At 71.4% G+C, this 115343-nt stretch carries 101 protein-coding genes and 2 tRNA genes (1 of these 103 only partly in view); 92 read left to right on the top strand and 11 right to left on the bottom strand.

Annotated elements, in window-relative coordinates; genetic code table 11:
- Positions 1–180 precede the first annotated feature (180 nt).
- Positions 181–252: transfer RNA gene (locus DEJ31_RS02150), tRNA-Arg, on the bottom strand.
- A 158-nt stretch (positions 253–410) separates the two neighbouring features.
- Positions 411–998 carry a hypothetical protein gene (locus tag DEJ31_RS02145; RefSeq protein WP_111121087.1) on the bottom strand — a complete coding sequence of 196 codons (588 nt, stop codon included), beginning with the start codon at positions 996–998 and terminating at the stop codon, positions 411–413.
- Positions 999–1071: 73 nt separating this feature from the next.
- Between DEJ31_RS02145 and argS the strand changes: the two genes are divergently transcribed.
- The 9 genes from argS (at position 1072) to prmC (ending at position 12831) form a co-directional block, all read left to right on the top strand.
- Positions 1072–2742, top strand: a complete 1671-nt coding sequence (gene argS, locus DEJ31_RS02140) for an arginine--tRNA ligase (RefSeq protein ID WP_111121086.1) — start codon at positions 1072–1074, stop codon at positions 2740–2742.
- Between the two features lie 2 nt (positions 2743–2744).
- Positions 2745–3515, top strand: coding sequence for an LmeA family phospholipid-binding protein (locus tag DEJ31_RS17045; protein WP_181421443.1), 771 nt, complete (start codon positions 2745–2747; stop codon positions 3513–3515).
- Between the two features lie 88 nt (positions 3516–3603).
- Positions 3604–5025: a diaminopimelate decarboxylase gene (gene lysA / locus DEJ31_RS02130; RefSeq protein ID WP_111121085.1), complete on the top strand. Its 1422-nt coding sequence runs from the start codon at positions 3604–3606 to the stop codon at positions 5023–5025.
- Positions 5026–5053: 28 nt separating this feature from the next.
- The gene (locus tag DEJ31_RS02125; protein WP_111121084.1) at positions 5054–6361 is read left to right on the top strand and encodes a homoserine dehydrogenase; all 1308 of its coding nucleotides are present in this window, start codon (positions 5054–5056) and stop codon (positions 6359–6361) included.
- 63 nt (positions 6362–6424) lie between these two features.
- Positions 6425–7504, top strand: a complete 1080-nt coding sequence (gene thrC, locus DEJ31_RS02120; RefSeq protein WP_110902134.1) for a threonine synthase — start codon at positions 6425–6427, stop codon at positions 7502–7504.
- A 32-nt stretch (positions 7505–7536) separates the two neighbouring features.
- Complete coding sequence (gene thrB, locus DEJ31_RS02115) at positions 7537–8526, top strand: homoserine kinase (RefSeq protein ID WP_111121186.1); 990 nt, start codon at positions 7537–7539, stop codon at positions 8524–8526.
- Positions 8527–8671: 145 nt separating this feature from the next.
- Entirely contained in the window at positions 8672–10867 is a 2196-nt protein-coding gene (gene rho / locus DEJ31_RS02110; protein ID WP_111121083.1) for a transcription termination factor Rho, read from the top strand.
- A gap of 3 nt (positions 10868–10870) precedes the next feature.
- A complete protein-coding gene (gene prfA / locus DEJ31_RS02105) occupies positions 10871–11953 on the top strand; it encodes a peptide chain release factor 1 (protein WP_110902136.1) in 1083 nt (360 codons plus the stop codon).
- Positions 11954–11958: 5 nt separating this feature from the next.
- Positions 11959–12831 carry a peptide chain release factor N(5)-glutamine methyltransferase gene (gene prmC / locus DEJ31_RS02100; RefSeq protein WP_111121082.1) on the top strand — a complete coding sequence of 291 codons (873 nt, stop codon included), beginning with the start codon at positions 11959–11961 and terminating at the stop codon, positions 12829–12831.
- Between the two features lie 31 nt (positions 12832–12862).
- On the opposite strand, the gene DEJ31_RS02095 is transcribed toward prmC, so the two are convergent.
- Entirely contained in the window at positions 12863–13534 is a 672-nt protein-coding gene (locus tag DEJ31_RS02095; protein WP_258366080.1) for an HAD family phosphatase, read from the bottom strand.
- Between the two features lie 38 nt (positions 13535–13572).
- On the opposite strand from DEJ31_RS02095, the gene DEJ31_RS02090 reads away from it, so the two are divergent.
- The 21 genes from DEJ31_RS02090 to DEJ31_RS01990 all read left to right on the top strand — a co-directional run bounded on the left by DEJ31_RS02090 (position 13573) and on the right by DEJ31_RS01990 (position 40118).
- Positions 13573–14247 carry an L-threonylcarbamoyladenylate synthase gene (locus DEJ31_RS02090; protein ID WP_111121185.1) on the top strand — a complete coding sequence of 225 codons (675 nt, stop codon included), beginning with the start codon at positions 13573–13575 and terminating at the stop codon, positions 14245–14247.
- Positions 14244–15497: an MraY family glycosyltransferase gene (locus tag DEJ31_RS02085; RefSeq protein WP_111121080.1), complete on the top strand. Its 1254-nt coding sequence runs from the start codon at positions 14244–14246 to the stop codon at positions 15495–15497. The genes DEJ31_RS02090 and DEJ31_RS02085 overlap by 4 nt, the downstream gene beginning before the upstream one ends.
- Positions 15494–15973 carry a hypothetical protein gene (locus tag DEJ31_RS02080; protein ID WP_111121079.1) on the top strand — a complete coding sequence of 160 codons (480 nt, stop codon included), beginning with the start codon at positions 15494–15496 and terminating at the stop codon, positions 15971–15973. The genes DEJ31_RS02085 and DEJ31_RS02080 overlap by 4 nt, the downstream gene beginning before the upstream one ends.
- A 104-nt stretch (positions 15974–16077) precedes the next feature.
- Positions 16078–16938 carry a F0F1 ATP synthase subunit A gene (gene atpB / locus DEJ31_RS02075; protein WP_181421444.1) on the top strand — a complete coding sequence of 287 codons (861 nt, stop codon included), beginning with the start codon at positions 16078–16080 and terminating at the stop codon, positions 16936–16938.
- A 61-nt stretch (positions 16939–16999) separates the two neighbouring features.
- Positions 17000–17239 carry an ATP synthase F0 subunit C gene (gene atpE / locus DEJ31_RS02070; RefSeq protein WP_110825114.1) on the top strand — a complete coding sequence of 80 codons (240 nt, stop codon included), beginning with the start codon at positions 17000–17002 and terminating at the stop codon, positions 17237–17239.
- 9 nt (positions 17240–17248) lie between these two features.
- On the top strand, positions 17249–17812 hold the full coding sequence (locus DEJ31_RS02065) for a F0F1 ATP synthase subunit B (RefSeq protein ID WP_110902141.1): 564 nt from the start codon (positions 17249–17251) through the stop codon (positions 17810–17812).
- A 2-nt stretch (positions 17813–17814) separates the two neighbouring features.
- Positions 17815–18609, top strand: coding sequence for a F0F1 ATP synthase subunit delta (locus DEJ31_RS02060; RefSeq protein WP_110902142.1), 795 nt, complete (start codon positions 17815–17817; stop codon positions 18607–18609).
- Between the two features lie 106 nt (positions 18610–18715).
- Positions 18716–20344 (top strand): F0F1 ATP synthase subunit alpha, encoded by a 1629-nt coding sequence (atpA, locus tag DEJ31_RS02055; RefSeq protein ID WP_110902143.1) that lies wholly within the window; start codon positions 18716–18718, stop codon positions 20342–20344.
- Positions 20345–21247 carry a F0F1 ATP synthase subunit gamma gene (locus DEJ31_RS02050; protein WP_111043790.1) on the top strand — a complete coding sequence of 301 codons (903 nt, stop codon included), beginning with the start codon at positions 20345–20347 and terminating at the stop codon, positions 21245–21247.
- Between the two features lie 46 nt (positions 21248–21293).
- A complete protein-coding gene (gene atpD, locus DEJ31_RS02045) occupies positions 21294–22748 on the top strand; it encodes a F0F1 ATP synthase subunit beta (RefSeq protein WP_111121078.1) in 1455 nt (484 codons plus the stop codon).
- A 1-nt stretch (position 22749) separates the two neighbouring features.
- Positions 22750–23013, top strand: a complete 264-nt coding sequence (locus tag DEJ31_RS02040) for a F0F1 ATP synthase subunit epsilon (RefSeq protein WP_110902146.1) — start codon at positions 22750–22752, stop codon at positions 23011–23013.
- The gene (locus DEJ31_RS02035) at positions 23010–23780 is read left to right on the top strand and encodes a peroxide stress protein YaaA (RefSeq protein WP_309147267.1); all 771 of its coding nucleotides are present in this window, start codon (positions 23010–23012) and stop codon (positions 23778–23780) included. Before DEJ31_RS02040 ends, DEJ31_RS02035 begins: the two co-directional genes overlap by 4 nt.
- A gap of 95 nt (positions 23781–23875) precedes the next feature.
- Positions 23876–24430: a hypothetical protein gene (locus DEJ31_RS02030; RefSeq protein WP_111121076.1), complete on the top strand. Its 555-nt coding sequence runs from the start codon at positions 23876–23878 to the stop codon at positions 24428–24430.
- Between the two features lie 53 nt (positions 24431–24483).
- Positions 24484–25080 carry a hypothetical protein gene (locus DEJ31_RS02025; protein WP_111121075.1) on the top strand — a complete coding sequence of 199 codons (597 nt, stop codon included), beginning with the start codon at positions 24484–24486 and terminating at the stop codon, positions 25078–25080.
- Between the two features lie 3 nt (positions 25081–25083).
- Positions 25084–25911 carry a PP2C family serine/threonine-protein phosphatase gene (locus tag DEJ31_RS02020; protein WP_258366077.1) on the top strand — a complete coding sequence of 276 codons (828 nt, stop codon included), beginning with the start codon at positions 25084–25086 and terminating at the stop codon, positions 25909–25911.
- A gap of 98 nt (positions 25912–26009) precedes the next feature.
- A complete protein-coding gene (locus tag DEJ31_RS02015; RefSeq protein WP_111121074.1) occupies positions 26010–27437 on the top strand; it encodes a serine/threonine-protein kinase in 1428 nt (475 codons plus the stop codon).
- A gap of 35 nt (positions 27438–27472) precedes the next feature.
- Positions 27473–33376: an Ig-like domain-containing protein gene (locus DEJ31_RS02010; protein WP_146243082.1), complete on the top strand. Its 5904-nt coding sequence runs from the start codon at positions 27473–27475 to the stop codon at positions 33374–33376.
- A 49-nt stretch (positions 33377–33425) separates the two neighbouring features.
- A complete protein-coding gene (locus tag DEJ31_RS02005; RefSeq protein ID WP_110902152.1) occupies positions 33426–34397 on the top strand; it encodes a MoxR family ATPase in 972 nt (323 codons plus the stop codon).
- On the top strand, positions 34394–35803 hold the full coding sequence (locus DEJ31_RS02000; RefSeq protein WP_111043783.1) for a DUF58 domain-containing protein: 1410 nt from the start codon (positions 34394–34396) through the stop codon (positions 35801–35803). The genes DEJ31_RS02005 and DEJ31_RS02000 overlap by 4 nt, the downstream gene beginning before the upstream one ends.
- A gap of 32 nt (positions 35804–35835) precedes the next feature.
- Complete coding sequence (locus tag DEJ31_RS01995; protein WP_111121072.1) at positions 35836–38163, top strand: transglutaminase domain-containing protein; 2328 nt, start codon at positions 35836–35838, stop codon at positions 38161–38163.
- A gap of 116 nt (positions 38164–38279) precedes the next feature.
- Positions 38280–40118: a zinc-ribbon domain-containing protein gene (locus DEJ31_RS01990; RefSeq protein ID WP_111121071.1), complete on the top strand. Its 1839-nt coding sequence runs from the start codon at positions 38280–38282 to the stop codon at positions 40116–40118.
- Between the two features lie 962 nt (positions 40119–41080).
- Here the strand turns inward: DEJ31_RS01990 and DEJ31_RS01985 are convergent.
- Positions 41081–42067: an asparaginase gene (locus DEJ31_RS01985; RefSeq protein WP_111121070.1), complete on the bottom strand. Its 987-nt coding sequence runs from the start codon at positions 42065–42067 to the stop codon at positions 41081–41083.
- Between the two features lie 51 nt (positions 42068–42118).
- Here DEJ31_RS01985 and DEJ31_RS01980 point away from each other — a divergent pair, with 51 nt between their 5' ends.
- From DEJ31_RS01980 to rbfA, 12 genes are all read left to right on the top strand, one after another.
- Positions 42119–42616 carry an OsmC family protein gene (locus tag DEJ31_RS01980; RefSeq protein WP_111121069.1) on the top strand — a complete coding sequence of 166 codons (498 nt, stop codon included), beginning with the start codon at positions 42119–42121 and terminating at the stop codon, positions 42614–42616.
- Positions 42617–42621: 5 nt separating this feature from the next.
- Complete coding sequence (locus DEJ31_RS01975) at positions 42622–43590, top strand: FKBP-type peptidyl-prolyl cis-trans isomerase (RefSeq protein WP_111121068.1); 969 nt, start codon at positions 42622–42624, stop codon at positions 43588–43590.
- 5 nt (positions 43591–43595) lie between these two features.
- On the top strand, positions 43596–44687 hold the full coding sequence (dxr, locus tag DEJ31_RS01970) for a 1-deoxy-D-xylulose-5-phosphate reductoisomerase (protein ID WP_111121067.1): 1092 nt from the start codon (positions 43596–43598) through the stop codon (positions 44685–44687).
- A 94-nt stretch (positions 44688–44781) separates the two neighbouring features.
- Positions 44782–46110: an RIP metalloprotease gene (locus DEJ31_RS01965; protein WP_258366075.1), complete on the top strand. Its 1329-nt coding sequence runs from the start codon at positions 44782–44784 to the stop codon at positions 46108–46110.
- A 79-nt stretch (positions 46111–46189) separates the two neighbouring features.
- Positions 46190–47710 (top strand): cytosine permease, encoded by a 1521-nt coding sequence (locus DEJ31_RS01960; protein ID WP_111121066.1) that lies wholly within the window; start codon positions 46190–46192, stop codon positions 47708–47710.
- A 53-nt stretch (positions 47711–47763) separates the two neighbouring features.
- On the top strand, positions 47764–48315 hold the full coding sequence (locus DEJ31_RS01955; protein ID WP_111043896.1) for a cysteine hydrolase family protein: 552 nt from the start codon (positions 47764–47766) through the stop codon (positions 48313–48315).
- 114 nt (positions 48316–48429) lie between these two features.
- Entirely contained in the window at positions 48430–49560 is a 1131-nt protein-coding gene (gene ispG / locus DEJ31_RS01950; protein ID WP_111043775.1) for a flavodoxin-dependent (E)-4-hydroxy-3-methylbut-2-enyl-diphosphate synthase, read from the top strand.
- Between the two features lie 155 nt (positions 49561–49715).
- Complete coding sequence (locus DEJ31_RS01945; RefSeq protein WP_111043774.1) at positions 49716–51467, top strand: proline--tRNA ligase; 1752 nt, start codon at positions 49716–49718, stop codon at positions 51465–51467.
- Positions 51468–51598: 131 nt separating this feature from the next.
- Positions 51599–52594, top strand: a complete 996-nt coding sequence (nusA, locus tag DEJ31_RS01940) for a transcription termination factor NusA (RefSeq protein WP_110902164.1) — start codon at positions 51599–51601, stop codon at positions 52592–52594.
- Between the two features lie 33 nt (positions 52595–52627).
- Positions 52628–53008: a YlxR family protein gene (locus DEJ31_RS01935; RefSeq protein ID WP_309146911.1), complete on the top strand. Its 381-nt coding sequence runs from the start codon at positions 52628–52630 to the stop codon at positions 53006–53008.
- Positions 53009–53082: 74 nt separating this feature from the next.
- A complete protein-coding gene (gene infB / locus DEJ31_RS01930; protein WP_111043771.1) occupies positions 53083–55947 on the top strand; it encodes a translation initiation factor IF-2 in 2865 nt (954 codons plus the stop codon).
- A gap of 79 nt (positions 55948–56026) precedes the next feature.
- On the top strand, positions 56027–56503 hold the full coding sequence (gene rbfA / locus DEJ31_RS01925) for a 30S ribosome-binding factor RbfA (RefSeq protein ID WP_111121065.1): 477 nt from the start codon (positions 56027–56029) through the stop codon (positions 56501–56503).
- Positions 56504–56620: 117 nt separating this feature from the next.
- Here the strand turns inward: rbfA and DEJ31_RS01920 are convergent, their stop codons facing one another.
- Positions 56621–57520 carry an A/G-specific adenine glycosylase gene (locus DEJ31_RS01920; protein ID WP_375537606.1) on the bottom strand — a complete coding sequence of 300 codons (900 nt, stop codon included), beginning with the start codon at positions 57518–57520 and terminating at the stop codon, positions 56621–56623.
- A 52-nt stretch (positions 57521–57572) separates the two neighbouring features.
- On the opposite strand from DEJ31_RS01920, the gene DEJ31_RS01915 reads away from it, so the two are divergent.
- The 5 genes from DEJ31_RS01915 (at position 57573) to DEJ31_RS01895 (ending at position 60898) form a co-directional block, all read left to right on the top strand.
- Positions 57573–58019, top strand: a complete 447-nt coding sequence (locus DEJ31_RS01915) for a hypothetical protein (protein WP_111121064.1) — start codon at positions 57573–57575, stop codon at positions 58017–58019.
- Between the two features lie 38 nt (positions 58020–58057).
- Positions 58058–58999 carry a tRNA pseudouridine(55) synthase TruB gene (gene truB / locus DEJ31_RS01910; RefSeq protein ID WP_111077240.1) on the top strand — a complete coding sequence of 314 codons (942 nt, stop codon included), beginning with the start codon at positions 58058–58060 and terminating at the stop codon, positions 58997–58999.
- Positions 58996–59361, top strand: a complete 366-nt coding sequence (locus DEJ31_RS01905) for a hypothetical protein (RefSeq protein WP_111121063.1) — start codon at positions 58996–58998, stop codon at positions 59359–59361. Before truB ends, DEJ31_RS01905 begins: the two co-directional genes overlap by 4 nt.
- Before the next feature lie 92 nt (positions 59362–59453).
- The gene (locus DEJ31_RS01900; protein ID WP_111077238.1) at positions 59454–59918 is read left to right on the top strand and encodes a hypothetical protein; all 465 of its coding nucleotides are present in this window, start codon (positions 59454–59456) and stop codon (positions 59916–59918) included.
- Positions 59919–59935: 17 nt separating this feature from the next.
- Positions 59936–60898 (top strand): bifunctional riboflavin kinase/FAD synthetase, encoded by a 963-nt coding sequence (locus tag DEJ31_RS01895; protein WP_111121062.1) that lies wholly within the window; start codon positions 59936–59938, stop codon positions 60896–60898.
- 98 nt (positions 60899–60996) lie between these two features.
- On the opposite strand, the gene DEJ31_RS01890 is transcribed toward DEJ31_RS01895, so the two are convergent.
- Entirely contained in the window at positions 60997–62229 is a 1233-nt protein-coding gene (locus DEJ31_RS01890; protein WP_111043767.1) for a DUF349 domain-containing protein, read from the bottom strand.
- 113 nt (positions 62230–62342) lie between these two features.
- Positions 62343–63152: a peptidylprolyl isomerase gene (locus DEJ31_RS01885; RefSeq protein WP_111121182.1), complete on the bottom strand. Its 810-nt coding sequence runs from the start codon at positions 63150–63152 to the stop codon at positions 62343–62345.
- Between the two features lie 90 nt (positions 63153–63242).
- On the opposite strand from DEJ31_RS01885, the gene DEJ31_RS01880 reads away from it, so the two are divergent.
- The 23 genes from DEJ31_RS01880 (at position 63243) to DEJ31_RS01770 (ending at position 90053) form a co-directional block, all read left to right on the top strand.
- Positions 63243–64625 (top strand): replication-associated recombination protein A, encoded by a 1383-nt coding sequence (locus tag DEJ31_RS01880; protein WP_375537605.1) that lies wholly within the window; start codon positions 63243–63245, stop codon positions 64623–64625.
- Positions 64626–64901: 276 nt separating this feature from the next.
- A complete protein-coding gene (gene rpsD, locus DEJ31_RS01875; RefSeq protein ID WP_110902175.1) occupies positions 64902–65531 on the top strand; it encodes a 30S ribosomal protein S4 in 630 nt (209 codons plus the stop codon).
- Between the two features lie 114 nt (positions 65532–65645).
- Positions 65646–65837 carry a hypothetical protein gene (locus DEJ31_RS01870; RefSeq protein WP_111043765.1) on the top strand — a complete coding sequence of 64 codons (192 nt, stop codon included), beginning with the start codon at positions 65646–65648 and terminating at the stop codon, positions 65835–65837.
- A 97-nt stretch (positions 65838–65934) separates the two neighbouring features.
- Positions 65935–68592, top strand: coding sequence for an alanine--tRNA ligase (gene alaS / locus DEJ31_RS01865; protein WP_111121061.1), 2658 nt, complete (start codon positions 65935–65937; stop codon positions 68590–68592).
- 2 nt (positions 68593–68594) lie between these two features.
- Positions 68595–69044, top strand: coding sequence for a Holliday junction resolvase RuvX (gene ruvX / locus DEJ31_RS01860; protein WP_110902178.1), 450 nt, complete (start codon positions 68595–68597; stop codon positions 69042–69044).
- 71 nt (positions 69045–69115) lie between these two features.
- Positions 69116–70843, top strand: coding sequence for an endolytic transglycosylase MltG (gene mltG, locus DEJ31_RS01855; protein WP_111121060.1), 1728 nt, complete (start codon positions 69116–69118; stop codon positions 70841–70843).
- Between the two features lie 96 nt (positions 70844–70939).
- Positions 70940–72160 (top strand): chorismate synthase, encoded by a 1221-nt coding sequence (gene aroC / locus DEJ31_RS01850; RefSeq protein WP_110902180.1) that lies wholly within the window; start codon positions 70940–70942, stop codon positions 72158–72160.
- 71 nt (positions 72161–72231) lie between these two features.
- Positions 72232–72753, top strand: a complete 522-nt coding sequence (locus DEJ31_RS01845; protein ID WP_110902480.1) for a shikimate kinase — start codon at positions 72232–72234, stop codon at positions 72751–72753.
- 11 nt (positions 72754–72764) lie between these two features.
- Positions 72765–73847: a 3-dehydroquinate synthase gene (gene aroB / locus DEJ31_RS01840; protein WP_111121181.1), complete on the top strand. Its 1083-nt coding sequence runs from the start codon at positions 72765–72767 to the stop codon at positions 73845–73847.
- Between the two features lie 46 nt (positions 73848–73893).
- On the top strand, positions 73894–75585 hold the full coding sequence (locus DEJ31_RS01835; RefSeq protein WP_111121059.1) for an AarF/ABC1/UbiB kinase family protein: 1692 nt from the start codon (positions 73894–73896) through the stop codon (positions 75583–75585).
- Between the two features lie 70 nt (positions 75586–75655).
- Positions 75656–76216: an elongation factor P gene (gene efp / locus DEJ31_RS01830; protein WP_110902182.1), complete on the top strand. Its 561-nt coding sequence runs from the start codon at positions 75656–75658 to the stop codon at positions 76214–76216.
- An 11-nt stretch (positions 76217–76227) separates the two neighbouring features.
- Positions 76228–76680, top strand: a complete 453-nt coding sequence (nusB, locus tag DEJ31_RS01825; protein WP_111043760.1) for a transcription antitermination factor NusB — start codon at positions 76228–76230, stop codon at positions 76678–76680.
- Positions 76681–76755: 75 nt separating this feature from the next.
- Positions 76756–77340, top strand: coding sequence for a bifunctional pyr operon transcriptional regulator/uracil phosphoribosyltransferase PyrR (gene pyrR / locus DEJ31_RS01820; protein ID WP_111043759.1), 585 nt, complete (start codon positions 76756–76758; stop codon positions 77338–77340).
- A complete protein-coding gene (locus DEJ31_RS01815; protein ID WP_111043758.1) occupies positions 77337–78296 on the top strand; it encodes an aspartate carbamoyltransferase catalytic subunit in 960 nt (319 codons plus the stop codon). The genes pyrR and DEJ31_RS01815 overlap by 4 nt, the downstream gene beginning before the upstream one ends.
- Positions 78293–79648 (top strand): dihydroorotase, encoded by a 1356-nt coding sequence (locus tag DEJ31_RS01810; RefSeq protein WP_111121058.1) that lies wholly within the window; start codon positions 78293–78295, stop codon positions 79646–79648. The genes DEJ31_RS01815 and DEJ31_RS01810 overlap by 4 nt, the downstream gene beginning before the upstream one ends.
- Positions 79645–80190, top strand: coding sequence for a hypothetical protein (locus tag DEJ31_RS01805; protein ID WP_111043756.1), 546 nt, complete (start codon positions 79645–79647; stop codon positions 80188–80190). The genes DEJ31_RS01810 and DEJ31_RS01805 overlap by 4 nt, the downstream gene beginning before the upstream one ends.
- The gene (carA, locus tag DEJ31_RS01800; protein ID WP_111121057.1) at positions 80187–81386 is read left to right on the top strand and encodes a glutamine-hydrolyzing carbamoyl-phosphate synthase small subunit; all 1200 of its coding nucleotides are present in this window, start codon (positions 80187–80189) and stop codon (positions 81384–81386) included. Before DEJ31_RS01805 ends, carA begins: the two co-directional genes overlap by 4 nt.
- Complete coding sequence (gene carB, locus DEJ31_RS01795) at positions 81386–84664, top strand: carbamoyl-phosphate synthase large subunit (protein WP_111121056.1); 3279 nt, start codon at positions 81386–81388, stop codon at positions 84662–84664. The genes carA and carB overlap by 1 nt, the downstream gene beginning before the upstream one ends.
- Positions 84661–85545 (top strand): orotidine-5'-phosphate decarboxylase, encoded by an 885-nt coding sequence (pyrF, locus tag DEJ31_RS01790; protein WP_258366071.1) that lies wholly within the window; start codon positions 84661–84663, stop codon positions 85543–85545. Before carB ends, pyrF begins: the two co-directional genes overlap by 4 nt.
- A 53-nt stretch (positions 85546–85598) precedes the next feature.
- Positions 85599–86507 carry a guanylate kinase gene (gmk, locus tag DEJ31_RS01785; RefSeq protein ID WP_110902482.1) on the top strand — a complete coding sequence of 303 codons (909 nt, stop codon included), beginning with the start codon at positions 85599–85601 and terminating at the stop codon, positions 86505–86507.
- Positions 86508–86536: 29 nt separating this feature from the next.
- Positions 86537–86800 carry a DNA-directed RNA polymerase subunit omega gene (gene rpoZ, locus DEJ31_RS01780; protein ID WP_110902190.1) on the top strand — a complete coding sequence of 88 codons (264 nt, stop codon included), beginning with the start codon at positions 86537–86539 and terminating at the stop codon, positions 86798–86800.
- A gap of 5 nt (positions 86801–86805) precedes the next feature.
- Positions 86806–88014: a methionine adenosyltransferase gene (gene metK, locus DEJ31_RS01775; RefSeq protein WP_111043754.1), complete on the top strand. Its 1209-nt coding sequence runs from the start codon at positions 86806–86808 to the stop codon at positions 88012–88014.
- An 8-nt stretch (positions 88015–88022) separates the two neighbouring features.
- Positions 88023–90053 carry a primosomal protein N' gene (locus DEJ31_RS01770; protein WP_111121055.1) on the top strand — a complete coding sequence of 677 codons (2031 nt, stop codon included), beginning with the start codon at positions 88023–88025 and terminating at the stop codon, positions 90051–90053.
- A gap of 138 nt (positions 90054–90191) precedes the next feature.
- Here the strand turns inward: DEJ31_RS01770 and DEJ31_RS01765 are convergent, their stop codons facing one another.
- Positions 90192–90668, bottom strand: coding sequence for a DUF4383 domain-containing protein (locus DEJ31_RS01765; protein ID WP_110902193.1), 477 nt, complete (start codon positions 90666–90668; stop codon positions 90192–90194).
- Positions 90669–90777: 109 nt separating this feature from the next.
- A complete protein-coding gene (locus DEJ31_RS01760) occupies positions 90778–91107 on the bottom strand; it encodes a hypothetical protein (protein ID WP_110902194.1) in 330 nt (109 codons plus the stop codon).
- 117 nt (positions 91108–91224) lie between these two features.
- Here DEJ31_RS01760 and DEJ31_RS01755 point away from each other — a divergent pair, with 117 nt between their 5' ends.
- The 18 genes from DEJ31_RS01755 (at position 91225) to DEJ31_RS01670 (ending at position 112654) form a co-directional block, all read left to right on the top strand.
- Positions 91225–92178, top strand: coding sequence for a methionyl-tRNA formyltransferase (locus DEJ31_RS01755; protein ID WP_111121054.1), 954 nt, complete (start codon positions 91225–91227; stop codon positions 92176–92178).
- A complete protein-coding gene (locus tag DEJ31_RS01750) occupies positions 92175–93779 on the top strand; it encodes an RsmB/NOP family class I SAM-dependent RNA methyltransferase (RefSeq protein ID WP_110902196.1) in 1605 nt (534 codons plus the stop codon). Before DEJ31_RS01755 ends, DEJ31_RS01750 begins: the two co-directional genes overlap by 4 nt.
- A 50-nt stretch (positions 93780–93829) precedes the next feature.
- On the top strand, positions 93830–94495 hold the full coding sequence (gene rpe / locus DEJ31_RS01745; protein WP_110902197.1) for a ribulose-phosphate 3-epimerase: 666 nt from the start codon (positions 93830–93832) through the stop codon (positions 94493–94495).
- A 9-nt stretch (positions 94496–94504) separates the two neighbouring features.
- Positions 94505–94768, top strand: a complete 264-nt coding sequence (locus DEJ31_RS01740; RefSeq protein WP_110902198.1) for a phosphoribosyl-ATP diphosphatase — start codon at positions 94505–94507, stop codon at positions 94766–94768.
- A gap of 62 nt (positions 94769–94830) precedes the next feature.
- A complete protein-coding gene (gene hisG / locus DEJ31_RS01735) occupies positions 94831–95670 on the top strand; it encodes an ATP phosphoribosyltransferase (protein WP_110902199.1) in 840 nt (279 codons plus the stop codon).
- Positions 95667–96470, top strand: coding sequence for an imidazole glycerol phosphate synthase subunit HisF (hisF, locus tag DEJ31_RS01730; RefSeq protein ID WP_110902200.1), 804 nt, complete (start codon positions 95667–95669; stop codon positions 96468–96470). Before hisG ends, hisF begins: the two co-directional genes overlap by 4 nt.
- Before the next feature lie 88 nt (positions 96471–96558).
- On the top strand, positions 96559–96960 hold the full coding sequence (gene hisI / locus DEJ31_RS01725) for a phosphoribosyl-AMP cyclohydrolase (RefSeq protein ID WP_110902201.1): 402 nt from the start codon (positions 96559–96561) through the stop codon (positions 96958–96960).
- The gene (locus tag DEJ31_RS01720; protein WP_111121053.1) at positions 96957–98489 is read left to right on the top strand and encodes an anthranilate synthase component I; all 1533 of its coding nucleotides are present in this window, start codon (positions 96957–96959) and stop codon (positions 98487–98489) included. Before hisI ends, DEJ31_RS01720 begins: the two co-directional genes overlap by 4 nt.
- Positions 98486–99229 carry a Trp biosynthesis-associated membrane protein gene (locus DEJ31_RS01715; RefSeq protein WP_110902203.1) on the top strand — a complete coding sequence of 248 codons (744 nt, stop codon included), beginning with the start codon at positions 98486–98488 and terminating at the stop codon, positions 99227–99229. The genes DEJ31_RS01720 and DEJ31_RS01715 overlap by 4 nt, the downstream gene beginning before the upstream one ends.
- A complete protein-coding gene (locus DEJ31_RS01710) occupies positions 99216–99455 on the top strand; it encodes a DUF6704 family protein (RefSeq protein WP_110902204.1) in 240 nt (79 codons plus the stop codon). The genes DEJ31_RS01715 and DEJ31_RS01710 overlap by 14 nt, the downstream gene beginning before the upstream one ends.
- Positions 99456–99513: 58 nt before the next feature.
- On the top strand, positions 99514–100287 hold the full coding sequence (gene trpC / locus DEJ31_RS01705; RefSeq protein ID WP_111121179.1) for an indole-3-glycerol phosphate synthase TrpC: 774 nt from the start codon (positions 99514–99516) through the stop codon (positions 100285–100287).
- A 40-nt stretch (positions 100288–100327) separates the two neighbouring features.
- Positions 100328–101542, top strand: coding sequence for a tryptophan synthase subunit beta (gene trpB / locus DEJ31_RS01700; protein ID WP_110902205.1), 1215 nt, complete (start codon positions 100328–100330; stop codon positions 101540–101542).
- Positions 101539–102333: a tryptophan synthase subunit alpha gene (gene trpA / locus DEJ31_RS01695; RefSeq protein ID WP_111043748.1), complete on the top strand. Its 795-nt coding sequence runs from the start codon at positions 101539–101541 to the stop codon at positions 102331–102333. The genes trpB and trpA overlap by 4 nt, the downstream gene beginning before the upstream one ends.
- Positions 102334–102427: 94 nt before the next feature.
- The gene (lgt, locus tag DEJ31_RS01690) at positions 102428–103417 is read left to right on the top strand and encodes a prolipoprotein diacylglyceryl transferase (protein ID WP_110902207.1); all 990 of its coding nucleotides are present in this window, start codon (positions 102428–102430) and stop codon (positions 103415–103417) included.
- A gap of 305 nt (positions 103418–103722) precedes the next feature.
- On the top strand, positions 103723–108240 hold the full coding sequence (gene gltB, locus DEJ31_RS01685) for a glutamate synthase large subunit (RefSeq protein WP_111121178.1): 4518 nt from the start codon (positions 103723–103725) through the stop codon (positions 108238–108240).
- A gap of 77 nt (positions 108241–108317) precedes the next feature.
- A complete protein-coding gene (locus tag DEJ31_RS01680) occupies positions 108318–109775 on the top strand; it encodes a glutamate synthase subunit beta (protein WP_110902208.1) in 1458 nt (485 codons plus the stop codon).
- A 97-nt stretch (positions 109776–109872) separates the two neighbouring features.
- Entirely contained in the window at positions 109873–111318 is a 1446-nt protein-coding gene (pyk, locus tag DEJ31_RS01675; protein ID WP_110902209.1) for a pyruvate kinase, read from the top strand.
- 229 nt (positions 111319–111547) lie between these two features.
- Positions 111548–112654, top strand: coding sequence for a VIT1/CCC1 transporter family protein (locus tag DEJ31_RS01670; protein ID WP_111121177.1), 1107 nt, complete (start codon positions 111548–111550; stop codon positions 112652–112654).
- Between the two features lie 27 nt (positions 112655–112681).
- Here the strand turns inward: DEJ31_RS01670 and DEJ31_RS01665 are convergent, their stop codons facing one another.
- Complete coding sequence (locus tag DEJ31_RS01665) at positions 112682–113221, bottom strand: HdeD family acid-resistance protein (RefSeq protein WP_110902211.1); 540 nt, start codon at positions 113219–113221, stop codon at positions 112682–112684.
- Positions 113222–113347: 126 nt separating this feature from the next.
- On the opposite strand from DEJ31_RS01665, the gene DEJ31_RS01660 reads away from it, so the two are divergent.
- From DEJ31_RS01660 to DEJ31_RS01650, 3 genes are all read left to right on the top strand, one after another.
- Positions 113348–113427, top strand: a tRNA-Leu gene (locus DEJ31_RS01660).
- Positions 113428–113507: 80 nt separating this feature from the next.
- Complete coding sequence (locus DEJ31_RS01655; protein WP_110902212.1) at positions 113508–114113, top strand: ANTAR domain-containing response regulator; 606 nt, start codon at positions 113508–113510, stop codon at positions 114111–114113.
- 51 nt (positions 114114–114164) lie between these two features.
- Positions 114165–114635 carry a GNAT family N-acetyltransferase gene (locus DEJ31_RS01650; RefSeq protein ID WP_111043747.1) on the top strand — a complete coding sequence of 157 codons (471 nt, stop codon included), beginning with the start codon at positions 114165–114167 and terminating at the stop codon, positions 114633–114635.
- A gap of 56 nt (positions 114636–114691) precedes the next feature.
- Here DEJ31_RS01650 and DEJ31_RS01645 read toward each other — a convergent pair whose 3' ends face one another.
- Complete coding sequence (locus DEJ31_RS01645) at positions 114692–115039, bottom strand: PaaI family thioesterase (protein ID WP_111121176.1); 348 nt, start codon at positions 115037–115039, stop codon at positions 114692–114694.
- A gap of 162 nt (positions 115040–115201) precedes the next feature.
- Here DEJ31_RS01645 and polA point away from each other — a divergent pair, with 162 nt between their 5' ends.
- A protein-coding gene (gene polA, locus DEJ31_RS01640) for a DNA polymerase I (RefSeq protein WP_111121052.1) crosses the window boundary here: on the top strand, positions 115202–115343 show its beginning. 2531 nt of this gene lie beyond the right edge of the window; the window shows 142 of its 2673 coding nt (coding positions 1–142); the start codon lies at positions 115202–115204; its stop codon lies beyond the right edge, outside the window.

Below are 115343 nucleotides of genomic sequence, written 5' to 3'. Positions count from 1 at the left end.
CATGACGAGGTGCGCCGACCCACCGGGGTCACCACGACGAGGTGCGCCGACCCACCGGAGTCACCACGACGAGGCGCGCCGACCCACCGGGGTCACCACGGGGGATCAGTCGGCGAAGCCGACATCGCGCGCTGCCGACCGAGCGAAGCGAGGACGTCAGCTTGCGCGGGAATTTCACTGTGCCCCCAGGAGGATTCGAACCTCCGCCCCTGCCTCCGGAGGGCAGTGCTCTATCCCCTGAGCTATGGGGGCCCGGGGTGTCATCAACCGTAGCAGGTCCGAACCGCGCCCCCGTACGCGTGTCCAGCCTCCCGGCCTGCTGCGCCGGACGGGACGCCCTGCCGGACAGGAGGCCGGGGCACGGCCCGCCCCGTGCCTCCCGTCCGACGGCGGCCCACCGGGCGGTCCGATCAGGGAGTCGGGGACCCACTCGGGGCCGTGGTGTCGGGCGCGACCGCTGCCCGGACCGCGTCGACGACGGGCTGCGCGGTGCCGGGTTCGGTGTAGAGGGAGGACGAGGTGTGGATCCAGGAGTGGTCGGCGAAGGCGTCGGCGCGGCCGGTCCTGCCGGCGAGGCTGAAGTAGCCCTCGACCGTGTAGGTGGGGACGGAACCACCCTGTTCGAAGAGGGCGTCCTCGAGTTGCGTCAGCTGCTCCTGCGGCAGGTGGGCGACGGCGACGGTCACGGTCACGCTGTCGTCGGTGGTGGACCGCCAGGTGCAGACCCGACCGTCCTGAGCGGCGATCTGGGCGACCGGGGAGCCCTTCGTGGGTTCCGGGGACCGGACGCGGTCGAACCGCTGCCCGTAGACGCTGAACGTGTCGGCGGGCACGAGCTCGTCGCAGGTCTGCGTCACGGGTCGTCCCACGACGCCCGCGGTCGCCGAGGCGGAGGCGGTCGTGCTGTCGCCGTCGCCACCGGAGCAGCCGGCGAGGACGAGGGCGGCGGGGACGACGAGGGCGGCGATGCTGATCGCCCGGAGGCTGCGGGAGGTCATGACGCACCATCCTGCTGCATGGTGCACAGCGTGGTCCGGGTGCTGCCTGGGTGTCCCGGTAGACTCGTCCGCCGTGACTCCTGCCGAACTCTCCGAAGCGTACCTGTCGATCCTCACGGGCATCGTCGAGCGACGAGGTGCTGCCGACACGGTGACGATCGAGGACTCGCACGTGGCTCTGGAGCGTCCGAAGAACCGGGCGCACGGCGACTGGGCGTCGAACGCGGCGATGCAGCTCGCGAAGCGCCTGGGCACGAACCCGCGGGAGCTGGCCACGGAGATCGCCGGCGAGCTGACGGAGCTCGACGGTGTGGCGTCGGTGGACGTCGCGGGTCCGGGCTTCATCAACATCACGCTCGAGGCCGCCGCGGCGGGCGAGGTCGCGCGCACCGTCGTCGACCAGGGCGAGTCCTTCGGCCACGGTGACCTGTACGACGGGGTGCGGATCGACCTGGAGTTCGTCTCGGCGAACCCGACCGGCCCGATCCACATGGGCGGGGTCCGCTGGGCTGCGGTGGGCGACAGCCTGGCCCGCGTGTTCCAGGCGCAGGGTGGTCTGGTCACCCGCGAGTACTACTTCAACGACCACGGCAACCAGATCGACCGGTTCGCCCGGTCGCTGCTGGCGTCCGCGCTCGGCGAGCCGACGCCCGAGGACGGCTACGGCGGCGCCTACATCGGCGAGATCGCGGCCCGGGTGCTCGCGACGCTCGAGCCGGGGCTCGACGTGACGGACCTGCCGCGCGACGAGGCGCAGGAGCTGTTCCGGCGCGAGGGCGTCGAGTTCATGTTCACGGACATCAAGCGCTCCCTGCACGACTTCGGGGTGGACTTCGACGTCTACTTCCACGAGAACTCCCTGCACGAGTCGAAGGCCGTCGACCGCGCCATCGCCCGACTGCAGGAGCAGGGCCGGATGTACGAGGCCGACGGCGCACTGTGGCTCCGCACCACGGACTTCGGCGACGACCGCGACCGTGTGGTCATCAAGTCGGACGGCGAGCCCGCGTACATCGCCGGTGACCTGGCCTACTACCTCGACAAGCGCGAGCGCGGCTTCGAGCGCAACCTGATCATGCTCGGCGCGGACCACCACGGCTACGTCGGTCGGATGATGGCGATGTGCGCTGCGTTCGGGGACGAGCCGGGCAAGAACCTCGAGATCCTCATCGGTCAGCTGGTGAACCTGCTCAAGGACGGCCAGCCGCTCCGGATGTCGAAGCGCAACGGCACCGTCGTCACGATGGAGGACCTCGTGGACGCGGTGGGTGTCGACGCCGGTCGGTACGCCCTCGTCCGGTTCGCGAGCGACACCGCGATCGACATCGACCTCGACCTGCTCACCAAGCGGACGAACGACAACCCCGTCTTCTACGTGCAGTACGCCCACGCCCGCACGCAATCCGTCGCGCGGAACGCCGCGGCATCAGGTGTCGACCGGTCGGTGTTCGACGCGTCGCTGCTCACGCACGAGTCGGAGAGCTCGCTCCTCGGTGCCCTCGCCGAGTACCCGCGCGTGCTGCGTCGGGCCGCCGAGCTCCGCGAACCGCACCGCATCGCGCGCTTCATCGAGCAGCTCGCCGGGCTGTACCACCGCTGGTACGACTCCTGCCGCGTCACCCCGCTGGGCGACGAGCCGGTGACCGACCTGCACCGCACCCGCCTGTGGCTGAACGACGCCACCGGGCAGGTCGTCCGCAACGGTCTCGGGCTGCTCGGCGTCAGCGCGCCCGACCGGATGTAGTCGTGTCGACCGCAGCAGCGCCGGCAGCGGGCCGACGCCCGAAGCGCCGCGGCCGGACGGTCGCGATCGTGCTGGTCGTCGTCCTCGTGGTCCTCGCCGTGCTCGTCGTGGTGGCGGAGTTCGTGCTCCGCGGCGTGGTGGATCGGACGGTCGCGTCGCAGGTCGAGCAGTCGCTGCCGGACGGCACGACGGGAACGGTCGACGCCCACGTGCCGGGGGTCGTCATCCCGCAGCTGCTCCGCGGCACGCTCGACGACGTCCGGATCACGTCGGACCGACTCACGGTGGAGGGCATCCCGCTCGCCGCCGACGTCACGGCGCACGACCTGCCGGTGGACGGCAAGGGGGCGGTGCACGACGTCGACGGCACCGTCCGGCTCGCTTCCGGTGCGGTGAAGGACCTGGCGAAGTACTCGCCCCTCTTCGAGCGGGTCCGCCTGATCAACGGTGGGGTCGAGCTGCGGGGGAGTGCCTCGGTGCTCGGCTTCCGGATCGGCTACGCGGCGGACGGTTCGGTCACGGCGCAGTCCGACGGGCGCGGGGTGACGATCACGCCGAAGACGGTGCGGATCACGAACTCCTCGCTGGGGCTCGACGTCGACGACATCCCCGGCGTCTCGGACGTCCCGGTGCCGGTGTGCACGGCGCAGTTCCTGCCGGAGCAGCTCCGGGTGCGCTCGCTCCGGGTGACCTCGGCGGCGGCGACGGTCCGGATCACGGCCGACGAACTGCCCCTCAACGAGGCGGGCCTCCGCACCACCGGTCGCTGCTGACCGGGCGCGTGGTGCCGTGTCCGACGGCCGTCCACAGGCGGCGTCACATGGCCGGGAGGGACGCCCCGGCCGGATAGGATCGGGTCCCGTGAGCGAGAACCCCCTTGCGCCGCCGCGACTGCGGTACCCGGCGGACGCCTCCGAACTGGTGGACCGGATCTGGCCCGCGTCCGCGACCCGTACCGACGAGGGCATGCTCGCGATCGGTGGAGTCGCTGCTGACGCGCTGGTCGAGCGCTTCGGTTCTCCTCTCTACGTCGTCGACGAGCGTGACGTGCAGTCGCGTGCCGTCCGCGTGCGGGACGCCTTCACCGACGCGTTCACCCGGATCGGTACGCGGGCACACGTCTACTACGCGGCGAAGGCCTTCTGGACGACGCACGTCGCGCGCTGGATGGCCGACGCGGACCTCCGGCTCGACGTCTGCACGATGGGCGAACTCGCCGTCGGACTGGCCGCGGGCGTCGACCCGGCACGGATGGGCTTCCACGGCAACGACAAGTCGGACTCCGAGATCGAGCGCGCCGTCGCGGTCGGCCTCGGCACGATCGTGCTCGACAGCCACGAGGAGATCGGCCGCGTCGCCCGGATCGCCGCCGACGCCGGGGTGACGCAGCGGGTCCGCATCCGGATCAACAGCGGCGTGCACGCCTCGACACACGAGTTCCTCGCCACCGCGCGGGAAGACCAGAAGTTCGGCATCCCGCTGTCCGAGGCGGTACAGGCGGCGACCGCCGTCCGTGCCGAGCCCTCGCTCGCCTTCGTCGGGCTGCACTCCCACATCGGATCGCAGATCTTCGACGACAGCGGGTTCCGCGAGGCCGCCCGTCGGCTCATGGACGTGCACGCCATGCTCGTCGAGTCGGGTCCTGTGCCGGAGCTCAACCTCGGCGGCGGCTGGGGGATCGACTACACCGAGGCCGACTCCGCCCTCGAACCCGAGGACGTCGCCGACGCCCTGGCCGCGATCATCGCGGACGAGTGCTCGTCCCGAGGCATCCCGGTGCCCGAGATCGCCGTGGAGCCCGGCCGGTACATCGTCGGCCCACCCGGCGTCACGCTCTACCGCGTCGGCACGATCAAGCCCGTCACGGTCGACTCCGAGGACGGATTCGCCGCGACGCGCACCTACGTCTCGGTGGACGGCGGGATGAGCGACAACGTCCGGCCGGCGCTCTACGGAGCCGACTACACGGCGCGGCTCGCGCGGACCTCGGACGCGGACCCGGTGCTCACCCGGGTGGTGGGCAAGCACTGCGAGAGCGGTGACGTCGTCGTCCACGACGAGTACCTGCCCGGCGACGTGCACCGCGACGACCTGCTCGCCGTGGCGGCGACCGGTGCCTACTGCTGGAGCCTCGCGAGCAACTACAACCACGTCGGCCGTCCGCCGGTCGTCGCAGTCGCCGACGGGGCAGCCCGTATCCTCGTGCGGGGCGAGAGCGTCGACGACCTCCTCGCCCGCGACACGGGCGTCGTGCCGGTACCCGACACCGGTACGGACGCCTGAGAACCCGACCCGGAGAGACCCCCACCAGATGATCGAATACCGCAACGTCCGCGTCGCACTGCTCGGAGCCGGCTCGGTCGGCTCCCAGGTCGCACGACTCCTGCTCGAGCACGGACCGGAGCTCGCCACGCGTGCCGGCGCCGGCCTCGAACTCGTCGGGATCGCCGTGCGCGACGTCGACGCCCAGCGGGACGTCGACCTGCCGCGGGGGCTGTTCACGACGGACGCCGGTTCGCTCATCCTCGGCGCCGACATCGTCGTCGAACTCATCGGGGGGATCGAGCCCGCCCGCACGCTCGTGCTGCAGGCGCTGCAGTCCGGTGCGGACGTCGTCACCGGCAACAAGGCGCTGCTCGCCACCCATGGTCCGGAGCTCTTCGCCGCTGCCGAGCAGGTCGGCGCGCAGCTCTACTACGAGGCCGCCGTCGCCGGGGCGATCCCGATCATCCGACCGCTGCACGACTCGCTCGCGGGTGACCGCATCGAGCGCATCATGGGCATCGTGAACGGCACGACGAACTTCATCCTCGACCTGATGGACCGCGAGGGCGCGACGTTCGAGGACGCCCTGGCCACCGCGACGGAGCTCGGGTACGCCGAGGCCGACCCGACCGCGGACATCGAGGGCTACGACGCCGCGCAGAAGGCCGCGATCCTGGCCTCGATCGCATTCCACACCTCGGTCCCGCTCGCCGCCGTGCACCGCGAGGGCATCACCTCGGTCACGATCGAGCAGGTCCGCGCCGCCCGCAAGGCCGGCTACGTCGTGAAGATCCTCGCCACGTGCGAGCGTCTCACCGACGCCGACGGCCGCGAAGGCGTCAGCGCCCGTGTCTACCCGGCACTGGTGCCGGAGTCGCACCCGCTGGCCAGCGTCCACGGCGCGAAGAACGCGGTGTTCGTCGAGGCCGAGGCCGCCGGTGACCTCATGTTCTACGGCGCCGGAGCCGGCGGGGTCGAGACGGCGTCCGCGGTCCTGGGCGACCTGGTGTCCGCGGCCCGACGGCACGTGATCGGCGGCCCGGGTGTCGCCGAGTCGACGCGGTCCGCGCTGCCGGTGTTCCCGATCGGAACCGTCCGCACCCGCTACCAGATCTCCCTGCACGTGTCGGACGCACCCGGTGTGCTCTCGACCGTCGCCGGAGTGCTCGCGGCCCACGGCGTCAGCGTCGAGACCGTCGAGCAGACCACCACGGGCGCCACCGAGGGGACCGCGACGCTCGTCATCGGCACGCACCTGGCGCGCGAAGCCGACCTGGCCGACACCGTGGCCGCACTCCGCGGCGAGGACGTCGTCCTGGACGTGACCAGCGTCCTGCGGTTCGTCGGCGCCTGACGCCGGCACGCGCCTCCCGACAGACCCATCCACACCGATCCACCGGACAGAGAGAGAAGCCTGATGGCCCACCAGTGGCAGGGAGTCCTGCGCGAGTACGCCGACCGACTCGACGTGACCGACGCGACCCCGATCGTGACGCTCGGTGAGGGCGGGACCCCGCTGATCCCGGCGCGTCGACTCTCCGAGCGCACCGGCGCGACCGTGTACGTGAAGTACGAGGGCATGAACCCCACCGGCTCCTTCAAGGACCGCGGCATGACCATGGCGATCTCGAAGGCCGTCGAGCACGGCGCGAAGGCCGTCATCTGCGCCTCGACCGGCAACACCAGCGCCTCGGCCGCAGCGTACGCGACGCACGCCGGGATCACCGCCGCCGTGCTCGTGCCCGAGGGCAAGATCGCGATGGGCAAGCTCAGCCAGGCGGTCGCCCACGACGCCCAGCTGCTGCAGGTGCAGGGCAACTTCGACGACTGCCTGGACATCGCGCGCGACCTGTCCGCCAACTACCCGGTGCACCTGGTCAACTCGGTGAACAACGACCGCATCGAGGGGCAGAAGACCGCCGCCTTCGAGGTCGTCGACGTCCTCGGCGACGCGCCGGACTTCCACTTCCTGCCGGTCGGCAACGCCGGCAACTACACGGCGTACTCCCGCGGCTACCGCGAGGACGTGGCCTCGGGCCGCTCCACCAAGATGCCGCGCATGTTCGGCTTCCAGGCGGCGGGCTCGGCCCCGATCGTGCACGGCGAGGTCGTCCGGCACCCGGAGACGATCGCCTCCGCCATCCGCATCGGCAACCCGGCGTCGTGGAAGTACGCGCTGGAGGCCCGTGACGAGACCGACGGCTACTTCGGCGCAATCTCGGACGAGGCGATCCTGGCGGCGCACCACCTGCTGTCCGCCGAGGTCGGCGTGTTCGTCGAGCCCGCTTCGGCCATCGGCGTCGCCGGGCTCCTCGAGCGCTCCGACGCGGGCGTCATCCCGAAGGGGGCGACGGTCGTCATCACGGTGACCGGTCACGGACTCAAGGACCCGCAGTGGGCACTCCGCACCCAGGACGGTGGCGAGGTCGCGCCGACGAGCGTCCCCGTCGACACCGCGGCGATCGCCGACGTGCTCGGACTGGTCAGCGCGCGGTGAACGCCGACCGCTCGTCCGGACCGGGGGAGGGCATGACCGCCCACGACGCTGTACCGGCCGGACGGGCGGTGCGCGTGCGCGTCCCGGCGACGTCGGCGAACCTCGGACCCGGCTTCGACTCCCTCGGGCTGGCGCTCTCCCTCTACGACGAGGTCGTCGTCCGCGTCCGCTCGGAGCCCGGCGCGACCGTCACCATCGACGGTGTCGGCGCGGGCGAGGTCCCGACGGACGACACGAACCTGGTCGTCCGGGCCGTCCGCCGAGGCCTCGAGCACGCCGGGGTCGCGCAGCCGGGGCTCGAGCTGCACGCCACGAACGCCATCCCGCACGGACGCGGCATGGGGTCCTCGGCAGCGGCGATCGTCGCCGGGCTGATGGCGGCTCGTGGCCTGCTCGAGGGCATGGTCGACCTGGACGCCGCGACCCTGCTCACCCTCGCGACCGAGATGGAGGGGCACCCGGACAACGTCGCCCCGGCCCTGTTCGGCGGCCTGACGATCGCGTGGATGACCTCGGACGGTCCGGCACACAAGCGGCTGCTCGTGCACCGCGGTGTCTCGCCGGTCGTGTTCGTGCCGACGTCGACGCTCTCGACGAAGCTCGCTCGCTCCCTGCAGCCGATGACGGTGCCGCACGAGGACGCGGCCTTCAACGTCTCCCGGTCGGCGCTGCTCGTCGCGGCACTCATCCAGAGCCCGGAACTGCTCCTCGCCGCGACCGAGGACCGGCTCCACCAGGCCTACCGGGCGAGCGCGATGCCGGAGACCGACGCCCTCATCGGCCTGCTCCGGCAGCACGGTCTGGCCGCCGTCGTCTCGGGTGCCGGACCGAGCCTCCTGGTCATGGGCAGTGATCCGGCACAGCGTCTCGACGCCGCGGAACTGGTCGAGCGACACGCCGAATCCACCTGGCGCCCGCTCATGCTGGCCGTCGATCTGGGTGGTGCTACAGTGAAAGCGCTCCCGACGCTCGAAGCCGATCTCGCGCAGGCCTCGACCATCCACGGTCGACCGCCAGCCTGATCCGGTGCGTGGGGCACTCTCTCCAGATCACCGTTCTTGGCCAGATCACCGTTCCCGGTCCGTCGTCTGAACGACGGCCGTTGCACGCTGCCACGGGACCGGTGGAAACTCTCCGCGTTCTGCGGTCGGAAGGAACAACAGCATCGTGACCGACGTCACCACCTCCACCTCGGTGGAGATCCCCACTGACCTGCGCACGCTCCGTCTCCCGGAGCTCCAGCGCATCGCTTCGTCCCTCGGCATCACCGGGCTCTCGAAGCTCCGCAAGGGCGACCTGATCGCGTCGATCGAGGACAAGCGACCGGCCGAGGCGTCTGCCTCGGAGACGCCGGTCCTCGACGGCGCCGGCACCGGCACCCCGGCTGCCGAGGTCGCACCGGCAGCCGCCGAGGCGCCCGTCACGCAGGTCGACACCGCGCAGGCTCCGGCCGCGCAGGCCTCCGAGGCCCCCGCCGAGTCCGCACCGCGCGGCCGTCGCAGCCGCCGCGTCACCTCGGGAGGCACGGTCACCGCCGAGCCGACCGCCGCGGTCTCGCACACCAACGCCGGGCACACCGGCACCGAGGACCTCCTCGCCGGTCTCGACCAGGTCCGTGCCGAGAAGGACGCCCAGGAAGCCGCCCAGAGTGGCCAGCGTCGTGGACGCGGACGCGACCGTCAGGCGCAGCAGGCCGACACGCAGGAGTCACGCGGTGCCACCGCCGAGACCCAGGTCCCGGTCGCGGACGCCGTCGAGCAGGGCGACCAGGACGCCGTCCAGGACGACGCCCGCCAGGACGAGGGCCAGCAGAACGACCAGGCCGACCAGGGCGACCAGTCCGAGGGCGGCGCCCGTCGAGGCCGGCGCAGCCGTGGCCGCGGTCGTGGCCGCGGACAGAACGCCGAGCAGGCCGACCAGGGCGAGCAGAAGCCCGCCCAGCAGCAGGCCGAGCCCGAGCAGAAGCCGGCCCAGCAGCAGAACGGCAAGCAGCAGAACGGCCAGCAGAAGCAGCAGGACCAGCGCGACGCGCAGCGCGATCAGAAGCAGCAGGACCAGAAGCAGCCGGAACAGCAGCGTGGCGAGCAGCAGCGCGCCGCAGAGCAGGAAGCCGAGAACGGGCGCACCCGCCGGCAGCGTGACCGCAAGCGCGGTCGCGGCGGCCAGAACGACGAGTTCGAGCCCGAGGTCACCGAGGACGACGTCCTCATCCCGATCGCTGGTATCCTCGACGTGCTCGACAACTACGCCTTCGTCCGCACCACGGGCTACCTGCCGGGGCCGGAGGACGTCTACGTCTCCCTCGGCCAGGTGAAGAAGTACCACCTGCGCAAGGGCGACGCTGTCGTCGGCGCGATCAAGCAGCCGCGTGACAACGAGCAGCAGAGCCGTCAGAAGTACAACGCACTGGTCAAGATCGACACGATCAACGGCCAGACCGCCGACGAGGCCGCCGCCCGCGTCGACTTCCAGGACCTCACTCCGCTGTACCCGAACGAGCGTCTGCGCCTCGAGACCGAGCCGGCGAAGCTGTCGACGCGGATCATCGACCTCGTGTCGCCGATCGGCAAGGGCCAGCGCGGCCTGATCGTCTCCCCGCCGAAGGCTGGCAAGACCGTCGTCCTGCAGGCGATCGCGAACGCCGTCTCGAAGAACAACCCGGAGGCGCACCTCATGGTCGTCCTGGTGGACGAGCGTCCCGAAGAGGTCACCGACATGCAGCGCACCGTGAAGGGCGAGGTCATCGCTTCGACCTTCGACCGACCGGCCGAGGACCACACCACGGTCGCCGAGCTCGCCATCGAGCGTGCCAAGCGCCTGGTGGAGCTCGGCCACGACGTCGTCGTGCTGCTCGACTCGATCACCCGTCTGGGCCGGGCGTACAACCTCGCCACCCCGCCGTCGGGCCGCGTGCTCTCCGGTGGCGTGGACTCGGCTGCGCTCTACCCGGTCAAGCGCTTCTTCGGCGCCGCCCGCAACATCGAGAACGGCGGCTCGCTGACCATCCTCGCCACCGCCCTCGTCGAGACCGGGTCGAAGATGGACGAGGTGATCTTCGAGGAGTTCAAGGGCACCGGCAACATGGAGCTCCGCCTCAACCGTCACCTGGCCGACAAGCGGATCTTCCCCGCCGTCGACATCAACGCCTCCGGGACCCGTCGGGAGGAGCAGTTGCTCTCCGCCGACGAGGTCGCGATCACGTGGCGCCTCCGTCGTGCCCTCGCCGGGCTCGACCCGCAGCAGGCGCTCGACGTGGTGCTGCGGAACCTCAGGGAGACGCAGTCGAACGTCGAGTTCCTGGTCCAGATCCAGAAGTCGGTGCCGGCGACCAGCGGTCACCACGGCAACGGCCACCAGGAGTAACGCGTGTTCGAGTCGGTGGCAGGGCTGCTGGCGGAACACGAGGAACTGACGCAGCAGCTGTCGGACCCCGCGCTCCACGCCGACCCGGCCCGTGCGAAGAAGGTCAACCGGCGCTACGCCGAACTCAGCCAGATCAAGGCCGCGTACGAAGCCTGGCAGGCGGCGGGGGACGACCTCGCCGCCGCCCGGGAACTCGCGCGTGAGGACGAGGCGTTCGCGGAAGAGGTCCCCGGGCTCGAGGGGCAGCTGGCCGAACGCCAGGAGCGCCTCCGCCGGCTCCTCATCCCGCGCGACCCGGACGACGGCCGTGACGTGATCATGGAGATCAAGGGCGGCGAGGGTGGCGAGGAATCGGCGCTGTTCGCGGCCGACCTGCTCCGGATGTACTCGCACTACGCCGAGGGCAAGGGCTGGAAGGTCGAGCTCCTCGAGCGCACCGAGTCCGACCTCGGCGGGTACAAGGACGTCCAGGTCGCGATCAAGTCGAACACGACGGACCCGTCCCAGGGCGTGTGGGCGCACCTCAAGTACGAGGGCGGTGTGCACCGTGTGCAGCGGGTGCCGCAGACCGAGTCGCAGGGTCGCATCCACACCTCGACCACGGGGGTGCTCGTCTTCCCCGAGGTCGACGAGCCCGAAGAGGTCGAGATCAACCAGAACGACCTGAAGATCGACGTGTACCGGTCGTCCGGTCCGGGTGGGCAGTCCGTCAACACGACGGACTCCGCGGTGCGCATCACGCACCTCCCGACGGGCATCACGGTCGCGATGCAGAACGAGAAGTCGCAGCTGCAGAACAGGGAGGCGGGGATGCGCGTCCTGCGTGCCCGGATCCTCGCGCGCCAGCAGGAGGAGCTCGACGCCCTGGCCTCGGACGCGCGCAAGTCGCAGATCCGCGGGATGGACCGTTCGGAGCGCATCCGGACGTACAACTTCCCGGAGAACCGGATCGCGGACCACCGCACCGGCTACAAGGCGTACGACCTCGACCGCGTCATGAACGGTGCGCTCGAGCCGGTCATCCAGTCCGCCATCTCGGCGGACGAAGAGGCTCGACTGGCTGCCATCGGCGACCAGGACGCCTGAGCGGCGTGGACCTCCCGCAGCCGACGTTCGCCGCGGACCGCCTCCTGCGTGAGGCGGTCGCGGCGCTGTCGGCAGCGGGTGTGCCCACGCCGCAGGTCGACGCCGAGCTGCTGCTGGCGTGGGCGACCGACACCTCCCGAGGCGCGGTGCAGGCCCGGGCGCTGACCGGGGGAGCGATCGCCGCCGAGCACGTCGAACGCTTCCGGCACGCGGTGGCGCGACGTGTCACCCGCGAACCACTGCAGCACGTCACCGGCGAAGCCCACTTCCGCGCGCTCACCCTGTCCGTCGGACCGGGGGTGTTCGTGCCGCGACCCGAGACCGAGTCGGTCGTGCAGTTCGGCATCGACGCGCTCCGCGCCACCGCGCTCCCGGAGCCGATCGCGGTCGACCTCGGCGCCGGGAGCGGTGCGATCGCCATCGCCATGGACACCGAGGTCCCGAACGCCGTCGTGTACGCCGTCGAGCGGTCGGCCGAGGCCCTGCCGTGGACCCGCCGCAACGTGGACGCCCACGGCGGAACCGTGCGACTCGTCGAGGGCGACCTCGCCGATGCGTTCCCAGAGCTCGACGGACAGGTCTCGGTCGTCGTGTCGAACCCCCCGTACGTCCCGGACGACGCGGTGCCGATCGACCCCGAGGTCCGCGACCACGACCCGGCACTCGCGCTCTACGGCGGACCCGACGGCCTCGACGCCGTGCGGGCACTGACCGAGACCGCCTGGCGGTTGCTCGTGCCCGGTGGTCTCCTCGTGGTCGAGCACGCCGAACAGCAGGGTGCCGGAGTCCGAGCGGTCCTCGCAGCGCGCGGCTTCCGATCACCGGAGACGCACGTCGACCTCACCGGGCGCGACCGGACGACCACCGCGACGCGCTAGGCGGACGCGGGTCGGGCCTCCCGGTCGGCGGTCAGGCGGGGGCCGGCTGAGCGTTCGTCGGGACGGGCGTGGTCTCGTGCGCCGCGACGAAGGTCCGAACCGCGTGCCGCAGGTCCGTGTCGTGCTCGACCAGGACGGCTGTGATGCCGACACTCCGAGCGCCGGCGACGTTCTCCGGCATGTCGTCGGCGAAGAACGTCCGCTCCGCGGGGACGCCGTGGTGCTCGAGCACCCGGCGGAAGACGTCCTGCTCGGGCTTGCGCGCACCGAAGTTGCTCGACGTGTCCAGGTGTTCGCCGAACAGCGGAGGCAGGGACGGCACCCACTCGTGCAGCCAGCGTCCGGCCAACGGGCCGTTGTTCGTGAGGAGCGCCACCCGGCCGTGCTCCTTGGCGATCCGGACCGCTTCGAGCCGGTCGGGAAGCTCGGTCATCGCGGCGCCCCGGACCCGGGCCCACTCGGCCTCGTCGACGTCGCAGCCCATGGCCTCCTGGAAGGCGGCCAGGTACTCGTCGCCGTCCGCGAAGTGCCCCGCCTCGGCACGTTGCTCGCTGCCGGTGTCCCACCAGCGGCGCCGGAGCTCGACGAAGTCGTGTCCCGTCAGCTCGGAGAGTCCGGCCATGCGGGTCTTCCAGTCGTAGCGGACGAGGACGTCGTCCATGTCGAAGAGGAACAGGAGTGGGGGCGCGGGCGTCTCGTTCACGATGCCCCCCATCCTCGCGCACTATCATCGTGCAGGTCATGGCTTCCCGATACGACTGCTCCGACCCCGACGGGCTCCTCACCGGGATGCGGCTCGCCCGAGCCGCCCTCGGTCGCGGTGAACTCGTCGTCGTCCCCACCGACACCGTGTACGGCGTCGCCGCGGACGCGTTCAGCGCGCAGGCCGTGCAGCGCCTCCTGGACGCGAAGGGCCGGACGCGTCAATCCCCGCCGCCCGTGCTCATCCCGGGCGTGGCGACGATGGACGCCCTCGCCAGCGAGGTCCCCGAAGCGGTGCGACGACTCGTCGACGAGTTCTGGCCCGGCGGTCTCACCGTCATCCTCCGCGCGCAGCCGTCCCTCGACTGGGACCTCGGCGAGACGCGCGGCACCGTGGCGCTCCGGATGCCGGACTCGCGCATCGCGCTCGAGCTCCTGCAGGAAGTGGGACCGCTCGCAGTGTCGTCCGCGAACTCGACCGGTGACCCCGCCGCGATGGACATCGACGACGCCGAACGGATGCTCGGCGACAGCATCGCGGTGTACCTCGACGGAGGCGCGATCCCCGTGCACGAGGGCACCGCCTCCTCGACCGGCTCCACTATCGTCGACGCCACCGGCTTGGCCGCGGGCGACGGCCTGCGGATCGTGCGCCACGGCGTGATCTCCGACGACGAGATCAGGCGGGTCGTCGGGGACGACCTCGTGCGGTGAAGTTCTACCTGCTCGCGGGGGTCATCTCGGCGGTCGTGAGCTTCCTGGTGAGCTGGCTCGTCTGGAAGCTCGGCATCAAGTACAGGTGGTACCCGAAGGTCCGCGAACGGGACGTGCACCGCACCCCGACGCCGAGGCTCGGCGGCATCGCGATGTTCCTCGGCGTGATCGTGTCGCTGCTCTGCGCGTGGTTCCTCTTCCCGGCGATCGCCGGGCAGGACTACTTCCGGCTCGTCTTCGCGGAGCCGGGGCGAGTGCTGGCGGTCCTCGCCGGGGCGACGATCATCGTGGTGCTCGGCGTCGCGGACGACATCTGGGACCTCGACTGGATGACGAAGCTCGCGGGCCAGATCATCGCCGCCGGCATCCTCGCGTGGCAGGGCGTCGCGATCGTCTCACTGCCGATCGGCAACACGCTCGGCGTCGGCTCGTCCTACATGAGCCTGATCTTCACGGTGCTCGCCGTCGTCCTGGTGATGAACGCGGTCAACTTCATCGACGGCCTGGACGGTCTGGTCGCCGGCGTCGCGATCATCGCAGGTGGGGTGTTCTTCCTCTACACGTTCTTCATCAACCGCGTGGTGGTCGAGACGGAGTTCTTCTTCAACCTGCCGTCGCTGCTGACCGCGGTGCTGGTCGGTGCCTGTGCCGGGTTCCTCGTGCTCAACTGGCACCCCGCGAAGCTGTTCATGGGTGACGCCGGCGCACTGCTCGTCGGGTTCCTGATGGCCACCAGCGCGGTGTCGATCACGGGCAACATCGACCCGGCCGCCGTGCGCACCCGCACCGACCTGCTGCCGGCGTTCATCCCGATCCTGCTGCCCTTCGCGATCCTCGTCGTGCCGATCCTGGACTTCGCCCTCGCCGTGGTCCGGCGCGTCAGTGCCGGCAAGTCACCCTTCTCCGCCGACCGGAAGCACCTGCACCACCGCCTGCTGGACATGGGGCACTCGCACTTCCACGCGGTGCTGGTCTTCTACGCGTGGACGGCGACCGTCGCGTTCGGCTGCCTGCTGTTCCTCTTCGTCAACTGGTGGTGGGTCACGGCCTTCGTCGCCGTCGGCTTCACGGTGTGCGCCATCGCCACGTTCGCGCCGCTCGGACGCAAGCGCGTGGAGATCGCCGCGCAGACGACCGCCCGGAACGGGGGAGCGGTGGACGCCAGTCTCGACCCGTTGGACCGCGCCGCCTCAACTCGTGACGCACCCACCCGCCCCTCGTCCCACCCGATCTCTGGAGACCCCTCGTGACCACCCCGAACGGCCTCGACCACGTCCGGCCGGTGTTCCGCCGCATCCTCCTGCAGGGCGCGGTCCTCGCCGGTGCCCTCGCCATCGTCGGGGGTGTCGTCGGCTGGTTCGTCGCGGGCGGCCCCGGTCTGACCGGCGGGCTGATCGGTGCGGTGATGAGCGTCGTGTTCTGCGGGCTCACCGCGGTCAGCGTGCTCCTGGCGATCCGGTTCTCCGGTGGTCAGATGATCTCCGGCGCCTTCTTCGGCACGATCATGGGCACCTTCCTGGTGAAGTTCGTCCTGTTCATCGTCGTGCTCGTGGCACTCAAGGACCGCGACTGGGTCAACACGCCCGTCCTCGCGATCGCGATCATCATCGGGGTGATCGGTTCGCTCGTGATCGACGTCACCGTCATCGCACGGGCGCGCGTCCCGATCGGCGTCAGCCTGCCGGGAGACCGAACGGATGCTGAGGATCACGGCCCCGCTGCCTGAGAGCCCGAGAAGCCGCACACACCTGATAGGCTTCGGGAGCCCGCTGCCGGAGCATGAGCTCGGACGGGCAAGCCTCCACATCAGTCCACCTCCGCGTGCCATGCGTGCGCGCCCCGACACAGGAGACAGCGCTGCTATCCCACGCTCTTCCCCTGTCCCTCATCGCTGCGGGTAACCCCGTCGCGGCGGGGAGCAGCAAGGCCGCCGAGTTCCATGGTCCGTCGATCAACGAGTTCTTCCCGGACCCGATCTTCTTCGCCGGTACTGCGTTCGAGATGGACCGCATCGTCCTCATCCGCTTCTTCGCGGTGGCCGTGCTCCTCGTCTTCGCGTTCGCCGGAACCCGCGCGCTCAAGCTGGTCCCCAACCGTGGACAGGCATTCATCGAGTACGCCTTCGACGTCGTCCGTCGGAACACCTTCGACAACCTGGGTGAGAAGGACGGCAAGCGTTTCCTGCCGCTCCTCGCGACGATCTTCTTCGGCGTCCTGTTCATGAACCTCACGGGACTCGTCCCGTTCATGAACATCGCCGGTACCAGCCGCATCGCGATGCCGATGATCCTCGCGATCGTCGCCTACGTCGCGTTCATCTACGCCGGCCTCCGCAAGCACCCGGGCACGTTCCTCCGGAACTCGCTCTTCCCGCCCGGGGTGCCGTGGCCGCTGTACATCATCGTGACGCCGATCGAGATCGTGTCGACCTTCGTGCTCCGTCCGATCACGCTGACGCTGCGACTCCTGATGAACATGGTCGTCGGGCACCTGCTCCTCGTCCTGTTCTTCTCGGCGACCTGGTTCTTCTTCTTCGACACGGAGAGCCTCTTCAAGTTGTTCGGTGTCGGGACGCTCGCGTTCGGCATCGCCTTCAGCTTCTTCGAAGTCCTCGTCGGCTTGCTCCAGGCGTACGTCTTCATGCTGCTGACGGCCGTCTACATCCAGCTCGCGCTGGCTGACGAGCACTGACACCCTTCTGACCCCCTACGGGACCGACACTCGTCGGACCCGCACTTCGAAAGGAAAACACGTGGACGCAACGACCGTTCTCGCGGAGATCAACGGCAACATCGCGACGGTTGGCTACGGCCTCGCTGCGATCGGCCCGGCCATCGGCGTCGGCATCGTCGTCGGCAAGACCATCGAGTCCGTGGCCCGCCAGCCCGAACTCCAGGGTCGCCTCACCACCCTCATGTACATCGGTATCGCCTTCACCGAGGCCCTTGCCTTCATCGGCATCGCGACGTACTTCATCTTCACCGCCCAGTAAGGCATCTCGATGCAGACTGCACTCATCATCGCGGCGGAGGAGACCCACAATCCGCTGATCCCACCGGTGTACGACATCGTGTGGTCCGCGGTGGCCTTCGTCATCATCTTCATCGTGATGTGGCGTGTCGTCACGCCGCGGATCACGAAGATGCTCGATGAGCGCACCGAGGCCATCGAAGGCGGCATCAAGAAGGCCGAAGCCGCCCAGGAACAGGCCGCTGCTGCGCTCGACGAGTACAACAAGCAGCTGGCTGATGCGCGCGCCGAGGCATCGCGCATCCGTGAGCAGGCCCGCGCCGACGCCACTGCGATCGGCAACGAGGTCCGCGAGCAGGCCAGCGCCGACGCCGCACGCATCACCGCGAACGCCCAGGCGCAGATCGAGGCAGAGCGCCAGAGCGCGCTCCAGTCGCTCCGCTCCGAGGTCGGCACGCTCGCACTCGGCCTCGCGTCGGGTGTCATCGGCGAGTCCCTCCAGGACGACGCCAAGGCGACCGCCGTCGTCGACCGCTTCCTCGCCGACCTCGAGTCGTCGCAGGGTGCCCAGACGTCGGCCGGAACGGAGCACTGAGCATGCGCAGCGCCACCCGTGAAGCGATGACGTCCACCAGGGCGGTGCTCGCCGACCTCGGCAGTGCCGTCGACCTGGGCGTCGGAGCACAGATCTTCGCCTCCGGGCGAGCGATCGCCCGGGCGCCGCAGCTGCTCAACCTGCTCGCCGACCCGACAGCCGACACCGCGGGCAAGAAGGTCCTCATCGACCGGGTCTTCGCCGGACAGAGCGACGCCACGCGCGCCGTCCTGGCCGCCGTAGCCGGTTCGCGCTGGTCGTCGCAGGGTGACCTGCTCGCCGGCATCGAGGACGCAGCGGTCCGCGCCGTGGCCGCGACGGCCGACCAGTCGACCTCGATCGAGGCCGAGCTGTTCGCCTTCGAGACCGCGGTCCGTTCGGACGCCGGACTCGAGCTCGCGCTCGGGACCAAGCTCGGCAGCGCCGACCAGAAGGGCTCCCTCGCGGAGCGTCTGCTGGCCGGCAAAGTGTCGCAGCAGACGATCACCATCGTGTCGAACCTCGTGCAGCAGCCCCGCGGCCGCCGCATCGGCGAGATCGTGCGTGACGCCTCCCGGATCGTCGCGGACCAGGCGGACAAGCTCGTCGCCACGGTCATCACGGCGACGCCGCTGTCCGACGACCAGGCGGCTCGTGTCGCCCGGGGGATCGCGCAGCGCTACGGACGGGACATCACCGTGAACCGCGTCGTCGACCCCTCGGTCATCGGCGGGGTCCGCGTGCAGGTCGGCGGCGACGTCATCGACGGCACCGTCGCGACGCGGCTCGCAGACCTCCGTCTGCAACTCGCCGGCTGAGCGTACGGTCGGACTCGTCCCTCCAAGTCCACAACGGGAACTGCCCCGCCCGGCAGCATCACCCTCTCGGAGCCGAAGGGCCCCGGAAACCAACAAGGAAAATCCCATGGCAGACATCACCATCAGCCCCGATGAGATCCGTGATGCCCTGAAGGACTTCGTCTCGAACTACGAGCCGACGAAGGCCTCCACGGCCGAGGTCGGGCACGTCACCGACGCCGGTGACGGCATCGCCCACGTCGAAGGCCTCCCCGGCGTCATGGCCAACGAGCTGATCCGCTTCCAGGACGGCACGCTCGGCCTCGCCCAGAACCTCGACGAGGACTCGATCGGTGCCATCGTGCTCGGTGAGTTCTCCGGCGTCGAAGAGGGCCAGGAAGTCACCCGCACGGGTGAGGTCCTCTCGGCCCCGGTCGGCGACGCGTTCCTCGGCCGGGTGGTCGACCCGCTCGGCGCCCCGATCGACGGTCTCGGCGAGATCGCCGCCGAGGGTCGTCGTGCCCTCGAGCTGCAGGCGCCGGGCGTCATGTCCCGCAAGTCGGTCCACGAGCCGATGCAGACCGGCATCAAGGCGATCGACGCGATGATCCCCGTCGGCCGCGGCCAGCGTCAGCTGATCATCGGTGACCGCCAGACCGGCAAGACGGCCATCGCGATCGACACGATCATCAACCAGAAGGCCAACTGGGACTCGGGTGACGAGAACAAGCAGGTCCGCTGCATCTACGTCGCCATCGGTCAGAAGGGCTCCACGATCGCCTCCGTCAAGGGTGCGCTCGAGGACGCCGGCGCGATGGAGTACACGACCATCGTCGCCGCTCCGGCCTCTGACCCGGCCGGCTTCAAGTACCTGGCCCCCTACACGGGCTCGGCCATCGGCCAGCACTGGATGTACCAGGGCAAGCACGTCCTGATCATCTTCGACGACCTGTCGAAGCAGGCCGAGGCCTACCGTGCGGTGTCGCTCCTCCTGCGTCGTCCGCCGGGACGCGAGGCCTACCCGGGTGACGTCTTCTACCTGCACTCCCGTCTGCTGGAGCGTTGCGCGAAGCTGTCGGACGAGCTCGGCGCCGGATCGATGACGGGCCTCCCGATCATCGAGACCAAGGCGAACGACGTCTCGGCGTACATCCCGACCAACGTGATCTCGATCACCGACGGCCAGATCTTCCTGCAGTCGGACCTCTTCAACGCGAACCAGCGTCCGGCTGTCGACGTGGGCATCTCGGTGTCCCGCGTCGGTGGTGACGCCCAGGTGAAGTCGATCAAGAAGGTCTCCGGCACGCTGAAGCTCGAACTGGCGCAGTACCGCTCGCTCGAGGCGTTCGCGATGTTCGCGTCCGACCTCGACCAGGCGTCGCGTCGTCAGCTCGACCGTGGTGCCCGCCTGACCGAGCTGCTCAAGCAGCCGCAGTACTCGCCGTACCCGGTGGAGGAGCAGGTCGTCTCGATCTGGGCCGGCACCAACGGCAAGCTCGACACGGTCCCCGTGCCGGACGTGCTGCGCTTCGAGTCCGAGCTGCTCGACCACCTGCGTCGCAACTCCGACGTGCTCACGACCCTGCGCGAGACGAACCAGCTCAGCGACGACACCGTCGCCGAGATGTCGAAGCAGATCGACGAGTTCACGAAGAGCTTCCAGACGAGCGACGGCAAGACGCTCGGCTCGGAGCAGTTCGACGCCGCGGACTCCGAGGACGTCGACCAGGAGCAGATCGTCAAGGGTCGTCGCTAGATGGCAGCGCAGGTCCGGGTCTACCGTCAGCGGATCAAGTCCGCGAAGACCACGAAGAAGGTCACGCGCGCCATGGAGCTGATCTCGGCGTCGCGGATCCAGAAGGCGCAAGCCCGCATGGCCGCGTCCGGTCCGTACTCCCGTGCGGTGACCCGGGCCGTGTCGGCCGTGGCGACGTTCTCGAACGTCGACCACGTGCTGACCACCGAGCCGGCGACGTCGACCCGCGCGGCCGTGGTGCTGTTCACCTCGGACCGCGGTCTCAACGGCGCGTTCAGCACCAACGTCCTGAAGCAGGGCGAGGAGCTCGCCTCCCTGCTCCGCAGCGAGGGCAAGGACATCGTGTACTACCTGGTCGGGCGCAAGTCCGTCGGGTACTTCACGTTCCGTGAGCGCGCGTCGGAGCAGCAGTGGGTCGGCAACACCGACCAGCCGGAGTTCTCGACCGCCAAGGAGATCGGCGACGCCGTCGTGGCGAAGTTCCTGCAGGACACCGCAGAGGGCGGCGTGGACGAGATCCACATCGTCTTCAACCGGTTCCTCAGCCTCGCCACGCAGGAGCCGCAGGTCGTCCGCCTGCTGCCGCTCGAGGTCGTGGACGGAGTGGACGAGCCCCAGGGCGACGAGCCGCTCCCGCTCTACGAGTTCGAGCCGGACGCCGACGCGGTGCTCGACTCGCTGCTCCCGGTCTACATCGAGAGCCGCATCTTCAACGCCATGCTGCAGTCGGCTGCTTCCGAGCACGCCGCCCGTCAGAAGGCCATGAAGGCGGCGAGCGACAACGCCGACTCCCTGATCCGTGACTTCACCCGTCTCGCGAACAACGCGCGACAGGCCGAGATCACGCAGCAGATCTCCGAGATCGTCGGCGGCGCCGACGCCCTCTCGTCGAAGAAGAAGTAGTCCGCCGCGTGCGCGGACAGACACCCACCCCAGGAAGGCACCAGCCATGACCGACACCGCAACCACCGCGGTCGAGACGTCGTCGGCGCCCGGTGTCGGCCGGATCGCCCGTGTCACGGGTCCCGTCGTCGACATCGAGTTCCCGCATGACGCGATCCCGGAGATGTACAACCTCCTGTTCACGACCATCACCATCGGTGAGTCGTCGCAGGAGATCGGCCTCGAGGTCGCGCAGCACCTCGGCGACGACCTCGTCCGTGCCATCTCCCTGAAGCCGACCGACGGCCTCGTCCGTGGTCAGGAAGTCCGTGACTCGGGCGCTCCGATCTCGGTCCCCGTCGGCGACGTCACCAAGGGCAAGGTCTTCGACGTCCTCGGCAACGTCCTGAACTCGGACGAGAAGCTCGAGATCACCGAGCGCTGGCCGATCCACCGCAAGGCACCGGCCTTCGACCAGCTCGAGTCCAAGACCTCGATGTTCGAGACCGGCATCAAGTCGATCGACCTCCTCACCCCGTACGTGCAGGGTGGCAAGATCGGCCTCTTCGGTGGTGCGGGCGTGGGCAAGACCGTCCTCATCCAGGAGATGATCCAGCGCGTCGCGCAGGACCACGGCGGTGTGTCGGTGTTCGCCGGTGTCGGTGAGCGCACCCGTGAGGGCAACGACCTCATCGGTGAGATGGAAGAGGCAGGGGTCTTCGACAAGACGGCCCTCGTGTTCGGCCAGATGGACGAGCCGCCGGGGACGCGCCTCCGTGTCGCCCTGTCGGCGCTGACGATGGCGGAGTACTTCCGCGACGTGCAGAAGCAGGACGTCCTGCTCTTCATCGACAACATCTTCCGCTTCACGCAGGCCGGTTCCGAGGTCTCCACGCTGCTCGGTCGCATGCCGTCCGCGGTGGGCTACCAGCCGAACCTCGCTGACGAGATGGGTGTGCTCCAGGAGCGCATCACCTCGACGCGTGGCCACTCGATCACCTCGCTGCAGGCGATCTACGTGCCGGCTGACGACTACACCGACCCGGCACCGGCGACCACGTTCGCCCACCTCGACGCCACCACGGAGCTCTCCCGCGAGATCGCGTCGCAGGGTCTCTACCCGGCCATCGACCCGCTGACCTCCACGTCGCGGATCATGGACCCCCGGTACCTGGGCGCCGACCACTACGAGACCGCCACGCGCGTCAAGCAGATCCTCCAGAAGAACAAGGAGCTGCAGGAGATCATCGCCATCCTCGGTGTCGACGAGCTCTCCGAAGAGGACAAGATCACGGTGGAGCGCGCCCGTCGCATCCAGCAGTTCCTGTCCCAGAACACCTACATGGCGAAGAAGTTCACCGGTGTCGAGGGCTCCACGGTGCCCCTCAAGGACACCATCGAGTCCTTCCGTGCCATCGCCGATGGCGAGTTCGACCACGTCGCGACGCAGGCGTTCTTCAACGTCGGTGGCATCAACGACGTGGAAGAGAAGTGGGCTCAGATCCAGAAGGAGAACCGCTGAGATGGCGGGTCTCACCGTGAGCGTCGTCTCGGCTGACCGCGAGGTCTGGTCGGGCGACACCACCATGGTCGTCGCGCGCACGACCGAGGGCCAGATCGGCATCCTCGCGGGACACGAGCCGATGCTCGCGATCCTCGCGCAGGGTCAGGTCCGCATCACGCGGGCCGACGGCTCCACGGTCGCGGTCGACGCGGAGGACGGCTTCCTCTCCGTCGAGCACGACACGGTCACGATCGTTGCGCGGCAGGCCGCGCTGGCGTCCTGACCGGACTGACCGTCCTCCTCCCGCCGTCCGAGACGAAGCGGGAGGGCGGGGACACGGAGAGCACGCTCGATCTGGGTGTGCTCTCGTTCCCGGAACTGGCCACAGAGCGGGCCGCGGTGATCACCGCGGCCCGCTCCGTCAGTTCTGAGGAGAGCTCCGCGCGGACGGCGTTGAAGCTCGGGCCGAAGTCGGTCGCCGAACGACTCCGCAACCTGGTCCTCGAGACCAGTCCAACCATGCCGGCCGTCGAGCGGTACACGGGCGTGCTCTACGACCCGCTGGACGCCCTGACCGCGGACGCGGGGACGCGCGCCTGGTGGGATCGTCACGTCGTCGTGCAGTCCGCGATGTTCGGACCGGTGGGCGCGGGGGACCGGATCCCCGCGTACCGGCTGTCGCACGACTCCCGGCTCCCCGGGATCCGGCTCGCGTCGCACTGGTCTGCTCCGGCATCAGCGGCGCTGGCGACCCGTCCGCCGGGGCTGGTCCTCGACCTCCGGTCGGAGGGCTACCGCACGCTCGCGCCGGTGCCGGACAGCGTTCCCCTGCGCGTGGTCAGCGTCGCCGGAGACGGTCGACGCAAGGCACTGAACCACTGGAACAAGACGGCGAAGGGGCGGCTCGTCTCGCTGCTCGGGCGGACCCAGGCGTCGGTTTCCTCGATGGTGGAACTCGCCGCCTGGGCTGCGGCGCACGGAGTCGTCATCGAGCAGGTCGGGAACGGCTGGGACCTGGTCGCCGAGAGTCTCGAGCCCGTGGCGGTCTGACCTCCGTCCCTCCACAAGGCGGTCGCGACGGTTGGCCGTCCACTGGTCGCTGGAGCGGCCGTCCTGGAGGCCCGACCCACGTCAGGCTCGCCTGCATGCGAACCACAGACACCACGACCGGACCCACGACCCCGACTTCCCCTCGCCACAGTCACGAGATCGCCGCTGCCGTCACGCTGCCGAGCGCTGCTCGCGCCCTCGTCGCACCGGGCCCGCTGACCACGGCGGGCGGCATCGCGCTCACGACGGCGTGCGGCGCGCTGTCGACCCGCGTGGCGCTCCTCGGGTTTCTGGCCGACCCGGACGCCGACGACCCGATCGGCATCAGCGGGCACGATCCGTTCACCGACCCGATGCCCTCGGCGCTGCTCGGATCCGGTCCGGAGCCCGACCGCGACCGGGTGCGACGGGGTGGCGACCGCTGTGTGGACGCTTGGCGTCAGTGGTCCGGGGAACGCGACTCCGGACAGTCCGTGGTCGGCGTCGGGGGAGCACTCGGTCTCGGCGCGTGGTGCGCGTGGGCGCTGGGCGCGGAGCTCCGTGCCGAGACGCGGGCGCGGTACGCGCTCGACCTGCGCGCTGACGACCCGCTCGCGCAACTGGTGCTCCGCGGTTGCACGCTGGGCATCCGGGCGGCGTGGCGTGGATGAGACCGGGTGCACCGCATCGTCTACGGTTGTGGTGCCGACCGGAGGAGCCGCACGTGCAGGACGACGAGGACCAGCTCGACGACACCGTGCTGCGTGCGTCGGACCGGCGTCGGGCGACCACCGCTCCGGGTCCGCTCGACGACACCCTCGTTCGTCCCGGGCGTCATCGGACTCCGGCGTCGTCTCGCCCGGACCAGGAGGCCGACTTCCCGACGGCCGTCCCCTCGATCCGGATCGGGGCACGGGTGTACCGCCTGGATCGTCCCGTCGTCGTCGGCCGGCGGCCCGGGCCCCCGCGGGTCGTCCAGGGCTCGGTGCCGGAACTCGTGACCGTGCCCTCGCCGGGCGGAGTGGTCTCCTCCTCCCACGTCCTGTTCCACGCCGCCGGGTCCACCGCCGTCGTCGACGACCTGCACGCCACGAACGGCACGGTCGTCCGCGCTCCCGGCGCCCCGCCGCACCGGATGCCCGCGGGTGCCTCGATGGTCGTGCTGACCGGTACGGTTGTCGACATCGGGGACGGCGCCACCATCGAGGTGCTGTCGCCGTACCTGCGGTCCGTCCCTCCCGGCGGTCGCGAGTCGTCCGGACCCCTCGTTCCTCCAGCGTCCACAACCGGTCCGTCCCGAACCCCCAGAGAGCGACCCTGAACCGTGACCGAACTCGGCCGTGCTGCCTCCTCCCACACCATCGACCTGCCCGACGGCAACGGTGCGACGCTGACCTTGTCCTGGGGGGCCGCGACCGACGTCGGACGCCGCCGTGACCACAACGAGGACAGCTACATCGTCGACGCCCCCTACTTCGTGGTGGCGGACGGCATGGGCGGCCACCTGGCGGGTGACCGGGCGTCCGACGCGGTCGTGCGCCGCCTCGGCGACTCCACCACCGAACCGTTCGCCTCGCGGCAGACCATCCAGCGGGCACTGCTGCTCGCCACCGCCGACATCGAACGGGCAGCGGGCGGCAACGCCATCGGTGCCGGCACGACCGTCACCGGTGTGGCGCTGGTCGCAACGCACGGACAACCCTCGGCACTCGTGTTCAACGTCGGTGACTCGCGCACGTACCGCAGCGACGCGGGAGCACCGTTGAAGCGACTGACGATCGACCACTCCGTCGTGCAGGAGATGGTGGACGCCGGTGTCCTCCGCGCCGAGGACGCCGAGTCCCACCCGGACAGCAACGTCATCACCCGGGCCGTCGGGTTCGGTGAGCCGCCGGAGCCGGACTGGTGGACCATCCCGCTCCGGACCGGTGACCGCTACGTGGTCTGCTCGGACGGCCTGACGAAGGAGATCGGCGACGTCGGCATCTCGCGCATCGCCGCGAAGGTCGACGACCCGCAGGAGCTCGCGGAGCGGCTCGTGGGCGACGCCGTCATCGCCGGCGGTCGGGACAACGTGACGGTCGTCGTGCTGCAGGTCGACGACGCCCCGACGGTGCCGGACGACATCGAGGACACCCTCCCGCGTCACTGACCTCGACGGGACGTGCTGCGAACCGGTCTGGCCCACCAGGCCCGGTAGAATTCCGCAACGCCGTCGTGACCACGCCACTCAGCCGGGAAGGAGCGTCCATGGCCCGCAGACTGCCGTCGAACCCTCCCGTGCTCCCGGGCTTCAGTCCGGTGCACGTGCTCGGCTCCGGTGGCTTCGCCGACGTGTTCCTCTACGAGCAGGACATGCCCCGACGCCAGGTCGCGGTCAAGGTCCTGCTCGACGAGGTCGTGGACGACCGCGTCCGCCAGATGTTCCAGGCCGAGGCGAACCTGATGGCACGTCTCAGCACCCACCCCTCGATCCTCACCGTGTTCCAGGCGAGCGTCGCCGCGGACGGCCGCCCGTACCTCGTGATGGAGCTCTGCTCGGCGTCGATCAGCGAGCGCTACCGTCACGAACCGGTCCCGGTGTCGCAGGTCCTCTCGGTCGGCGTGCGGATCGGCTCGGCGCTCGAGACCGCACACCGCGACGGCGTGCTGCACCGTGACGTGAAGCCGTCGAACATCCTGCTCACGGCCTACGGCAACCCGGTGCTGTCGGACTTCGGGATCGCCGCGACCCTGGGAGGGGCCGACGCCGACGAGCCCGTCGGCATGTCGATCCCGTGGTCGGCACCGGAAGTGCTCGGCGACGAGTCGCGCGGCACGATCCAGTCCGAGGTCTACTCGCTCGCAGCGACCGTGTACTCGCTCCTGGCCGGGCGTAGTCCGTTCGAGGTGCCCGGCGGCAAGAACGGCGCCGCCGACCTCATGGCGCGGATCGACAAGGGCGGACCGCTGCCCACCGGGCGTCCCGACGTGCCACCGACACTCGAACGAGTCCTCGGCGCCGCGCTCTCGCGGCGTCCGCGGGACCGACCTTCGACGGTCATGGAACTCGTGCGTGGGTTCCAGCAGGTCGAGGCCGAACTCGGTCTCCCGCAGACCCCGGCCGAGGTCGCGGTCGAGGCCTGGGCGGTCGCCACACCGTCGCGCCCCGGCGAACGGACCGTCATCGCGGGGGTCGGTGCGGGTGGCAGCGGGGTCGGAGCGCGGTCGGGCCGTCGTCGTCGGACCCGCTCCACCCTGCGCGGCGGCGCGGTGGCGAGCGCGTCAGAGAGTGTCGGGACCGTCCACCGGTCCGCCTCGACCGCGCGCGGACGCCGCGGATCGCGGTCTGCTCTGGTCTGGGCGACGGTCCTCTCCTCGGTCGTGGTGGTGGCGCTGGCCGTGACCACCGTGGCCGTCCTCACCCGCGGCGGTGATGACGCCGTACCCGTCGTGTCGGACGTCAGCGCCACCGCCGGTGCGTCCGCCGTGACGTTCCGCTGGACCGATCCGGGCCTCCAGCAGGGCGACACCTTCGTCGTGACGACCGACGGTGCGACGAGCCAGCAGACCGGGACGACGTTCGTCGCGACCGGCCGACCCGGCGTCGAGCAGTGCATCCGGGTCGCGGTGAACCGTGACGGCCGCACCGGGGCGGACAGCGTCGAGCGGTGTGGCACGATCGGCGGGGCCCGGTGATCCGGCGGTTGCTCGCTGCCCGACGTTCCGCGACCGTGACGACCGCGGTGGCCGTCGTCGTCGGGGCGGTCGTCGCCGGGACGGCGCTCGTGTCGAACGGCTACCACGCACAGCGCGTCGACCTCGGCGACGGCACGGTCTGGGTGCCGTCGGCGCAGTACGGTGCGGTGGGCCGCGTCAATCCACAGGTGCTCGAACTGAACACCGCGGTGGAGACCTCCTCGGACGCCACTTCCGTGCTGCAGCACGGATCGACGGTCTACGCGGTCGACCAGACGAAGGGCACGGTGGCGCGGGTCGACGTCGCGGATGCCACCCTGGGCGACGCCGTCACGCTGCCCACGGGTTCGCCGACCGTCCTGTTCGCCGGGGACACCGCCGTCATCGGCAACGCGGACACCGGCGGCCTCTGGTCCACACCCGCGGACTCCCTCGACGAGTTCGACGCCTCGACGGACCCGCAACTGACCCTGGGTGCCGATGCCGTGTTCGACGCGTCGGCCGACCACGTCGCGGTGTACTCGCCGCGGACCGGCACCGCCTCGCTCGTCGCCCTGGGTTCGACCCCGACCGTCGAACGCCGCTCATCCGTCCGGATGGACCGTACGCACGCCTTCCAGGTCGCGACCGTCGGTGACCACATCGCCGTCCTCGACCGCACCGACGGCGTGCTCTCGATCGACGGACGGACCGTCGACCTGGGGGACCGCGTCGGCTCGGCACCGGCGTTGCAGCAGTCGGCCAGCACCGGCGACGACGTCACGGTCGCGGGCACTGCGGGCCTCGTCCGTGTGTCCGCTTCCGGCGCCGTCCAGCAGTCCGCCCTCGCCGTGTCCGGACGCGCTGCCCGACCATGGACCGACGACGGGTGCACGTTCGGAGCGTGGAGCGGCGGGCAAGCGATCGACACCTGCGACGGTCGTGCCGTGCAGGACCTCGACCGGGTGCCGGGCGGCGCGGCGCTCCAGGTGGTCCACAACGGGCGGACCGTGGTGGCCAACGACCCGGAGACCGGGCGCTCCTGGGCCGTCGGCCGCAGCGGCCAGCTCATCGACAACTGGGCGCAGCTCGTCGACGAGCAGGACGACCGGCAGCAGGAGCGGGCGTCGGACGACGACCCGGAGGTCGAGAAGGAGCAGGCCCCGCCCGTCGCGGTCGACGACGACCTCGGCGCTCGTCCGGGCCGCACCACGACCCTCCCGGTCCTGCTCAACGACCACGACCCGAACGGCGACCCGCTGGTCGTCAGCGACGTCGGCGACGTCGACGACCCGGCGGCGCGCGTCACGATCGTCACCGACGGCCAACAGCTGCAGGTCTCCCTGCCCGGCGCGGCCACCGGGGTCGTGACGTTCCCGTACACGATCACCGACGGCAACGGGGGGTCCGCGACGGCGACCGTCCGGGTGACCGTCAGGCCGGAGTCCGAGAACGAGCCGCCCCGGCAGGTCCGCGCGACCCGGGCCGACGTCGTCCGGGGCGGGCACGTCTCGACGAACGTCCTCGGCGACTGGATCGACCCGGACGGCGACCCGGTGTACCTCGAGTCGGCCGACCCGTCCGAGGGCGACCACACCTCGACCACGCCGGACGGCCTGCTCGACTACCGCAACGACAGCGGTCGCACCGGCGACCGGGTCCAGCAGGTCACCGTCAGCGACGGCCGGGACACCGGTCGCGGTCCGGTCACGGTGACGGTGGCGGCGCAGGGCGACGTGCCGCTGAGCGCCCAGGGCTTCCCCGTGAGCGGGTACGCCGACAAGCCGTTCACGGTGGAACCGCTCGACCACGTCCGCGGGGGCAACGGTGCCGTCACCCTCACGAGCGTGTCGTCAGCGCCGGGCCTGACGGTGACGCCGAGCTACGACAGCGGGACCGTGCGCGTCGAAGCGCGGACGCCGGGGGACTGGCAGCTCGAGTACACCGTCTCGGACGGCACCAAGACGGCCAGCGGCGTGGTGCGGATCACCGTGCTCGCGCCGCCCGACGCCTCGGCCGCGCCGGTGACGACGCCGAAGACCGTCTTCGTCACCACGCTCTCGTCGAAGGACACCGACGTGACGGCGACCGACTTCGACCCGGCCGGCGGCGTCCTCCTCGTCACCGGACTCGACGGGCCGCCGAGCGGTTCCGGCGTCCAGGCCGACGTGGTCGACCAGCACATCGTCCGGGTCAGCCTCACCGCACCGCTCGACGGCCCGGTGTCCTTCGGCTACACGGTGTCGAACGGACTCGCGACGGCCACGGGCACGATCACGGTCGTCGAGATCCCGGCGCCGGACCGCATCCAGCCGCCCGTCGCCCAGCCGGACACGGCGACCGTCCGGGTCGGCGCCGTCACCGACATCGACGTCCTCGCCAACGACACCCAGCCGGAGGGCGGCGCGATCTCGCTGCTGCCCGACCTCGTCCAGGACGTCCCTCGCGGTGCCGGTCTGCTGTTCGTCTCCGGCGACCACCTGCGCTACCTCGCACCGAACACCCCGGGCACCTACACGGCGGCGTACCGGGTCGCCGGACCGGACGGGCAGACCGCAGACGCGACCGTCTCGGTGTCCGTCCGTGACCGCGACCGTGCGACGAACGGCGCGCCCGTCCCGCAGACGGTGACGGCGCGCGTGGTCGCCGGTCAGTCCGTGCGCGTCTCGGTGCCCCTGAGCGGGATCGACCCGGACGGCGACTCCGTGCAGCTCGTCGGCGTGGCATCGAACCCGGAGAAGGGCTCGGTGGCGGACGTCGCCGCCGATTCGCTCACCTACGAAGCCGGAGACTACTCAGCGGGGACGGACGAGTTCACCTACACCGTGGTCGATGCCCTCGGGGCCCGCGCCACGGGCACGGTCCGCGTCGGCATCGCCCCGCGTGCCGACGCGGCCGGCCGTCCCGTCGCCGAGGCCGACCGCGTCACCATCCGCCCCGGCGGATCCGTGTCCGTCCGGGTGCTGCAGAACGACTCCGACCCCGAGGGCGGTCGCCTCACCGTCACCGCGGTGGAGCCCACCGCGCCCGACGTCCGCGCACGGGTCGTCGGCGGCCAGACCGTCCAGGTGACCCCGCCGCCGTCCGCCCGGCGCGGCGACTTCGCGGTGGCGTACACGGTGGCCGACGACCAGGGCGCGACCAGCACCGCGTTCGTCACCGTGACGGTCGACGAGGACGCTCTCCCACTGCGCCCCGAGGTCGACGACACCGTGCTCGACCTCCAGGACGTGCTGGGACGGCAGACCGTCACCGTCGACGTCCTCCGGAACGTCTTCTTCGCCGAGGGCACGGACGCGGACCTCCGGGTCGGCGTGGTCGACGGTTACCGCGGCGCCGCGTCCGTCACCGGTGACGACCGCCTCGTCGTCCGCGTCTCGGACACGTCGCAGGTGATCCCGTTCGCGGTCGCACGACGCGACCACCCGGACGTGGTGTCCTACGGCTTCGTCCACGTCCCGGGCGCTGACGACGCGCTCCCGCAACTCGACCGGACCGCTCCCGCCGTCTCCGTCCGGAGTGAGTCGACGGTCCGGATCCCGCTGTCCCGATACGTCGTGACCGCGAACGGCAAGACCGCGGCCATCACCGACCGCGGGGCCGTGAAGGCGACGCACGCCGACGGTGGTTCCCTGGTGGTCGACGACTCGACGCTGCAGTTCACCTCGTCGAAGCTCTACTTCGGCAAGGCGTCGATCTCGTTCGAGGTGACGGACGGGTCGGCGGCGAACGGCGGGACCGGGCGCGTCGCGACCCTCGTGCTGCCGATCACCGTGACGCCGCGCTCGAACCAGCCGCCAGCGCTCACGGGGACGACCCTCGAGATGCAGCCCGGCGACCAGCGCGTGCTCGACCTCACCAAGCTGACCGACTACCCGTACCCGGCTGACCTGCCGGAGCTGCGGTGGTCCGTGGTCGAGCGACCGGGCAACGGCACGACGGCGACGATCTCCGGGCAGCGCCTGACCGTCGTGGTCGACGACGCGGCGTCACCGGGCGAGCGGTCCACGGTCGGCGTCGGTGTCGCCGACTCGACGGCCCAGGGGCGGTCGGGCCGCATCACCATCGAGGTCGTCGCGTCGACCCGACCGCTGGTGCAGCCCGGGCCGGACAGCGCGGTCGTACGACGAGGCACGTCGACCACGGTCGACGTGCTCGCCAACGACCGACAGACGAACCCCTTCCCGGGGCAGCCGTTGCGGGTCGTCGACATCCGCGGTCTCGCCGGCGGCATCCCCGCGGGCGTGACCATCACCCCGAGTGCCGACCGGTCGCGCCTCCGGGTGAGCGTCGCCGCGGACGCGAAGCCGCTCGACACACACCTGCAGTACCGGGTCGTCGACGCGACGGGGGACACCGACCGATCCGCGTGGGGCGACGTGACGATCTCGGTGCAGGACGTCCCGGACGCGCCGGGTACCCCGACCCGGACCGGCACCGAGGCCGGTGGGCAGGTCACGCTGAACTGGTCCACCCCCCGTGCGAACAACGCACCGATCACCGGCTACCGCGTGACCGGGACCGGCGGCGTCACGAAGGACTGCGGCACCGCCACCGTCTGCACCGTCACCGGGCTGGACCCGACCGCGTCCTACCGGTTCAGCGTCCTGGCCGAGAACGAACTCGGCAGTTCGCAGCCCTCGCCGCAGTCCGCCACGATGAGCGCCGACTTCGTCCCGACGGCACCGACCGGGCTCTCGGTCGTGCCTGACCGGACGAACCCCGGGCAGCTCGACGTCTCGTGGAACGCGGTGCCCCGACCCGCCACGGGCAGCGCCGTCGACGACCACGTCGTGACGATCGCCGGCCCTGGTCTCAGCGACACGAGACGGACGGGCACCGCGACGACCACGTCGTTCAGCGGCGCGACGAGCGGCGCGGTCTACGTCGTGACCGTCTCGCCCCGCAACGACGCGGCCCGGGACGGCACGGTCGTGCAGTGGAACAGCGCGACGGCGTCCGGAACCGCCGTCGGGACCCCCGGCGCGCCGCAGGACGTCCGGGCCGTCACCGGTGAGCAGCCGGACGACCAGGGCAAGTCGACGGTGACGATCACCTGGTCGCCCGCGGACGGTGCCGGGGGGTCCGGTCCGACCTACCGGGTGTACCGGGTCGCACCGGGGAGCAGCCCGAGCTGCGACGCCCTGTCCGGCCAGACGTCGCTCGGCGCGGAGTCCGGGACGACTGACGCGGGTGTCGGCGGCGGTGGCGTCCGGTACGCGGTGGTGTCCGACAACGGCCTGTTCTGCAACGTCGCCTCCGCCAGCGCGGTCGCCTACGAGACCCCGGGCGGCACCGCTGCTCCGGCCGTCGCGATCGTCTCCGGGGCGACCGCCACGCAGTCCGACCTCCGGGTCACCGCCCCGGGTGCGGAGGTCGACCACTACCGCCTCCAGACGGGCACATCGGTCCTCTCGCTCCAGCCCGGCCAGGCCTGGACCGGGGTGCCCGGGACCGGCGCGCGGAACGCCCCGGCCACCCTCACGCTCCAGGCGTGCGGGGCGCCCGGCGACGCCTTCTGCACCGGCACGGACGATTCGTGGTCCGCACCGGGTGTCGCCTTCGACACGTCGAGCTCGGTGGACGGCGCGCAGGAGGGGCAGCAGATCGTGGTCAGCGGTCCGACCGTCGGCAGCGGCGTGAGTGTGACGTCGTACACGGCCCGGTGGTACAGCGATGGCGACGGCACGGTCGCGATCACGCCACAGGACGGTGACACCTGGCAGCCCGGCGACACGGCCCCGACAGCGCCAGCCGGCGCCAAGTCCGTCCGGATCCTCGTCACGGTGCAGCTGGACGCCGACCCCAGGCTCTCGGCCACGACCGGCAGGTCCTCGCCGACGTCAGACGTCGCAGCGGCCGACCCACCGCCCGCCGACCCACCGCCCGCCGACCCACCGGTGGACCCTCCGGCTGATCCGGCACCCGGTGCCGGCGACCCCGCCCAGCCGACATCGTGACCGCCAGCACCGCCGACGCCGTCCCCACCACCGAAGGAACGACACCCGCATGAGCATGACCCCGGAGCAGGCCACCTGGTTCGCCGACGTCGCCGGCCGCATCGTGACCAACGTCGAGCAGGTGCTCCTCGGGAAGACGTTCGTGATCCGCCTCGCCGTCACCGCGATGCTCAGCGAGGGGCACCTGCTGCTCGAGGACGTCCCCGGGACCGGCAAGACCAGCCTGGCGCGCGCCCTCGCCCAGAGCGTGCAGGGGTCGACGAACCGTGTCCAGTTCACCCCGGACCTGCTGCCCGGCGACATCAGCGGCATCAGCGTGTACGACCAGCGTGCGCAGGCGTTCGAGTTCCACCGTGGTCCGGTGTTCGCGAACATCGTCCTGGCCGACGAGATCAACCGCGCGAGCCCGAAGACCCAGTCGGCGCTGCTCGAGGCGATGGAGGAGTCCGCCGTCACCGTGGACGGCGTCACCCACCGGCTGGCGCAGCCGTTCATGGTCGTCGCCACACAGAACCCGATCGAGCAGGCCGGCACCTACCGCCTGCCCGAGGCGCAGCTCGACCGGTTCCTCATGAAGACGTCCATCGGTTACCCGGACCATGCGGCGACCGTCCGGATCCTCGAGACGTCCGCGGCGCCGTCCGCAGCGGTCCCCGTCGCGAGCGTGGTGCCCGCGGCGACGGTCACCGAGATGGCCGCTCTCGCCCGTACCGTGCACGTGGACCCGGTGATCGCCGACTACGTCGCGCGCCTGGTGGACGGCACCCGTGGCGCGACCGAGGTCCGACTCGGCGTCAGTGTGCGCGGAGCGATGGGCCTGATGCGCGCGAGCCGCGTCCTCGCCGCCGTCAACGGTCGGCACTACGTCACGCCCGACGACGTGAAGGCACTCGCCGAGCCGGTCCTCGCGCACCGCATGGTGCTCGATCCGGAGGCCGAGTTCGACGGCGTCAGTGCCTCGAGCGTCGTCGCGCAGCTGCTCGTCGACACGCCACCACCGGCCGACCGGGTCCCGCGGTGACGGACCACCGTCCCACCGGGACGCGTTCCCGGCGGCCCCTCGCGACACGGTCGCGTCGGGCGGCCACCCAGGAGGGCGCCCGGACGGTCGCCGGACCCACCAACGTCCGGACCCGTCTGGTCGGTGACCGCGAGGACGTCGCCGCTGACGCCGTGGTCGGTGTGGTCCGCGCGTGGCGTACGGCCGGGAGGCTCGTCATCCGTGTCCGGGACGACGTCGCCTCCGTCGTGACGGGCCTCGGATGGACCGCAGTCGTCCTGACGATCGTCGCGTTCGTCGCGGGGTACCGTTCCGGGCTCCGCGAGGTCGTGGTCGTCGGGTGGGCGGGGGCGGTCCTGGTGGTGGTGGCGGCGATCGCGCTCCTCGGCCGGTCCCGGCTGCTCATCCGGATGACACCACCGCAGCACCGCGTGGTCGTCGGGGCCGACGCCGGGGTGACGATCACCGCCGAGAACCCCACGCGCCTGCCGACCGTCCCGACGACGGTCGAGGTGCCGGTCGGGGTCGGACTCGTCGACGTCACGATCCCCGCGGTACCGCCGCGAGGCACCTTCGAGCAGCACGTCGCGGTCCCGACCGTCCGCCGAGGGGTCCTCGACGTGGGACCGGTGACGGGCGTCCGTGCGGACCCGGTCGGCCTGGTCCGCCGGGAGGTCGTGTGGACCGCGCGTGAGCAGGTCATCGTGCACCCGCGGACGATCGCGATCCCGTCGACGAGCACCGGTCTGGTCCGCGACCTCGAGGGGCAGGCGACCACCGACCTCTCACCCGCAGACATCGCGTTCCACGCGATCCGCGAGTACATGCCGGGCGACGACCCGCGGACGATCCACTGGAAGTCGACGGCGAAGACCGGCGCGTTCATGGTGCGACAGTTCGAGGACACCCGACGTTCGCACCTGGTCGTCGCGCTCGGCGTCGCCCGCGCGGAGTTCGCCGACGACGACGAGTTCGAGCTCGCGGTCAGCGTGGCCGCGTCGCTCGGCACCCGCGCCGTCCGGGATGGCCGTGAGGTCACGGTGGTGGTCTCGGAACGGACCCCGGAGTTCGCCAAGCGCGCCGTCCGTGCCGTGCACCCGATGCCGACCGTCACGCCGACCCGGTTGCTCGACGCGTTCGCCCGGGTCGGACTGGCGGACGCCTGCCTGCCGGTCGCCGAGGTCGCGCGCATCGTCGGGCGCGACACCCCCGGGATCTCGGTCGCGTTCCTGGTCGTCGGGTCGACCGTCGGCGTGCCGGCCCTCCGCCTCGCGGCGACCCGGTTCCCGATCGGGGTCGAGGTCGTCGCCGTCGTCTGCGAGCCGGAGGCCGTGCCCCGGTCGGTGCGCGTCGGTGGCCTGACGATCATGACCGTGGGGTACCTCGAGGACCTCCGCCACGCACTGCAGCGATCGGTCTCCGTGTGACGGCCGACGAGCGCCGGTCCCCGCGTCCTCCCGTGGCCCGCTCCGGTCCTCGTTCCGGCGCGCGCGCAGCCCGACGACGTCGCGCGGCACCGCTGCGTCTCGTCGCGGGCACCCTGGCCGTCTGGCTCCTCGTGGCGCTCGCGAGTACGGCTTGGTGGCCGATCCACCGTGACGCCAGCATGGTGTCCGCGGGGGCCACCGCGGTGGTGGTCGGTTCGGTGATGGCGCTCCTGGGAGCGGGGATGCGCCTCCCGGCCGCGGTCGTGTCGATCGCGACCGTCGTCGGGTTCGCGGCGACGGGGGTGCCCGCTGCTGTGCCCGGTGCGGCCGACGGTCCGCTCCCGACGGTGCCCGGGCTGGTGGACCTGTTCAGCGGCGTCGCCCTCGGGTGGCGGCAGCTCCTGACCATCAGCCTGCCGGTCGGGTCCTACGAGGCGCTCCTCGTGCCGTACTTCGTGTCCGTGCTCCTCGTGACGGTCGTCGGCGTGAGCATCGCGACCCGTGCCTCCCGTCCGGAACTGGCCAGCTTGCCGGCGCTGGCGCTCTTCGTGACCGGCACGGTCTTCGGTCCGACCCGGCTCGAGACCTCCGTCTGGCTCGGGGTCCTGCTGGCGGGGATCGCGCTCGTGTGGGCGTTGACCGTCCGGCACCTCCGCCGTGCGGCGACCGTCGCGGCGACCACCGGTACCCGCATCCCGATCGCCCGTGCCGTCGTCCGGCCTGCGCTGGTCGGCACGGCCACGATCGCCGCGGCGGCGGTCGTCGCGACCGGACTCGGCTTCGTGGCACCGCCTGCCGGCACCCGTACGGTCGCGCGGAGCGGCGTCGTCAAGCCCTTCGACCCGCGAGACCAGGTCAGCCCGCTGAGCGGGTTCCGCGCCTACGAGGAACGCGGTCGGGCCGAGCAGCCGCAGCTCACCGTCACCGGACTGCCCGCCGGCGGGTTCATGCGGATCGCCACCCTCGACAGCTACGACGGCGTCGTCTACCGCGTCGGTGGGCCGGACGGCGACGCGGCATCCGGCTCGTTCGAGCGCGTCCCGACCGCGGTGGACACACGTGACGTCCGGGGGGCCGCCGTCCGGGTCGCGGTGACCGTGGACGGGTACCGGGGCGTCTGGCTGCCGACCGTCGGGGAACTGACGTCGGTGTCGTTCCGCGGCCCGGACGCCGATCGCGAGCGGACCGCCTTCTTCTACAACCGCTCCACCGGCACCGCGGCGGTCGTCGACGGCGTGAGCGACCGGACCCGGTACACGCTGTCGGCTGTGCTCCCCGAGCAGCCGACCGAGGACGAACTTCGCGACGCACGACCGGGCGATGCGGTCGTCCCGACTCCGCGTGACGTCCCCGCTGCGGTGCAGGACGCCGTGGGCGCCGACAGCGACGCGGACACGAGCGACGGGGCACAGTTGCTCGCGGCCCTGCAGGCCCTGCAGCGCAACGGCTACGTCAGTCACGGCGTCGGCGACGACCGTCCGAGCCGGAGCGGACACGGCGCCGACCGGATCACGGAACTCCTCACCGCGGTGCCGATGGTGGGGGACCAGGAGCAGTACGCCGTCGCCGCTGCTCTGATGGCCCAGGAGATCGGTTTCCCCGCGCGGGTCGTCCTCGGGTTCGCGCCCGGTGGCGACTCCGGTGCGGGGGACACGACCAGCGGGGCGACCACCGGCCGGACCACCTTCCGCGGTTCGGACGTCACCGCACGCATCGAGGTGGACACGGCGCAGTGGGGATGGGTCATGCTCGACCCGAACCCGGCGGTCCGCGAGATCCCGGACCAGTCCGACCAGACGCCGCAGCCCGTGACACGGCCGGAGACCGTCGTCCCGCCGCCGCCGGCCCAGCAGCTCGACCAGGACGAGCAGACACCACCGCAGGCGGACCGTGACACCCCGCCGACGCAGCCGGTGTGGTTGCAGATCCTGCTCGCCGTGTTGCCGTGGGCGCTCGGGGTCCTCGGGCTCCTCGCACTCGTGCTGCTGCCGATCGCCACCGTCGTGCTGGCCAAGCGTCTCCGTCGTCGACGGCGGAGACGAGCACCGGATCCCCGGGCGCGCGTGGTCGGTGCCTGGGACGAGTACCGGGACGCCCTGCTCGACGGCGGACACGACGTCGCCCCGTCGGCGACCCGCCGCGAGGTCGGTGCAGCTGCACCCGGGGAGGCCGGCGCGGGGATCGCCGCCGACGCCGATGCGGCCGTCTTCGGTCCGAGCGACGTCGACGACGCCGTCGCCGACCGGACCTGGGCGGCGGCGGACGGGGCGATCGCCGCCCTGCGCGCTGGGCGCGGTCGGCGCGACCGGTTCCGCGCGGCGACGTCGCTGCGGTCCTTCCGGCGGTCGTTCCGGCGGTGAGGGGCAGTGCCACGTCGCCGTCGGGAGCGGTCGGAGAGTGCTCCGATCGGCGGTGACTACGATGTCCCGAGGCCGGAGGCACCTCGCGGACGGCCGGACGAGGACAGAGGCACCCTGTGATCAGATGCGAACACTGCGGATCGGCGCTCCCGGACGGAGCGATCTTCTGCGGTGAGTGCGGACGAGCCGTCACGACCTCGGCAGCTCGCCGCACTGCACCCGTCGAAGCCGCCGACCGCGCGACCCCGCCACCGCTGCAGCAACCCGACGCGCACGGCCGCGCGCCCGAGACGAGCGACGACACCTGGCTCCCGGAGTCGACGCTCGACCCCGCGACCCGCGCCTGGCTGACCGGCGCCGATCGTGCGCGTCCCGCGCCGGCAGCGGCGGGCTCGGCCGATGCCGGTGCCGGTGCCGGTGCCGGTGCTGGTGCCGGTGACGCCCCCGACGCGGGGCCGTCGTCCGGCCCCGTCACTCCGCGCCCGGACCTGACGCCTCGCGGTGCCCCCAGCCACGTGCACGGCGCCGGCACCGGTCTCGGCGACTGGACCGGACGCCCCGCCGGTGCAGGGACGCCCACGGAGCCGACACTCGATCCCGACGCCTTCCCCTCCGAAGCCGTCGCCCCGCAGGACGACCCGGAGGTCCAGCGCACCGCCGCCTGGGCACCCCTCGAACCGGACGCCGCCGACTCAGCCGGTCCTTCCGCTGACGTCCCGGTCTGGGAACCGCAGACGACCCCGGCCGCTCCGCCGGCCGGACCGTCCTGGTGGATCGGTCGTGCCCCCTCGACTGCGGTCACGGTCACGCCGACGTCCTCGGACGACGCCGACGGATCGAGCCCCGGCGAGGCCGACGACGCTCCCCGGCCCGGTGACACCGCGGCGTTCCAGCCGGTCCTCGAGCGGCGCGCGCCACGCCCCGCTCCGCTCGTGGCGCCGGGGAGCCAGAGTGCGACCTGCCACGTGTGCGGGCACGCTCTCGAGCCCGACGACATCTTCTGCGAGGAGTGCGGATCCGTCCGGCCCGCCGTCACCGCGGCGTTCACCGGTCCCGTGATGCCCTTGCCGCTCACCCGGCCGGACTGGGCCGCTGACGAGGACGCCCTCCGTAGCGCAGTCTCCGACGCCCACGAGCTGACCGAGGACCGCGACGGTGCGGGTGACCCCAGCACCCACCAGCCCGTCGTCGACGAGCCCGTGGCCGATGAGCCCGTCGCCGACGAGCCCGTTCCCGACGAGACCGTCGCGGACGGACCTGCTGCGGATCAGCACGACCCGGTCGAGACCGCGGCCGGCAAGCCCGTCGTCGACGACGCTGGTGCTCTCGACGACGCGCCGGACCTCGGTCCGGCGCACAGCGACAGCGACAGCGGCGACGTCACGGTCGACCAGGAGGCCCCCGTCGCCTCCGCGGCGCCGCTCCCGCCCGTCGCACCCCGGCAGCTGCCGGTTTCTGCACCCCTGCCCCCTGTCGGACCCCCGGACGAGGCTGCGGACGGTGGAAGGCCGGACGAGGGAGCGTCGGACGAGGGAGCGTCGGACGACGGAGCGCCGCACGGCCCGGCGATCGACACGGACGAGGACGAGGACGTCGAAGAGACGCGCATCGTGTCCCGTACCGCCGAACACGCCCCGTTCCTGCTGCACTTCAGCACCGGTGAGCGGCTCGGCGTCCACGGGTCGGCGCTGCTCGGGCGGCTGCCGCGCCCGGAGGCCGGTGAACGGTTCGACGACCTGTTGACCATCCGCGACCCCGGCAAGTCCGTGTCGAAGACGCACCTGGAACTCGGGCGCGACGGTGACGACCTCTGGGTGTCCGACCGCTACTCGGGCAACGGCACGGTGGTCCGGCACATCGACGGGTCGATCCGCCGCTGCGAGCCGGGGCGCCGGTACCGGGTCGAGCGCGGTGCTCGTGTGGACGTGGGGGAGCAGTTCTTCCTGCTGCAGTGACGTCCGCGGCCGCCTGTCCACACTGACGCGTTCGCCCGCCGGTTCTCCACAGTCCTGGCCGGGGACCGCTGGCGGGTTCGTGTCGGCGCTGTCATGGGGGACATGGAACCTCGTGGAGCACGTCGCGTCGCCGTGACGGTGGCGGTCCTCATCCTCGCCGGGACGCTGGTCGTGCCGATCGGCAGCGTGCCGGCGCTGTGCTGCGCCGCGACGGTGTGCACGCTCGTCGGGCTCTCGGTGCGGTCTCGAGGACACGACGGCGAGCCTCCGGTGGTCGTCCTCCCGCCCGGTGCCGATGGTGGTGCCGGTGCCGGTGCCGGTGCCGGTACCGGTGCCGAGCGGGGCGAGTCCGTCGGTGCCCGCGAAGAGGCCGTCGCGAGTCCCGGCCCAGCACGGGACGAGGACCTGCCCGACCCTCGAGTGCCGGACGACGCAGCGGACGGCTTCGTCGTCGTCGGTCGCGCGAGCAGCGGTGCGCTCGTCCGGGTCGACCCCACCGACGGGATCGTCGTGTGCGGTACCGGCGCGCTCGCCCGAGCCGTCTTCACCGGCCTGGTCGACCAGCTCGACCAGCTCCGCCGTCGGCGCTCCGACCGGGAACTCGTCGACCCGTTCGCCGGCTCGGCGTCGCTGCGCGTCAGCGCCGACGTCGGTGTCCTCGGCGGTCGCGTCGTGCGCAGCAGCATGCCCGCGGGGACCGCAGCGGCTGCGCTCCTGGACCCGGGCGGCCGCCGTCGGGCATCGGTCGTCCTGGTCCCGAGCACGGCGACGTCACCACGTCGGTGGACCGCCGTCGTCGACGTCACGCGGTACGGGTGCCGTCTCCGGCGTCGGCTGTCCGACGGTTCGGCGGAAGTCGTCGGTGTCGCGGTGTCCCCGACGCTGCCGCTGCTCGTCATCCCGGACCGTCACGACGTCCCCCGCGCCCCGGACCCGGGGGAGGACTCAGCGCGGATCCCGGTTCAGCGCAGGCCCGAGCCGACGCGGACCGCGCCGACGGGTACGCCGCCGCCGAGCACCCGTTCGCCGGTCGTGGCGAGGACCTCGTCCGCGGCCGCGGCGTCGACGAGTCCGTTGCGCACGAGGAGCATCAGTGCCGCCAGCGTGCCGGCGCGGAGCGAACCGTCGAGCACCTTGACCGCGACGGCGGGCCCCTGCGGCACGCCCATCACCATCACGCCCTCGGCGCCGAGCTTGGCCAGGACGCCGAGCCGTTCGATCGTCACGGTGTTCGCCCGGCCGACGCCGTCGATCGCCCACGCGTTCGCCAGCACCGCGTCGGTCAGCGCTGCCGTGTCGTCGTCCGCGCGGGCCACCACGCCCGCGATGCCGCGCGCCAGGCCGGTGAGCGTGAGCGGGAACACCGGCGCGCCGCACCCGTCGGTGCCGACGACGTCGACGACCTCTCCGGTCACGTCCTCGACGGTGCTGCGCACCGCACGCTGGAGGGGGTGGTCGATGTCCAGGTACGTCGCCGCGTCCCATCCGTGCACGCGGCAGGCAGCGAGCATCCCGGCGTGCTTGCCGGAGCAGTTCATCGCCAGACGTCGCGGACCGTCCATGCCGCGCGCGGTCTCCCGGTCGAAGGGCAGGTCCGGTGGGCACCCGAGGTCGTCCTCGCGGTGGTCGAAGCGTTCGAGCATGCGCAGCGCCAGTGACTGGTGGGACGGGGTCCCGGCGTGACTCGCGGTCGTCATCACGAGCTCGTCCCCTGCGAAGAGCGCCCCGGCACGGCGGATCGCCAGCGCCTGGAACGGCTTCATCGTCGAGCGGGGGTAGATGCTCGCCGCGGCGTCACCGACCGCGTCGATGACCGTGCCGTCGGCAGCCACGACCACTCCGGCCCCGATGTGCCGACTCTCGTCGAAGCCGGAACGGTCGAGGACCGCCAGCTCGACGGACCCGTCGACGGTGAGAGGATGACGGTCGGTGCTGGGAGCCGCGCGCATCCCGCGAGCCTACCGACCAACGGACCGCGCACCGCGACGAAGGGACCGCCGATGACCGACCACTCCTACGAGGTGTCCGTGCGCTGGACCGGCGACCGGGGGACCGGCACGAGCGGGTACCGCGACTACGGCCGAGACCACGTGGTCACCGCTCTGGGCAAGCCCGACGTCCTCGGCAGCGCCGACCCGACCTTCCGTGGTGACCGAGACCGGTGGAACCCGGAGGAGATGCTCCTGGCGGCACTGAGCCAGTGCCACATGCTCAGCTACCTGTACGTCGCCTCGACCCTCGGCATCACGGTGGTCGACTACCAGGACCGAGCCACGGCGAGCCTCGACGTGCACCGCGACGGTTCCGGCGAGTTGACGGGGACGGTCCTCCGCCCCGTCGTCACCATCCGCGAGGACGACCGCGTCGAGGATGCCCGCGCAGCGCACGCCGAGGCGAACCGCCTCTGCTTCATCGCCCGCTCCGTCGCGTTCCCGGTCCATCACGAGGCCGAGATCCTGGTACTCGGAGCCGACGCATCAGTGGGTGCGGCAGGATGAGACGCGTGAAGCGTCTCCGTCTGCTCCCCCTCGCCCTCGTGCCCGCCGTGATCCTCGGCCTCGCGGCCTGCTCCGGCTCCGGCTCGTCGGGCCCCTCGGCATCAGCCACCTCCGCCCCGAGTTCGACCCCGACGCCGATCACCTCGTGCCCGAAGCCCGGCAAGGCCTCGGGCTCCGTGGAGGCCACCGGAGCGGTCGGTGGCTCGGCCGCACCGAAGGTCACGTTCGACAAGGGCCTGACGGCTGATCCGCCGCAGGCCACCCGCGTCGTGAAGGGCACAGGCGCTTCCCTCGCCGAGGGCGACTTCGTGCAAGTCGCCTACAGCGCCTACAACGCGAAGGACGCGAAGAACCTCGTCACGGTCGGGTTCGACCAGGGCAACCCGCAGGTCCTCTCCGTCGGTGGCACCGGCTTCGGCGCCATCCTGTCGTGCGCGAAGGTCGGTGACCGCGTCGCCGTGGTCGGTCAGGCGGCGGCACTCGGCTTCAACACGAGCGGCTCCATCGTCGTCGTCGCGGACGTCGTCGAGCAGACCCCGACCAAGTCGACCGGTACGCCGCAGGACCAGGACCCGAAGCTGCCGACCGTCAAGGACGCCGCCGACGGCGAGCCGACGATCTCGATCCCCGACACCGCCGCTCCGACGAAGACCACCGCCGAGGTCATCAAGCAGGGTGACGGCGACACGATCAAGGACGGCGACACCGCGCTCGTCCAGTACAAGGGCGTCGCCTACAAGGGCGGCAAGGAGTTCGACTCATCGTGGTCGAAGGGCTCGCCGACGACGTTCACGATCTCGAACAGCGGACTCATCCCCGGCTTCGTGAAGGGGCTGGTCGGTCAGAAGATCGGTTCGCAGGTCATGATCGTCGTGACTCCCGAGGACGGCTACGGAGCCAACCCCCCGGAGGGCTCGGGCATCCCGGCCAACGCGACCCTGGTCTTCGTGGTCGACCTGCTCGCCAAGGGCTGAGCCCGATGCCCGCCCGCCGCCGCGTCGTCCTCCTCGGCAGCACCGGATCGATCGGGACCCAGGCGCTCGACGTCATCGAACGGAACCCCGAACGCTTCGAGGTCGTCGGCCTGACGGCGGGCAGCAACGCCGGTGCCCTCGCGGAGCAGGCCGCCCGGTTCGGGGTCCGCGAGACCGCCCTCGGGGCCGCCGACGCCGAACGGTTGGTCCGGAGCGTCGAGGCGGACGCCGTCCTCAACGGCATCACCGGTTCGGTGGGGCTCGGCCCGACCCTCGCAGTCCTCGAGACAGGTGCGACGCTGGCGCTGGCCAACAAGGAGAGTCTGATCGTCGGCGGTCCGCTCGTGCAGGCAGCGGCCGCTCCGGGGCAGATCGTCCCCGTGGACAGCGAGCACTCGGCGATCGCGCAGGCGCTCCGGTCGGGCAGCGATGCCGAGATGCGACGCCTGGTCCTGACCGCCAGCGGTGGCCCCTTCCGCGGGCGGACCCGCGCCGAGCTCGCCGACGTCACGCCGACGCAGGCGCTGGCACACCCGACGTGGGACATGGGCCTCGTGGTCACGACGAACTCCGCGACGCTCGTCAACAAGGGACTCGAGGTCATCGAGGCGCACCTGCTGTTCGGCGTGCCCTACGACCGCATCGACGTCACCGTGCACGCGCAGTCGATCGTGCACTCGATGGTCGAGTTCGTCGACGGTTCGACGATCGCGCAGGCGTCGCCGCCGGACATGCGCCTGCCGATCGCGCTCGGGATGGCGTGGCCGGACCGCGTGCCGCACGTCGGCGTCCCACTCGACTGGACGACCGCGAGCACCTGGACCTTCGAACCGCTGGACACCCGGGCCTTCGGCGCCGTCGACCTCGCCAAGCGCGTCGGTGTCCTCGGCGGGACGTTCCCGGCGGTCTTCAACGCCGCGAACGAGCAGGCGGTCGCCGCGTTCCATGCGGGCGCGATCGGGTTCCTCGACATCGTCGACACGGTGGCGCGGGTCGTCGACGAGCACACCGCGGGGGAGCCGTCGCTCGACGGTGTGCTCGCGGCGGAGCGGTGGGCGCGGCAGACCGCGGACCGCATCCTGTCGCGCACGGCGTGATCCGTGCCTCCCAGGCGGCACCGCTCTGGAGGCTCACATCACCACCCAGCCCGCGTACGGCTCCGTCATGGCCAGCGTCCCGTACTCTTTGCCGGTGACCGTCGGAACCGTCCTGCTCTTCGTCCTCGGCGTCGTCGTCTTCGTCATCGGTCTGCTGGTGTCGATCGGCCTCCACGAGCTGGGCCATCTGGCCTTCGCGAAGCTCTTCAACGTGAAGGTGACCCAGTACTCGCTCGGGTTCGGCAAGACGATCTGGTCCTTCCGGCGCGGCGAGACCGAGTACGGGCTGCGGCCGATCCTGCTCGGCGGCTACATCTCGATGGTCGGGATGCTCAAGCCCCGTGCCTCCGGACGCGAGATCACGAACACCGGCATGTACTCGGCCTTCGTGCAGGACGCCCGGGCGGCCAGCGCCGAGCAGATCGCCGAGTCCGGCGGTGACGACTCCCGCGCGTTCTACCGGCTGACGCCTTGGAAGCGGATCATCGTGATGGTCGCCGGACCGGCGATGAACCTGGTGATCGGCATCGTGCTGTTCGGGGTCCTGCTCGTCGGCTTCGGTGCCCCCACCACGACGTTCACGTCGAGTGTCGACTGCGTCCTGCCGACCAGTGCGCGCACGACGTGCACGGACGGTGACGCCGTGTCGCCCGCGAAGCAGGCCGGCCTCCGCTCCGGCGACGTCGTCCTGTCCGTCGGTGGCGTGCGGAACCCCACGATCACCCAGGTCTCGGACACCTTCCAGCGGTCCGCCGGCAAGGCCGTCCCGGTCGTCGTCGAACGCGACGGCACCGAACGCACGCTGCGGGTCACGCCGGTCCTGGCCACCCGGGACGTCTACGACGCAGACGGGACGGTCGCGGAGAACAGCGACGGCACGACGAAGACCCAGCGCGTCGGCGTGGTGGGAGTGAGCATCGGGCAGACCCTGGTGCGCCAGTCCCCGGCGGCGGTCCTGCCCGCGACGGGCGCACAGATCGGCGCATCGGCACACCTCATCATCGACCTGCCGCAGCGTCTGGTCGCGGTGTGGAACGCGGCCTTCGGATCGCAGGCCCGGTCGCAGGACAGCCCGGTGTCGGTCGTCGGTGTCGGTCGGGCGATCGGGACGGTCTCGTCGATGAGCGGCGTCCCCGTGGTCGACAAGGTCTACACGATCCTCGGCCTGCTGGCGTCGTTGAACATCGGCCTGTTCGTGCTCAACATGGTGCCGCTCCTGCCGCTCGACGGCGGCCACATCGCGGGTGCGCTCTGGGAGGCCGTGAAACGGCGGACCTTCCGCCTGTTCGGCAAGGCCGACCCCGGTCCGATCGACCTGGCGAAGACGATGCCGCTGACGATGGTCGTCGTCGTGCTGCTGGCCGGCATGAGCGCGCTCCTCATCTACGCCGACATCGTCCGACCGGTCGACCTCTTCGGGTAGCGGCGACCTCCTCGCGCAGCGTGACCGCTCCGGGGAGCGGGGGAACGACGAGGCCGTCGGCGCCCACTACGCTCACCCCATGAGTGCAGAGCCGACGGCCCCGAAGCGGCCGATCGCCGACCCGACCCGCACCGTCGAGCGGCAGGGCATCGACGTGATCACCGAGTCGGAGCGGAAGGGCCGTCCGCGCGGGCTGTTCTGGCCATGGTTCGCCGCCAACATCTCCGTGCTCGGCCTGGCGTACGGGTCGTTCGTCCTGGACTTCGGGATCTCGCTGGCGCAGGCGACCGTGGTCTCGGTGATCGGCGTCGTCTTCTCGTTCCTGCTGTGCGGCGTGGTCGCGATCGCCGGCAAGCGGGGCTCCGCCCCGACGATGGTCCTCAGTCGTGCCGCGTTCGGCGTGCACGGCAACCGGTTGCCGTCCTTCCTCAGCTGGGTCCTCACCGTCGGGTGGGAGACCGCGCTGGCCGCCCTCGCCGTGCTCGCGACCTCGACGGTGTTCCAGGCGCTCGGCTGGGACGACGGGGTGCTGGCGAAGCTCGTCGCCCTGGTCGTCGTCGCGGCGCTCGTGGTCGGGGCCGGCATCGCGGGCTTCGACGTGATCATGCGGATGCAGACCTGGATCACCGTCGTCACCGGCGTGCTGACGATCGTCTACGTGGTGCTCGCGCTCCCCTCGATCGACTTCGGCACGCTGGCCGCCCTGCCGGCGGGGAGCGCGCAGAACGTCATCGGTGCCCTGGTCCTCGTCATGACGGGCTTCGGTCTCGGCTGGGTGAACGCGGCGGCGGACTACTCGCGCTACCTGCCGCGATCGTCCTCCACGGGCGGGGTCGTCGGGTGGACGACCTTCGGCGGTGCCCTGGCACCCGCAGTCCTCGTCGTCATCGGGGTGATGCTCGCCGGGTCCTCGGAGGAACTGCACGCAGCGATCTCGGCCGACCCGATCGGTGCCCTGGTGACGGTGATGCCGACCTGGTTCCTCGTGCCGTTCGCGGTGGTCGCGATCCTCGGGCTCGTCGGCGGGGCCGTCCTCGACATCTACTCCTCGGGGCTCGCGCTCCTCAGCGCGGGGGTCAGGATCCCGCGACCGGTGGCCGCCGGTGTCGACGGCGTGCTCATGGTCGCCGGGGCGGTCTTCGTGGTGTTCTTCGCGACGGACTTCATCGGTCCGTTCCAGGCGTTCCTCATCACCCTCGGCGTCCCGATCGCCGCATGGTGCGGGGTGTTCGTCGCGGACGTCCTGCTCCGTCGACGCGCCTACGCCGAGGGCGAGCTCGACACCCCGCGGGGTCGCTACGGCAGCGTCCGGTGGTCCGCCATCGCGCTGGTGGTCATCGGTTCGGTGCTCGGGTGGGGGCTCGTGACGAACTCGACGCCGGGGGCGGAACTCGTGCACTGGCAGGGCTTCCTGCTGGGACCGTTCGGTCTCGGCGGGGTGACCGGGCCCTGGGCGTACGCCAACCTCGGGGTCCTCGTGGCGCTCGTCGTCGGGTTCCTCGGCACGCTGCTGTCCGGCGGCCGCGCCGTCCGTCGGCAGGAGGCGCTGCCGGTCACCGAGCCGGTGTCGCGCGTGCCGGATGCCGAGCTCCGCCCGTGACCGCAGCGGACGTGGCGGTGGACACGGCCGCCGCCTGGCTCGTCGTCATCGACATGCAGCGGGTGTTCACCGGTGACAGCCCGTGGGCGGCACCGCGGTTCGCCGAGGCCTCGGCCGCGATCGAGCGGCTCCTGCCGCGCTTCGCGGGTCGCACCGTCGTCACCCGGTTCGTCGCGCCCGCGGAGCCGACGGGCGCCTGGGTGCCGTACTACCGCGACTGGCCGTTCGCGCTCGTCCCGGACGACGACGAGCTGTACGCACTCACCGAGCCGTTCGCCGCGCTGGCGGCGACGGGGACGCCGGGCGGGGTCACGACGTCGTCCGTCCCCGTCGTCACCGAGCCGACCTTCGGGAAGTGGGGGACGAGCCTCCAGGCCGTCACCGACACCGACACCGGAGCCGGGCCGGAGCGACGCCACCTGGTGCTCACCGGGGTCTCCACGGACTGCTGCGTCCTCTCGACCGCCCTGGCGGCCGCGGATGCGGGCGTCCGGGTCACCGTGGTGGCCGACGCGTGTGCCGGCGCGAGCGACGTCGACCACGCCCGGGCACTCGACGCGATGCGGCTGTACGCCCCGCTCGTCACCGTCGTCGACACGCTCTGACGCGGACCCGGGCAGCGCACACGGCCGCTGCCGCCGACCCAGCCTGAGTCCCGGCGGACCGCGCTGTCCAGACGAGCGCGTAGAGTTCGGGACGTGCCCGCAGTGAACCTCGGAATGCCGAAGGCCCCCGAAACCCTGGCCCCTCGTCGCAAGTCCCGGCAGATCCGGGTCGGCAAGGTCCTGGTCGGTGGCGACGCCCCCGTGTCGGTGCAGTCGATGACCACGACGCCGACCACGAACATCAACGCGACCCTGCAGCAGATCGCCGAGCTGACCGCGTCGGGCTGCGACATCGTCCGTGTCGCCGTGCCGAGCCAGGACGACGCCGACGCGCTGCCGATCATCGCCAAGAAGTCGCAGATCCCGGTGATCGCGGACATCCACTTCCAGCCGAAGTACGTCTTCCAGGCCATCGACGCCGGCTGCGCCGCGGTTCGCGTGAACCCGGGCAACATCCGGAAGTTCGACGACCAGGTCGGCGCCATCGCGGCCGCTGCGAAGGCCGCGGGCGTGTCCCTGCGCATCGGCGTGAACGCCGGTTCGCTCGAGCCCAGCCTGATGCAGAAGTACGGCAAGGCCACGCCCGAGGCGCTCGTCGAGTCGGCCGTGTGGGAAGCGTCCTTGTTCGAGGAGCACGACTTCCACGACTTCAAGATCTCCGTCAAGCACAACGACCCGGTCATCATGGTCAAGGCGTACCGCCAGCTCGCCGAGCGCGGCGACTGGCCGCTGCACCTCGGCGTGACCGAGGCGGGCCCGGAGTTCCAGGGCACGATCAAGAGCGCGACCGCGTTCGGCATCCTGCTCGGCGAGGGCATCGGCGACACCATCCGTGTGTCCCTCTCGGCTCCGCCCGCACAAGAGGTGAAGGTCGGTCTGCAGATCCTCCAGTCGCTGAACCTCCGCGAGCGCAAGCTCGAGATCGTCTCCTGCCCGAGCTGCGGCCGCGCGCAGGTCGACGTCTACCAGCTGGCGAACGACGTCACCTCGGGTCTCGAGGGCATGACGGTGCCGCTGCGCGTCGCCGTCATGGGCTGCGTCGTGAACGGTCCGGGCGAGGCTCGTGAGGCCGACCTCGGCGTCGCCTCGGGCAACGGCAAGGGCCAGATCTTCGTGAAGGGCCAGGTCATCAAGACGGTGCCCGAGGCCGAGATCGTCCAGACCCTCATCGACGAGGCGAACCGTCTCGCCGACGAGATGGGTCCCGCCGCCGGCACCGGCAAGCCGCTGGTCGTCACTCCCTAGCAGCCGCGCGGTCGCGGTTCGCGGCCGACTGCCGGACGGGAGGCCCGTGGCGACACCGCCACGGGCCTCCCATCCGTTCCGCCACAGGTCCGGCGCCGCGGCCCCGCCGTCCACAGGCGGGTCGCGTCGTGACCGCGCGCCGCTAGGCTGACGGCGTGGTCACACGGCTCTCTCATCTCTTCCTCCGCACGCTCCGCGACGACCCCTCCGACGCGGAGGTGACGAGTCACAAGCTGCTCGTCCGCGCCGGCTACGTCCGCCGCCAGTCGCCGGGCATCTTCGCCTGGCTGCCGCTCGGACTCCGCGTCCGCGCGAAGATCGAGGGCATCATCCGCGACGAGATGGTCGCGGCCGGTGCGCAGGAGGTCCTGCTGCCCGCGCTCCTGCCGCGCGAGCCCTACGAGGCCACGAACCGCTGGACCGAGTACGGCGACGGCATGTTCCGCCTGCAGGACCGCAAGGGCTCCGACTACCTGCTCGCGCCCACCCACGAAGAGATGTTCGCGCTCCTCGTGAAGGACCTGTACTCGTCCTACAAGGACCTCCCCGTCACGCTCTTCCAGATCCAGGACAAGTACCGCGACGAAGCGCGTCCGCGCGCCGGGCTGCTGCGCGGCCGTGAGTTCACGATGAAGGACGCCTACTCGTTCGACGTCTCCGACGCTGGTCTCGAGCGCAGCTACCAGGTGATGCGCGACGCCTACGAGCGGATCTTCGCGCGCCTGGGCCTCGAGTACGTCATCGTCAAGGCCGACGCCGGCGCCATGGGCGGCTCGAAGTCCGAGGAGTTCCTGCACCCGATCGCGGTCGGCGAGGACACCTTCGTGCGGAGTGCCGGCGGCTACGCGGCCAACGTCGAGGCGTACGTCACCCCGGTGCCCGACGCGAAGCCGGTCGACGGCCTGCCGGAGCCCGTGCTGCTGCCGGCGTCGGACACGCCGACGATCGAGTCGCTCGTGGCGCACGCCAACGCGGTCGCCCCGCGCGACGGCGCCCCGTGGACGGCGGCGGACACGCTGAAGAACGTCGTCCTGGCACTGACGCACCTCGACGGCACCCGAGAGATCGTGGTGGTCGGCCTGCCCGGCGACCGCGACGTCGACCTCAAGCGCGCCGAGGTCGCCTTCGCTCCGGCCGAGGTCGAAGCCGCGGGCGACGACGACTTCCGCAAGCACCGTGGCCTGGTCAAGGGCTACATCGGCCCGCAGGTCCTCGGCGCCGACAGCGCGACCGGTCTGCGCTACTTCGTGGACCCGCGCGTGGTGGACGGCACCTCGTGGGTCACCGGTGCCAACGAGCGTGGCGTCCACGTCTCCGGCCTGGTGGCCGGGAGGGACTTCGTCGCCGACGGCGTCGCCGAGGTGTCCGACGTCCGTGCCGGTGACCCCGCGCCCGACGGCTCCGGTCCGCTCGAGACCGCTCGGGGCATGGAGATCGGTCACGTGTTCCAGCTCGGCCGGAAGTACGCCGAGGCGCTCGGACTGAAGGTGCAGGACGAGAACGGCAAGCTCGCGACCGTGACGATGGGCTCGTACGGCATCGGCGTGACCCGCATCCTGGCGATCCTGGCCGAGGCGCACAACGACGAGAAGGGCCTGGCCTGGCCGAAGCACGTCGCCCCGTTCGACGTGCACGTGGTGGCCACCGGGCGGGACGCCACCGCGTACGACCTGGCGGAGTCGATCGTCGCGCAACTCGAGGGCGAGCGCTTCGACGTGGTCTACGACGACCGGCCGAAGGTGTCGCCGGGCGTCAAGCTCCGGGACGCGGAACTGCTCGGCATGCCGGTCGTCGTCGTCGCGGGTCGCGGCGCTGCCGACGGCGTCGTCGAGCTCTGGAACCGGGCGACCGGTGAGCGTCGTGACCTGCCGGTCGCGGAACTGCTCGAGGCGGTCCGAGCGATCTGACACACCGGCGTCCGAAGCGAGGCCCGTGGCGGATCCGCCACGGGCCTCCGCCATTCCTGCGGTACGATCGACGACGGCTTCCGCGCGGTTCCATCCGCGGGAGTGACTCATCTGAATACGGAGGCACCTCGGTGAAGATCGACCTCGCAGTCCTGCGACTCATGGAGCGTGAGCGGGAGATCCCGTTCGACGAGCTCGTCCAGATCATCGAATCTGCCATCCTGACCGCTTACCAGAAGCACCGTGCTGAGAACGACGAACCCGTCGACGCCCAGGCCCGGGTCGAGCTGGACCGCAAGTCCGGCGAAGTGTCCGTGTTCGTGCCCGAGCGCGACGAGGACGACAACGTCATCGGCGAGTCCGTCGATCAGCCGAGCGACTTCGGCCGGATCGCGGCGTTCGCCGCCAAGCAGGTCATCAACCAGCGTCTGCGCGACATCGGCGACGACAAGATCCTCGGCGAGTTCCGCGGCAAGGAAGGCGACATCGTCGCCGGCATCGTGCAGCAGGGACCGAACCCGAAGATGGTGATGGTCGACCTCGGCACCGTCGAGGCGATCCTGCCGCCCGAAGAGCAGGTACCGGGGGAGACCTACGCGCACGGCACCCGCCTGCGCGTCTACGTGACGAGCGTGGGTCGTGGCCACAAGGGGCCGCAGATCACCGTGTCGCGGACGCACCCGGGCCTGGTCCGGAAGCTGTTCGCCCTCGAGGTCCCGGAGATCGCCTCCGGTGTCGTCGAGATCACCTCGCTGGCGCGCGAAGCCGGGCACCGCACGAAGATGGCGGTCAAGGCGAACGAGCCCGGCGTGAACGCAAAGGGCGCCTGCATCGGCGAACTCGGCGCCCGCGTGCGTGCGGTGACGAACGAGCTCGGTGCCGAGAAGATCGACATCGTGGACTGGTCCTCGGACCTCTCCACCTTCGTCGCCAGCGCCCTGTCGCCCGCGAAGGTCACGAGCGCGTTCGTGCTCGACGCCTCGACGAAGGCCGTCCGCGCACTCGTGCCGGACTACCAGCTGTCGCTCGCGATCGGCAAGGAGGGGCAGAACGCCCGTCTCGCCGCGAAGCTGACCGGTGCCCGGATCGACATCCAGCCGGACTCGATCCTCGACGGTGACGACTGAGCAGCACCCCCATCGGCGCGGTCCGGTTCGCTCGTGGCGAGAGGCCTCGGGCGCGCCGGATCGCGGTCGTCGGAGTCAAGGAGTAGAGTGGACGCCGTCAGAACGTGCATCGGCAGTCGTCGTCGTGCAACCCGATCCTCCCTCCTCCGTGTCGTCGCTCGCAGCGATGGCTCCGTGGTAGCGGATCCGAAGGCAGTCATGCCGGGCCGGGGTGCATGGCTCACACCGACCGTCGAAGCGTACGAACTGGCCGTCAAGCGCAGGGCATTCCGCCGTGCGCTCCGGCTGGAGCGTGATCCCGACACGTCCGCGGTGCGCGAGTACCTCGCTGGGCTGGGGCCCGATGGCCCGAACAGCACAGCTCCCGAGCGCCAGGACATGACAGAACAGGCTGAACGGCTTATGGACAACTGATGAGCGGCTCGAAATGAGACCCGTCAACCATTGAGTCCTGCCCCTTGACGGGGTGGGACCCGTGAAGGAGAACAGTGGCGAAACCACGCGTACACGAGATCGCAAGCGAGCTCGGCGTCGACAGCAAGACCGCAATGGAGAAGCTCAAGGAACTCGGCGAATTCGTCAAGGGCCCGAGCTCGAGCATCGAACCCCCCGTCGCACGGAAGCTCCGTGCAGCACTGCAGGCAGAGGGCGCGTCCGCGTCGTCCGCTCCGACGACCCCCGCCGCCAAGGCTCCCGCGGCACCGCGTTCCGGTGCCCCGAAGCCCGGCGGCCCCAAGCCCGGCCCGAAGCGCCCCACCCCGGCACCCGAGCCCGTCGTCGAGGAAGCACCCGCGGCCCAGGCAGTCGACGGCGCGCCGACTCCCGCCGCCCCGAAGTCCGTCGCGCAGCGGCAGGCCGAGGCAGAGGCGGCACGCAAGGCCGCGGCCGAGCAGAAGGCCGCTGAGCAGCAGGCAGCTGCGCAGCAGACCGACGGCGACCAGCAGGACTCCGGTCCCAGCGACGCCGTGAAGCCCGGCGGCACCAAGCCGTCCGGTTCCGGTTCCGCCCCGAAGCCCGGTGGGCCGAAGCCCGGAGCCCGTCCCGGCAACAACCCCTACGCGTCGAGCCAGGGCATGGGCGCACGTCCGCCGCGCCCCGGCAACAACCCCTTCGCCTCCAACCAGGGCATGGGCCAGCGTCCGGCCGCCGGTGCCGGCAACGGCATCCCGCGTCCTCAGCCGCCGCGTCCCGGTGCTCCCCGTCCGGGTGCCCCGCGCCCCGGTGGTCCCGGCCAGAACAACCGTCCCAACGGCTTCGGGCAGCGCCCGGGCCAGGGTGGCGGTGGCCGTGGTGGCCCCGGTGGTGGCTTCAGCCGACCCGGTGGCGCCGGTGCCGGCGCAGGTGGCGGCTTCGCCCGTCCCGCGTTCACCGGCCCGCGCCCCGCAGGTGGTGGCGGCCGTGGTCGTGGCCCCGGTGGTGGTACCGCTGGTGCGTTCGGTCGTGGTGGCGGCAAGAGCCGTGCCCGCAAGTCGAAGCGGACGAAGCGCGCCGAGTACGAGATGCGGCAGGCACCGTCCCTCGGCGGCGTGCAGGTCCCGCGTGGTGACGGCAACACGGTCATCCGACTCCGTCGCGGTGCGAGCATCTCGGACTTCGCGGACAAGATCGACGCGAGCCCCGGCAACCTGGTGACGGTGCTGTTCCACCTCGGTGAGATGGCGACCGCGACCGAGTCCCTGGACGAGGCGACCTTCGAGGTCCTCGGCGAGGAGCTGGGCTACAAGATCCAGGTCGTCTCGCCCGAGGACGAGGACAAGGAGCTCCTCGAGGGCTTCGACATCGACATCGACGCCGAGTACGCCGACGAGGACGACTCCGTCCTGCAGCAGCGTCCCCCGGTCGTCACCGTCATGGGTCACGTCGACCACGGTAAGACCCGACTGCTCGACGCGATCCGGAACTCCAAGGTCGTCGAGGGCGAAGCCGGCGGCATCACGCAGCACATCGGTGCGTACCAGATCGTCACCGAGCACGAGGGCATCGAACGCCCGATCACGTTCATCGACACCCCGGGTCACGAGGCCTTCACGGCCATGCGTGCTCGTGGTGCGCAGGTGACGGACATCGCGATCCTCGTGGTCGCGGCGGACGACGGCATCATGCCGCAGACGATCGAGGCGCTGAACCACGCCCAGTCGGCCGGTGTGCCGATCGTGGTCGCGGTGAACAAGATCGACAAGGACGGGGCGAACCCGGCCAAGGTCCGTCAGCAGCTCACCGAGTACAACCTGGTGGCCGAGGAGTACGGCGGCGACGTCATGTTCGTCGACGTCTCCGCTCGTCAGAACATCGGCATCCAGGACCTCCTGGACGCGGTGCTGCTGACCGCGGACGCCGGTCTCGACCTGCGTGCGAACCCCGACAAGGACGCCCGAGGCGTGGCGATCGAAGCACGGCTCGACAAGGGCCGTGGTGCAGTCGCCACCGTGCTCATCCAGTCCGGCACGCTGCACGTCGGTGACGCGATCGTCGCCGGCACGGCGTACGGCCGTGTCCGTGCGATGGCCGACGAGAACGGCAACCTGGTCGAGGCCGCGACGCCGGCCCGTCCGGTCCAGGTGCAGGGTCTGTCGTCGGTGCCCCGCGCCGGTGACACGTTCCTCGTCACCGAGGACGACCGCACCGCCCGTCAGATCGCCGAGAAGCGTGAAGCCGCGCAGCGCAACGCCCAGCTGGCCAAGGCCCGCAAGCGCATCTCGCTCGAGGACTTCACCCGTGCACTCGAAGAGGGCAAGGTCGACTCGCTCAACCTCATCATCAAGGGTGACGTCTCCGGTGCCGTCGAGGCACTCGAGCAGTCGCTCCTCGACATCGAGGTGGACGACAGTGTCCAGCTCCGCATCCTGCACCGCGGTGTGGGTGCGATCACGGAGTCGGACATCGACCTCGCCACGATCGACAACGCGATCGTCGTCGGCTTCAACGTCCGTCCGGACGTCAAGGCCCGCGAGCGTGCTGCCCGTGAGGGCATCGACGTCCGCTTCTACTCGGTCATCTACAACGCACTCGAGGACATCGAGAACTCGCTCAAGGGCATGCTCAAGCCCGAGTACGAAGAGGTCCAGTCGGGTGTCGCGGAGATCCGGGAGGTGTTCCGTTCCTCCAAGTTCGGCAACATCGCCGGTGTCATCGTCCGGTCCGGCACGATCACGCGCAACGCCAAGGCGCGCGTCATCCGTGACGGCGTGGTCCTGGCCGACGGACTGGCGATCGAGTCGCTCCGTCGGTTCAAGGACGACGTCACCGAGGTGCGCACGGACTACGAGGCCGGTATCGGCCTCGGCAAGTTCAACGACATCCAGCCCGGCGACGAGATCGAGACCACCGAGCTCGTCGAGAAGCCGCGCGACTGATCGCACTGAGTACCATGGGCCCCGCCTCCTCCGTCCGGAGGAGGCGGGGCCTCACCCCGTTCCGCAAGGAGGAACCCCCATGGCTGACCCGCAGCGCGCACGCAAGATGGCCGACCGCATCAAGGAAGTCGTCGCTCGTCGTCTCGACAAGGGCCTGCGCGACCCGCGTCTCGGCTTCGTGACGATCACCGACGTCCGGGTGACCGGGGACCTGCAGCACGCGTCGATCTTCTACACCGTGTACGGCTCGGACGAGGAGCGCGCGGACTCCGCCGCGGCGCTGAAGGCCGCGACCGGCCTGCTCCGCACCGAGGTCGGCAAGAACATCACGGCGCGGCTCACTCCGTCGCTGGAGTTCATCGCCGACGCCCTGCCGGACACGTCAGCGCACCTCGAGGACCTGCTCGCGCAGGCCCAGATGCGTGACCTGCAGGTCCAGCAGGCGGCGGTCGGTGCGACCTACGCCGGCGATGCGGATCCGTACAAGCACGACGACGAGGACGAGGACGAGGACGTGGACGGCACAGCGCCGTCCGGGCCCGACGCTCGCGTCTGACACCCGATCGACCACGAGAGCGCCCGCCACCACCCCGGTGGCGGGCGCTCTCGCGTTGCCGGCGCTCTCGCGTGGCAGGCGCTCGCGTGGGTGCGAGGCCGTGGGCGCCGGGGGGGGTCAGCCGCGCGGCAGCCGGTAGCCCTCCAGGTCGTCGCCCTCGGCGAGTCCGTCGCGCAGCAACGACGCGAGCGCCCGGTCCCGCTGATCGGCATCCGGCCACACCATCGTGATCTCCGCCGGGCTGACGGGGACGTCGCTCGCCCGCAGTTCGGCCATGATCATCCCGCGGACCTGTCGGTCGCTCCCGGCGAACCGGGACTGCTTCGGCGCGCGCGGTCCGTCGTGCTCCGGGTACCCGGCCGTTCGCCAGGCGCAGCGGTCCGCGATCGGGCAGGCGTCGCAGGCGGGGGACCGCGCGACGCACACGAGTGCTCCGAGCTCCATCACCGCCGCGTTCGTCGTCGCGGCGTCGTCGCGGTCGGCCGGCAGGGTCGCCTCCATCAGCGGCAGGTCCTGCTTGGCCTTCGCCGGCCCGGGCTCGCCCTGGCCGAGGACGGCACGTGCCAGGACACGCCGGACGTTGACGTCGACGACGGGGTGCCGGTCGCCGTACGCGAAGACCGCGACGGCCCGGGCGGTGTAGTCCCCGATCCCGGGGAGGGCCAGGAGGTCGTCGACGTCACGGGGGACGACGTTGCCGTGCTGTTCGGCGATGACCGTCGCGGCCGCGTGCAGGGCGAGGGCCCGTCTCGGGTAGCCGAGCCGGTCCCAGGCACGCACCGCATCCGCCGGGGGCGACGCCGCGAGGTCCGCGGGGGTCGGCCACCGGGTGAGCCACGCCTCCAGTCGGGGGACGACCCGCGCGACCTGCGTCTGCTGGAGCATGATCTCGCTGACCAGGGTGCCCCAGGCCGGGAAGCCGACACGACGCCAGGGCAGGTCACGGGCCTCCCGGCGGTACCAGGCCAGCAAGGGGGACGAGATCGCCGCAGCCCTGTGGATCGTCGCGTCGTCCACGGACGGACTGGAGGCTCTGCCCACGTTCACCACGACAGCCTACGGTGGTGGCATGGCACGCTGGGCACCGCAGGAGATCGACACCATGGCCGCGATCGCGAGCGAGGTGGTCGCGCAGGTCGGGACGAACCGGACGGTCATCGCCGTCGACGGGCAGGACGGGACCGACCTCGAACACGTCGCGGCGGCGCTCGTCGCGGGCTTCGAGCAGCACGGCGTCCAGGCCATGGCTGCGGCTGCCCCGTCCACCGACGTGGACACGCTGCGGGACGACCTGGTGACCCCGTTCCGCACGACCGGGGCCGGTGAGGGCGTGCTCGTCGTGCACGGCCATGGGCTCCTCGCGCCGAGCACCCGCACCCTGTGGCGGTGGTCCCTGTGGGTCGAGCAGGAGACCGGCCGGCTCGACCGGCGCGCCGACGTGAAGATCGCCGCCTCCGCGGTGCTCGACGTCACGGACCCGGAGCACCCACGACGCGAGTGGAACGACGCCTGCTGACTGGCGCCGTGCCGCGGTGCCGCTGCTAGTCTCGTCCGGTGCTCGTGACCCCGCCCGACGGCATCCTCCTCGTCGACAAGCCGCAGGGCATCTCGAGCCACCGCGTGGTCTCGATCGCCCGACGACGCCTGGACCTCAAGAAGATCGGACATGCCGGGACCCTGGACCCGATGGCGACCGGGCTCCTGATCCTCGGCGTCGGTCCGTCGACACGCCTCCTGACGCATCTCGTCGGCCTGGGCAAGACCTACACGGCCACCATCCGGCTCGGTGTCGGCACCGATTCGGACGACGCCGACGGTGACCCGATCACGGCCCACGGCGCCCCTGCGGGCACGGTGAGCGACGACGCGATCGAAGCCGCCGTGGCGGCGCTCCGCGGTCCGATCGACCAGGTGCCGTCGACGGTCAGCGCGATCAAGGTCGACGGTCGACGTGCCTACGACCTGGCCCGCAAGGGTGAGGCGGTCACGCTCAAGGCCCGACGTGTGACCGTCGACCGGTTCGACGTGCGGGGCCGAGCCGACCGGGTCGTCTCGGTGGACGGGGCCGACGTCGCCGTGATCGACCTCGACGTCGTCGTCTCGTGCTCGTCCGGTACCTACATCCGTGCGCTCGCCCGTGACGTCGGCGCCGCCCTCGGCACCGGCGCCCACCTCACCGCACTCCGTCGGACCGTCGTCGGCCCGTTCGCGGTCGAGGACGCCGTCGACCTCGAAGACGACGCCGTCGACGTCCGCGCCGCCCTCGCCCGACCGACCGACGTCGCCCGTCGCCTGTTCCCGGTCGTGCAGCTCGACGGTGCCCAGGCGAAGGACCTCGGGGACGGCAAGCGGATCACTGCGGACCACCCCGACACCGACGGCCCGGTCGCGGCGATCGCCACGGGTGCCGACCGGCTCGTCGGCCTCGTCGCCGTCCGGCGTGGACAGCTCCGGGTCATCACGAACTTCCCGACCGCGACAGGAGCGAACACGTGATCGAGTGGTTCATGTGGGTGCAGTTCAGCATCGCGTGCGTCATCGGGCTGGCCGCGGTCGTGCTCGGCCTGATCGGACGGAAGCCGAACGACTACACCGTCGGCGGGCTCGCGCTCGTCGAACTCCTGCTCCTCGCGCAGCTGGTGGTCTCGCTCGTCGCCCCGGCGGTCGGGAACCCGCCGCAGGGCAACGTGCTCGAGTTCTGGGTCTACGCGGTGTCGGTGGTCCTGGTCCCGCCGGCGACGATCGTCTGGGCGCTCGTCGACCGGACGCGCTGGAGCACCGTCGTGCTCGGCGCCGGGGCCTTCACCGCAGCGGTGATGGTGTACCGGATGTACCAGATCTGGTTCGCGCTGAACTGACGCCGGTCCTCCTGTCCGGACGTCCCCGGCGACGTCGTCCGCGGCCCGCTCCCCGTGCTCGGGACGCTGCGACGGTCGGTAGGATCGGTGCAATGGTGATCAAGTCCTCCGCAGGAACCGACCGCCCGGCCCGGGGCCGTCGCACGTCGACCCTGGCGAGCGGTGTCGGACGGGTCCTGATCGCCGTCTACGGCATCCTCGCCCTGGCCGCGACCGGCCGGAGCATCGTGCAGATCGCGGAGAAGTTCTCGTTCGCGCCGTTCTCGTACACGCTCAGCGCCATCGCCGCCGTCGTGTACATCGTCGCCATGGTCGCCCTCATCGTGCCGGGCCGCGCCTGGTACCGGGTCGCCTGCGTGACGATCGTCTTCGAGATGACCGGTGTGCTCGTGATCGGGACGCTCTCACTGCTCGATCGGCAGCTGTTCCCGGACGACACGATCTGGTCGTACTACGGCCTCGGCTACGCCTTCGCCCCGCTCGTGCTACCGATCGCCGGACTCTGGTGGCTCCGCAAGCACCACCGGGCCGCCGCGTCCGTGGCGTCGGCAGAGTGAGGACGGAGGACCTGCGCATGCACTTCTACGACGACGTCGCCGACGTCCCCGGCGACTTCGGTCCGAGCGCGGTCACCATCGGCAAGTTCGACGGTGTCCACGTCGGCCACCGCGCCGTCATCGCCCATCTCGAGGACGCCGCACGGGCCCGCGGTCTCGTCTCGACGGTGGTCACGTTCGACCAGCACCCCCTCAACGTCATCGACCCTCTGCGTGTGCCGCCGGCACTGACCAGCACGGCCCAGCGGCGCGAACTCCTCGACGCGGTCGGTGTCGACACGACGCTGCTGCTCCGGTTCGACTCGGCGCTCCAGGCGAAGCCGGCCGAGGCGTTCGTGTCCGAGATCCTCGTCCACACCCTGCACGCGAAGCTCGTCTTCGTCGGCAGCGACTTCCGGTTCGGTGCCCGCGGTGCCGGGGACGTCACCCTGCTCCGACAGCTCGGCGAACGGCACGGCTTCCAGGTCGAGCTCATCGACGACGTGGACCTGGCCGACGACGTCCGGTCGGTGGGGGAGCGACGCGTGTCGTCGACCTGGATCCGCGAACTCCTGTCCGTCGGACGGGTCGCCGAGGCCGCTCGTCTGCTCGGTCGTGAGCACGCGGTCCGGAGCGTCGTCGTGCACGGCAACCAGCGCGGCCGGGCGATGGGGTACCCGACGGCGAACCTCGCGCCGGCCTGCGAGGGCTTCGTGCCCGCTGACGGCGTCTACGCCGCCCGGGTGCTGCACGACGGTGTGACGTACCCGGCCGCGGTCTCGGTCGGCAACAACCCGACGTTCGAGGGAGTCCCGGCGAAGCAGATCGAGGCGCACCTGCTCGACGTCGACCTCGACCTGTACGACGAGACGATCTCGGTGTTGTTCGTCGCCTACGTCCGGGGCATGGTCGCCTTCCGCGGCATGGACGAACTCGCCGCCCAGATGCGACAGGACGATCTGGACATCCGACTGCTCCTCGGGATGCCCGTCTCCGCCTGACCCTCAGCGCCTGGTCGGCTCCGTCTGATCCACTCGAGCGCAACGCGAACGCCCCGCGACCGATCTGGTCGCGGGGCGTTCGTGGGTGCAGCTCGTGCTCAGCCGCCGAGCGCGTCGAGCCAGATCTTGCGGGCGTCGAGCGCTTCCTGCGCGTCCTTGATCTTGCGGGCGTCGCCGGTCGCCTGCGCGTCGGCGAGCTCCGACTGCAGTTTGGCGATCGCGTCCTCGAGCTGGCTGGCCAGACCCGTCTGACGGGCCTTGCGCTCCGGGTCGGACTGCTTCCAGTGGCTGTCCTCGAGGCTGCGCACGTGGTCCTCGACCGCACGGATGCGGTCCTCGACGCGACGGACGTCGGCGCGGGGGACCCGTCCGATCTCGTCCCAGCGGCGCTGCACGTCGGTGAGGGCCTTGCGCGCGGCGACCCGGTCCTTGATCTGCAGGATCGGCTCGGCCTCGGTCAGGAGTGCCAGCTTCGCCTCGAGGTTGGCCGAGTACTCCTCGTTCTCGGCCGTGTTCTCGGCGTGGCGCTGTTCGAAGAGGACGTCTCCGGCCGCCTTGAAACGGGCCCAGAGCGTGTCGTCGTGGCGTTTGCCGGCGCGGCCGGCGTTCTTCCACTCGTCGAGCAGCTCCCGGTAGGCCGGGATGGCGTCGGAACCGCGGGGAGCGAGCGCCTCGGCCTGCTGGACCAGCTCCTGCTTGCGTGCCCGGGCGTCGCGGTGCTGCGAGTCGAGCTCCGAGTAGAAGGCCCGACGGTGCTGGTCGACCGTGGAGCGGGCGGTGCGGAACCGCTTCCAGAGGTCGTTCGCGTCGTTCTTCGGGATCCGGGGCCCGTCGTGTTGGTGCTGCTGCCACCGGGCGAACACGTCGTCGAGCTGCGCGGTCACCTGCTTCCACTGCGCACGGGCGGGGTCCACCGCGGCGAGTGCCTCGGCCTCTTCCACCAGGGCGGTGCGGTGAGCCAGCGCCTCGGTCAGGGCGGCCTGCGCCTGGGCGGCCTGCTCCTTGGTGAGCGAGCCCACCTGGTCGGTCAGGGCGCCGATGCGGTCCTCGAGCGACTTGATGTCGCCGACGACGCGGGCTTCGGCCACCAGGCTGCGCAGGTGCTCGACGGTCCGGGCGACGTCGTTGGCGGACGCGCCGCCCTTGACGCGCTGCTCCGCGATCTTCACCTGGCCTTCGAGGTCCGCGTACTTGCGGGCGAAGTAGGCCAGCGCCTCTTCCGCGGAGGCGTCGGGGTACTCACCCACGACCCGCTCCGAGTCCTCGTACCGGACGTAGACCGTCCCGTTCTCGTCAACCCGGCCCCAGGTCGTTGCTTCGTCAGATGCCACAGGTCTCGCCTCGATCGTGGTCGTGCATCACCGACGTCACCGTCGGCACGGTCAGGTCGTCAGCCTATTGCACCGCCGCGCCGTACGACGGGCGTGTGCGCTTTCGCTGTGGACTACTTCTGCTCCGCGATGGTCGCGCCGGTGATCTCGGTGGCGACCTCGGGCTCACCGGACCCGTCGGAACCCGCGTCGGCGATGCCCTTCGACGTCACCTTCGACACGAGGTCCGACAGCCCGCTGGTCACCTTGCCGACCACCGTGTAGCCGCCCGTCGACGGGTCGAGCGTGGTGTCGTCCGTCACGATGAAGAACTGCGTCGTCTGGGACGCGGGCGTCGCGCCGCGGGCGATGGCGATCGTGCCCTTCGCGTAGGTGCCGTCGCTCGGCACGTTCTCGAGCGGTCCGTACTGGAACCCGGCGTCGCCCGTGCCGTCGCCGTTCGCCGATCCGCACTGCAGGAAGTGGAAGCCGGTGCTGTCGGCCAGGCGGTGGCACTTCGTGCGCTCGTAGAACTGCTTGCGGATGAGGTCGATCTCGACGCTCGCGGCCTGCGGGGCCTTCGCCCCGTCGAGTTCGATGCCCAGGCGGATGTCCTTGTTCAGCGTGAGCGTGCCGGTCCACGTCGTGCCCTGTGCGATGCGCTTGCTCGGCACGTCGCCGGTGTTGCCGGCGGTCGCGCTGGCCGAAGGCGTCGGGGTGGCCGTGGAGGTCGCGCTGGCCGGAGCGGAGGCGCGGTCGTCATCCTGCGTCGACGCGTGCACCAGCTGTGACCCGGTGGCGAGGGCGGCGACGAGGACGAGGGCTCCGGCCCCGATGACGTTGTCACGGACACGACGTCGACGCTGACGCTCGTGGAGGCCCTGTCTGGCCTGGTAGAGACGGAGTCGCTCGCGGGCTTCACGGCTCTGGTTCTTCGGTGCCACGGTGCTCTTCTGACCTCTCGTCGCGGTGTCCGACGAGCGTACCGGTTCGCCCGTCACCGGCCCGTCGGTGCTGGCGCTTACGATCGACGCATGGCAACTGACCGGTCGGGGATGAACGCGCCCACGACGGGTGGCCGGACCGGGTTGGCCCAGGGTTCGGTACCGCTGGCCGTCCGCATGCGTCCGACCAGTCTCGACGAGGTGGCCGGTCAGCAGCACCTCCTCGGACGCGGATCACCGCTCGTGCAGCTGGCGACCGGCTCACGGGAGAGCCCAGGCGGCGTCTCGGTGATCCTGTGGGGACCGCCCGGCACCGGCAAGACGACCCTGGCGCAGGCGATCGCCCGGCAGTCCGGCCGCGAGTTCGTGGAGCTGTCCGCGGTGACCGCCGGTGTCAAGGACGTGCGGGAGGTCATGGAGAAGGCCCTGACGCACCGGGACCTCTACGGGGCGACGACGGTCCTGTTCCTCGACGAGATCCACCGGTTCAGCAAGGCGCAGCAGGACGCCCTGCTGCCCGGGGTCGAGAACGGCTGGGTGATCCTCATCGCCGCGACCACCGAGAACCCGTCCTTCTCGGTCATCTCGCCGCTGCTCTCGCGCTCGCTGCTCCTCACGCTCAAGCCGCTGACCGACGCCGACCTCGGCATGCTGGTCGACCGCGCGGTCGAGGACGCCAGGGGCCTGCGTGGTGCGGTGGTCCTCGGCGACGAAGCGCGGGCTGCGATCGTCCGTCTGGCCTCCGGTGACGCCCGCCGGGCCCTCACCGCGCTCGAGGCAGCGGCGGCGTCCGCCGTGGCGGCCCAGGACGACGACGAGCGTGCGGCCGGCACCGCTCCGGTCGTCGACGCCGACACGGTCGCCGCGGCGGTGGACCGCGCACTCCTCCGGTACGACCGACAGGGCGACGAGCACTACGACGTGATCAGCGCCTTCATCAAGTCGGTGCGGGGGAGTGACGTCGACGCGGCGCTGCACTACCTGGCGCGGATGATCGAGGCCGGTGAGGACCCGCGGTTCATCGCCCGACGGATCATCATCTCGGCGTCCGAGGACATCGGCATGGCGGACCCGCAGGCGTTGCCGATCGCCGTCGCCGCCGCGCAGGCCGTGCAGTTGATCGGCATGCCCGAGGGTCGGATCCCGCTCGCCGAGGCCGTCGTCTACCTGGCGACCGCGCCGAAGTCGAACGCGGCGTACAACGGCGTCAACCAGGCCGTCGCCGACGTCAAGGCCGGTCGGATGGGCGTCGTGCCGAACCACCTCCGCGACGCGCACTACGCCGGCGCGAAGCGGCTCGGGCACGGCAAGGGGTACATCTACTCGCACGACGCCGAGCACGGGGTCGCGACGCAGCAGTACCTGCCCGACGCCCTGGACGGCACCGAGTACTACACGCCGACCGGCAACGGCTTCGAGCGCGAGATCGGCCCGCGGCTCGACCGACTCCGCGGGATCATCCGCGGCGACTGACCCCCCGGGTGCGACGCGCGGGCGCCGTGAGGGCCACATCGGGACCGGATGCTGCTATCGTTGACGGGCCTACGTCCTGGTCCTCGCGTGCGGCTGCGTCGAGGACACAGTGTCGGACACGTCCTGAACGGACCTGACCGGCACGGGGGCAGAGGTTCGGGCTGTAGCCGCCCGATCCCACAGGCTCATCCCTCTGGATCCCGTCACGGGGTCCGTCGGCGCGTGCGCGCTCCGAGACCCGTGACACCTTCAGTTCAGTACAGAGAAAAGGACCCTGTGTCTACCAAGTCACGCACCCGCAGCAAGACCCGCCTGTCTCGCGCGCTCGGCATCCCGCTGACGCCGAAGGCGGCCCGTTACCTCGAGAAGCGCCCCTACGGCCCCGGTGAGCACGGTCGTACCCGCCGTCGTCAGGACAGCGACTACGCGGTGCGCCTCCGTGAGAAGCAGCGTCTGCGCGCCCAGTACGGCATCCGCGAGAAGCAGCTCCGCATCGTCTTCGAAGAGTCCCGCAAGGCGGCCGGTCTGACCGGTGAGAACCTCGTCGAGACCCTCGAGACGCGTCTGGACGCCCTCGTGCTCCGCGCCGGCTTCGCCCGCACGACCTCGCAGGCCCGCCAGCTGATCGTGCACCGCCACATCCTGGTCGACGGCAAGCTCGTCGACCGCCCCTCCTTCCGCGTCAAGGAGGGCCAGCTGATCCACGTCAAGCAGCGCTCCGAGTCGCTCGAGCCCTTCCAGGTCGCCGCTGCCGGTGGCCACCAGGAAGTCCTCCCGAAGGTCCCGGGCTACCTCGAGGTCGAGATCGACAAGCTCCAGGCCCGCCTGGTCCGTCGCCCGAAGCGCGCCGAGGTCCCCGTGACCTGCGAAGTGCAGCTCGTCGTCGAGTACTACGCAGCCCGCTGATCCCAGCACCTGTGTGAACGGCGGGTCGTCCTCCTCGGAGGGCGGCCCGCCGTTCTTCGTGCCCGCGCTACGCTTGTCGGACGCACGCCCCGGCGTGCCCGAGAGGGAGGCATCGTGAAGCAGCTGTTCTTCGTCGCCGTCGGCGTGGTGATCGGTTTCGTCGCCGCGCAGCGCGTCAGCCGGACGCCGTCCGCCGCACACCTCCTCGCCCAGGTCGACGCCGGCGCGAAGGCCTTCACGGGCGCGGTGGCCGAGGGGTACCGCTCACGCGGAGCCGAGCTGCGCCCGACCGCCCACACGGACTGACGCAGCCCCGTTCCGGACGCTGGGTCCACCTGCCGCACCGTCCCACCTGACTCGCTCCGAGCCTCCCGTCCCCGCCACACGCCCTACAGGAAGCACCATGCAGACCGCAGAGATCCGCCGTCGTTGGCTCCAGTTCTTCGGTGACCGCGGCCACACCGTCGTCCCGTCCGCGTCGCTCGTCTCGGACGACCCGTCGCTGCTGTTCACGGTGGCCGGCATGGTGCCGTTCATCCCGTACCTGACCGGGCTCATCCCGGCGCCGTACCCCCGCGCCACGAGTGTCCAGAAGTGCATCCGCACCAACGACATCGAGGAGGTCGGCAAGACCCCGCGGCACGGCACGTTCTTCCAGATGAACGGCAACTTCTCGTTCGGCGACTACTTCAAGGAGCAGGCGATCCAGTACGCCTGGCAGTTCCTGACCGACCCGGAGTCCGGCGGCGGGCTCGGCTTCTCGGCGGACGACCTCTGGGTCACCGTCTACGAGGAGGACGACGAGGCGATCGACTTCTGGAAGCGGCACTCGACGCTGCCGGACGACCGCATCCAGCGCCTCGGCAAGGACACGAACTACTGGTCGACGGGGCAGCCCGGTCCGGCCGGCCCCTGCTCGGAGATCTTCTTCGACCGTGGCCCGGCGTACGGCGTCGACGGCGGTCCCGCGACCGACGACGACCGCTACGTCGAGATCTGGAACCTGGTGTTCATGCAGTACCAGATCGCGGACGTGCGGTCGAAGTACGACTTCGAGATCACCGGCGAGCTGCCGAACAAGAACATCGACACCGGCATGGGGCTCGAGCGCGTCGCCTTCATCAAGCAGGGCGTCGACAACATGTACGAGATCGACCAGGTCCGCCCGGTCCTCGACAAGGCCGCCGAGGTCTCCGGCCGTCGCTACGGCGCCGACCACGAGGACGACGTCCGGATGCGCGTCATCGCCGACCACGTCCGTTCGGCGCTCATGCTCATCACCGACGGTGTTTCGCCGTCGAACGAGGGTCGTGGCTACATCCTCCGTCGCCTGCTCCGTCGCACCGTGCGCGCGATGCGGCTGCTCGGGGTCGAGGGTGCGACCTTCCCCCAGCTGTTCCCGGCGTCGCGCGACGCCATGCGCGACGCCTACCCCGAGGTCGGCGAGCAGTACGACCGCATCGCCCGGATCGCCTACGCCGAAGAGGAGACGTTCCTCCGCACGCTCGCGCAGGGCACGACGATCCTCGACGTCGCCGTCGACCGCGCCAAGCAGGACGGCCGTCCGTCGATCGGCGGGGACACCGCCTTCCTGCTGCACGACACGTTCGGCTTCCCGATCGACCTGACCATGGAGATGGCCGAGGAGGCGGGCGTCCACGTCGACCGTTCCGCGTTCGAGACGCTCATGTCGGAGCAGCGCTCGCGTGCCAAGGCCGATGCGAAGAGCAAGAAGACCGCCCTCGCCGACCTCAGCGTCTACAGCGCGTTCCGTGCCGCGGGGGAGACCGTCTTCCTCGGCTACGACGCCCTGCAGGCCGAGAGCCGGGTCCTCGGCCTCATCGTCGACGGCCGGAGCGTCGACCGTGCGGTCGTCGGCGACATCGCCGAGGTCATCCTCGGCGAGACCTCGCTCTACGCCGAGTCCGGTGGCCAGGACGCCGACCAGGGGGCGATCGTCGGTAACGGCTTCGACCTCGAGGTGCTCGACGTGCAGCGTCCGGTCTCCGGCCTCTGGAGCCACACCGTCCAGGTGCGCTCCGGCGAGGTCGGTGTCGGTGACCCGGCGACGACCCTGGTCGACGCCGAGTACCGCCGTGGTGCGACCCAGGCCCACTCGGCCACGCACCTGGTGAACGCGGCGCTCCGCGACGTCCTCGGCCCCGAGGCACTGCAGGCCGGCTCGTACAACAAGGCCGGCTACATGCGCCTCGACTTCTCGTGGAGCCAGCCGGTGTCGCTCGACACCCGCTCCGAGATCGAGGAGGTCGTGAACACCGCGATCCGCTCCGACCTCGAGGTCTCCACGCGCATCCTGCCGATCGACGACGCCAAGGCCCTCGGGGCCCAGGCGCTGTTCGGCGAGAAGTACGGCGCCGAGGTCCGCATGGTCGACATCGGCGGCCCGTGGTCCCGGGAACTCTGCGGTGGCATCCACGTTGCCTCCAGCTCCCAGGTCGGCCTCGTCAACCTCGTCGGCGAGTCCAGCGTCGGGTCGACCAACCGCCGTGTCGAGGCCCTCGTCGGCCTCGAGGGCTTCCGTGAGCTCGCCGTCGAGCGGACCATCGTGTCCCAGCTCTCGAGCGCACTCAAGGCGCCGCGTGACGACCTCCCGGGCCGTGTGCAGTCGCTGCTCGAGGACCTGAAGACGGCCCAGAAGCGCATCGCGGAGTTCGAGTCGGCGAACCTGCAGCAGCGCGTGCCGGCGGTCGCCCGGACCGCCGAGCGCGTGGGTGCCGTGGCGCTCGTCGCACAGGTGGTCGACGGGCTGTCCTCCGGCGACGACCTCCGTGCCCTCGCCACCGGTGTCCGGGGTCAGCTCGGCTCCGACGCCGCCGTGGTCGTGCTCGGTGCCGTCATCGGCGGCAAGCCGGTCGTCATCGTCGCGACCAACGACGCCGCCCGTTCCGCCGGTGTCCAGGCGGGGCCGCTCGCCAAGGAGGCCGCCGGTGTCCTCGGCGGTGGTGGCGGCGGCAAGCCGGACCTCGCGCAGGGCGGTGGCACCGACGCGTCGGCGCTTCCCGCGGCCCTCCGCGCCGTGTCCGACCGCATCGCGGCCTGACGGTGACGGTCCGCTCCGGGCGCCGGCTCGGCATCGACGTCGGCCGCGCCCGGATCGGGGTGGCGGTGTGTGACCGCGACGGGCTCCTCGCCACCCCGGTCGAGACCGTCCGTCGGGACGACTCGGCCGACCTCCGGCGGATCCTGGCGATCGCGGAGGAGTACGACGTCCTCGAGATCGTCGTCGGGCTCCCGCTCTCGATGTCCGGTGGGGACACCCCCTCCACGACCGACGCCCGGGACTTCGCCGCCCGGATCGCGGCGCACCGGCCGGTCCGGCTCGTCGACGAGCGACTCTCGACGGTCACAGCGCAGCGCGGGCTCCACCAGGCGGGGAAGAACACGAAGAAGTCGCGGGCCGTGATCGACCAAGCGGCCGCTGTTATCATTCTGCAACATGCGCTCGACCACGAGCGCGCAGCCGGCGCCCCACCCGGGGCCGAACTCCCCTGACAGCTGCCCTCCCGGACCCGCCCCAGCGGACCGGAGCCGCGCGGGGTTCCCGACCGAGAGACCGAGGACCGTTGGCAGACGATCTGGACTGGAACGCGATCATCGCGACCGGCAGCGACGCCGGACGCCGTGACCGCACGGGGACCCGCCGAGGCGAGGGACCCACCGAGACGCCCACGGACGACCCGCCGCTGTCGCGTCGGGAAGCCCGTGCTGCGCGTGCACGAGCCGCAGCGGCGGCATCGGCCGACGACGCCGTCGATCCGACCGCGGCCCGACCCGACGACGACGGGGACCAGCGTCCCGACGCTGCCGGGAGGCCCGCCCCCCGTCCCGGCGTCGGCGCCGCTCCCACAGGCGACGACGTCCACCCCGACGTGCACGCCCTCCTCAGCGGCTCGCTGCACAGCGGTCCGGTCCCCGGCACCGCGGCACCGGCCGACGGCGGCCCGGCCGACGGTGGCCCGGCCGACGACGGCCCGGCCGACGACCTCGACGACGACCACGGGCAGCAGCCCCGACGCCGCGGCACCTGGCAGGGCGTCGGCGGCGGATCGCCACTCCCGGACGGCACCGAGCGGGTCGGCGACGGCCCGGACGGCGACCCAGTGGACGGCGACGCCCCGGCGAGCACGAGTGGTACCGGTGGCACCGGCGGCGGGAGTGGCGACGGTGGCGGGCGACGTGGCGGACGTGGGGGAGCCTCCCGGCCGCCGCGCGACGAGCGTCCGCCGCGACGCAAGGGGCCCCTCATCGCCGGGATCCTCATCGTGGCGATCGTGGTCGCTGGCGGTGCGGTCGCCTACAACTTCGCGGCACCGAAGATCCAGGCCATCGCCAGCGCGATCTCGGGGTCGCAGGAGAGCGACGACTACACCGGCGACGGCACCTCGAAGGTGACGATCACGATCAAGGACGGCGACATCGGTGAGGACGTCGCCGCGACGCTGCAGCGGAGCGGTGTGGTGAAGACCTCGAAGGTCTTCTACCAGCTCCTGCTCTCGTCGCCGAACGTGCAGTTCCAGCCCGGCTCGTACTCGCTGAAGAAGAAGATGAGCTCGAAGGCCGCGCTGACGGCTCTGCAGGACAAGGCCAACCGGGTCGAGGACCCGTCGATCGTGATCCCCGAGGGCACGGCGCTGCAGGACATCGAGGCCGGCATGGTCTCGAAGGCCGGGCTGAGCAAGGCCGACGTCGAGGCTGCAGCCGAGGACGTCTCCGCGTACGGCCTGCCGTCGGGTGTCACCACGCTCGAGGGCTGGCTGTTCCCCGCCACCTACCCGATCAACCCGAAGTGGACGGCGAAGCAGTACTTCCAGACCATGGTCGACACCATGAAGCAGCACCTGGAGACCGCCGGTGTCGCCGCCGCAGATCAGGAGCGCGTCGTCGTCTTCGCGTCGCTCGTGCAGAAGGAAGCCGGCCTCGCAGCTGACTACCCGAAGGTCGCGCGGGTCTTCCAGAACCGACTCGACGACGGCATGCTCCTGCAGTCCGACGCGACGGTGGCGTACGGCACGGGCAACACGCACCGTGTGACGACGACGGACGCCGAACGTGCCGACGGGTCCAACCCGTACAACACCTACCAGCACGAGGGGCTGCCGCCCGCACCGATCTCCAACCCGGGCGACCTCGCCATCAACGCGGTGACGAAGATGGCGACCGGCAACTGGCACTACTTCGTGACGGTCGACCTCGAGAGCGGTGAGACCGTGTTCTCGGACACGCTCGCGCAGCACGAGCAGGCCGTGCAGCGTTTCCAGGCCTGGCTGCGCGCCCACCCCGCCTACCAGTAGTCGGTCGGACCACCAGCAGGACCTCGCGTGACGGGCGGCGGTCGGTGCACCTCGCGGTACACCGGCCGTCGCCCGTCGCTGTGGGAGGATGTCGTCATGCTTCGTTGGTTGACCGCTGGTGAGTCCCACGGACCCGAACTGATCGCCATGATGGAAGGCCTCCCGGCCGGCGTCCCGGTGTCGTACGAGTCCATCCGCGCCGACCTCGCGCGCCGCAAGCTCGGCTACGGGCGTGGCTCGCGCATGAAGTTCGAGCAGGACGAGCTCCACCTGTCCGGCGGCGTCCGACACGGCCTCTCGATGGGCAGCCCCATCGCGATCCGCATCGGCAACACCGAATGGCCGAAGTGGGTCGAGGTGATGAACCCCGAGCCCGTCGAGCAGACCGACGCGTCGCGTGGCCGAGGTGCACCGTTGACCCGTCCGCGGCCCGGGCACGCCGACCTCGTCGGCATGCAGAAGTACGGCTTCGACGAGGCCCGGCCGATCCTCGAGCGCGCGTCCGCCCGTGAGACCGCCGCGCGGGTCGCCCTCGGCGCCGTCGCGAAGTCCTTCCTCGCCGAACTCGGCATGACCTCGGTGGCGCACACCCTGCAGGTCGGGACCGTCCGGGTGCCGGACGACGCAGCACTGCCCGTGCCCGAGGACGTCGACCGCCTCGACGACGACCAGCTGCGCTGCTTCGACCCCGCGACCTCCGAGCGCATGGTGACCGAGGTCGAGGCGGCCAAGAAGGACGGCGACACCTTGGGCGGTGTCGTCGAGGTGCTGTTCTACGGCGTTCCACCGGGGCTCGGCTCGCACGTGCAGTGGGACCGTCGTCTCGACGCCCGACTGGCGGCGGCGATCATGGGGATCCAGGCGATCAAGGGCGTCGAGGTCGGGGACGGCTTCGCGACCGCGGCCCGACGTGGCTCAGCCGCCCACGACGAACTCCAGCGTGAGGACGGCGAGATCGTCCGGAGGACCGATCGCGCTGGCGGGACCGAGGGCGGCATGTCCACGGGCACCGTGCTCCGCGTCCGTGCCGCGATGAAGCCGATCGCCACCGTGCCGCACGCCCTGCAGACCATCGACGTCGCCACCGGCGAGGACGCGGCCGCACACCACCAGCGCTCGGACGTCTGCGCGGTGCCGGCATCCGGGGTCGTGGCAGAGGCGATGGTGGCACTCGTGCTCGCCGACGCCGTGCTCGAGAAGTTCGGTGGCGACAGCGTCGCCGAGACCAAGCGCAACCTCGAGGGCTACCTCGCCGCGATCCCGGACACGCTCCGGACGCGTCGCACCGAGTCGTCCGCGCAGACCCCCGCCTGGTGACCGGGGCCGACGTCCCGCCCGGGGCAGTCCAGGCCGGGGCCGCGGTCCCGCCCGTCGTCGTCATCGGGCCGATGGGTGCCGGCAAGTCGAGCGTCGGGCGCCGGGTCGCGAAGGCCCTGGGCGTGCCGTTCACCGACACCGACCGGGTGATCGCACGTGAACACGGTCCGATCCCGCAGCTCTTCGCCGAACGCGGCGAGCCGGCCTTCCGGGAACTCGAGGCCGCGGCGGTCCGTCGCGCGATGCAGATCGGCGGCGTGGTCTCGGTCGGCGGGGGAGCGGTCATGCACCCGGAGACGCGCGCCGCGATGGCGGGCGCGCACGTCGTGCTCCTCACCGTCACGGCCGAGGCGGTCGCCGCGCGGATCGCCGGTAGCGACCGCCCGCTCATCGCCTCGGGTGGCATCGACGCCTGGCAGGCGATCCTGGACGAGCGGGCGGCGACGTACGCCGAGCTCGCCCACGTGGTGTTCGACACCTCGCGCCGACCCATGTCCCGGGTCGCCGACGACGTCGTCACCTGGGTCCGCGACAGCGCACCCGCCGGCACCCACACTCCACCTCCCCCCACCTCCGACGAAGGAGCACCGTGACCGAGTCGTCCCTGCCCGAGGGCACCACCGTGATCCGCGTCGGCGGCCAGGACGGCTACGTCGTCGCGGTCGGCAACGGCCTGCTCGCGTCGGTCCCCGCCCTGCTCGGTCCGCGAGTGGCGAAGGTCCTCATCGTGCACGCCCCGACCCTGGGTGCCCGCGCCGAGGACCTCCGTCAGCTGCTCGTCGGCGCGGGGCTCGAGGCCCTCATCGCCGAGGTGCCCGACGCCGAGGCCGCGAAGCGGATCGAGGTCGCCTCGTTCTGCTGGCAGGTCATGGGACAGTCGGACTTCACCCGGACCGACGCCGTGATCGGCCTCGGCGGCGGTGCCGTCACCGACCTCGCCGGCTTCGTCGCCGCCACCTGGCTGCGCGGTGTGCCGTACCTGTCGATGCCGACGACGGTCCTCGGGCTGGTCGACGCGAGCGTCGGTGGCAAGACCGGCATCAACACGAACGAGGGCAAGAACCTGGTCGGGGCCTTCGCCGCCCCGCGCGCCGTGGTCGGTGACCTGGACCTGCTCCGCACCCTGCCACGGAACGAGATCCTGGCGGGCTTCGCCGAGATCGTGAAGGCCGGGTTCATCGCCGTGCCGGAGATCCTCGACGTGATCGAGGCAGACGTCGACCGCGTGACCGACCCGACGACGCCGGAGTTCCGCCGCGTGGTCGAGCTCGCGATCGAGCTGAAGGCCCAGGTCGTGTCCGAGGACTTCACCGAGCAGGGCCGCCGCGAGGTGCTCAACTACGGGCACACCCTCGGCCACGCCATCGAGCACGCCGAGCGGTACCAGTGGCGACACGGTGCGGCGGTGGCGGTCGGCATGGTGTTCGCCGCCGAGCTGGCACGCCTCACCGGGCACCTGGACGACGCCACGGTCGACCGGCACCGCTCGATCCTGGATTCGCTGTCGCTCCCGACGACCTACCCGCTCGGCCGGTGGCAGAGCCTCCTGGCGACGATGCGCCGCGACAAGAAGGCCCGCGCCGGCATGCTCCGGTTCATCATCCTCGATGCCGTCGGCAAGCCGGTGACGCTCGAGGGACCGGAGGACCACCTGCTCTTCACCGCCTACCAAGAGGTGGGTGCCTGAGGGCTGTACCCCGGTCGGCCCCAGGCCCGCGGAGCAGACTGACGGCGTGCCGAACCCGCCCCGCCTCAGCGACTTCTCCACCCAGCAGCGCCAGGAGCCCTCGGGTCTCCGCAGCCGCGGCCGCCGTTTCACCGAGGTGCTCGGGATCGCCCGTCGGCACGCGCTGCTGCCGTTCCGTCGGTTGGACTTCTCCCGGGACCCGGCCACCGCCGACCTGCGCCGTGACCAGGCGGACCACCTGCGCCGGGCACTCGAGGAAGCGGGCGGCGGTTTCGTGAAGATGGGCCAGCTCCTGTCGACCCGCGACGACCTGCTGCCCGCGGAGTGGACCGAGGGTCTCGCGCACCTGCAGCGGGGCGTCCGTCCCGCGGACCCGGTCGAGGTCGCGGCGTTGCTCGAGGCCGAACTCGGCGCGCCGGTGTCCGAGGTGTTCGCGTCGTTCGACTCGGAACCGGTCGCCGCGGCCTCGATCGCGCAGGTGCACCGCGCCCGGCTCACCGACGGCACCGCGGTGGCCGTGAAGGTCCAGCGCCCCGGCATCGACGCAGCCGTCCGGCGGGACGTCGACATCGCGCTCCGCGTCGTGCGGTTCCTCACCCGGACCTCCGCCCAGGCTCGTCAGCTCGGGGTGGTGCAGGTCGCCGAGCAGTACGGTGCGGACCTGATCCGCCAGGTGGACTTCTCGGCCGAGCTCCGCAACCTCGAGTCCCTCCGCGCCGCCCAGGCCCGCAGCGCCCGACCCGACGAGGTCCGGTTCCCGGAGCCGTACCGCGACCTGTCGAGCCGTCGCGTGCTCGTGATGGAGTTCCTCGAGGGGGACACGCTCAGCGCCATCCGAGCAGAGCGCTCCGACCGTGACCTCGACGAGCCGATGCGGGCGATCCTGCGGTCGTTCCTGCGCCAGGTCGTCTTCGACGGGGTCTACCACGCGGACCTGCACCCGGGGAACGTCCTGGTGCTGCCCGACGGTCGGCCCGCCCTCATCGACTTCGGCTCGGTCGGGAGGCTCGACCCGGGTCTCCGGGACACGGTCCAGGAACTCCTCGCCGCCTACCTGCAGGACGACACCTCGCGCATCGCCGACGCGGTGCTCCGGATGGCCCCGGTCCGCAACGCCGAGGACGAGTCCGACTTCCGTCGGGACATGGCCCGTTTCGTCGCGGAGGAGCTCGGTCCGGGCGCACGGATCGGGGTCGAGACGGTCGACGACGCCGTCGCGGTGTTCGGGCGGTACCGGCTCCGTGCGCCGGCGGACTTCGTGGCGGCGGCCCGGGCCCTGGCGATCTTCGAGGGCACGCTCCGCACGCTGACCCCGTCGTTCGACCTGCTCGAGGAGTCGCGCGGCCTGGCTGCGGAGCAGATCCGCGACCAGCTCCGTCCGGCCGCGATCCGGAACGTGCTGGTGCGCGAACTGTTCGGCCTCGTCACCTCGGCACGTCGGCTCCCACGACGCATCGACAAGATCACCGAGGCGGTCGAGGCCGGCCGCCTGTCGGTGAACATCCGCCTGCTCAGCGATCGACGGGACCGGCAGACGGTGTCGGGCATGATCCGTCGGGTGCTGCTCGTGCTCCTGGGAGCCGGGTCGGGCCTCCTGGCCGTGGTGTACCTGGCGACGCCCGCGCGACCGACCGCGGTGATCAGCACGCTCGTGGCCGGCGCCCTGCTCGGCGGCACCTGCGTCGTCCTGCTCGCCTGGGCAGCGATCGACGCCTGGCTCGCGCGCCGACGGCAGTAGCCCGTCCGCTACACTCGTCCGGGGCTCCACGAGCCCGGACTCCTTCACAACACCATCGAACGGAAGACCAATGGCGAGTACCACTGACATCAAGAACGGCGCCGTTCTCATCATCGACGGGCAGCTCTGGTCGGTCGTCGAGTTCCAGCACGTGAAGCCGGGCAAGGGCGGCGCCTTCGTGCGCACCAAGCTCAAGCAGGTCGTCTCCGGCAAGGTCGTCGACCGCACCTTCAACGCCGGCGCGAAGATCGAGACCGCCGTGGTGGACCGTCGCGACTTCCAGTACCTCTACGAGGACGGCGACTCGTACGTCTTCATGGACCAGGACACCTACGACCAGGTCAACGTCCCGGCGGCCGTCGTCGGTGACGCGCGCAACTTCCTGCTCGAGTCCGCGCAGGTCACCATCGCGATGAACGAGGGCAACCCGCTCTACGTCGAGCTCCCGACCTCGATCGTCACCACGATCGAGACCGAGCCGGGCCTGCAGGGTGACCGCTCCTCCGGCGGCACCAAGCCGGCGACGATCGTCACGGGCTACCAGATCCAGGTCCCGCTGTTCCTCGAGAGCGGCACGAAGGTCAAGGTCGACACGCGTGACGGCAACTACCTCGGCCGCGTCAACGACTAGGCGCTGACCGGATGAGTGCTCGTTCCAAGGCGCGGAAGCGCGCCCTCGACATGCTCTACGTGGCCGAGGTGCGCGAGCTGCCGATCGCGGACGTCCTGGCGACCGAGACGGTCCGCCACCTCGACCAGCCGGAGCGTGCCTCCAGCTGGGACTACGCGCGGCAGATCGTCACGGGCATCGACGAGGCCCGGTACGAGATCGACGGCGTGATCGCCGACCACGCGCAGGGCTGGTCGATCGCGCGCATGCCCGTGCTCGACCGCTGCATCCTGCGCATGGGGGTCTGGGAGCTCCGGTTCAACCCGGAGGTCCCCGACGCGGTCGCGATCGCCGAAGCCGTCGAGCTCGCGCAGTCGCTCTCCACGGACGACTCGGCCGGCTTCGTGAACGGTGTCCTCGGCGCCGTCGCGGGCGGCCGCGGACCGTCCGGTCGGACTGTCGCGGAGGACCAGGAGTCCCGCTAGGCTCGAAGCCGTCAGCATCCTTGAAGCCGTCCAGAGAGACGGGAGCCGTCCAGAGAGGCGGGGAAGGAGGTCGGCGTGGGTACCAGAACGGTCCTGCAGCAACCCGACATCACGCGTGCTCTGACACGCATCGCGCACGAGATCCTCGAGGCCAACCACGGTGGCTCGGAACTCGTGCTGCTCGGCATCCCGACCCGTGGGGCCGTCCTCGCCGAGCGCCTCGGTCGCATCCTCGCCGACATCGAGCCCGGGTGGGAGTCAGCCGCCGCGGGGATCGGCAGTGAGCGGGTCGGCGCACTCGACGTCACGATGTACCGGGACGACCTGCGCCGGGGCATCGGTCGAGCGCCACACCCGACGGTGATCCCGGCCGGCGGCGTCGACGGCAAGGTCGTCGTCCTGGTCGACGACGTGCTGTACTCCGGCCGGACGGTCCGCGCGGCCCTCGACGCCCTGCAGGGCATCGGCCGTCCGCGCGCCGTCCGCCTCGCGGTCCTCGTCGACCGCGGCCACCGCGAACTGCCGATCCGCGCCGACCACGTCGGCAAGAACCTGCCGACGGCGGGCGACGAACGGGTCACGCTGCACCTGACCGAGACGGACGGTGTCGACGACGTCGTCATCGAACAGGGCGGTCCCGAACAGGGTGGTGCGTCGTGAGGCACCTGCTCTCCACCGCCGACCTGTCACGCGACGAGGCGATCGGGATCCTCGACGTCGCCGAGGAGATGGCCGAGGTCAACACGCGCGAGGTCCGGAAGCTCCCGGCGCTCCGCGGTCGGACGGTCGTGAACCTGTTCTTCGAGGACTCGACCCGCACCCGCATCTCGTTCGAGGCCGCCGCCAAGCGGTTGTCCGCGGACGTCATCAACTTCGCCGCCAAGGGGTCGAGCGTGTCGAAGGGCGAGTCGCTCAAGGACACCGTGCAGACCCTCGACGCGATGGGCATCGACGGCATCGTCATCCGCCACGGAGCGTCCGGCGCGCCGCGCGTGCTCGCCGAGGCGGACTGGATCGACGTGCCCGTCGTCAACGCGGGTGACGGCACCCACGAGCACCCCACGCAGGCGCTCCTCGACGCCTTCACGATGCGCCGCCGTCTGCACGGCACCGACAGCCGCGGGCAGGGGCTCGACGGGGTCCGGGTGCTCATCGTGGGTGACGTGCTGCACAGCCGCGTCGCCCGGAGCAACGCCTGGCTGCTCCGGACGCTCGGTGCACACGTCACCTTCGCCGCCCCGCCGACACTGCTGCCGGCGGTCGACCGTCCCTTCGGCGCCGCCGTGCACCACGACCTCGACGCCGCACTGGCCGAGGACCCGGACGTCGTGATGACCCTCCGGATCCAGCAGGAGCGGATGGACGACGCCTTCTTCCCGAACCCGCGTGAGTACACGCGGCACTTCGGGCTGACCGCCGCGCGGTTCGCCCGGCTGCCCGAGCGGACGCTCGTGATGCACCCCGGACCGATGAACCGGGGCCTCGAGATCGCCGGGGTCGCCGCGGACGACGCTCGCTCGACCGTCGTGGAACAGGTCGCGAACGGCGTCTCGGTCCGGATGGCCGTGCTCTACCTCGCCCTCACCGGCGACCACCAGAAGGAGACCGTCGCATGACCGCACACCTCATCCGTGGCGCGCAGCTGGTCGACGGCTCGCGTGCCGACATCCGCCTGGAGGGACCGCTCGTCACCGCGGTCGGGTCCGGTCTCGACGCGGCTGGTGCGACGGTTGTCGACGCCGACGGGCTGCTCGCCCTGCCGGGCCTGGTCGACCTGCACACCCACCTCCGCGAGCCCGGGCACGAGGAGTCCGAGACCGTCCTCTCCGGCTCGCGGGCCGCGGCCGCCGGCGGTTTCACGGCCGTGAACGCGATGGCGAACTCCTCGCCGGTCGCCGACACCGCCGGGGTCGTCGAGCAGGTGCAGGCGCTCGGAGACGACGCCGGGTACGTCACCGTCCGTCCGATCGGTGCCGTCTCGCAGGGGCTGCAGGGCACGCACCTGTCCGAGATCGGCGCGATGGCGACCTCACGCGCGAAGGTCCGGGTGTTCTCGGACGACGGCTCGTGCGTCGCCGACCCGCTGCTGATGCGCCGGGCACTCGAGTACATCAAGGGCTTCGGCGGCGTGCTCGCGCAGCACGCGCAGGAGCCCCGTCTGACCATCGGCGCACAGATGAACGAGGGCCGACTGTCGTCCGAACTGGGTCTGGCGGGCTGGCCCGCCGTGGCTGAGGAGTCGATCATCGCGCGAGACGTCCTGCTCGCAGACCACGTCGGAGCTCGGCTGCACGTCTGCCACGTCTCGACCGCCGGCAGCGTCGAGGTGATCCGCTGGGCCAAGTCCCGCGGCATCGACGTCACGGCCGAGGTCACACCGCACCACCTGCTGCTCACGGAGGACCTGATCGCCGGGCACGACGGCACCCCGGGCTACGACGCCCGGTACAAGGTGAACCCGCCGCTCCGCCGCCGCGAGGACGTCGAGGCACTCCGCGCCGCCCTGGCCGACGGCACGATCGACATCGTCGCTACCGACCACGCCCCGCACCCCGCCGAGGCCAAGCACTGCGAGTGGCCCGCCGCCGCGAACGGCATGGTCGGGCTCGAGTCCGCGTTGAGCGTGGTGCACGCCGCCGTGGTCGAGGACGGCCGACTGGACTGGGCCGACGTCGCCCGTGTGCTGTCGAGCGCGCCGGCCCGGATCGGCCAGGTCACGGGCCACGGCCACGCGATCGCCGCGGGTGCGCCGGCCGAGATCACCCTTTACGACCCCGCGGCGGGCCGCGAGTTCTCGGTGGCCGACCTGCACGGGCAGTCGCAGAACTCGCCGTACCTCGGGATGCGGCTGCCCGGCCGGGTCGTCGCGACCTTCCACCACGGCGAGCCGACGGTGCTCGACGGGCAGGTCGTCGACGCCGACACCGTCGCGGCCCGGGCTGCAGCGGCACGGGTGGCGACGGCATGAGCGGTGACACGGCGCGCTGGCTGCTCGGCGGGGTCATCCTGCTCGCGGTGGCTGCGCTGTTCGTCGCGATGGCGCGCACGTGGCGGACGCGGAGCCGACGGCAGGCGGAGGCCGTGCCTCCCGTCCCGGTGCCGGCCGACCGTGGTCCGGCGGCCGGGTCGTGGGACGGGTTCACCGTCGCGACGACCCGAGCGGACCAACCGCTCGAACGGATCACCGCCGGCGGACTCGGCTTCCGCGGCCGCGGCGGCGTGACCGTGCACGCGACCGGCGTCGTGCTGCACCACGCCGGCGTGGACGACCGGTGGATCGCCCGGAGCGCCGTCCGCGGTGCCGACCGGGCCACGTGGGCGATCGACCGAGTGGTCGAGCCCGGGGGACTGGTCCGACTGCGATGGACGGCGACCGGCGCCGCAGCTGCGACGGACCTCGACACCTACTTCCGGTTCCCGGAGGGCGACGCGGAAGCGCTCACCGCCCTGCAGGGACTGGCGACGACGAACGACTCCCCGCACACTGCGGGCGAAGGGACGAACTCATGACACGCGAACGGGCCGTACTGGTCCTCGAAGACGGCACCCGGTACGACGGCTGGGCCTACGGCGCCCGTGGGCGCACGCTCGGCGAGGTGGTCTTCGCGACCGGCATGACCGGCTACCAGGAGACGCTCACCGACCCCTCCTACGCCGGGCAGATCGTGGTGCAGACCGCGCCGCACATCGGCAACACCGGTGTCAACGACGAGGACCCCGAGTCCCGGCGCATCTGGGTCGCGGGGTACGTCGTGCGCGACCCGAGCCGCGTGGTGTCGAACCACCGCGCGGACGCGTCGCTCGACGAGCACTTGGTGCGCGACGGCATCGTCGGGATCTCCGGGATCGACACCCGCGCCCTCACCCGTCGCATCCGCGACGCGGGTGCCATGAAGGGCGGCGTGTTCAGCGGGGCGGATGCCACGCTCGACGCCGACGAGCAGCTCCGGATCGTCACCGAGCAGGCCGGCATGGCGGGGAAGAACCTCTCCGCCGAGGTCTCCACGGCCGAGGAGTACGTCGTCGAGCCGGCCGGCGAGCGGATCGGCACGCTGGCCGTCCTCGACCTCGGCGTGAAGTCGTCGACGACCCGTTACCTGTCCGAGCGCGGCTTCGAGGTGCACGTGCTGCCGCAGGACGTCACGGTCGAGCGGCTCCGCGAACTCGACCCCGACGCGCTCTTCTACTCGAACGGCCCCGGCGACCCGTCGGCGTCCGACGCGCAGGTGTCCCTGCTGCAGGAGAGCCTCCGCGACGGCCGGCCGTTCTTCGGGATCTGCTTCGGTAACCAGCTGCTCGGCCGTGCCCTGGGCTTCGGCACGTACAAGCTGCCGTTCGGTCACCGCGGCATCAACCAGCCGGTGCTCGACACGACGACCGGCAAGGTCGAGATCACGAGCCAGAACCACGGCTTCGCGGTCGACGCGCCCGTCGGTGAGGTCCTCGAGTCCCCGGTCGGCTTCGGTCGTGTCGAGGTCTCGCACTACTCACTGAACGACAACGTCGTGGAGGGCCTCCGGGCGCTCGACATCCCCGCGTTCAGCGTGCAGTACCACCCCGAGGCCGCCGCCGGACCGCACGACAGCATGTACCTCTTCGACCGCTTCCGGGACATGGTGCTCGCCCGACGGCAGGGAGCGCCGCTCGACGCGGCCACCACCGACGCCACCACGCCTGCCGCCGACATCACGAAGGAGGGCAACTGATGCCCAAGCGCACCGACATCAGCTCCGTCCTGGTCATCGGCTCCGGCCCGATCGTGATCGGGCAGGCCGCCGAGTTCGACTACTCCGGCACGCAGGCCTGCCGCGTCCTCCGCGCGGAGGGCGTCCGCGTCATCCTGGTGAACCCGAACCCGGCGACGATCATGACCGACCCGGACTTCGCCGACGCGACCTACATCGAGCCGATCACGAACGCGTCGCTCGAGGAGATCATCCGCATCGAGCAGCCGGACGCCGTCCTGCCGACCCTGGGCGGACAGACCGCGCTGAACGCCGCGATCTCCCTCGACGAAGCAGGCATCCTCGAGAAGTACGGCGTCGAGCTCATCGGCGCGAAGGTCGACGCCATCCAGCGCGGTGAGGACCGGCAGCTCTTCAAGGAGCTCGTCCTCGAGTCCGGTGCCGACGTCGCCCGCAGCCACATCGCGCACACCCTGGAGGAGGCGAAGGAGTTCGCGAAGGACCTCGGCTACCCGCTCGTGGTCCGCCCGTCCTTCACGATGGGCGGTCTCGGCTCCGGCTTCGCCTACGACGAGTCGGAACTCGTCCGCTTCGTCGGCGACGGTCTGCAGTCCAGCCCGACGACCGAGGTCCTGCTCGAGGAGTCGATCCTGGGGTGGAAGGAGTACGAGCTCGAGCTGATGCGGGACAACGCCGACAACACCGTCGTCGTCTGCTCGATCGAGAACGTCGACCCGGTCGGCGTGCACACCGGCGACTCGATCACCGTCGCCCCGGCGCTGACACTGACCGACCGCGAGTACCAGAACATGCGGAACATCGGCATCGACATCATCCGCCGCGTCGGGGTCGACACCGGCGGGTGCAACATCCAGTTCGCGGTCGACCCGGCGAACGGCCGTCTGATCGTCATCGAGATGAACCCGCGCGTCTCCCGCTCCTCGGCGCTCGCGTCGAAGGCGACGGGCTTCCCGATCGCCAAGATCGCCGCGAAGCTGGCCATCGGGTACCGCCTGGACGAGATCCAGAACGACATCACCCGCGTCACCCCGGCGAGCTTCGAGCCGACGCTCGACTACGTCGTCGTGAAGACCCCGCGCTTCGCGTTCGAGAAGTTCCCGGCCGCCGACGCCACGCTCACCACCACGATGAAGAGCGTCGGCGAGGCGATGGCGATCGGCCGCAACTACGCCACCGCGCTGCAGAAGTCGCTCCGCTCGCTCGAGAAGCGCGGGTCGAGCTTCCACTGGGACGTGCCGGCCGACCAGCTCGACAAGGCCGCCCTGCTCGAGAAGTCCGCGGTCCCGACCGACGGCCGCATCGTCACGGTGCAGCAGGCCCTCGTCGCTGGCGCCACCGCGGCCGAGGTCTTCGAGGCCACGAAGATCGACCCGTGGTTCATCGACCAGATCGTGCTCATCAACGAGGTCGCGGACGAGGTCCGTGCCGCCGAGACCCTGGACGCGGACACCGTCCGGTGGGCCAAGGAGCACGGCTTCAGCGACGCGCAGATCGCGGCGCTCCGCGGGGTCTCCGAGCAGGAGGCGCGCGACCAGCGACACGCGCTCGGCATCCGCCCGGTGTTCAAGACGGTCGACACCTGCGCCGGCGAGTTCCCCGCCCTGACGCCGTACCACTACTCGTCCTACGACACCGAGACCGAGGTCGCCCCGAGCGACCGCAAGAAGGTCGTCATCCTGGGCTCCGGCCCGAATCGCATCGGCCAGGGCGTCGAGTTCGACTACTCCTGCGTGCACGCGTCCTTCGCGCTGAGCGACGCCGGGTTCGAGACGATCATGATCAACTGCAACCCGGAGACGGTCTCGACCGACTACGACACCTCGGACCGGCTCTACTTCGAGCCGCTCACGGTGGAGGACGTGCTCGAGGTCATCGAGGCCGAGCAGGCGTCCGGCCAGGTGGTGGGCGTCGTCGTGCAGCTCGGCGGCCAGACCGCACTGGGCCTGGCGAAGCCCCTCGAGGCCGCGGGCATCCCGATCCTCGGCACCACGCCGGACGCGATCGACCTGGCGGAGGAGCGTGGGGCGTTCTCGCGCATCCTCGACGAAGCAGGCCTGCTCGCGCCGAAGAACGGCACCGCCCACGACCTGGCCAGCGCCACCGCGGTCGCCGAGGGCATCGGCTACCCGGTGCTCGTCCGTCCGTCCTTCGTGCTCGGCGGCCGCGGCATGGAGATCGTCTACGACTCCCCCACCCTCGCCGACTACTTCGACCGGATGGCCGACCAGGCGATCATCGGCCCGGACCTGCCGCTGCTCGTGGACCGGTTCCTCGATGACGCGGTCGAGATCGACATCGACGCGCTCTACGACGGCGAGCGGCTCTACGTCGGCGGCATCATGGAGCACATCGAAGAGGCCGGCATCCACTCCGGCGACTCGTCCTGCACCCTGCCCCCGGTCGGCCTCGGCCGCGCCGAGATCCAGGCCGTCGTCGACGCGACCGAGAAGATCGCGCGCGGAGTCGGCGTCCGCGGACTCCTCAACGTGCAGTTCGCCATCGCCGCCGGGGTGCTCTACGTCCTCGAGGCGAACCCCCGCGCCAGCCGCACGGTCCCGTTCGTCTCGAAGGCGCTCGGCATCGCACTGGCCAAGGCCGCGGCACGCATCATGACCGGCACGAGTGTCGACGGCCTGGTCGCCGAGGGACTGCTGCCGGCACGCGACGGCGCCTTCGTCCCGATGGAGGCCCCGATCGCCGTGAAGGAGGCCGTGCTGCCCTTCCGTCGCTTCCGCACCCGCGAGGGTCAGGTCGTCGACTCGGTGCTCAGCCCCGAGATGCGCTCCACCGGAGAGGTCATGGGCATCGACCGCGACTTCCCGCGGGCGTTCCTCAAGAGCCAGGAGGCCGCCTACGGTGGTCTGCCCACCAGCGGCACCGTGTTCGTGAGCGTCGCGGACACCGACAAGCGCGCCATCGTCCTGCCGGTGCACCGCCTGCAGCAGCTGGGCTTCACGATCATCGCCACCGAGGGCACCGCCGAGGTGCTCCGCCGCAACGGCATCCTGGTCGGCACCGTCGGCAAGTACAGCCAGGGGCAGGAGAGCGTCGTCGACCTGCTCGCCCGCAACGAGGTCGACATCGTCATCAACACCCCGAGCGGTGCCGCCGGTCGCGCGGACGGGTACGAGATCCGCGCGGCCACCGTGGCGGCGGACAAGCCGCTGTTCACGACGATCTCGCAGCTCGGCGCCGCCGTCGCGGCGATCGAGACGATCGGGACGCCGCACAGTGTCCGGAGCCTGCAGGACTACGCGCTCGAGCGGGCGGGCTGGTGACCCCAGGTCTGCACGGAGGCCCGACCCCGTTCGGCGTCCGGCTCGCGGCCGCCATCGAGTCGCGGTCGGCGCTCTGCGTCGGGATCGACCCCCACGCCGCCACCCTGGCGGCGTGGGGGCTCGGCCGCGACGAGGCCGGTCTCACCGCCTTCGGCGCCGCCCTGGTCGACGCCGCCGCGGGGCGAGCGGCTGTCGTGAAGCCGCAGATCGCGTTCTTCGAGGCGGCGGGGGTACCCGGGTACCGAGCGCTCGAGGCGACGATCGGTCGCGCGCGTGATGCGGGCCTCCTGGTCGTCGCGGACGTCAAACGCGGCGACATCGGTTCGACCGGCGACGACTACGCCCTGGCGTGGCTGGACCGTGACGGCCCGTTCACGGCGGACGCGATGACGGTGTCGCCGTACCTCGGGTACGGCTCGCTGTCCGGGACCGTCGCCGTCGCCCGCGAGAACGGTGCGGGCGTGTTCGTCCTCGCCGCGACGAGCAACCCGGAGGCGCGTGTGCTGCAGACAGCGGTGCTCGCCGAGGGACCGCGTGCCGGGCGGACCGTGGCGGCCGGTATCGTCGTGGACGTGGCAGACGACAACCGGACGAGCGCCGACCAGCCCCTGGGGGACGTCGGGCTGGTCCTCGGCGCGACCCTCGACCTCGACGACTTCGGCATCACGGCCGACGAGATCGGCACCGCCCCGGTCCTCGCACCCGGCTTCGGTGCGCAGGGGGCCCGGATCGAGGACCTCCGCGCGCTGTACGGCAGCCGGGCGGAGCAGGTCCTCGTGAGCGAGTCCCGCGGGCTGCTCGGCGACGGGCCGAACGGTGTCGCCGCACTCGTCGCCGACCGTGCCGACCGGATCGCACGCGCGCTGGGGACGGCGGCGTGAGCGACGAGCAGGCGGACGTCCGGTCCGACGACACCGATCCCGGCCGCTCGGCCCTGCCGGCGCACCGCAACCCGCCGGAGGTCGACCGGGTCGCGGCCGCGAAGGCCGCCGTCGCCGCACGACGCGCACGCGCCGCGGTCAAGTCGGCGATCGCCACCGGCGAGCGGTCGCCGCTCGAGGTCGCCCGTTCCGCCTGGTCTGAGGACGAGTCCGTCGTCGCGACCACCGCGGCCGAACGCTCGCTCCGCGTCCGTGACCTGCTCACGAGTCTGCCCGGTGTCGGACCGGCCCGGGCGGAGGCCGTGATGGGTGCGCTGCGGATCGCCCCGTCGAAGCGCCTCGGGGGACTCGGCAGCCGGCAGCGGACCGAACTGGCGGACTGGCTCGCCCAGCGCGGACGCAAGCGCGCGGCGTCGAAGCTCGTCGTGCTCGCCGGACCCACCGCGGTCGGCAAGGGCACGGTCAGCGCGTACATCCGTGAGCAGTACCCCGAGGTGAACCTCAGCGTCTCCGCGACGACCCGGAAGCCCCGCCCGGGCGAGGTCGACGGCGTGCACTACTACTTCGTGGACGACGCCGAGTTCGACCGGATGATCCGCGACCGCGAGCTGCTCGAGTACGCGACCGTGCACAACTCCTACCGGTACGGCACCCCGCGCCCGCCGATCGACCGCGCGCTCGACGCCGGCGAGAAGGTCATGCTCGAGATCGACCTGCAGGGCGCCCGCCAGGTGCGGGACGCGATGCCCGAGGCCGTCCTGGTGTTCCTGCTGCCGCCGACGTGGGACGAACTCGTCCGTCGGCTCATCGGCCGCGGCACCGAGACGCCCGAGGAGCAGACCCGGCGACTCGAGACCGCGAAGGTGGAGCTCGCGGCCCAGGACGAGTTCGACGTGCGGATCGTGAACTCCGATGTCAGCACGGCGGCACGCGAGGTCGTAGACTTGTTCTCTGCGCCCTGACCGGTGCACCGACGACGAGGAGCAACCCCATGGCCAACCCCCAGGGCATCATCGACCCGCCCATCGACGACCTGCTCAGCAAGGTCGAGTCGAAGTACGCGCTCGTGATCTTCGCTTCGAAGCGCGCTCGCCAGATCAACGACTACTACGCGGACCTGCACGAAGGCTCGCTCTTCGACAACGTCGGTCCGCTCGTCGACTCGACGATCGACGACAAGCCGCTCTCGGTCGCGCTCCACGAGATCAACGAGGACAAGCTGACCGTCACCAAGCAGCAGCAGCCCTCCGCCTGATCCCGGTGAGTGCGCTCCGCCTGTTCACGTCGGAATCGGTGACCGAAGGCCACCCCGACAAGATCTGCGACCAGATCTCGGACGCGATCCTGGACGCCCTGCTCACGGTCGACCCGAACGCGCGGGTCGCCGTCGAGACGATGGTGACGACCGGGCTCGTGCACGTCGCAGGAGAGGTCACGACCTCGGGCTACGTCGAGATCCCGCAGCTCGTCCGCGACGTCATCACCGGCATCGGGTACAACTCGTCGGACGTGAGCTTCGACGGTCGCACCTGCGGCGTCGAGATCTCGATCGGCGCGCAGTCCCCGGACATCGCCCAGGGCGTCGACGAGTCCCTCGACACCCGCTCGGGTGCCGGCACGGACCCGCTCGACCGCCAGGGCGCCGGGGACCAGGGCATCATGTTCGGCTTCGCGACGAACGAGACGCCGGAGTACATGCCCGTCGCCATCTGGCTCGCGCACCGCCTGGCCGAGAAGCTCGCCGCGGTCCGCAAGTCCGGCGAGCTGACGTACCTGCGCCCGGACGGCAAGACCCAGGTCACGGTCGGGTACGACGGCGTCACGCCGAAGACCGTCGAGACCGTGGTCCTGTCGACCCAGCACGCGCCGAGCGTCTCGCTCGAGCAGCTGACCGCGGACATCACCGAGCACGTCATCCGCCCGGTGCTCGACCTGGTGGAGCTCGACTCGTCGCACGTCGACGTGATCGTGAACCCGACCGGACGCTTCGAGATCGGCGGCCCGCAGGGCGACGCCGGACTCACCGGGCGCAAGGTCATCGTCGACACCTACGGCGGGGCCTCCCGGCACGGCGGCGGCGCGTTCAGCGGCAAGGACCCGTCCAAGGTCGACCGCTCGGCCGCCTACGCCCTGCGCTGGGTCGCGAAGAACGCCGTCGCGGCGGGTCTCGCCGACCGCCTCGAGGTCCAGGTCGCCTACGCGATCGGTCGGGCCAAGCCCGTCGGCCTGTACGTCGAGTCCTTCGGCACCGGCCACGTCGACGACGCGACGATCGAAGCCGCGATCACGAAGGTGTTCGACCTGCGACCGGCCGCGATCATCCGTGACCTCGACCTGCTGACCCCGAAGTACGCGCAGACCGCGACCTACGGGCACTTCGGTCGCGAACTGCCCGGCTTCACCTGGGAGCAGCTCGACCGCGTCGAGGAGCTCCGCACCGCGGCAGGACTCGTCTCCGTCACCGTCTGAGGCCCTTCGTGGCCAACGTCGCGCGTGTCGTCCTCGACTCACCGCTCCCGCAACTCGACCGTCTGTTCGACTACCGGGTCCCGGCCGAGATCGAGGACGACTGCGTGCCGGGGGTCCGGGTCCGGGTGCCGTTGCGCTCCGGCGCCCGGATGACCGACGCCTACGTGGTGGAGGTCGTGGCCGACGACGCCCTCTCGCCGGAGAACGACTTCCCGGGCGAGCTGAGTGCCGTCGAGGAGCTCGTCAGCCCGGTGCCGGTGCTCGCGCCGGAGGTCTGGGAGCTGGCCCGCGCCGTGGCCGACCGTGCCGCCGGGGTCGCCAGCGACGTGCTGCGCCTCGCGGTGCCGACGCGGCAGGTCCGGCCGGAGAAGGCCTGGCTCGCTCGTGACCCGGACCACGTGCCGCCCCGCGTGACGGCGGTCCCGGTCGACGGGTACGGCGACGCGGTCGTCGAGGCGGTGATGGACGCCGGCGGACGCGCGGCCGTCGGTGCGATCCCGCACCCGGTCCTGCTCGCCGCCCCGGCCCGAGCGATCCCGGCCGACGACGCCGACGGGCCTGCTCCCGCCTGGGTGCCCGGCTGGGCCGCGACCCTGGCGCAGGCCGCCGCACACACCCTGGCGGGGGAGCGGTCGGCCGTCATCGCCGTGCCCGACTTCCGCGACGTCACGGACCTCGAGCGCGCCCTGCTCGTCCTCGTGCCCGCCGAGCGGGTGGTGCGGTTCGACGCGAAGCAGACCAACGGGCAGCGCGCCCGGGCACTCCTCACCGCCCGGACGCACCCGGTCGTCGCGATCGGGAATCGTGCCGCCGTGTACGCACCGGCGTCGGACCTCGGCCTCGTCGCCCTCTGGGACGACGGCGACCCGTCCTTCGCCGAGCAGCGCGCGCCGTACGTGCACACCCGTGACGTCGCGCTGGTACGGACCGCCCAGTCCGGGGCCGCGCTCCTGATGGTGTCGCACGCGCGGAGCACCGACGTGCAGCGGCTCGTCGAGCTCGGATGGCTGCAGGAGATCGGTCCGCACCGCGCCCGTGTGCCGAAGGTCGTCCCGACGGCCCACCAGACCAACGCCGACGGGTACGCCGCACAGGCCCGCATCCCGAGCAGTGCCTGGCGGGCCGCCCGCCAGGCCAGTCACGACGGACCCGTGCTCGTGCAGGTGTCGAACCCCGGCTTCGGGACCGGCCTGGTCTGCACCGAGTGCGGGGAGCGCGCCCACTGCCGGGTGTGCGGTGGTCCACTCGGCAGTCCGCACGCCGGGTCCACCCCGCAGTGTCGGTTCTGCGGCGCGCTGGCGGCCGGGTACCGCTGCCCGACCTGTGGCAACGGGAAGCTCAAGCCCGTCGGCCAGGGTGCCCAGCGCACCGCCGACGAACTCGGCCGCGCCTTCCCGAACACCCGGATCGTGGTGGCCGACGGATCGCGCCCGATCGACGAGGTACCGGCCCGTCCCGCGGTCGTCGTCGCGACCCGCGGCGCCGAACCGGACGTCGCCGGCGGCTACGCCTGCGTACTGCTCCTGGACGGCGAACGGATGCTCGCGCGCGAGGGACTGCGAGTCCAGGAGGACGTCCTCCGGATCTGGGCGAACGCCGCGGCGAAGGGCGCTCCAGGAGCGCCGGTGTACCTCGTCGGCATCGGCGGCAAGCTCGCGAACGCGATGGCACTCTGGCGGCTCGATGTGCCCGCCCACGACGAACTCACCGACCGGCGTGAGCTGTTCTTCCCGCCGGCGGTGCGGGTCGCCACGCTGACCGGGACGGACGAGGCGGTGACCGGCGCGATCGAGGCGCTCGGCGACGCGCCGGTGGGTCCGGTCCTCGGACCGGTCCCCGTCGACGACCCGACGCCGGGGACGGTCCGCGCGATCGTGCGCTTCCCCTATGGCCACGGGACAGAGGTGGCGGCGACCCTCAAGGCCGAGGTGATCCGCCGGTCGTCGACGCGCCGGGTGGTCAAGGGCGGGGCGAAGCGTCGCGCGGCTCCGGCCCTCCGCGTCCGGATGGACGACGCCGAGCCGTTCTCCGAGGTCTGAACCGGTCGCTGCAGAGCCGAGCCCGGACATGACGGGAGGCCCGTGGCGATCCCGCCACGGGCCTCCCGTCATGCCACCGGCCGAGGTCACCGGCCGAGGTCACCGGCCGAGGTCACCGACCGAGGTCACCGATCAGGGTCAGCGCGCGGTCCGCTCCGCGCCGACCGGTGCACGGCGGCCGCGCGAGAGCACGACGCCGAGGGCGACCATGCCGATCGCGAGGACCAGGTGCAGCCAGTTGTCCGCCGAGTTCAGCGGCACGAAGTTCGCGGCGCTGTCGCTGTTCGCGGTGAACAGGCCGTAGATCCAGAGCACGAAGTAGACGATGCCGCCGATGACCAGGTAGAGCCGGGAACCACTCGCGCGTCGGGCCGCCAGGACGCCGACGATGCCGAAGAGCAGGTGGACGATGTTGTGCAGGACCGACACCTGGAAGATGCCGAGCAGCATGCCCATCGAGTCGTTGCCGGCACCACCGAGGTCACCGGTGGTCAGGCCGGGGATGAAGCCCGCCAGGCCGACGAGCAGGAAGACGATGCCGACGACGAGCGCGCCCTTCTGGACGGGCGTCTCGGCGAAGCTGGTGGGAGCGGGGGTGGAGAGTCGGTCTGACATGTTCGTTCCTTTCAGGGAATCGCCTGTGAACGTACCCGTCGGTCTCCGCGCTGTCCGGAGGCGAGGGCACAGCTCGTTCGGCACGACGCCGGCGAGCCGGGTCCGCGGATCAGCGGGGCTGGGCCGGGTTGGTCGGGTCGCCGTGTGACGGCGGGTTGATGACCGGCCCGGACGTGGCCGGGGTGACGGCGGGGGAACCGCCGGTGCCCTGCTGGACCTCCGGGAGGTGCTCGGGCACCGAGCCGGTCGGTTCGGCCCCGGCTTCGAGTGCGGCGATCCGGGAGGTCAGCACCTCCACGACCGGCAGCCGGTTCCCGTGGGCCCGCTCGTGCTCGAGCAGGGTCTGCAGCTGGTCGCGGTCGAGCGGGCGGACGTGCTCGGCGAGGTTGCCGAGCGGCAGGTGGTCGAAGTCCGGCAGCGGCAGTGCGTCGGTGGTCATGGTGGTCCTTCCGTCGAGATGCCAGCGACCGTAGGCAGGCACGCCTCAGCGCGTCCCCAGGCCCGGCGCGGACGGCGTCCGCCCGGGCGCGGCCGCGGCTCGTGGGAGACTGGTCCGATGCGTCTCGTCGTCGCCGGCAGTCCCGCTGCCGCGGTCCCCACCCTCCGTGCTCTGGCGGCGTCCGACCACGAGATCGCGGCGGTGTTGACCCGCCCGCCGACGCCGCAGGGCCGGAAGCGCGTGCTGACGCCCACGCCGGTCGCGCAGGCAGCGGCGGAGCTCGGGCTGCCGGTGATCGAGGCCTCCCGTGTGGACGACGAGGTGACGGCCCGGATCGCGGCGCTCGACGTCGGCCTCGGTGTGATCGTCGCGTACGGCGCACTCCTCCGTCGCCCAGCCCTCGACGCCCCGCGGCTCGGCTGGGTCAACCTGCACTTCTCCGACCTGCCGGCGTACCGCGGTGCCGCCCCCGTGCAGCGTGCCGTGATGGCCGGTGCGACGACCACGGCCGCGACGGTGTTCCAGCTGGTCGAGGCCCTGGACGCGGGCCCGGTCTTCGCGGCCGAGCCGTTCACGATCGACCCGGAGGCCACCTCCGGCGAGGTCCTCAGCGCGATGGCGGTGACCGGTGCCGACGTCGTCGTGCGGGTCGTCGACGCCATGGCCGCGGGCACCGCCGTCGCCACCGAGCAGGTCGGCGCTCCGACGTGGGCCCCGAAGCTCACCCTCGAGGACGGCCGGACCGACTTCGCCGCCCCGGCGGCCGCGGTGCACGCCAGGCTCCGTGGCGTCACCCCGGAGCCTGGTGCGTTCGCACACCTCGGCGAGACCCGGGTGAAGCTGCTGCGGGCGCGCCGGTACGGTGCAGTCGGTGGCCGGCCGGGAGGCCCGGAGGACTCCGCCCCGCACCTCGCGCCGGGTGCGCTCCGGCTCGTGGACGGTGCCCTGCTGGTCGGGACGGCGGACGAACCGCTCGTGCTGACCGAGGTGCAGCCGGCCGGCAAGAAGGCGATGGACGCCGCGGCCTGGGCCCGAGGGCTCGGACCGCTCGACGGGAAGGTGCTCGCATGAGCGCGGAACAGGCACGGTCACGCGGAGCGCAGCGCGGTGGCCGCGGCGGCGGCAGCGGTGTCGGGCGCCCGGGCGGGCGCCCCGGCGGTCGACCCCGCGAGCCCCGGCAGATGAGCGCCCGGCGGGTCGCGTTCGACGTCCTCCGTGCCGTCCAAGTCGACGACGCGTACGCGAACCTGCTCCTGCCGACGCGCATCCGACGAGCCGGGCTCAGCGCGCGGGACGCCGGTTTCGCCACCGAGCTCACCTACGGCACGATCCGGATGATCGGCCGCTACGACGTGGTGGTCGCGGTGGCGTCCGGACGTCGGGCGGACCTCATCGAAGCCGACGTGCTCGACGTCATGCGCCTCGGGGTGCACCAGCTGCTCGGCATGCGCACCCCGACCCACGCGGCGGTCTCCGCGACGGTCGAGCTCGCCCGCGAGGTCGGCGTCACCCGTGCCACCGGCTTCGTCAACGCCGTGATGCGCAAGGTCGCCGGCAAGACGCCGGAGGAGTGGGACGCCCTGGTGACGGCGGGCCTCGGCGGGGACGCACTCCTCGCGACGCGCTGGTCGCACCCGGTGTGGGTCGTGTCGGCACTCCGGGACGCCCTGGCCGCGGAGCGGTCCCGTGACGAACTCGTCGCGCTCCTCGCCGCCGACAACGAGGCACCGCGGGTCCAGCTCGCGGCGTTGCCCGGTGTCGCGTCGGCCGAGGACGTCGAGCAGGCGACCGCCCGCGTGGCGGCGGACGACGACGAGACGGGGGACGTGCCTCCCGTCGGTCCGGGCGACGACGCCGCCGCCGACGTGGCCGAGGCCGAGGCCGACCAGGCCGACGCGGCGCAAGAGCCCGCCCCGGCCGCTCCCGACCTGCCGGTCTCGCCCGTCGGGATCCGCGGCGTCACCGGTGACCCGGCCCGCGTCCCCGGCGTCGCCGCCGGCCGGCTCCGCGTCCAGGACGAGGGCTCGCAACTCGCGGCCCTCGCGCTGTCCCGTTCGTCCGAGGTACGGGCCGGCGAACGCTGGCTCGACCTCTGCGCAGGCCCGGGTGGCAAGGCCGCACTCCTGGCCGCCGAGGCCGCACAGGCTGGTGCGACCCTCACCGCCAACGAGCTCGTCCCGGCCCGGGTGGGACTCGTCCGGGAGGCACTCCGCGACTTCCGTGACACCGTCACCGTGGTCGAGGGCGACGGTCGCCGCTACGGGCACGACGGCTCGGGTGTCACGTACGACCGCGTCCTGCTCGACGCCCCGTGCACCGGCCTCGGCGCGCTGCGTCGCCGTCCGGAGGCCCGCTGGCGGAAGCAGCCGGAGGACGTCGCCGAACTGGCCGTCCTGCAGGAGGAGCTGCTCGAGGCCGCGGTCCGCGTGCTCGCACCGGGCGGCACCCTGGCGTACGTGACGTGCTCGCCGCACCTGGCCGAGACGCGCGGCCAGGTCGACGCCCTGATGCGTCGGCACGGGGACCTGCTCGAGCAGCTCGACACCGCATCCGTGGTCCGCTCGGTCGCCGCGCGTGACCCGCAGGTCGCGGACGGCCGGACCGTGCAGCTCTGGCCGCACCGGATCGGTACCGACGCGATGTTCATCGCACTGTTCCGCCGGACCGCCTGACGGGCTGTCGGCTCGGTGGCCGGCCGGGTCCGGGCCGGTAGGCTCGACGGGTGACGATCCGCATCTCGCCGAGCATCCTGTCCGCCGACTTCGCGAACCTCGAGCGCGAGCTCCAGCGCATCGAGACCGCCGACATGGTGCACGTCGACGTGATGGACAACCACTTCGTGCCGAACCTGACGCTCGGCCTGCCGATCGTCCAGCGCCTGCAGCAGGTGTCGCCCGTGCCCCTCGACGTGCACCTCATGATCACCGACGCCGACACCGAGGCGCCGAAGTACGCCGAGACCGGTGCGTCCAGCGTCACCTTCCACGTCGAGGCCGCGACCGACCCCGTCGCCACCGCTGCCGCCATCCGGTCGAACGGGGCCCGCGCCGCGGTCGCCGTGAAGCCCGGCACCCCGATCACCCGGGTGCTGCACCACCTCGACGCCTACGACATGATCCTGCTGATGACCGTCGAGCCCGGGTTCGGTGGTCAGGCGTTCATGACCTCGGTGATGCCGAAGCTCGCCGACGCACGCGCCGCGGTCGACGCGTCGGGGCTCGACGTCTGGCTCGAGGTCGACGGTGGCATCGCGGTCGACACGGTGCCGGAGGCGGTCCGGAGCGGCGCGGACACCCTGGTCGCCGGCTCCGCGGTCTACGGCGGCGAGCCCGCCGCCCGCATCACCGATCTCCGGGCGGCGGCACAGCGTGCGCTCGCAGACCGGTAGCCTGGGAACGTGAAGACGTTCGACGACCTGTTCGCGGAGCTGACCGAGAAGGCGCGCACGCGCCCGGACGGCTCCGGCACCGTCGCCGAACTGGATGCCGGCGTGCACCAGATCGGCAAGAAGATCGTGGAGGAAGCCGCCGAGGTCTGGATGGCGGCCGAGTACGAGGGCGACGAGCGCACCTCGGAAGAGATCTCGCAGCTCGTGTACCACCTGCAGGTCCTCATGATCGCGAAGGGCCTGACCCCGGCGGACGTCTGGCGACATCTGTAGGGAGCGCGTCACCCCGCGCACCGCAGATCCGTCACCGACCCCTCCTCCAGGAAGCAGACCTGATGCTCCGCATCGCCGTGCCCAACAAGGGCTCACTGTCCGAGACCGCCTCCGAGATGCTGCGGGAGGCCGGGTACGCCGGCCGCCGTGACCCGAAGGCGCTGCACCTCATCGACGAGCGCAACGGGGTGGAGTTCTTCTTCCTCCGTCCGCGGGACATCGCCACCTACGTCGGCTCGGGCGCACTCGACGTCGGGATCACCGGCCGCGACCTGCTGCTCGACTCGGGGTCGACCGCGCACGAGGTCGACGCGCTCGGGTTCGCGGACTCCACCTTCCGCTTCGCCGGCGCCCCGGGCCGGTACAGCGTGCTGCAGGACCTCGAGGGTGTCCGCGTCGCCACGAGCTACCCCGGCCTCGTCGGCGAGTTCCTCGCCCAACACGGCGTCACCGCGACCCTCGTGAAGCTCGACGGCGCTGTCGAGAGCGCCGTCCGGCTCGGGGTCGCCGACGCGGTGGCGGACGTCGTCTCGACCGGCAGCACACTCCGCGCCGCCGGGCTCGAGATCTTCGGCCCGGTCATCCTGGAGTCCACCGCGGTGCTCATCACCACCGACGAGACCATCTCCGGCATCGACGTGCTCCGGCGCCGGCTGCAGGGCGTCCTGGTGGCCCGCGGCTACGTCATGCTCGACTACGACATCCCGTCCGACCTGCTCGAGCAGGCGACCGCGATCGCCTCGGGCATCGAGTCGCCGACGGTCTCGCCGTTGCACGACCGCGCCTGGTCGGCCGTCCGCGTGATGATCCCGCGCGACGACGCCAACCTCATCATGGACGCGCTGTACGACCTCGGCGCCCGGGCGATCCTCGTCAGCCCGATCCACGCCGCACGCCTGTGACCGGCGCACCCGACGCGACCGCACCGGGCGCAGCACTCGGCGGGGTCTCGGTCCGTGTCATCCCGTGCCTCGACGTCTCCGGCGGCCGGGTCGTCAAGGGCGTCAACTTCCTCGACCTGCAGGACGCCGGGGACCCCGTCGAGCTCGCCGCGCGGTACTACGAGCAGGGCGCCGACGAGTTGACGTTCCTCGACGTCGGCGCGACGGTCGAGAACCGCGCCACGATGTGGGACACCGTCACCCGCACCGCCGAGCAGGTCTTCATCCCGCTCACCGTCGGCGGTGGGGTCCGCACCGTCGACGACGTCTCTCGCCTACAGCAGTGCGGCGCGGACAAGATCGGCGTCAACAGTGCCGCGATCGCCCGCCCGGAGCTGGTGTCCGAGATCGCCGACCGGTTCGGTGCCCAGGCGGTCGTCCTGTCGCTCGACGTCAAGCGCTCTGACCGGATGCCGTCCGGTTTCGTGGTCACCACGCACGGCGGTCGCACCGAGACCGACATCGACGCGATCGCCTGGGCGCGCGAGGCCGTCGAGCGCGGCGCGGGGGAGCTCCTCGTCAACTCCATCGACGCCGACGGCACGAAGAACGGCTTCGACCTCGACCTCGTCGCCGCGGTCCGTCCGGTCTCCACGGTGCCGGTCATCGCCTCGGGAGGCGCGGGGCGCGTCGAGCACTTCGCCCCCGCCGTCGACGCCGGTGCCGACGCGGTCCTCGCGGCGAGCGTGTTCCACCGCGGTGAGATGACCGTCGGCGACGTCAAGGGGGCGCTCCGCGCGACCGGCCACGTCGTCCGCTGACGCCGTCCCGGCGAGCCGGCTCGGGCCTCCCGTCCGGCGTGTCCGTCCGCAGCGAGCGCGCCGGGCAGGGCCGTAGGCTGGTGCCCTCATGACCGACAGCACCAGCACCAGCACCGAAGCGGTCCTCGACCGCGCGCGCTTCGGTACGGACGGACTGCTCCCCGCCATCGTGCAGGAGGAATCGTCGAAGGACGTCCTCATGCTCGGCTACATGGACCGTGAAGCCCTCCGCCGCACCCTGACGGAGGGCCGGGTGACCTTCTGGTCGCGGTCCCGGAGCGAGTACTGGCGCAAGGGGGACTCGTCGGGCCACGCCCAGTACGTCCGTGCCGCCGCCCTGGACTGCGACGACGACACGCTCCTCGTCACGGTGCAGCAGGTCGGAGCCGCGTGCCACACGGGTGCCCACCGGTGCTTCGACGTCGACCCGCTCGAGCCGGTGACCGCCTCGGCGCCCGACACCGCGGCTGCGGACGGGGCGGCTCGATGAGCGACTCGCCCCGCACCACGCTCCGCGACGACTTCGACGGACTCGTCCGCGACGGCCACCGTGTCGTGCCCGTCGTCCGCGCGCTCTTCGCCGACAGTGAGACGCCGGTCGGGGTCTACCGGAAGCTCGCCGACGGTCGCGCCGGGTCGTTCCTCCTGGAGTCCGCCGGACAGGGCGGCCTCTGGTCGCGCTGGTCGTTCGTCGGTGTCCGCAGCTTCGGCGTCCTGACCCAGGAGGGCGACCGCGCCGCCTGGATCGACACCGGCATGTCGGCCGAACGGGCCGTCGGCTCGCTCGACGGGCAGCCGCTGGAGGTCCTCGCCCGGCTGCACGAGCGCTGGGCGACGCCCCGCGTGCCGGGCATGCCGCCCCTCGTCGGCGGCACCGTCGGCTTCATCGGGTGGGAAGCGGTCCGCCAGCTCGAACACCTGCCCGACGCGCCGCCCGCCGACTTCGACGTGCCCGGACAGGCGCTGTCGTTCGTCGCCGAACTCGCCGCCCTCGACCACCGCACCGGACTGGTGCTCCTGGTCGCGACGGCGCTGAACGACGGCACGGACGATGCCGACACCCTGTGGTCGGACGCGCAGGCCCGGCTCGACCGGATGCAGGCCGACCTCGTGCAGCCGAGCATCGCGACCGTCGCCGAGGCGTTCGACATCGCCGAACCGACCGCACGCTCCCGGTCCACTCCGGAGGAGTACGCGGCCGCCATCGAGCGGTCGAAACAGTTCATCCGCGACGGCGACGTCTTCCAGGTCGTCATCTCGCAGCGGTTCGACCAGGAGGTCACGGCCGACCCCCTCGACGTCTACCGGGTCCTCCGCACGTTGAACCCCAGCCCGTACATGTACTTCCTGTCGCTCGCGGGCACCGACGCCCGGCCGTTCTGGATCGTGGGAGCGTCGCCGGAGGCCCTGGTGAAGGTGCAGGACGGTCGCGCGATGACGCACCCGATCGCCGGCTCCCGGCCGCGCGGTGCCACGATCGAAGAGGACGTGCGCCTCGGCGACGAGCTGCTGCAGGACCCGAAGGAGCGCGCCGAGCACCTGATGCTGGTGGACCTCGCCCGCAACGACCTGCAGAAGGTGTGCGAGCCGGGGACCGTCGCCGTGACGGAGTTCATGACGGTCGAGCGGTTCAGCCACATCATGCACCTGGTCTCCAGCGTCGAGGGGGCGATCCGCCCGGGGATGTCGGCCATCGACGTGTTCCGGGCGACCTTCCCGGCCGGCACGCTCTCGGGTGCGCCGAAGCCGCGCGCGCTGCAGATCATCGACGAGCTCGAACCCGCGAAGCGCGGGGCGTACGCGGGGGTCGTCGGGTACTTCGACTTCGCAGGGGACGCCGACGTCGCCATCGCGATCCGCACCGCCCTGATCCAGGACGGGGTCGCACGGGTGCAGGCCGGTGCCGGGCTCGTCGCCGACTCGGACCCGATGAGCGAACACCTCGAGTCGGTCAACAAGGCCGCCGCGCCGCTGCGTGCCGTCGCGACCGCCAACCGGATGACCGGGGTCGCCCCGTGAAGCGCTCCCGACCGCTCGTCGTCGTCCTCGGGCTCCTGGTCGCCGGACTCGTGATGCTGTCGTGGACGCAGACCTGGTTCACCGTGCACCTCGACCACACGGCGGCCGTCGTGAAGACCGTGGACGCGGACGGAGCCACCGTCGTACCGCAGTACACCGCAGTCGCGATCGCCAGCCTCGCCCTGTTCCTCGCGATGACGATCGCCGGCCGTGTCGTCCGCGTCGTGCTCGCCGTGGTGCAGGTCCTGCTCGGGGTGGCCGTCGTCGTCACCGGCGTCACGGCACTGTCCGATCCGGTCGCCGCCGCGCGGAGCGCCATCGGTTCGGTCGCCGGAGTCAGCGACATCGGCGCCGTCCGGCAGGTCGTCACCGGCGTCGACGTCGGTGTCTGGCCGGTCATCGGGATCATCGGCGGGGTCCTCGCGTCGCTGCTCGGCGTCGCGGTGCTCTTCCTGCAGCGGTCCTGGCCCGGTCCGAGCCGCAGGTACGGCGATGCCGCCACGCCCGGAGCGGCCTCCGCGGCCGGGGCCAGTGGCGGTCCCGCGTCCGTCGACGGTGCTCCGCGCCGACCCGTCGTACGCGACGCGGTCGTCGACTGGGACGACCTCAGCGCGGGCGTCGACCCGACCGCGGGGGACGCCGTCGCGGGCCAGTCCGACACCCCGGACACGGTAGGATCGACGGAGCGCCGCCCGACCGGTGGCGCCAGCGACCACGAGGAGCACCGTGAGCAACACTGAGCCCGCAGAACTCGGCGAAGGCCACTCGCCGGCGGCCTGGACGGCCGTCGTCATCATGCTGATCGGCTTCGCGGCCGGGACGCTCTGCTTCTGGTTCGACATCGCCTGGGGCGTGTGGGCGTCCGCTGCCGTCGTCGTGATCGGTCTCATCGTGGGCTTCGCGATGGGCAAGGCCGGCTACGGCGTCAACGGTCCGAAGTACGTCACCAAGCACCACGGCGGCTGAGCCCGTGTCGGCTGAGCCCACCGACACCGTGCGTGTTCCTCCGGTGCCCGGGGTCGACCTGCTGCAGGGCCTCGTCGCCGGTGCGCTCGAGGACGCCGCTGCTCGTCGACTCGACCGCCCGTACGCGGACGTCGAACGCGACCTCGACCGGGTCGCCTCGCCGCTCGACGCGCTGCAGTTCCTGGCCCCGGGTGACCGGGTGAAGGTCCTCGCCGAGGTCAAGCGTGCGAGTCCGTCACGTGGGTCGATGGCCCCGATCGCGGACCCGGCTGCCCTCGCCGCCGAGTACGAGCGCGGCGGAGCCTCCGCGATCAGCGTCCTGACCGAGGGCCGGAAGTTCCTCGGCACGCTCGCCGACCTCGAGGCGGTCAAGGCCCGTGTCGGCATCCCCGTGCTCCGCAAGGACTTCATCGCCGACCCGTACCAGGTCGTCGAAGCGCGTGCGGCCGGAGCGGACATCGTCCTGCTCATCGTCGCGGCCCTCGACCAGCCCACGCTCGTGCAGCTCCACGGCCTCGCCGAAGAACTCGGCATGCGCGTCCTTGTCGAGGCGCATTCCGCGGACGAGGTCGCGCGTGGCCTCGACGCCGGCGCACGGATCCTGGGTGTGAACGCCCGCGACCTGACCGACTTCTCGCTCGACCGCCACCTCTTCGGGTCCTTGGCCGACCGGATCCCGGACGGGGTCGTCCGCGTGGCCGAGTCCGCCGTGAAGACCCCCGCCGACGTGGCCCACTACCGGTCCGCCGGTGCCGACGTCGTCCTCGTCGGGGAGGCGCTGGTCACCGGCGCCGACCCCGCCGCCACGCTCGCGTCGTTCATCGACGGCTGACAACCCGTCCGGTGCACGCCGGACACCCAGGAGCACCACCGTGACCTCACTCCGTGACCTGCAAGGCCCCTACTTCGGCGACTTCGGTGGGCGGTTCGTCCCCGAGTCGCTCGTGCTGGCGCTCGACGAACTCGAGACCGCGTTCCGTTCGGCCTGGGCGGACCCGTCCTTCCGCGAGGAACTCGACACCCTCCAGCGCGACTACACCGGACGGCCGTCGATCATCACCGAGGTGCCGCGGTTCGCGAAGCACGCCGGTGGTGCCCGGATCATCCTCAAGCGCGAGGACCTCAACCACACCGGGTCGCACAAGATCAACAACGTGCTCGGTCAGGCGCTCGTCGCCCGCCGGCTCGGCAAGACGCGGCTGATCGCGGAGACCGGTGCCGGCCAGCACGGCGTCGCCACCGCGACGGCGGCGGCCCTGTTCGGGATGGACTGCGTCGTGTACATGGGCGCCGTCGACACCGAGCGACAGGCCCTCAACGTCGCCCGGATGCGCCTGCTCGGCGCCGAGGTCATCCCGGTGGAGACCGGATCGCGCACGCTGAAGGACGCCATCAACGACGCCCTCCGCGACTGGGTCGCCAACGTCGACTCCACGCACTACCTCCTCGGCACGGTCGCCGGTCCGCACCCCTTCCCGGAGATGGTGCGCCAGTTCCACAAGGTGATCGGTGAAGAGGCTCGGCAGCAGGTCCTGGACCGCGTCGGTCGCCTGCCCGACGCCGTCGCCGCGTGCGTCGGCGGCGGGTCGAACGCCATGGGCATCTTCGAGGCGTTCCTCGACGACGAATCGGTCCGGCTGCACGGGTTCGAAGCGGGCGGCGACGGTGTCGAGACCGGTCGCCACGCCGCCAGCATCACCCTGGGGCGCGAAGGCGTGCTGCAGGGCGCGAAGTCGTACCTGATGCAGGACGAGGACGGCCAGACCATCGAGAGCCACAGCATCTCGGCCGGGCTCGACTACCCGAGCGTCGGTCCGGAGCACGCGTACCTGGCGTCGATCGGCCGTGCGCAGTACGAGCCGATCACCGACACCGAGGCGATGGAGGCCTTCCGGCTGATGAGCCGGACCGAGGGCATCATCCCCGCGATCGAGTCCTCGCACGCCCTCGCCGGGGCGATGAAGCTCGGCAAGGAACTCGGACCCGAGGGCGTCATCCTCGTGAACCTCTCCGGCCGCGGCGACAAGGACGTGGCTTCGGCCAGCCGCTACTTCGGCATCCTCGACGAGACAGCGGTGCAGTCGTGAGCACGAACAAGACCGTCGCCGCGACCATCGACCGCGCGAACGCCGAGCGAGCCGGAGCCGTCATCGGCTACCTGCCCGCCGGCTACCCGGACCTGCAGACGAGCGTGGACGCGGCGGTCGCCCTCGCCGAGAACGGCGTCGACGTCATCGAGCTGGGTCTGCCGTACTCCGACCCGGTGATGGACGGCCCGGTGATCCAGCGCGCCGCGGAGGAGAGCCTGGCCAACGGCTTCAAGGTCGCGCAGGTGTTCGACGCCGTCAACGCGATCACCGAGCGGGTCGACGTGCCGGTCCTGGTGATGACCTACTGGAACCCGGTCCTGCGCTACGGCGTCGACCGCTTCGCCGACGACCTGGTCGCAGCGGGTGCCGCCGGCCTGATCACGCCGGACCTGATCCCGGACGAGGGCCAGCAGTGGATCGACGCGTCCGAGCGCACCGGTCTCGACCGGGTGTTCCTCGCGGCACCGTCCTCGACGGACGTCCGGATGCGCCAGGCCGTGGACCGCAGCCGTGGGTTCGTCTACGCCGTCTCGACCATGGGCGTCACCGGCGCCCGGCTGGGCGTCGACACCGCCGCCCGCACGGTGGTCTCCCGCCTGCGGGACGCCGGCGTCCAGCGCACCTGCGTCGGTCTCGGCATCTCCACCGCCGACCAGGTCGCCGAGGTGCTCGAGTACGCGGACGGTGCCATCATCGGCTCGGCGTTCGTCCGTGCACTCGCCGACCTCGGCGTGACCGGGGTCGCGGACCGCGCCGCCGACCTGTCGTCCGGCGCAGCGCGGCGCTGACCCGCGCTACAGTGATCCGGGCCGACCAGCCCGCAGGGCAAGGGGCCAGCCCCATCGACTGCCCAGCTCCACACGTGAAAGGCGACAGTCGCACATGCCCCTCCTGAGCATCCCGAGCCCGAGCACGGCCTGGCAGTACTTCGACCTCACCGCCTGGCTGCACAGCGTGTCCGGTCTGACCCTGCCGCTCGACTTCCGGATCCACGCGTACGCGATCTGCATCCTCATCGGGATCGTCATCTGCGTGCTGCTCACGAACAGCCGGCTCAACGCCCGTGGTGCCGAGCGGTGGATCATCATCGACATCGCGATCTGGGCGGTGCCGGCCGGCATCATCGGCGGTCGCCTGTTCCACGTCTTCACCCACGTCAGCGACTACTTCGGTCCCGGCATCGACCCGCTCTCGATCTTCTACATCTGGGAGGGCGGTCTCGCCATCTTCGGCGCGCTGATCCTCGGGTCGGTCGGCGCGTGGATCGGCTGCCGCATGGCGGGCCTCCGCTTCTCGGCCTTCATCGACGCCGCCGCTCCCGGTGTGCTGCTCGCCCAGGCCGCGGGTCGTCTCGGCAACTACTTCAACCACGAGCTCTTCGGCATGCCGACGAACCTGCCGTGGGGTCTGCAGATCGAAGCGACGAACCCGGCCTACCCGAAGGGGCTGCCGGAAGGCGTGCTGTTCCACCCCACGTTCCTCTACGAGATCATCTGGAACGTCGTGGGCGCCGTGCTGATCCTGCTCATCGACCGCCGGCTCCGCCTGCAGTGGGGCCGCGTCATGGCGCTCTACCTGATCTGGTACGGCGTCGGCCGGTCGGTGCTCGAGTCCATCCGCGTCGACACGAGCGAGACCTTCGCCGGCATCCGCACCAACGTCTGGATGTCCTTCGCCGCGATCCTGCTCGGCATCATCATCTTCGCGATCCAGTCCCGACGACACGTCGGCAAGGAACCGAGCCCGTACCTACCGGGTCGCGAGCCGCGCTCGAAGTCCGATGTAGACTCGGACGACACCTACTCGGAGCACGACACCACGACCGGTGTCGCCGATCCGGAGCCGGTCGCCGTCGTCGCCGACCGACACTGAGGTCCCCAGCCTCTCCCGAACGCAGCACCACACCGCGCTTGCCGTCCGCCACAAGCGGACTCCACTCCTCGCACGCCGTCAGGGCACAGCCTGACGGCGAGCACGGGCACCAGTCCCGCCCGCTCGGGCGGAACGCACCACCGGGCCATCGCTGTCCCTGTTCCACTTCCTCGTGAGGACGGTTCCCCATGGCGCTCCTGCCACCCCAGCCCTCTGCAGTCCCGAACGGCGCGAACGACCCGTCGTCACGGACCGGGCTCCGCTCGCCGCACCGACGGTTCTCCGCGATCCCCGATGCCGCCGGCATGTACGACCCGGCGAACGAGAAGGACGCCTGTGGCCTGGCCATGGTCGCGACGCTCCGCGGGACGGCCGGGCACGACATCGTCGACGCCGCCCTCGGTGCGCTCCGCAACCTCGAGCACCGCGGTGCCGTCGGCTCGGACGCCGGTACCGGTGACGGCGCGGGCATCCTCTGCCAGGTTCCCGACGCCTTCCTCCGCGACGTCGTCGACTTCGACCTGCCGGACACCGGTCAGTACGCCGTCGGCACGGCCTACCTGCCGCTCGACGCCGACGCCCGTGCCGACGTGAAGGCCACGGTCGAGCAGCTCGCCACTGCCGAGGGGCTCCGCGTCCTCGGCTGGCGCGAGGTGCCGGTCCGTCCCGAGGTGCTCGGCACCCTCGCCCGCGCCGCCATGCCCGCCTTCGAGCAGGTCTTCGTCGCGTCCACCCACCACGACGAGCAGGGTGCACTGCGCTCCGGCATCGAACTCGACCGCCAGGCGTTCCGCCTGCGCAAGCGTGCGGAGCAGGGCAGCGAGCTCTACTTCATGTCGCTGTCGAGCCGCACCATGGTCTACAAGGGCATGGTCACGACGCTCCAGCTCGAGCCGTTCTACCCCGACCTCAGCGACGAGCGCTTCGCGTCCCGTCTGGCGATCGTGCACTCGCGGTACTCCACGAACACCTTCCCGTCGTGGCCGCTCGCCCAGCCGTTCCGTTCGCTCGCGCACAACGGCGAGATCAACACCGTGCGCGGCAACCGCAACTGGATGCGCGCCCGCCAGTCGCAACTCGAGAGCGAACTGCTCGGCGACATGGGCCCGCTGCTGCCGATCGTCAGCCCGGGGGCGAGTGACTCGGCCTCGTTCGACGAGGTCCTCGAACTCCTCACGCTGACCGGCCGGTCCCTGCCGCACGCGATGTCGATGATGGTGCCGGAGGCCTGGGAGAACCAGACCGACATGGACCCCGAGCTCCGGGCGTTCTACGAGTACCACTCGATGCTCATGGAGCCGTGGGACGGCCCGGCGGCGATCACCTTCACCGACGGCACGCTCGTCGGCGCCACGCTCGACCGCAACGGCCTGCGTCCGGGACGGTTCCTGGTCACCGACGACGGCCTCATCGTGATGGGCAGCGAGACGGGCGTCATCGACGTGCCCGCCTCGAAGGTCGTCCGGAAGGGCCGTCTGCGTCCGGGCCGGATGTTCCTGGTCGACACCGAGAACGGCCGCATCATCGAGGACGACGAGGTCAAGCACGACCTGGCGACGTCCGGCCCCTGGGCCGAGTGGCTCGAGTCCGGGCGCATCAACCTCAACGACCTGCCGGACCGCGAGCACATCGTGCACACCCCGGCGTCGGTGACCCGTCGTCAGCGTGCCTTCGGCTACACCGAGGAAGAGGTCCGCATCCTGCTGCGTCCGATGGCGCAGACCGGGGCGGAGCCGCTCGGCGCGATGGGCTCCGACACACCGATCGCAGTGCTGTCGCAGCGTCCGCGCCTGCTCTTCGACTACTTCACGCAGCAGTTCGCACAGGTCACGAACCCGCCGCTCGACTCGATCCGTGAGCAGGTCATCACGTCGATGGGCCTCGGGCTCGGTCCCGAGCGCAACCTGCTGAGCGCCGGGCCCGAGCACGCGAAGCAAATCGTGCTCGACTTCCCGGTGATCGACAACGACGAGTTGGCGAAGATCCAGCACTTCGAGACGGCCTCGGGCCGGCACCTCACCGTGACGATCCGCGGGCTCTACCGGGTCGACGCCGGCGAGACGGCGATGGAGCAGCGCCTCCAGGCCGTCTGTGACGAGGTCGACGCGGCCATCGAGTCGGGCAAGCAGTTCATCGTGCTCTCGGACCGCGACGGCAACGCCGAGAGTGCGCCGATCCCGAGCCTCCTGCTGCTCGCCGCGGTGCACCACCACCTGATCCGCACCGAGCAGCGCATGAAGGTCGGCCTGATCGTCGAGGCCGGCGACGTGCGCGAGGTGCACCACGTGGCGACCCTGATCGGGTACGGCGCCTCGGCGATCAACCCGTACCTCGCCATGGAGACCTGCGAGAACCTCGTACGGTCGGGAATGATCACCGGTCTCACGCCGGAGCAGGCCGTCAAGAACGTCATCAAGGCGCTGGGCAAGGGCGTCCTGAAGATCATGTCGAAGATGGGCATCTCGACGGTGTCCAGCTACGCCGGTGCCCAGGCGTTCGAGGCGGTCGGCCTCAGCCAGGAGTTCGTCGACCGGTACTTCACCGGGACCTCGTCGATCCTCGGCGGTGTCGATGTCGACGTGATCGCGGCGGAGAACGCCGAGCGGCACGCGCAGGCGTACCCGCAGGACGGTGCGGTGCTCTCACACGAGCGCCTGCAGACCGGCGGCGAGTACCAGTGGCGCCGCGAAGGACCGCCGCACCTGTTCAACCCGGACACCGTCTTCCGCCTGCAGCACGCGACCCGTGCCCGCCGGTACGACGTGTTCCGCGAGTACTCGAAGGCGGTCGACGACCAGTCCGAACAGCTGATGACGCTGCGCGGCCTGTTCGGCTTCACCACGGGCGACCGCACCCCGGTGCCCCTCGACGAGGTCGAGCCGATCGCAGAGATCGTCAAGCGGTTCAACACCGGTGCGATGTCCTACGGGTCGATCTCGCAGGAGGCGCACGAGACGCTCGCGATCGCGATGAACCGTCTCGGCGCACGGTCGAACACCGGAGAGGGCGGCGAGGACGTCGAGCGCCTGCTCGACCCGGAGCGCCGCAGCGCGATCAAGCAGGTCGCCTCCGGCCGGTTCGGCGTGACGAGCATGTACCTCACGCACGCCACCGACATCCAGCTGAAGATGGCGCAGGGTGCCAAGCCCGGCGAGGGCGGCCAGCTGCCCCCGCAGAAGGTGTACCCGTGGGTCGCCCGGACCCGGCACGCGACCGCCGGTGTCGGCCTCATCTCGCCGCCGCCGCACCACGACATCTACTCGATCGAGGACCTCAAGCAGCTGATCTTCGACGTGAAGCGGGCCAACCCCTCGGCGCGCGTGCACGTCAAGCTCGTCAGCCAGTCCGGCATCGGTGCGGTCGCGGCCGGCGTGACGAAGGCCCTGGCCGACGTCGTGCTCGTCTCGGGCCACGACGGCGGCACCGGCGCCAGCCCGCTGAACTCACTGAAGCACGCCGGCACCCCGTGGGAGATCGGTCTCGCCGAGACGCAGCAGACGCTCATGCTCAACGGCATGCGCGACCGCGTCACGGTGCAGGTCGACGGGCAGATGAAGACCGGGCGCGACGTCGTCGTGGCCGCACTGCTCGGCGCCGAGGAGTACGGCTTCGCGACCGCTCCGTTGGTCGTCGAGGGATGCATCCTGATGCGCGTCTGCCACCTCGACACCTGCCCGGTGGGCGTCGCCACGCAGAACCCGGAGCTCCGCAAGCGCTTCTCCGGCAAGCCGGAGTTCGTCGTGAACTTCTTCGAGTTCGTCGCACAGGAGGTCCGCGAGCTCCTCGCCGAGCTCGGGTTCCGGAGCCTCGACGAGGCGATCGGTCACGCCGACGCCCTCGACGTGGACCGTGCGGTCGAGCACTGGAAGGCGTCGGGTCTCGACCTCGGGCCCGTGCTCAAGGGACCGGAGTTCGCCCCCGACGAGCCGCGCAGCCGTCGCCGCGCCCAGGACCACGAACTCGAGCAGCACTTCGACGTCCGGCTCATCGCCGAGGCGTCCGACGTGCTCGAGCACGGCGGCACGCTGTCGCTCGACCTGCCGATCCGCAACACGGAGCGCGCGGTCGGCACGATGCTCGGCCACGAGGTCACGCTGCGCCACGGCGAGAACGGGCTGCCGACCGGCTCGATCGACATCACCCTCCGCGGGTCGGCCGGACAGTCGCTCGGCGCGTTCATGCCGGCCGGCATCACGCTCCGCCTGGTCGGCGACAGCAACGACTACGTCGGCAAGGGGCTGTCCGGCGGCGAGATCGTCGTCCGTCCGGCCGAGGACGCCGGGTTCGACCCGGCGGAGAACGTCATCGCCGGCAACGTCATCGGCTACGGCGCGACCCAGGGCAGCATGTTCATCCGCGGCATCGTGGGCGAGCGCTTCCTGGTCCGCAACTCGGGTGCGACCGCGGTGGTCGAGGGTGTGGGCGACCACGCGCTCGAGTACATGACCGGCGGCCTCGCGCTCATCCTCGGCGAGACCGGCCGGAACCTCGGTGCCGGCATGTCCGGAGGCACGGCGTACGTCCGCGGCCTCCGTCGCGAGCTCGTCAACACCGAGGCGCTGGCCTCGGGGGAGCTCCGGCTGGAGCCGCTCGACAGCGCCGACGTCGAGATCGTCACCGACCTGCTCCGACGGCACGCCGACGAGACCGGTTCGACGATCGCTGCGGGGCTGCTCGACTCCGGCCACCTGTCCGAGTTCGTCAAGGTGCTGCCGCGTGACTACGCGGCCGTGCTCGAGACGCGTCGTCAGGCCGTCGACGAGGGCCTCGACCCGGACGGCACCGTCGTCTGGAACCGCATCCTGGAGGTCACCGGTGGCTGACGAGATCCACATCGGCGACCCCGCCATCCGCTCGACCCGCACCCGCTCGACCCGCACCCTCACCCAGGAGGTGACCCGTGGCTGACCCCAAGGGGTTCCTGAAGGTCCAGGAACGTGAACTGCCGCCCCGCCGCCCCGTGCCCGTCCGGCTGATGGACTGGAAAGAGGTCTACGAGCAGCAGGAGTCCGGCGCGCTGAAGCGACAGGCTGGCCGCTGCATGGACTGCGGCGTGCCGTTCTGTCACCAGGGCTGCCCGCTCGGCAACCTGATCCCGGAGTGGAACGACCTCATGTGGCGCGGCGAGGGCCGTCAGGCCATCGAGCGGCTCCACGCGACGAACAACTTCCCCGAGTTCACCGGTCGGCTCTGCCCGGCCCCGTGCGAGTCGTCCTGCGTGCTGGGGATCAACCAACCGCCGGTGACGATCAAGCAGGTCGAGGTCTCGATCATCGACGAGGCGTACCAGAAGGGGTGGGTCACCCCGCACCCGCCGGAGCGCCTGACGGGCAAGACCGTCGCGGTCGTCGGGTCCGGCCCTGCCGGCCTCGCCGCCGCGCAGCAGCTGACCCGTGCCGGCCACACCGTCGCCGTCTACGAGCGTGACGACCGCATCGGTGGTCTCCTCCGCTACGGGATCCCCGACTTCAAGATGGAGAAGCGGCAGATCGACGCCCGCCTCGCCCAGATGCAGGCCGAGGGCACGCGCTTCCGCGCCGGTGTCGAGATCGGCCGGGACATCACGTGGGACGACCTGAAGTCCCGCTACGACGCGGTCGTCGTCGCGACCGGCGCCACCGTGCCGCGTGACCTGCCGATCCCGGGACGCGACCTCTCCGGCGTGCACTTCGCCATGGACTACCTCGTCCAGCAGAACCGGGCCAACGCCGGCACGGTCGTCGACAACCAGATCACGGCCGAGGGCAAGCACGTCGTCGTGATCGGTGGCGGTGACACCGGCGCGGACTGCATCGGCACCGCACACCGGCAGGGAGCGCTCAGTGTCACGAACCTGGCGATCGGCAAGCAGCCGCCGCTGGAGCGTCCGTCGGAGCAGCCCTGGCCGATGTTCGCGACCGTGTTCGAGGTCACGAGCGCGCACGAGGAGGGCGGGGAGCGCCAGTTCCTCGCCTCGACGGTGGAGTTCCTGCCGAACGAGGCCGGCGAGGTCCGCGCACTCCGCGTGGCCGAGACCGAGTACCTCGACGGACGTCGCGTCCCCAAGGCCGGTACCGAGCGGGAGATCCCGGCGGACCTGGTGCTCATCGCGCTGGGCTTCACCGGTCCCGAGACCGACACGATCGAGCCGCAGCTGGGCCTGCCGACGAGCGTCTCCGGCGTGGTCGCCCGTCAGGCCGACTACACGACCAACGAGCCGGGCGTGTTCGTCGCCGGTGACGCCGGTCGCGGTCAGTCCCTGATCGTCTGGGCGATCGCCGAGGGCCGCGCCGCTGCCGCGAAGGTCGACGAGTACCTCGAGGGTTCGACGATCCTGCCGTCCCCGGTCAAAGCGACGGACCGGGCGATCTCGGTCTGATGGTCCCCTCCCCGTAGACGAGAGGCCACCCGCACTCGATAGGGTGCTGGTGGCCTCTCGTCGTTCCCGAAGCCACACCACCACACGAAGGAATCCATTGAGACGCGCAAAGATCGTTTCGACGCTCGGACCTGCAACCGCCGACTACGAGGTCGTCAAGCAGATCATCCAGGCCGGGGTCGACGTGGCCCGCCTGAACCTCAGCCACGGTGACTACAGCGTGCACGAGGCCAACTACGAGAACGTCCGTCGCGCCGCCGAGGAGCTCGGCAAGCCGGTCGCGATCCTCGTCGACCTGCAGGGTCCGAAGATCCGTCTCGCGAAGTTCGCGGACGGCCCGCACGAGCTGGCCGTCGGCGACGAGTTCACCATCACGACCGAGGACGTCCCCGGCACGAAGGACGTCTGTGGCACGACCTTCAAGGGCCTGCCGCAGGACGTCAAGCCCGGCGACCCGCTGCTCATCGACGACGGTCGGGTCCGCCTGCGCGTCCTCGACACCGACGGCGTGCGCGTCCGTACCGAGGTCGTCGTCGGCGGCACCGTCTCGAACAACAAGGGCATCAACCTGCCCGGGGTGGCGGTGAACGTCCCCGCACTGAGCGAGAAGGACGAGGCCGACCTGCGCTGGGGCATCCGCCAGGGCGCCGACCTCATCGCGCTCTCGTTCGTCCGGAACGCCTCGGACGTCGTGCGCGCCCACGAGATCATGGACGAAGAGGGCAAGCGTCTCCCCGTGATCGCGAAGGTCGAGAAGCCCCAGGCCGTCGACGCGCTCGAGGAGATCATTGACGCCTTCGACAGCATCATGGTCGCCCGGGGTGACCTCGGCGTCGAGCTGCCGCTCGAGGCGGTCCCGATCGTGCAGAAGCGCGCGGTCGAGCTGTCCCGCCGGATGGCGAAGCCGGTCATCGTCGCGACGCAGATGCTCGAGTCGATGATCTCGTCCCCGATCCCGACCCGCGCCGAGACCTCCGACGTCGCGAACGCCGTCCTCGACGGTGCCGACGCGGTCATGCTCTCCGGCGAGACCAGTGTCGGCGAGTACCCGGTCGAGACGGTCCGCACGATGGCCCGCATCGTCGAGTCGACCGAGGACCACGGCCTGGAGCGCATCGCGCCCCTCGGGACCAAGCCGCGCACCCTCGGTGGTGCGATCACCCTCGCGGCCGTCGAGATCGCCGAGTTCACCGAGGCGTCGTACCTCTGCGTGTTCACAGAGTCGGGTGACTCCGCGCGTCGCATGTCGCGCCTCCGCCACGGCCTGCCGATCATCGCGTTCACGCCGAACGAGGCGACCCGTCGCCGCCTGGCGCTGACCTGGGGCGTGCGCTCCTTCCTCGTCGACCGGAAGACGCACACCGACGAGCTCTTCTCGCAGGTCGACGACGTCCTCATCGGCAACGGTCTCGCCATCCCCGGCGACCGTGTCATCGTCACGGCGGGTTCCCCTCCCGGACTCGAGGGCTCGACGAACGACCTCCGGGTGCACCGCGTCGGAGACGCGCACGCCGAGGCGGCGCCGGCGTACGTCCGCGACTGAACCCGGACCGATCCGACGAGAGGCCGTCACCCGGACCGGGTGGCGGCCTCGCGTCGTGTGCCGCTCGGCTGGTCAGGTGGCCGGGAGGCCCGTGGTGCGTCCTCGACGCCGGCCGCGTCGGTAGCGTGGTCCCGTCCCGACCGACCGAGAACGCGAGGAGCGTCGCATGGGTGACCCGAGCCTCCAGTCCGACCGCCCACCGTCGGACAGCGCACCGTCCGACGGCCCGATGCGCTCCCGCCCCGACGTGCAGCGGTGGCGCCGCTACCTGGCGGACGAGCGTGCCGAGGCGGCCGTCTACCGGAACCTGGCCACGCGGCGGAGCGGCGAGGAGCGCGAGATCCTGACAGCCCTCGCCGAGGCCGAGGGCCGACACGAACAGCACTGGCGCGACCTGCTCGGCGACGACGTCGGCCGTCCGCTCGCAGGCAGCCTGCGGACCCGTGTCCTCGCCGCCCTGGCGAAGCGGTTCGGGTCGGTGTTCGTCCTCGCACTCATGCAGCGGGCCGAGGACCGCTCGCCGTACGCGGACGACGCCGACGCCACCGCGACGATGGCCGCCGACGAGCGGATCCACGGCGAAGTGGTGCGGGGGCTCGCGAACCGTGGCCGGATGCGTCTGTCGGGGACGTTCCGCGCCGCGGTCTTCGGGGCGAACGACGGCCTCGTGTCGAACCTGGCGCTCATCATCGGCATCAGTGCCTCCGGAGCGGACCGGCACTTCGTCCTGCTCAGCGGCATCGCCGGCCTGCTCGCCGGGGCGCTGTCGATGGGCGCGGGGGAGTACGTGTCGGTGCGGTCGCAGCGGGAGCTGCTCGAAGCCTCGGCACCGCACCCGGAGGCGCAGCACGCGGTCGCGGACCTGGACGTCGACGTGAACGAACTGGCGCTGGTGTACCGGGCGCGGGGGATGAGCGAGGACGAGGCCGCCGCGCACGCCGACGAGGTCATCGCCTCGCTGCTCGTCGCCCCGACCACGGGCGGCGTGCCCGTCGTCCGGTCGCGGTCGGCCCTGCCCCGACCGAGCGTCACCGAAGACGGGGACGACCACGAGGCGATCGGCACCGGGACGAGCGCGGCGCTCTCGAGCTTCTGCTTCTTCGCGTCGGGTGCGGTGATCCCGGTGCTGCCCTACCTGTTCGGGCTCGAGGGCTGGCCCGCAATCGGCCTGGCGGCAGCCCTGGTCGGCGTCGCCCTGCTCGGCACCGGCGCGGTGGTGGGTGTGCTGAGCGGTGCTTCGCCACTGCGGCGCGCCCTGCGGCAGCTCGGCATCGGCTTCGGCGCCGCCGCCGTGACGTACCTGCTCGGTCTGCTGTTCGGGACGAGCAGCGGCTAGCGGCCGTCAGCGGCCGTCAGCGGCCGGTCAACGGCGGGCGGCCGCGCGGGCCGGCAGGAGGAGCAGCGCCGCGCTGCCGACCCCGACGAGCGCGATGCCGGCCAGGACCGTGAACACCTCGAGTGCTGTCGTGGGTGCGAGCAACACGGCGGCACCGCAGAGCACCGAGAGCACACCGCTCACGACGGTCGGCGCCCGCGAGGAGCCGGGGTGCCCGACGAGGGCCCCGACGAGCGCCGCGACGCCCTCGACCAGGAAGCCGACCCCGGCCAGGACCGCGTACACGACGAGCGGCACCGCGGGGTCGAGGAGCGTGACGAGCCCGGCGATGCCGACGAGGGTGCCGACCACGCCCGAGGTCCAGCGCCACACGGCCGGCGTGCCGTACCCGCGCGCCGCGGCGAACACCCGCATCGCCCCCGCGACGACCAGGTAGACCCCGAACAGCAGCGCGACGAGCACGAGCGTCGGTCGCGGCCAGACGACGGCGACGACGCCGGCGATCATCGCGACGACCGCGGTGACGACGACGAACGCGCGGAACGTGCGGACGGCACGAGAGTCCACGGGGCTCCTCCCTGACAGGTCAGCCGGACCTCCGACCGTACCGTGACCGGGCCACCCGCGTCGCGGTGAGCCGGGGCCTGGCCGGAACCTGCGTCGGCGGGCGCGACTGCTACGCTGGCACGGCTCGCGAGTGTGGTGGAATGGTAGACACGGGGCACTCAAAATGCTCTGCCTCTGGCGTGCGGGTTCGAGTCCCGCCACTCGTACAAGTACCGGAGCTCCGAGTACCGGAGCTCCGTCGGGCGGGTTGCCGCGGTCGGATCGAGCGTCTAGTAGGCTCTCCGTCGTGAGTGACACAGAAGCAACCGCAGCCGCACCCCGTCGCGTCGTCGTCGCCGAGGACGAGTCGCTCATCCGCCTCGACATCGTCGAGATCCTGCGCGACAACGGGTTCGACGTGGTCGGTGAAGCCGGCGACGGCGAGACCGCGGTGCAGCTCGCGACCGACCTGCGCCCCGACCTCGTCATCATGGACGTCAAGATGCCGCAGCTCGACGGCATCTCCGCAGCTGAGCGGCTGTCGAAGAACCACATCGCTCCGGTCGTCCTCCTCACGGCGTTCAGCCAGAAGGAGCTCGTCGAGCGAGCGACCGAAGCCGGCGCGCTGGCGTACGTCGTGAAGCCCTTCACCCCGAACGACCTGCTCCCCGCGATCGAGATCGCCCTCTCGCGCTACCAGCAGATCATCACGCTCGAGGCAGAGGTCGCGGACCTCGTCGAGCGCTTCGAGACCCGCAAGCTCGTGGACCGGGCCAAGGGCCTGCTCAACGAGAAGATGGGCCTGACCGAGCCCGAGGCGTTCCGTTGGATCCAGAAGGCGTCGATGGACCGCCGGCTGACCATGCACGACGTCGCCAAGGCGATCATCGAGCAGCTCAGCGCGAAGAAGTAGGCGTCGGCGCGGACATGCCGGTTCCGCCGTGCCACGTGGCAGGGTGAGGGCATGGACGACGTGGTGATCCGGGCCTCCCGACCGGCCGACCTGCCGACGGTGGCCGACCTGCGCTGGCGGTGGAGCGTCGACGAGGGTTGTGCGACGCCCGCGGTGTCCGCCGAGCGGTACCGCGACGCGACGACGGCCTTCGCGGCCGCGCACCCGGACAGCCACCGGTGCGTCGTCGCGGAGCGGGACGGCGTCGTGCTCGGGATGGGCTGGCTGGCCCTGACGGAGCGACCGCCGACGCCGGACCGACCGGAGCGTCGGGTGACCGGTGACGTGCAGACCGTCTACGTGCACCCGGTCCTGCGCGGCCGGGGTGTCGCGAGACGACTGGTCACGGCACTGCTGGAGCTCGCGGACGACGCCGGGGTGGAGCGGACGTCGGTGCACTCGAGCGTCGACGGCGAGACACTCTACCGGCGGCTCGGGTTCGGGGACACCCCGCTGCTGCTGCAGCGACCGCCGGAGGCCTGAAACTCGGCGGACCAGCCCCGGAGCCCGAGGCGCAGCACCCGAGGCCCGGTCGAGCGTCAGCGGGCGTCGCGGATGATGTTCGTGATGCGCACGGTCGAGCAGCGTCGGCCCTCGTCGTCGGTCAGCACGATCTCGTGCGTGGTGAGCGTGCCGCCGAGGTGGATCGCGGTGCAGGTGCCGGTGACCCGGCCGCTCGTCGCGCTCCGCGTGTGCGACGCACTGAGCTCGATGCCGACCGCGTAGCGACCGGGACCGGCGTGGATGTTCGCCGCCATCGACCCGAGGCTCTCGGCCAGGACGACGTAGGCACCACCGTGCAGCAGGCCCGCGGGTTGCCGGTTGCCCTCGACGGGGATGCTGGCGACCGACCGCTCGGCGGAGAGCTCGCTGAACTCCATGCCCATCTTCTCGGCGAGCTGCCCGACGCCGCGCGCGAGGTACTCCGCGATGCCCTCGTCGGATCCCCGGACGGTCTGTTCGTCGGTCACGTCGCGTCGGCCTTCCGCGTGGTCGTTCCGCCCGGACCGCGGCCGCACCCTGTCGGGGGCCGTCGGTAGGCTGTCCGGGTGTCGGACTCCGCAAAGCCTACCCTCATGGTCATCGACGGCCACTCGCTCGCCTTCCGGGCCTTCTACGCCCTGCCGGTCGACAGCTTCGTGAACCGCGAGGGGCAGCACACGAACGCCATCCACGGGTTCATCTCGATGC

The sequence above is a fragment of the Curtobacterium sp. MCPF17_031 genome (genome assembly GCF_003234035.1).
Classification (GTDB): Bacteria; Actinomycetota; Actinomycetes; order Actinomycetales; family Microbacteriaceae; genus Curtobacterium.
Note: the sequence above shows the minus strand (reverse complement) of the source record. Positions and strands in the feature narration are given on the sequence as shown.

Excerpts from the sequence above, each read along its gene's own strand:
- DEJ31_RS01960 (WP_111121066.1), top strand. The coding sequence starts at position 46,190 with ATGAGTGCAGAGCCGACGGCCCCGAAGCGGCCGATCGCCGACCCGACC.
- DEJ31_RS01720 (WP_111121053.1), top strand. The coding sequence starts at position 96,957 with ATGAGCGACTCGCCCCGCACCACGCTCCGCGACGACTTCGACGGACTC.
- DEJ31_RS01755 (WP_111121054.1), top strand. The coding sequence starts at position 91,225 with ATGCGTCTCGTCGTCGCCGGCAGTCCCGCTGCCGCGGTCCCCACCCTC.
- DEJ31_RS02145 (WP_111121087.1), bottom strand. The coding sequence starts at position 998 with ATGACCTCCCGCAGCCTCCGGGCGATCAGCATCGCCGCCCTCGTCGTC.
- hisG (WP_110902199.1), top strand. The coding sequence starts at position 94,831 with ATGCTCCGCATCGCCGTGCCCAACAAGGGCTCACTGTCCGAGACCGCC.
- carB (WP_111121056.1), top strand. The coding sequence starts at position 81,386 with ATGCCCAAGCGCACCGACATCAGCTCCGTCCTGGTCATCGGCTCCGGC.
- DEJ31_RS01955 (WP_111043896.1), top strand. The coding sequence starts at position 47,764 with ATGCAGCGGGTGTTCACCGGTGACAGCCCGTGGGCGGCACCGCGGTTC.
- DEJ31_RS02005 (WP_110902152.1), top strand. The coding sequence starts at position 33,426 with ATGAGCATGACCCCGGAGCAGGCCACCTGGTTCGCCGACGTCGCCGGC.
- efp (WP_110902182.1), top strand. The coding sequence starts at position 75,656 with ATGGCGAGTACCACTGACATCAAGAACGGCGCCGTTCTCATCATCGAC.
- DEJ31_RS02040 (WP_110902146.1), top strand. The coding sequence starts at position 22,750 with ATGGCGGGTCTCACCGTGAGCGTCGTCTCGGCTGACCGCGAGGTCTGG.
- DEJ31_RS02015 (WP_111121074.1), top strand. The coding sequence starts at position 26,010 with ATGGCCCGCAGACTGCCGTCGAACCCTCCCGTGCTCCCGGGCTTCAGT.
- carA (WP_111121057.1), top strand. The coding sequence starts at position 80,187 with ATGACACGCGAACGGGCCGTACTGGTCCTCGAAGACGGCACCCGGTAC.
- thrC (WP_110902134.1), top strand. The coding sequence starts at position 6,425 with ATGGCCCACCAGTGGCAGGGAGTCCTGCGCGAGTACGCCGACCGACTC.
- atpA (WP_110902143.1), top strand. The coding sequence starts at position 18,716 with ATGGCAGACATCACCATCAGCCCCGATGAGATCCGTGATGCCCTGAAG.
- ispG (WP_111043775.1), top strand. The coding sequence starts at position 48,430 with ATGCCGAAGGCCCCCGAAACCCTGGCCCCTCGTCGCAAGTCCCGGCAG.
- DEJ31_RS01760 (WP_110902194.1), bottom strand. The coding sequence starts at position 91,107 with ATGACCACCGACGCACTGCCGCTGCCGGACTTCGACCACCTGCCGCTC.
- alaS (WP_111121061.1), top strand. The coding sequence starts at position 65,935 with ATGCAGACCGCAGAGATCCGCCGTCGTTGGCTCCAGTTCTTCGGTGAC.
- DEJ31_RS02050 (WP_111043790.1), top strand. The coding sequence starts at position 20,345 with ATGGCAGCGCAGGTCCGGGTCTACCGTCAGCGGATCAAGTCCGCGAAG.
- DEJ31_RS01670 (WP_111121177.1), top strand. The coding sequence starts at position 111,548 with ATGCGCTCCCGCCCCGACGTGCAGCGGTGGCGCCGCTACCTGGCGGAC.
- DEJ31_RS01900 (WP_111077238.1), top strand. The coding sequence starts at position 59,454 with ATGGTGATCAAGTCCTCCGCAGGAACCGACCGCCCGGCCCGGGGCCGT.
- DEJ31_RS02090 (WP_111121185.1), top strand. The coding sequence starts at position 13,573 with ATGGCTTCCCGATACGACTGCTCCGACCCCGACGGGCTCCTCACCGGG.
- DEJ31_RS01895 (WP_111121062.1), top strand. The coding sequence starts at position 59,936 with ATGCACTTCTACGACGACGTCGCCGACGTCCCCGGCGACTTCGGTCCG.
- thrB (WP_111121186.1), top strand. The coding sequence starts at position 7,537 with ATGACCGCCCACGACGCTGTACCGGCCGGACGGGCGGTGCGCGTGCGC.
- DEJ31_RS01765 (WP_110902193.1), bottom strand. The coding sequence starts at position 90,668 with ATGTCAGACCGACTCTCCACCCCCGCTCCCACCAGCTTCGCCGAGACG.
- dxr (WP_111121067.1), top strand. The coding sequence starts at position 43,596 with ATGCCCGCCCGCCGCCGCGTCGTCCTCCTCGGCAGCACCGGATCGATC.
- DEJ31_RS01650 (WP_111043747.1), top strand. The coding sequence starts at position 114,165 with ATGGACGACGTGGTGATCCGGGCCTCCCGACCGGCCGACCTGCCGACG.
- DEJ31_RS02125 (WP_111121084.1), top strand. The coding sequence starts at position 5,054 with ATGATCGAATACCGCAACGTCCGCGTCGCACTGCTCGGAGCCGGCTCG.
- atpD (WP_111121078.1), top strand. The coding sequence starts at position 21,294 with ATGACCGACACCGCAACCACCGCGGTCGAGACGTCGTCGGCGCCCGGT.
- DEJ31_RS01985 (WP_111121070.1), bottom strand. The coding sequence starts at position 42,067 with ATGCGCGCGGCTCCCAGCACCGACCGTCATCCTCTCACCGTCGACGGG.
- aroC (WP_110902180.1), top strand. The coding sequence starts at position 70,940 with ATGCTTCGTTGGTTGACCGCTGGTGAGTCCCACGGACCCGAACTGATC.
- DEJ31_RS01805 (WP_111043756.1), top strand. The coding sequence starts at position 79,645 with ATGAGCGGTGACACGGCGCGCTGGCTGCTCGGCGGGGTCATCCTGCTC.
- rbfA (WP_111121065.1), top strand. The coding sequence starts at position 56,027 with ATGGCTGACCCGCAGCGCGCACGCAAGATGGCCGACCGCATCAAGGAA.
- rpoZ (WP_110902190.1), top strand. The coding sequence starts at position 86,537 with ATGGCCAACCCCCAGGGCATCATCGACCCGCCCATCGACGACCTGCTC.
- DEJ31_RS01645 (WP_111121176.1), bottom strand. The coding sequence starts at position 115,039 with ATGGGCATGGAGTTCAGCGAGCTCTCCGCCGAGCGGTCGGTCGCCAGC.
- DEJ31_RS02030 (WP_111121076.1), top strand. The coding sequence starts at position 23,876 with ATGCGAACCACAGACACCACGACCGGACCCACGACCCCGACTTCCCCT.
- lgt (WP_110902207.1), top strand. The coding sequence starts at position 102,428 with ATGCCCCTCCTGAGCATCCCGAGCCCGAGCACGGCCTGGCAGTACTTC.
- gltB (WP_111121178.1), top strand. The coding sequence starts at position 103,723 with ATGTACGACCCGGCGAACGAGAAGGACGCCTGTGGCCTGGCCATGGTC.
- DEJ31_RS01845 (WP_110902480.1), top strand. The coding sequence starts at position 72,232 with ATGGGTGCCGGCAAGTCGAGCGTCGGGCGCCGGGTCGCGAAGGCCCTG.
- DEJ31_RS02060 (WP_110902142.1), top strand. The coding sequence starts at position 17,815 with ATGCGCAGCGCCACCCGTGAAGCGATGACGTCCACCAGGGCGGTGCTC.
- DEJ31_RS01915 (WP_111121064.1), top strand. The coding sequence starts at position 57,573 with ATGGCACGCTGGGCACCGCAGGAGATCGACACCATGGCCGCGATCGCG.
- DEJ31_RS01750 (WP_110902196.1), top strand. The coding sequence starts at position 92,175 with ATGAGCGCGGAACAGGCACGGTCACGCGGAGCGCAGCGCGGTGGCCGC.
- nusB (WP_111043760.1), top strand. The coding sequence starts at position 76,228 with ATGAGTGCTCGTTCCAAGGCGCGGAAGCGCGCCCTCGACATGCTCTAC.
- DEJ31_RS01880 (WP_375537605.1), top strand. The coding sequence starts at position 63,243 with ATGGCAACTGACCGGTCGGGGATGAACGCGCCCACGACGGGTGGCCGG.
- DEJ31_RS02065 (WP_110902141.1), top strand. The coding sequence starts at position 17,249 with ATGCAGACTGCACTCATCATCGCGGCGGAGGAGACCCACAATCCGCTG.
- hisI (WP_110902201.1), top strand. The coding sequence starts at position 96,559 with ATGACCGACAGCACCAGCACCAGCACCGAAGCGGTCCTCGACCGCGCG.
- DEJ31_RS01980 (WP_111121069.1), top strand. The coding sequence starts at position 42,119 with ATGACCGACCACTCCTACGAGGTGTCCGTGCGCTGGACCGGCGACCGG.
- DEJ31_RS01810 (WP_111121058.1), top strand. The coding sequence starts at position 78,293 with ATGACCGCACACCTCATCCGTGGCGCGCAGCTGGTCGACGGCTCGCGT.